Origin of the sequence: Silvanigrella paludirubra (assembly GCF_009208775.1) — a bacterium.
Lineage (GTDB): Bacteria > Bdellovibrionota_B > Oligoflexia > Silvanigrellales > Silvanigrellaceae > Silvanigrella > Silvanigrella paludirubra.
The window spans coordinates 346029-461371 of sequence record NZ_WFLM01000002.1 but is presented as its reverse complement, the minus strand read 5'-3'; the positions used below and the strand labels follow the sequence as shown (position 1 = coordinate 461371).

Here is a 115343-nt window from a genome sequence, read left to right as displayed (position 1 = left end):
TTTATGGATTAAACTGGAATATTTTGTAAAAAATTCACTAAATATGACATTGGTATCTAACCACTCTTTTTTAAGAATGGTTTGGCAATATAAATAATCCTCTTTTGAATTTGATGATAAATAAGTTGTTTTTTTTGAATTAATAAAATTTGTATATTCTTTGATTGATTTTAATAATATGCTTTGAAAGATAGTTTCATTTAACTTGTGATTTACAACAGTCTCATTTTTTTCATGAAGAATTTTTAGCTTAAAGGAAAAATAATAATTATTATCTTTATTAAGTAACTTATTTATATTTTCATTTAAAAAAGATAATTCATTTAATTCAAATAGTTTTAAACCTGTTTTAGTATTATAAAAAACGATCTGACATTTTTCAAAACGATAATAAACAAAAAGTCCATATGTATTTTGTTTTTGAGATAAGTCTTGGATAAAGTAAAAATTACTATAACTTTTATCTTGAATTAGGTTTTGAACATCTTTTTCAAGTTTATTTATAAACGGATTGTTTTCTTGATTATGACAATCTGTATCATCATATATAATATTTTTATTTTGAATTTGTTCCTTAATACATTTCTCATAATTTATGTAATCATTTATTTTGAATTCAGGTATTTGTATTTGATTATTGTGCGATATATTGCTTGAATTTTGATTTTCGATTTCATTTTCATCAAATGCAATTTTATTTGAGTAAATATCTTTTTTTAATTTTTGAGTTTGTATTAAATAATCAAAACTTTGTTGGATGTTATTTTCAAAATAGGACTTAAAAAGAGATAAGTCACCATAAGCATAAAAGTCATTTTCAATAAACTTTAAAAATAGACTGACTAAGGAAAAGGAAGGCTGATGAATGAGATCTTCCAAAATCGGTTTTGTACTTTTTATTGAATTTTTGCTTAAATGGTTTTTTTTAATTGTATTTTTACTAATCCTTGGCAAGCTTTGAGAAAACACCATCTTGTATACAATCTCCATATTACAGATGTTATGTGTAATTTGTTTTAATTTTGTCAAATTTTGTAAAAATTAAAACTAAATTATTGTATATATGAAATTTTTTAAAAAATATAAAAAATAATGAGATTTTTGTAAAAAAAAATTGAACAAAAAATTTGCGTTTTTTTTTGATTGATTTTTAATTGAGATGTTCAGGATTAAATTCAATTTGGAGGTGCCGATCGGATTTGAACCGATGTGAAAACGATTTGCAATCGTTTGCGTAGCCGCTCCGCCACAGCACCTTATCAGGAGGAAGAACCTATAACGTTTCTAAAGATACTTGGCAAGGGGTTTGGTAAAAAAGATGAGCTCTGTTTATGAAAGTAAAAAGGCTCATTATTTCTACAAACTAGAGACGTATTCAAGCCATAAGTTATCAAGTTCTTGAAATATTTCAGGATAATCTTTTTGATAAAAATCTCTGACCACTTCCATTGACGAATTTGGGACATTAAAATGGGTATTCCCACTTCTTGTTTCTCTATCAAAATAAATTTGTGAAGAAAAACGGTCGCATATGTCTACAATTGCTAAAACATGGGGATCGGTGGGCCATGATAATCGGAATCTTTGACAAATATTTTGAATAATATTTTTTTCAATATTGCGATGTATTTTTTCAACTTCTTTTTCACGCAACTTAATAGGATAAATGACATCACTCGCATAAGCTTCTGCTAAATCATGAAGGGCAGCGGCATGATAAAGTTGAACCCTTAGTTTCTCTGGCAAATTAAGTTTTGTTGCTAAAAGGCGACATAAAAAGACCACTTGAAACGTATGCTCTCCTACACTTTCTGGAAAATGATAACTCCATCCTTTGTAACGGTAATGTTCCTTTAGTTTTTCGACCATTCCTAAAAAGGTGGAAGAATAACCAGATATTCCATTTTCAAGACGTCCTCTGTTTGCTTCATCAAATATTTGATCCAGTAACGTAATGGCATCTTTCCAGTTAAATTTAGTAACACTTGTTTTTTTATAAGGAGATTGAGAATCTGAAAGAGAACAAGGATGAATTTTAGAGAGATCTTCATTTGTTAATGCTTGTTTTCTTTTTTTATCATAAAAAGTTTTATGTCGTTCAGCAGCAAAAAATTGATTGCCAAGTAAACATTCTTTTTCAATATATAGCATAGAGGCAAAGGAATCGATCAATTCATGTAAACCAAATAAAGTAGCAGAGCGTGTTGTTTCAATTCCTAAAGAAAGTTCTGTTTCTTTCCAAATTTTTCCTCTTATGGTGTCGTAAATTTCTTTTACTTCAGGATGATTTTGTCGCAAGTGGTAACTAGGATCACCCAATAAAGTTTTAGGTAATTCTGCGAATATGGATAGTTCAATCAACTCGCATTGTTCTGTTGTGGAAAGATCTAAATAAGGAGCTAATATCATGCTTAATATAATTTGAGTGTAACCATGTTCCGCTGCAGATTGCCTTTTAATGCAGATAGAGTCTGAAAATAAAGGAAGTGAACATATTATTTTTAATTTCCCAAGTTTACTTGGAATGAGTTTATCCATTTAAAAATCCTTTTTACTTAAGGAATAATTATATCCTTTTGCATATTCAAGGTAACGAAGCGTGGTTGCGATAACGCCTTCGTATTCTTTGTCGGAAACTTGTCTCATTACTTTTGCAGGTGAGCCAAGAACCAAGCTACGTGGTGGTATGGTAACACCTTGTGTTACGATAGCTCCGGCACCAACAATGGATTCTTCACCAATAATAGCGCCATCCATAATAATAGCGCCCATTCCAATCAAACACCCACGTTCAATTTTACAACCATGTATTGTTGCTAAATGACCGACGCTCACATCGTTTGCAATATGAGTTGCAAATTTTTGATAAGTGCAATGTACTACAGAATTGTCTTGAATATTTGTATTTTTTCCTATGTAAATGCTATTTACGTCGCCTCTAACAATGGCATTAAACCAAATGCTACAGTTTTGTTCAATTATAACATCACCTATAATGCGAGCGCCATCTGCTAGAAAAACAGAATCAGTTAACTTAGGATAAATTCCATTATATGAAATAATAGTTGCATGAGGACTTCTGTTGGTTTTTATTTTTTCATTTTGTGTCATGAATCATTCCCTTTTCTCATTTCATTTTCTTAATTTCCGATGATTTAAATTGACAATAAATAATTTGGCAATTTGGAATTATAAATATCATATGGAAGTCTCTTTTTTAAAAAAAAAATATTATAATTTTCGATTGCCCAATACAATTTATGTTGTAATTGTTTCCTTAATTTCATTCCATGGAAATGCTCAAGATACTTCTAGTTTAAAAAAATCTGCTCCAATTTATCAAAATCCATTTGATCTTGCTAGTGGTGGGGCAAGTTTAACCCGTGCAACTCAAGAAGGAGTGTTGTTCTCAAATCCAAGTTTACCCGCTTTTGGAGAAGGTTATTTTAGATGGATTTTTCTTCGAAGTACACTAAGTGTTGGTGATGGAACCATAAGTGCTGCAAGAGATGTTGCTCATACGGGAACAGGAAATTCAACAACACTCGCAACAAATATTATTGAAGATGCTTTTAAAAAACCAATTTATGTTGGCTTAGATAGTGCAGCTGGAGTTCTTACATCTAACTTTGGGATTGCCGGTTTTGCATCTTCTAAACTTGATGTTAACGGTCAACAGTTTGGAACGGTAGGAGTTCCGCAGTTGCAAATTAAAAGCAATGCTTTTGCTGGTGTGGCAACAACAATGAGTACAACTTTAAGCGATTATTTTGCTATTGGAGTTGGTCCAAAATATATTTATAATTCGGAAGTCAATACAAGTCTTTCTGTTTCCGATGCATCAAATCCAAGCCTCGCTACAAGTAAATTAACAAGCGCTCTTAAAAAAGGAAATGGTCTTTCTACAGATATAGGTTTTACAACACAATACCGCACTAAAAATTTTGATTTAAGACTTGCTGGAGTCGTTGCCGATTTTGGCAATACAACCTTTACCGGTGGGTTGCCTCCTTGGCTTCAAACTTATAATGCGGGCATTGGTTTTGCCCTTCATGACTTCACAAATGCCTTACATTGCTCTTTGGATTATAGAGATATTACCGATGTCTATGGTGAAGATCGTCCTAAAAAAATTTTTATGGGCTGTAAAGTTTTAATCACCCGTATTTTTGGATTTGGATTTGGTTATTTGCAAGGATGGCCTTCTTACGGAATGGTTTTAAATTTATTCTTGTTTCGTTTAGAAGCAGGGGTTTATTCGAGAGACGAAGCAATACAATCGGGGTTGGTTGGACAAAAAGTGTATTTTGTTTCATTAGGTTTTGAAATATGAAAAAAAGAAATTTTATTTTTGCTATTTCATTATTAACAGTTGCTACTTTATCTTGTGGAGGTAACGTTCTTGCTACCTTATCTACAAAAAAAAGTTTGCAAGAACAAGCTATCAACGATATGCAAAACGGCAATTACGCCGATGCGCAGACAAAATTATTAACTCTAATTGCTAACGACCCAACTAATTACTCTGCTGTTTCTCTTTTAGCATCTTGTTATGCTGCTATTGGAGGAATTAAACTTTATGATATTTTAATAAAAGCAGCGACAGATAAATCACTTTCAAATCCAAGCTCAAACCCAATTAACTTTTCAGCTGCTCTACTTCCAACTCCAACTGCTTTTATTTTTTCTCAATTGGTTTTAGCAACAAATACTATGGCAACAATTCCAACCGCAAGTTTAACAAGTGATATGTCTTTTTTACAACAAATGTTGCTTGGCATTTATTTACTTCTTCAAATGCAAGACTTATTAAATACACTTCGTGCCAGTGGTACGTTAACCAATGCTCAAATTGCTTTATTGTTTTCCACAATTGCAAATGTAAATGGAGCTTCTAACTCGGGAAATAGCAATCAGCTCACCCAAGCAATTACTTCTGTTACCTCTGGAATAACAAATTCTGCTGGTGGGACTCAAGCTCAGCAGGTTTCCAATTTTTTAACGCCATTCATATAATTCTTGTCCGTTTAATTTTTAAATGAAATTTTGAAATTGGAAAAATAAAATTTGTGTTTATTTATAGCACCTTTATTTTCTTAATTTTATGCATTCTTAAAACAACAAAACTTATCATAAAGAATTTATAGAAAAAAATATAATAATTTACAAAAAAAATAAAAATAAATTAAACGCGATTACATATTTTTTAGCGATTCTAATTTAGAGTTAAAAATATTAAAAATGATTACCAAAAATATCATATATTATTTTTTAGATATTTTTATTATTAAAAATAATAAAAAGTGTAAATATATTTGTTATTTATGTTCATTTTTTTTGACAACTTATTATTAAATCAGATATAGAAACAAAATTGCAAATATACTCATCTGTTACTTTGCAATTTCAGCAATTTATATCTTTTGCTTTAAGTATTTTGTTTTTTTTAGGAGAAAAATACATGACATTTCAAAAATCTTTAAAACTCACTGCACTTGGCTTGGGTATAGCGAGCATTGCATTGACAGGTTGTAAAAAAAATTCCAATGATGGAACAAATGGTTCTAATGGATTAAATGGAAAAGATGGATCAGTAACAACACCAACTAAAGTTCAAGATCAAAATGGAAATGATGTAAAAAATGTAAAAGGCGATGTACTTTTGGTTCCTAAATGTGAACAAGCAGGTACAAAATGTATAGTAAAATCATATAAAACAGATAAATTTGGAAATAGTGTAGAAATCATTCAAGAGTTCGATTTAACTAAAGATAAAGTTAAAATTGTACTTCCAAGTGGTAATAAAATACCATCAAACGCATGTGCAGATTATAGAGTTCGTGTTATAGATCCATTAGATGCTACTAAATGGAGTGATATCACTTCTTTTTATACATCAAATAATGGAAAACATAATGGTGATATGCAAGTAGAACTAGATGAAGCTTCTAAAAAAGACTTCATTCTTGATGGCGGAAGGATTTGTGCTAAAAGTTTCTTAAAAACTGAAACAAATAAAACTCCAGCACGTGCATTTTCTAATGGTTCTCAAGAAGGTATTCACAATAAAGTAACATTAAATGTAAGAATAGGATCTCTAACTAATCCAAATCATATTTCTGCTTCAGAAACATTGGATGTTGTTGTAGCACACGTAAGCGTCAAACAAGATGGAGTTCAAAAAGCTCATTTAATGCCTGCAGGCTTAAAATCTAAATCATTTAAAATATATGGTGTTCTTACTGGCCGTGATAATTCCGAAAGTGAAATAAGAGACAATGGTGATATTGAATTAACAGACTCTCTTGCAGAAGTAGAATTATTAGATGCAAATAAAAAGAAAATTAATGTAAGTTACGATGCTATTCAGGGTGGCTGGGTTATTGATTCTTCAGGTATTCCAATTAGTCGTGAATTTAAAGAATACCAAATATCTGTTAAGATTAAACCAAATGTAGCAAATAATGAAGTTGAGTTACCAGCCTATACTCAAGAAATTGTGATAAAAGTAATTCCATCAGTTCCTATGGGCTATAAAATTGTTAAACTTAATACAAATGTATTTGGAAGACAAGAATTCGATATTTTAGCAGCATACTCCGATAAACCAACTGAATTTAAATCAATCTTTGATAGTAACCATAATAATGGTACATTTAATGTTAACTACTCATTAAAAGATTTAAATAACTCTACTCAAGCTCATTCTTTTAGCATTGTAAAATCTAAAGAAGCAGATTCAAGCACAGGCTTGTTTGTAAATAATAAATTAACAGAAAAAATTGTTGGTAAATTAGATTCCGTTTCTTCTAAGCGCTATATTGATGTTGGAAATACCCCATTTTTCTCAAGCACAAATAATAATTTTTATGAACTAGAAGTTGATGTTGAATTTGTTCCAAATTATTTAGAAGATAATGATTACAAAGGTCTTTCAGCAAATCAAATAGCTAAAATTAAGTTAGATAGTGCTAATTATAATAATGCTAAAAATGATTTAAAAGCTTTATATAAAAATAATTTAATTGATAAGCAATATTTTGTAGTTTCCAAAACACAACCTGTATTAAAACAATCATTTAGAACTTATGACAATAATGGTTATACCAAAATTCTTAATGAAAAATCTTCAAACGAAATTGCTAAAACCATATCCTTACCTCAAGGTGGTAACGCATATGATGATGTTAAACGTAATTTATGTTCAAGGGCACTTACAGAATTGTATGTTGGTGATGTTAAAGTTGAAGGCTATAATAATAATGCTAAAATTTCTCAATTAATTTCAAATAATACTAACTTTGCTCTATTCTCTGACTTTAAAGACAGAGCAAACGAATCTTTTGCAAACCGTAATGTAATTTGTGCCTCAAATAAAGGTACTGGTTCAGTAAGCTTTAAATCTACTTTCCAAAATCTTGAATCTAACGAGTTAAGTGTTGAAGCAATTGCTGCTGTTGATACCCCTGTTGTTGTTATGAGATACGAAGGAGACAGTACTGGTACTGTAAATTCAGGTGATTTCAAGTTTGTAAACACGAAAGAACAATCTATTGGCCTTTATTTCTTAAAGAGTAATAATGAGTTTGGAACTAAAGTTGATAATACTATTGCAGCAGCTATTAATCCAAGAGTAGTTATTTTGGGAAATAATCAATTAAATGATAATCACAATAAATCTCCAATAACTTTAAAAATTGAACAAGCTAATCCAGAAATTCTTAAACTTGTTTTACAAAGCCCTATGGCTGATGGAAATGTGGTAAATTATTTCTCTTCATCTATGCAAGCTCAAAGAGTTTCATTTAATACTACTCCTAGTAATGTCACATCAGTAGCTACTCCTGAAGCTATGAAAACAACATACTTTGGTCATATTAATCATTTATCATTAGGTTCAACAAAATTAACATCTGAAGTAAGTTTTGATAATTATAAAGAATTATATAATTATAATGAAGGTTGGGACTCAAATGTTCATATCTCTGCGGAAGATTTATCAAAACTTAAATTAGATTTAAAGACAGCCGAATCTGACTATAATACTAAAAAAGGCTTAAGTGACCAAGAAAAAATTAAATATGATGCTTTGGTTAGTGCAGTAGATACTAATGCTGCTATTCTACCTGAAAATAAACAAGGTGTAAAAGATAAGATACCTAAAGAAACATATAATAAGGCTTTAGAAGAAACAGATAAGGCTGAAAAAGCTATTAATACCATTAAAGAGAAAATTAAGAAAATCGAAGCAAAATTGAATGAAGTTACTGTTTAAGAATAACCAGTAAAAGACTGTAATAAGTTTTCTTAAAATATAACATCTAATACTATGTGAGGTTCTAAAAAATCTCACTTTAGCAATTTAATTACAATAGTCTGACATAAGGTGGACGCACTCTATGACAGGCTATTGTAGTTTATACATTTAAAATTGAGAAATCCCCTGTTTTATTAAAAAAATCATGGAACTAGCAATATAGTACAATAAAATAATTAGTATTATTAAAATGTTAAAATTCTAATAAATTATTTTGCAAAAATTATGCAACAAATTTAATCAATTCGTCTAATCGCATATTTGACTAATTTTAATAAAAATTTCATCATTTAGTCATCTAAAAATTTATACTTCTTTAATAAAAAATTAATTTTAATTAAAAAAATATTTTTGTCATCTAAAAAATTATAATTATTATATTACTTATTATTTAAAATAAATAATTTAAATGTTATGTTTTATTATAAATTAAAATTGATGACACTAAATATAATCTTGATTTTTAAAAGCTTTGTTTATATTATATGTTTAAGTTATTGTTCTTTTTGCAATAAATCTAATTAACCTTAAATATTTTTTTAATTAAATGAATTCGTTATTTAATAAATTAAATTAATCATGATTTTAATTTATAAAAAAAATTAAATTTGGCTAGTTAGTTATTTTTAAATAAAGATATCCAAATAAATTTTATATTCTTACCATTTGAAATCATTTATCTTTATTCTAATTCAGGTAATTTCAAAAAAAATCTTATTTTATATGATTATTAAATTTGTATTAAAATTTTGACATTTACAAATTCTGTGATCTATAGTTTCCAAATTGCAGATAAAACATTGTTGTTAATTTGCAATTACAATAATTACCTGTGTTTTATTTCAAATTTTATTCTTTTTTATGGAGAAAATTTAATGACAATGAAGAGTTCTTTAAAACTTACTGCTGTGAGTGTTGGTATAGCAACTTTGGCTTTTACTGCATGTAACAAAAAATCTGATGACAATAAGCCAACTGCAAATGAGTCATCAAAAAAAGATGAATCAAAACCACAACCAATTAAAAACTTAACAGTTAAATTTAATGGTGAGATTCCTGAAGGCTCATGCTCCACATATACAATTACTTATACAGATGAAAATGGAAAAGAAGCAGACTTCACACAACATGCAAAAAAAGCTGGCAATCTTTCTGTTAATTTAGACACAGCTACTGCTAATTCTAAAAAGTTTGAATTAAATGATGAAACAAATGAAGTTTGTGCTAATGCAGAAAATGTTTTTGCTGATGGAACAAAAAATGATAATAATGGTAATACCATTCCTAAAGGAACATTATTAAAAGCTAAAGCTGTAAAAGGTGATCCTGCTTTCATTACAGTAAGAAGCGAAGGTTTTTTCAAATCAGCTAAAACAACTGTTTCTGATATGGCTGTTTTAAAAACTTTTACTTTTAAAGGTAATAAGGCTAAAGCCGAAGACACTTCTTATCCTAATATAGTTTCACTAAATGCGCCTCGTGGTTCAGAATCTCTAGAATTCTTTATAGATGCTGAATATTCAAATGGAGCAATAACTCCAATTTCAAAAATTGAAGATGTTATTGTTAAAACTCAAAATGATAAAAAATTAGAGCTAACATCTGAAGTTAAAGATAAAATTACATTTATTAAATTTAAAGTTCCTAAAGATTTAAAATTAGAAAATGGTCAAAATTTTACAGTTACTGTTGGGAAAATTACAAAAGTACTAAGTGTTAATGTAATTAATGGCGTATTAGAAGATGTTAAGTTCAAAAATAAACAATCTGAACTTGCTTTAGATACACTTAATATAAATACTAACTACAGTGCTAACATTTTAGTAAAATTTACTGATACTGATTATATAGATATTACAAAACAAAAGTCAGAGAATGATAATTACAAAATAAAAATTACAGAAGAAGATGACACAAATAACGCATTAACTGTTAATACAGTCATTGATTCTAGCTCAGCTTTTGTAAATGCATATGATAATCCTTTAACTTTGGTAACAGCACAAGCTTTAACAGCTTACAAACCAATTAAATTAAAAATTGCTATTCAAAAATATAATAAAAATGGAGAGTTAACACTTAACGATTCTAATACCAAGGCTATTTTTGTTGGAACAGCTCCTAAATTATCAACAATTGAGTTCACTAAAAATGGGAATAAAGTTGATTTAGCTAATTTAATTGTTCCTGGCTTAACACAAGGTCTTATTAAAAACTGTGCATCACTTTCAAAAGTTTCTTATAAATTAAAAGAAGATGGAGCTGAAGCTGATGCAACAGTTTCTGATTTTAAAATAAGTATTCCTTCATCAAAGTTTTTGAGTATTGAGGAATTATCTGGCAAAGATTATATTTGTGCAACAAAAAATGCTGAGCCAAATAAAACATACGATGTAATTGTTTCATTAAAAGATCATGATAATAAAGTTTTATCTAAAGCATATACTTTCACAGCTGGAAATATAGTTGACACAAAGAACTATATTATTTCAAATAATGGAAATACTGCAATTAAAGATGATATTGTTTTATTAAAAAATACAGCTGGTGATGCAGTAAGTGCTCCAATTTCTGCTTATATTTTAAAATCAAATGATTCATTAAATGTAAACCCACTTTCATTAGATGACAATACTTTGAGAGACACTCTTCAAATTTCTGCTCCTTTTGTAGTAGAAAAATTGGCAAATAAAACTCAATACGTTATTAAGTTGCCAAAAGCAGTAATTGAAAATGTTTCAAATAAAGATAAAGAATTCTCAGGTATTTTAAAAATTGCTCAGTTATCAGGCTATACTTTGAATGCTGATAAAAGAGATAATATAGTTGTAACATTTAAAAAATAAATAGAATTTAAAAGTCTAATTTATTTAAAAGCTAGAGCATTTTTGCTTTAGCTTTTTTTGATTTTCAATTAATAAAATCTTAATTTTTTTTCACCTTTAAAAGCTTTTAATAATCTTTACTCCTTGAAAAAGCCTTTAAAGAGTTCATTGTAGTACCTGCTATTTTTTCTAAATAGCTTCAAGCGCTTATTGAGAAAAGTTTTAAATCAAATTTAAAAAAGTAAATTTAATTAAAGTTTATATTTGGAATAAATATTTATAAGCTGTTCTGTTTTATACGACTCTTTACCCAATGATTTTGGAGATGCTTTGATATTTCACTATATGGCGAAAAATTAAGAAGAATTATATGAGTAGGAACATCTGCTGGTGGCGCAAAAGCAAAAGCTGTAATTTAATGGAATCCTGTTACGAATGAAATTCGCTCAGGTCAAGTCGAGGCTACAAATGAGTTTGAGTAATGGTTACTAAAGTTTGATGGCATGGGGGCAAGACAAAGAACTTGGTGCATCCCAAGACTATGGCAGAATAGAGTATGCATATTATTTAATGGTAACTCATGCCAAAATTCAAATGTCCGAATGTCGACTGCTAAATGAAAATAACCGCTCACATTTTATGACAAAAAGGTTTGATCGAAAAAAAGGAAACATAAAACATCATATTCAAACCTTATTTGCAATAGATCATATTGACTACAAAAAAAATCGACCAATAGTTAAGAAAAATATTTTTTAGTAATTAGGAAAATATCTTTAGGGCATAACGATTGCATATCAATATGGGATTGTTGAATTAAAAACTATTACTGAAGAAGTAACAGAATTAATTCATTAATAGAAGCAGTTTGCAAAATTAGCTCACGTTGGAAAAAAGAGCTGGGTCATATTCAAAAACATCATTTATTCTTAAAGTAACTGTTTATTTATATTTATAAAAAATCATTCTGTTCAGTTTCTGGTCACCCCCTTTTTTCTTTAAAATATTTTGTTACTCAAACCTTTGACAAATAAACAAGAGGTTTATTTGTTTACTTAAGGATGTTGAGTTGGAAAATGATAAGTTACTGGATGTTAAAAATGATTATTTATTTAAACGCATATTTGGAGAAGACGAAGAAATATTTATAGATTTTGCGAATAGTATTTTAAATTACCCAGACGAAAGAAAAATAATATCTGTCACTTTTTTAAATAATGAAGTGAATAAAGACAGTGAGTTTGATAAAGAATCTCGGTTTGACGTGATTGCACAATTAAATGATGGCTCTTTTGTTAATTTAGAAATGCAAATGCGGAATACGGGTGAGTATGAAAAACGTTGTTTGTACTATTGGGCAAAACTTTATGAAAAACAATTAATACAAGGAAAAACATATAAATATTTGGCACCTTCTATTTGTATTCATGTTTTAAACTTTAATTTTTTTAAGGAAAAAGAAGAGTTTATTACGAATGTGAGACTCTTAGATGCAAAAACCCATAAAGTGTTTTCAAAAGATCTTGAATTTGTATTTTTAGAAGTTCCCAAAGTTCCAAAAACCTATTATAATAACCTAGAAAAATGGATGGTCTTTTTAAAGGGAACATCTAAAAAGGAGGTCATGAAAATGGACAATTCTGCAATAAATAAAGCACAAGAAACTCTGGAGTATTTAAGCCAAGACCCCGTTGCTCGGGCAAAGTACGAAGCAAGGCAAAAGTATATTCTTGATTACAACACTAGCATGTATACCGAGCGGCAAGAAGGTATAAATGAAGGGATGGAGAAAGGGAGAGAAGCAGCTAAAATTCAAGTCGCCAAAAAAATGCGAGAATTAGGAGCTTCTCTCGAGTTTGTGATGCAAGCAACAGGTTTAACTGCTGAAGAGCTTGAAAAGTTATAAGTGAATCATATTTAATTTTAAATTTTATATAAAATATTTATTATCCTAGATGAACGAAACAAATTTAAACTTTGTTTCGTTTTGTTTTTAAGGAGGTCATGAAAATGGACAATTCTGCAATAAATAAAGCACAAGAGTTAAAGTTAATTTAAAAATTAAATAAATTTTATCAGAATAAAAAAATAAAAATTTTTTAGAGTATCATTATCAAAAAAATCATAATAAACAGTTTTAATTCATTATCCTCTTCATCCTCTCTTCAATCAATAATATATATTCTTTTTTCATTTTTTCAGAAATATAACTATTTTCTATTAAATGAAACATTTCTTCTTTTTTGGAAAAAAAATTATTTAAAATAAAATTAAAACTTTTTTCATTAATACCAACATTGTTTGAAAAAAATTCAAAATCTTTGCGTTTGATATTAGACTTTTTTCCATTAACACTTAAAACAAGTTCTTCATGATCTTCTTTTATGGGAATAAGGAGTCTTGTTGAAATTAAGTCATATGCAGGGGATAGCTGAATAATATCATTTTCATTAGTTAATAAAGAAAAGTTTTTTAAATGCATATCGGCATTCCCTGTAATAAAACAAAATAAAGTTATTTCAAAGTATTTTAATAATTCGTTACCTGGAAATGAAGAATATTTTTTAATTACTTTAGCCGTTTTTTCTGCGGTACTTCGATATTTTTGTTCAGTTAGAACTTCAGACAATTGGCATAAATCTTCACAAGCGCGTTTTTTTTCATTTATTCGATCAAATCTTTTTGTAATATAAGCGAGGCTTTTATCTTTTAAAAAAATAAGACCATTGTCGGCAACATCAATCCCACATTTTTTGGCAAGTTGCATGGTTAAGGCTTCAAGTTCGGGCATATAAGGAAAATCTTTTGATTGCGGTTTTAAAATATACTGGCCTGATAAAGCGCCTACAATGGTAAGTTTAGGAACGGAGTTTTTGTTTTCAGAAAAAAGTCTGATGGATAATTTTTTTTGAACTCCGGTAACAGCAAGTCGTTTATTTAAATTTTGTAGGGCAAGTTTTTCTATTTCTTTTTTTTCAAGAGAAATGCTTGGTGGTTGTGTAGAGTTAAATAAATTTTTACAGCAATTTTCGTGATAATAGTTATTGTCATTTTCTAAACTTTGAAAACAAATAAGACAATTTTTTATTATTTTATTTTTCATAAGGTATGACCTTTACGGAACCAATACAGTCTTCGCAAACTGAAAGTAACAACCCCATACGATCTTTTTCATTTAGTTTCCAATTTTTAATTGACAAAGATAAAAGCCAACCTTCAGGAATTAAACCATCAAAAAAAGGAAACAAATATTTAGATTCATATTTTTCTTTGCGTATTGGTAATGTAAGACTTACTGGAAAAGGTTTTTTTAAATTTAAATAGGATTCATCATATTCAAAAATAAAATGACCATCATCGGTTTCTTCTATGATTCCTGCATAATATTCAAATACAAATACTTTTCCTTTTCGCGCCATTTAAATATTATCCTCTTCACGATAGGGAGTAGGTTCTAGTCTTGCTCCTAAATATTTTAAAACTTGGTTTACTTTGTCCATGCGTAAGGTCTCTTTTCCAAGTTCAAGTTCTTTTAAAAAGCGAAGTCCAACGCCAATTCTTTTGGAAAATTCATACTGGGTGTAGCCAAGGTATTTTCTTTTTTCCCTTACAAATAGAGCAATGGGATTGGAGTTTTTTTCTATTTCATTGATATTTCTTCTTTTTTTTTCAGGCATAATGAATAAGCTCCATTAATAGAGACTATTTCAGTGTAGTCCCTAAAGGGTACTAAAGCAAGAAAAACTTAATTTTAATACCTGATAGGGTAATAAAATTAAAAAATAGCCATTTTATAACCCGATAGGGTATTAAAATAAATTTTAATAAAATATCATGGTTTTACTTTAATTTTTAAAGTAACTGTTTATTTATATATATAAAAAATCAATCTGTTCAGTTTCTGGTCACCCCCTTTTTTCTTTAAAATTTTTTGTTACTCAAACCTTTGGCAAATAAACAAGAGGTTTATTTGTTTTTTATAAGGATGTTGAGTTGGAAAATGATAAGTTACTGGATGTTAAAAATGATTATTTATTTAAACGCATATTTGGAGAGGATGAAGAAATATTTATTGATTTTGCGAATAGTATTTTAAATTACCCAGAGGAAAGAAAAATAATATCTGTCACTTTTTTAAATAATGAAGTGAATAAAGATAGTGAGTTTGATAAAGAGTCTCGGTTTGACGTAATTGCGCAGCTAAATGATGGTTCTTTTGTGAATTTAGAAATGCAAATGCGGAATACGGGTGAGTATGAAAAACGTTGTTTATATTATTGGGCAAAACTTTATGAAAAACAATTAATACAAGGAAAAACATATAAATATTTGGCACCTTCTATATGTATTCATGTTTTAAACTTTAATTTTTTTAAGGAAAAAGAAGAGTTTATTACGAATGTAAGACTCTTAGATGTAAAAACCCATAAAGTGTTTTCAAAAGATCTTGAATTTGTATTTTTAGAAGTTCCCAAAGTTCCAAAAACCTATTACAATAACCTAGAAAAATGGATGGTCTTTTTAAAAGGTGCATCTAAAAAGGAGGTCATGCAAATGAACAATTCTGCAATAAATAAAGCACAAGAAACTCTGGAGTATTTAAGCCAAGACCCCGTTGCTCGGGCAAAGTATGAAGCAAGGCAAAAGTATATTCTCGATTACAACACAAGTATGTATACCGAGCGGCAAGAAGGTATAAATGAGGGGATAGAAAAAGGAAAAACAGAAGCTAAAATTCAATTTGCAAAAAAAATGCGCAGTGAAGGATTTTCTCCTGATATTGTTATGAAAATAACAGGTTTATCATCTGAAGAGCTTGAAAAGTTATAAGAGAATTTCAATTGATTTTAAATTTTATATAAAATATTTATTATGCAAAATAAACGAAACAAATTTAAACCTTGTTTCGTTTTGTTTATAAAAAAGAGGTCATGAAAATGGACAATTCTGCAATAAATAAAGCTCAAGAAACTTTGGAGTATTTAAGCCAAGATCCCGTTGCTCGGGCAAAATATGAAGCTCGTTTAAAATACTTAAGTGACTACAACACAAGTATGTATACCGAGCGGCAAGAAGGTATAAATGAGGGGATAGAAAAAGGAAAAACAGAAGCTAAAATTCAATTTGCAAAAAAAATGCGCAGTGAAGGATTTTCTCCTGAAATCGTTATGAAAATAACAGGTTTATCATCTGAAGAGCTTGAAAAACTTTCATAACTATATATTTTAATTTTTATTTAAATTTAAAGCAAAATTCCACTTCAATTTTCAATCAAATCTATTTTATTTTGGCAAAAGTTTTCCAATATCTTTTTGTTTATTTAAAATAAAAAGACAATCCTGCGCTATTACTTTAAAAGAAGATGAAATATTTTTATCATTTAAAACCGCATTCCAAAATTGAATGGCTAGTTGATAAGCCTTATCCCAAATATTTGAATCTTCTGGTAAAGGTAACGGGGGTGAAAATGTTTTGGGAACAATTTGATTATTCATTGGTCTAAATAACATGGGAAGCATGTCGTAAACAGGGGCGATTTTTATGACTTTATTTTTAGAAAAATAAAAAGAGAGATTAAATAAGTGCATGTCATTATTTCCAATGAAGTGACCAAATAATTCAAGGAGACGAATTTCATTATAAAATTCTTTTGGAATGATTTTCTTTTTCATTAAATTTATGGATGTTTCTGACCAAGTTCCCATTGTTCCAGAAAACTCGGCATCTAAGGAACCTAAAGTAATAAGCCCCTTTCTTCCTAAATTGGGAATGCGATCAAATCTTTCTAGCTCTAAAAAAATGCGATTTTTTGTAAAAATAATTTCAGATTGAGCGCTTTCTATATTGTTTTTATGAAGTGTATTCAGGGCTAAATGTTCACAAATTAATAAATCAGCTACGCGTACCCCAATATCAGAATGAAGAGGAGGAGAAAATTTAACAAGAACTTGTTTATTTTGAGGCAATAAATTGCTTAAAAATTTTGGTTGTTCTCCACCAGCGGAAGAGCCTGGTTCTCCATAGGATAAAACATTATTTGCATAAAGTTCAAATTGTTCAGCTCGTTTCAGAAATTCGATTCCATTTGTTTGTGTTTTTTGAGATAGATATTTTTGAAAAGCAAGATCACCAATAATTAAATTACCAATATTATCAAAACTTTTAGTTGTTAAATATTTTAAACAATGTTCACTAGACCAAATGCGGATATCTTTTGGTAAATTTAATTCAGGATTTAAGTTTGGAACTAAATGTCCTAAAAAACCGCTAGGTCTTAAATCATTTAAAAAATAAGGAAGATCAACAGAATATTCGGATGAAATATTTTTTAAATGCGACAAAAAATAAAAACCTTTAGGTTCAATCGCATATAATATACCTATTTTTAAGCTTGAGCTATCTTCAAGAATTTCATAAATAGGGTAACTGGAGTTTTTTCCATCAATTATTCTTTTTGCTGCATATTCTGTTTCTCGGGCTTTTCCTAAAATAATAATTTCTTGATCTAATAATTTAAAAATACGCGAGAAAAAGGATTGGCTATACGGAAAATGTTTTTTTAAACGAGCGATATTGGATTTCCCATTTAATTTTAAAAAACTCAAAATTTCTGTTTTTATTTTTTCTTGATTATAAGGCTTTACTCTCATGGGTACTCCATTCCATAGTCTATTGAAATAGATTATAGAATAGATAAAGTAAATAATCAAGTATTTAAATTATTGAAATTATTAATATATTTATTTAGGTCTTGTCTTATTGAAATAGATACTGGAATAGATTCTCAGATGATTTTTTATTAAAATTAAATTTCTAATCAATCTTCATAATTATAAAAGTCATCTACTTTTTTAGAAAAAAAGTTGGAAAATTCGGATTCAGCGTCAATATTTTCAGAAAATTTACAAAATCTTTCAGGGCAAGTAATAGAACTTACTAATGAATTTAAATCAAATTCTTTTTGATAATAAAATTGAGATAAATATGGGTTTTCAAATTCATTGGCAAGAAAATTTATTCTTACTTTATCAGATTTTTTAATATATTTATCATTAGAATTAATTTTAAATCCTTTTTTTAATTCAATACCGTAATTGCCACATTGTAAATTTGATTTAAAACTAGGTTCAAATATAACTTCTTCTGTGTTATTTTGTTTGTTGTATGGAAAATAATCGCTCAAATGAGAATCATTTTCCCTTTTGCTAATAAATTTAAATTCTGAATTAATTCCGTTAATCATATAATTATATTTTAATTGCATGAAATAAACTTTACAGTACTCCACTCGATTCCCATTTGTATCAAAAAAATACGAATTTGAAAGACTATCTATTGATCTATAAGCAAAAGAATTATTTGCAATAAATAGTGAAATTATAAAAATTATTTTTTTCATTTATAATCCTTTTAAATGATATTCAAAATATTTTTTACCGCTAATTATATAAACGGTTTTTTAAAATATAATATATTAAAATAAATATACAAATAAAAATTTATTTATTTAATTTAATATATAATTAGAAAAAAGTTTATTTGTAAATTTAAGTTATAAAAATTTTATTATAAAATTTAATTTTTATTTTAGTTATTATAGTTTATTAGTTTAATTTTTTAAATTGTATTAATGTATATATAAAAAAAGAGATCCATGATTTTGATATTTAATATAAAAAAATTATAAATTGATTATGATTTTTTGTTAATATATCAATTTATTTGAAATTAAATTAATACGTTTCGTCCACTGTGAAATCTTCTTCTATTTCTTTTTTCAATTTTTCTAACCCATTTATTGAGCCATCACAAAGTACAAGGACAGTATCATCACCAGCGATCGTGCCACATAAAGTACTATAAGCGTCATGCAAAGAGTTTTTTGATTCAAATGAAATTTTTTCGTCAAGTTGAATGGCGAGCGAATTGGCATGACCTGGTAGGGTATGTAAAACAATGATATTGGGCATAGAAACTTTAATACTCAAAATGGGGCTTTGAATTCGAGGTCTTGTTCCAAGGATAGTATATTGATTGTTTATTTTAGCTATGCCAAGCTTTTTCAGTCTTCTTGAAAGAGTGGATTGAGGAATGTCAACATTCAAAGATTTTAGAATGGCAACAAGCTCATTTTGATGGGTGATAATTTTACCTTTTACAGCTTCTAATATGATATCGTCTTCTGTTTTCATATTTTTATTTATAATTTTCATGTTATATTATCTTTCAAAAACATAATCCTTCTTTTTTAAGAAAAGCTTTTATCAATTGGTTACATAAATGCTATTCTTGATAAGATGTTAAATATTACATAAATTTTAGTTGAATTCTATTAGAACATATAATTATAATTATTTGATACTAAAAACCTTTTTAGTATTTGATAATATTTAATGTAATTCTAAATAAATGAATAGACAAATAATTGAAAATTATTGTATTATCAGCATAATGTTTGATTCAATTGGAAAGCATGTTTTCTTCTTAAATATTTGATAAACTGTAACTTAGTGGTTTTAAAAATAATAGATTCATATGAAAGGTACAAATATGGCAATAAAGTTGCTTAAGTTAGCGAGCTGTCTTTTATTTCTTCATTTTGGATTAGCACAAGCTGAAGAACAGCTCTCTGAGAAAGACTCAAAAAAAAATATAGCATCATTTAAGGTTTGTACGACGGGAGGGTTTATCCCTTTTTCTTCCTATTCAAATGGAGGTTGGGAAGGTTTTGATATTGATATGATGAAAGATTTTTCGAGCTATTTAAAATCTAAATTAGAGATTATCAATTATAATATTGATGGGATTATTCCTGCTTTAAATACAAAAAAATGTGATATGATAGCAGCAGGGCTAACTATAACGGAAGAAAGAAAAAAATCCATTCTATTTAGTGATCCTTATTTTACAAGTGGGATTGTTTATTTATTTAAGAAAAATAATACTTTAATATCTGAGATTAAAAGTCCTGAAGATTTAAATAATCCAAAAATCAAAGTTGGTGTAAAATTAGGAACAACAAACGATTTTTATGCTGCAAAAAATTTAAATAAATCAATTATATTAAAATTTAATGAGTATGGTGATGTAATTAATGCCGTTCGAAATAACAAAGTAGATACGATTATAATCGATTTATCCTATGGTGTTTCAATTGAAAAAAAATTTCCAGGAGTATTTGATTATAAAAATACCGATTCAAATAATGAACATTTTGGTGTAGCAGGCAGAATAAAAGATAAAGTTTTAATCAAAAAATTTAATGAGTTCTTAAAACAGTGGAAGTCATCTGGAAAGTATGATCAAACCTTTAAAAAATATTTTAACTAATTAGAGAACATTCAAGATTCTGGCGCCTTTATTTTTTTTCATTCTACCTCATGTAAAATATAATAAATCTTTAAAATGAGGTTCATATGGAAAATAAGGATAAGGCGAAAAATATTATTATTGCGTCATCGCTTGGCACCGTATTTGAATGGTATGATTTTTATCTTTATGGTACATTAGCCGTTTTTTTTGGTTCTTTATTTTTTCCTAAAGGTAACGAAACAGCTGGATTTTTAGCTAGCCTTGCTACTTTTGGTGCTGGATTTGCAGTTCGTCCTTTTGGTGCTTTATTATTTGGTAGAATTGGGGATCTTTTTGGACGTAAATATACCTTTTTAATAACAATCATTGTGATGGGATTATCTACGGCATTAGTTGGACTTTTGCCAACATATGAACAAATTGGAATTTTTGCTCCTATTTTACTTACTGTATTAAGATTGTCACAGGGCCTTGCTTTAGGAGGAGAATATGGTGGAGCTGCTACTTATGTTGCAGAACATGCACCTCATGAAAAAAGAGGGCTTCATACAAGTTGGATCCAAACAACGGCTACGTTAGGTTTTCTTTTATCCCTAATTGTTATATTAGCTTGCCGTCTTTCTTTGGATGAAAATGAATTTAAAACTTGGGGATGGAGAGTTCCCTTTTTAGTTTCCATCGTTTTATTGATCATTTCTGTATACATAAGATTAAAACTAAATGAATCGCCATTGTTTCTAAAAATGAAAGAATCAGGAACAAGATCTAAATCTCCGCTAAGAGATAGCTTCACCAAAATACCAAATTTGAAATTGGTTTTATTGGCATTATTTGGGGCAACTGCTGGACAAGGTGTTGTTTGGTATACGGGGCAATTTTATGCATTATTTTTTCTTCAAAATACATTAAAGATTGATTTTAAAAATTCTTATTTAATGATTGCTGTTTCATTAATAATTGCGACACCATTTTTTGTTATTTTTGGAAAAATATCTGATAAAATTGGAAGAAAAAAAGTGATTTTAACAGGATGTTTACTTGCCTCAATTGCTTATATTCCTATTTTTAAAGGTATAACCCACTTTGGTAATCCTGTTTTAAGTAACGCAATGATAAATTTTCCAATTTCAATAGAAACAAATAAATGTAAAGAAAATTGTTATCAATTAAAAGAATATTTATCAAAAAAAGGGTATAGTTTTAATTTAAATATTGTTGAAACTCCTACGGATACATTATCAATCAAAATTGGTTCAAATGAGTTAAAATCTTTTGATACAAAATTACTAGATGATGCATTAAATTATGCAGGTTATCCTGCTTCTGCTAAACCAGAAAATATCAATTATATTGGAGTGATTGTATTATTATCAATATTGGTTATTTTTGTTGCTATGGTATATGGACCTATTGCTGCATTTTTGGTTGAATTATTTCCAACTCGAATTAGATATACATCAATGTCGTTTCCTTATCATATAGGCAATGGTTGGTTTGGGGGCTTTTTACCATTGATTGCAACGTCACTTGTTCTTTATACAGGGAATATTTATGCTGGGTTATATTATCCAATTGCAATAGCTTTAATGAGTTTAATAATTGGTGGTATCTATATTAAAGAAACAAAAGATAATAAAATGGATAATTAAAAATTAAATCTATTTAATAATTATTTCTTTAAAATATAAATCTTGAGAATAAAGTTTTAAGTAGGGATCATTTCCTGTATAACCTGCTAAATCATAATTAATAAGAAAATGAGATAAATTATCTAAAAGAGGAATGACAGTATAATTCTCAAGTCCTTTTTTACCAGCTTGTTCTAAGATAAATGTACGTTTTGAGTTTTCAGTTTGTCTTCCTGCTTTTTCAATAAGAGCATCAAACTTAGGATCTTTCATAAAAGAGTAATTATCTTGGTTTGTAGAAACTAAAATACCTAAATATTCTATGGCATCAATGTATTTTGGATACCAACGATTTAAAGATATTTCAAAATCTCCTTTCCTTAATTTAGTTATATTTTCTTTGAACTCTTGCCGATTTAAAATGACATTAATACCTAAATTATTTTTTAGCATATTTGATATCGCAATTGCAATTTTATGATTATCAGGGTGTAAATTATAGTTAATTTGAATAGATAATTTATTATTTTCAGAAAAACCTGCTTCAGAAAAAAGCTTTTTAGCTTCTATGACTCTTTCTTCATATGTTTTTTTTGCCCAATTTGGAATATATGATTTGTATTCTTCTATGTGATTAGGAACCAAATCATAAATAGATAATTTAGGGTTAGACAATATTTTTGTAGAAAGTTCAGATCTATCAATGACCATTGAAATTGCTTTTCGAAGTTTTAAATTATTTTTAAATGGTTTTTTTTTGGTATTTAAAGTTAAAAGGATAACATCTAGTGTTTTGTTTGATTTTAAATTATTTTCAGCAGATTTTTTTGTCAAATAAGGAATGTCATCTGAAGAAATATTTGGAGAAGTCATATTAGCTTGTCCTGTGATATACATATTAATTTGAGAAAGCATATCTTCTGTAAAATAATATAGAACATCTTTAATTTTTACTTTATCAAAATTGTAATAATAAGGATTTTTTTCAAACTCAATATACTTTTCATTTTGAATTTTTTTTATTTTATAGGCAGAGTTTGAAATAATAGGATTCTCTGAAATAAAGTTTCCTTTTGCATCATAGCTTTTAGGATTGAGACAAACATAATTTATTCCACTTAATAGCTCTAAAAAATGAGGAAATGGATAAGATAAATCTATTACAATTGTATCTGAGTTTAGAGTTTTTACACCTAATTTACTAATTGGTAATTTACCTTGGTTAATTTCTCTGCTATTCTTTATGGGGAAAGCGCTAAAGCCAATTGTAGTAGAAATTTTTGGATTGATAATTCGCTTTATTGATAAAGCACAATGCTCTGCTGTAACGGCTGAGCCATCAGACCACTTTGCATTTGGACGAATTTTAAATATATAAGTCTTATTATTATTTTCAATTTTGTATGAAGATGCTATAGCTAGAACAACTTTACCATCTTTATCAATTCTAGTAAGTCCTTCGTATAAATCCTGAAGCAATTGAGTTGTTGGTTTATCATCTACATTAGTTGGATCGAAGGTTGAGGGTTTTCCACCTGAAAATCGAATAAGCTCTTCTCTTTGAAAAACCTTTTGAGCATATAATTTTTTATGAAAAAATCCTGATCCGTTCATTATGAATAATAGAATAAAAGGCATAGATGTATTTTTTATAATTTTATTAAACATTTGATACCCTAGCTAATAATGATTCATTTAACTTTAGATAATAATATGCTATTATCTTTCCTTAATTTATTATATATTGTATTGTTTTAAAGTCTATTAAAGATAGAAATTTGGCTATAGAATTTATATTGTTTCAGAAACTTTGTATTTTTTCTCAATATATAAAATATTATTTTCGTCTTTGGTAATAGTGAATTCGAAATTAATTTCTCCGACTTTTAAAGATGAATTTATAATATCTAATTTTAATTCTGCATTATAGTTTTTATTTACTTCTAAATTAACTAATTCCTCATTTTCATGTGGTTCAAAAATTAAGTTTAAGTTTGGAAGATTTTTTTTGTCAAAATATAAACATTTATATGAGCTTCTATATGATTTTATATCAAATAAACTTGGCTTACATTTTATAAATGCTCTTAATTTTAAATGTATTTTTTTATTTTCATAAATTGGAATTTTTATAATTTCGTAAAAATTTGGGTCATAATTATTATAATTATCTTCGTTGTTATTTTCATTATTTAATTTGAAGTAAAAATAATTATTTATATTATTATAATGGTTGCTATTTATATTTATATGATCTGAATAAATAACTATTTTATTTTGATCATAAATATTTTCTTTCATAAATTTCCAATTTGATTTTAATTTTACTTCTGCTATTGTTTTTTTATTATCTTGATTAGTAAAAATAATTTCTTTATTAGTTTGTATATTTGAATTTTCAACTTTTTGGAGATATAAGAAATATTTAAATGGATCATCTATTCTTTGATAAAAGGTATATTTAATTGAATCGCTTATAAAAGTTGCTTTTTTGAAGTTATTATCTTTATTGTGAACAATATTTTTATTTTCATCAAAGTTAAAAAAATCATGGAATTCGCTATCATAGCAACTTAAATAGTCTCCATCCCATTTACTTTTTCCATCTTTACAAGGATTATCATAATTTCCTGTAATAAATAGATGTTTTTCGATATAAATATGAATCATATATTTCATAATTTTTGGAGAATTATGAAAGAAGGTTTGAAAAGAAAGTTCAATCTTATCACCATGGGTCCCCATTTTGTTAAGTTTATTTTTTATAAATAAAATACATTCTTTACCTTCTTCAAGCTGAATATTAATTTGACAATTTTGAATATGTTTAATTCTATCAAAGTTTTCATTCAATTTTATTTCACTTTTATTTTTTATTTCTATTTTATTATTTATTACTTTTGAATTATAAAAATTAATAATACTTCTATTCATATTTTTAATTATAAAAAAGGCATAGTCACTATTTGTAGGAAAAGTTGTAATTTTAATACCATCAGAGTTTGAAACGACAAGTTCATATAGAATTTTGTTATTTATAGGTTCTTTATCTGATAAATTTAAAAATATTGAGTTATTTTGTTTAAAATTTAGTACTAAAGAAAAAATCTTTGATTGTTGATTTTCTGTTTTTTTATATAAAATAGCTTTTGAATTGCCGATTTTTGTTTCAAAAAAATTATTTTCTTCATTTAAATGATATTCTTCTTTACTATCATTAAAATTAAATATAGTTAAATTTATAATTTTTAATTTACAATTTTTATCTTTTGGTATTGTAATAATTTTTATATCATTCTTTGATAAATTTATGGGTAATTCAAAAATGTAAGGACAAATAAGAGTTCCTTTTATTTCCCAATTATTTATTAAAGTTAAATTATTGTTTTTTGATTGGTTCTGTGAAGAAAAATATAAAGTATAATAATCAAAACTACTTTCATTTTTTGTAACGCTAGAATTCTTAATATTTTTACATCCAATGATAAATATTAAATTTAAAATTAAGAATAAAATTTTTTTTTATTTATATTTATCATATAAATTTCCTTCATAATAAAATTAATATTTCATTTTTCCAATTGTAACAACACGGTAAGAATTTTCATAACCATCAGCTGTGTTTGCTGAAATAATATAATTTATTTTATCGGCATAATCATTCCAATTATTTTTAATATTTAAATTTAGAAAACTGCAAGCAACCTTTGATAGGGAATCAGTGCCATATTTATATAAACTATCAATATTTTCCCATTTCATATCTGCTAATGCTTTATTCATTGAAAAGATAAAACAATTATTTGTTGGCATATTATAGTTACCATTTGAACGCATAATCGAATAAGTAGTAAGTGAATCAATATTTATTGTACTTTTTGAATCTTTAGATTTAGAATACGAATTTTTTACTGCTTTTATTTGTATTGGATCTGGTGATTTTAATTTGTTTATAGTGAGAGCATTATCAAATAATTTCAATTCATTTGATATGTTTGCATCATCATTTAATAATATATTTCCATTAGAATCAATATACTGACCATTAATAAGATTTATGACTGTATCAGATATTGTTAAATTTACAGGATTGTTTCCTGATAATTTTGATCCAGATACCAATATATTTTGACTATCTTTTTTATAATGAGATTTAGTCAGACCGATTTCATTATTATGTAATTTTAATATTAAAAATGTGTTATTATTAAATACTACATATTCAGTATTGTCTATCGTAAATTTTTCAAATTTATATTCACATGATTTATCTTTCTCATAAGGTAATTTAGCTGTATTATCTGATGTCGAAATTGTAAACTTATTGTTATCTAAAGTTTTGTCTGTTAAATTTCCATTAAGTAAGGTTCCGCAACTCATGAAAACATCAATTGAAAAATTTCTTATTGCTGTAATTTCTGAAGATCTTGTTTGACTTGTGCTTTTATTCATTACTAAATCAAGATATTGAATTGAGTTGCCTTCATTATTAATTTTTGATTTTTTATTGTCATTTTTGCATCCAAAAAAAGAAATAGCAAAAATATTAGAAAGAATAAATAATTTATAATTATTGTTCATATTATCCTCTTATTTAAAAGAAATGTACTTGTATTATTGATTTAATTGCATGAAATTTATAATGCAATATTTGTTTGGATTAGATTTATAAAAATTTTATGTCAAATTTTAATTATCAATATAAATTAAAAAAATATAATATATTAATCCATGTAATTAAAATTATTGATTTATATTTGATAATTTTATTAAAATATAAAAAAATAATTAATGAACGAAATTTATAAATATTCAGTATCTATTTGTAATAAAAACAATTAGTTATATGATATTGAGAATCAATATTAAGAATTTAAAGGATTATGTATGAATTGCAGATTTAATATCTAAAAAATTATAAATTGTAAATGAATTTATATTTAAATTTTAATATATTCTGTAAGTATTGATTATTTTTATTTTTCTTGTAATAAACTACTGTTTTTACTTTTCATACTTATTAAAAGGATAAAAAATAATGTATTTATGGAGTATCAAAAACTTAAAAAATGATCTTATCTCTAATCTATTAACAGAAAATTATAAATTTTTTTATTTTTTTATATTTGTCCTATTATTCACTCTATTTTCTGAAATAGGTGTTTTTCTTCCATCAGAATCAAACATAATAGATAAAGTTCAATCCATTGTGAGTATTTGTATCGTTATTATTGGTTTAGTTATTGCCTACCGTGTGAATGGAGGTAATACTGGTAAAGATTTTTTAACAAGGGCAATTAGCTTATATGTTGTACTAAGCATACGCTTTATTGCTTTTACTCTTGTTGCAATTGCAAGTTATTCCTTATTTCTTTGGGCAATAAGTCTTATTATCCCTAATCAATATATGGGAGATGTTGCAAATGGGGTAACAGTAGTCTTTATGCCCCTTTTTGAAATTTTATTTTACTGGAGATTTATCATTCATATAAGAGATGTAAGAAAAGGGGAATTAAAAACCTAACTTTTGTAAATCTATTCCATTTTTTTCGAGAAGTTTTTTAGCATCTTCTTGGATTTTTTGAGCTTCTGGGTTCTTTTTGATTTCTTCTTTCAGCTTATTTGTTAATTCTTTTGAGGCATTTTTAACTAATTTTTTTTGCAATTCTGAAGTGTTAATTCCTACCTCTGGATTTGTAATTGTACCATCTAAAGTTAAGTCTAAAATAAATTCACCTTTTTCATTAAGAAAATATTTTGCGTATTTACTTTGGTTTGTTAAGTTATCTCTGACTTTATTACTTGCAATATAAATAGCTGTTCCAGATAAAGACTCATCAATGCCTATATCAGCATGTAATTTTAAAAGACCTTCCTCACTAGAAATGGTATTTCTCAATAGAAATTTTCCATCTTTAATTTCAAAATCACCTCTTTGGTTTTTCAAACTTTTTTTAGTACTTTTGTCATCAGAAAGACTGAGTTTTTTTAAAGAATCAGAATCAATTTTTAAGCCAACCATTGAGGTGTTTTTAACAAATTTATTAAATTGCTCACCTGCTAACGAAACCAAGTTTTTCGTGTTTAAGGTTCCGTCATTAAATAAAAATGTTCCTTTAGAGTTTAGAGTTTTTGAAAGAGATGGTCTTGTGAGTCCCCTCGCACTAAAGTTCATTTTTATATCTGCTTTGCCTTCAATGGGGCTTTTTTGGGATTCTGGTTTTATTGTTTTAAAAATTTCTTCAACTTTAACCCCATTTAAATTTAAATTTCCGTAATAAGGAACAGGATAAACACCTAAATCAGCATTTGCAGTAGTATATAAACTTCCTGAAAAAAGATTCATAGATAATTTGTTTAACGTTGCATTATAATTCTTTATTTTTGTATTTAAAGTAAAATTATTTATAATAATATTATCATAAACTAATTTTCCAATATTCATTTCTGTGTAAAAGTCAGAACCTGCCAGTAACTTTTTTTCTTTATCCGTTAAAGTAAATTCCTCATTATTTATGTTTCCAGAATTTTTTTCAGTTTCGTTATGCTCTTCGCTATTAGAATTTGAACTTGTTTTTTTATTATCCTCATTTTTAGGAGGAGGTGAAGATTTAGACATAAATGGTTTTATAATTTTTGATAAATATAAATTTTGGCTTTGGACTTTTAACGATCCTAATAAAGGTTTAACGGATTTTGCGTCAAAAGTTAAATTAATATCCGAATCGGATAATTTTGATTTTAGATCAAGAAAAATATCTAACGTTTCAGGCTGTAATAAAGATCCCGCAATTTTTGATTTTAGATCGAGAGTTGCATTAATAAGCATATCTTTGTGTTGAGGTAGAATTTCACTTAATTCAGAAAGATTTTGAGAGGCTAGGGAAAATTGAATGTCTGAATTTAGTTTGTCTAATCCAAATATATTAACTTTGGCTTTAGCGTCTAGAGACTGTAAATCTAATTTAAAATTTTCTACAATTATATTTTTTGGTGATGCCATTCCAGAAAATGTCATGTGAAAAGGGATAGATTTCTTTTTAACAAAAGCGTTTTTGTAATTTATATCTAGTTTATCAAAGCTTAAATTACTATTAAAAATTGAACTTTTCCATTCTGTTCCATCAATTTCTGTATTTATAATGAAGTTTAAAGAAACTAAACCTTTGACAGAATAATCGTTGTCTTTAATGTCTAAATCAGTTGAAAAATCAATTTTAGTATCCTTACCAACTCCTATATTAGAAATAATCAGATTCATATTTTTAATTTTTGCAATTTCTTGTTCTTTAGGGCCAGAAACATTATAAACATAAAAAGTTGCATTTTTAACTTCAAATGATTTAATTAAAATTTTGTCTGCAAAAGAATTTCCCGAATTTGGAGCTGTTTTAGAATCAGTTAAATTCTCTTCTTGAGTTTTATGCTCATCATTTTTAATTGAACTATTTCCTTTTAAAGCTTGCTTTTTAATGAGTGAGGTAATGTTATTTCTTCCAGCAGACCTCATTAAATTTATTTCTGGGTTGTTAATTTCAATATTACCTATAAATTTTCCTTTTAATAAAGGCCAAAATTCAGTTTTAAATTTAATATTTTTTACTTTAAAAAGTTCTGTTCCCATAAAAACTTCATCGGTATTTTCAAGAGAAATATCTTTTAACTCAATTCCAATACCAGTAAAAATTGTTAATCTTGCAGAAGAGAAATTTACTTTTGCATTCAGTTTTTCAGCAACTATATTTTGGATTTGTGGTTTGAATTTGTTAAAATCTATCATAAAAGGAAGAATTAATAAAAAAAGGAAAATGAACAAAATAAAACCCAATACACCAACTAACCACTTTGTTTTTGTATTCACAATAACCATCCCGAAATAAGTAATTATTTATTATTTTTTAAATCGTAGCATTGCTTTATAAAGGAAGAGCAATACTTTGGAATTTGATCTGAAAATGCCATTCTTAAATGACCTCTTTTTTCGTCATTATGAGCAAAAAAAGCAGATGGAATTTCCATCATAAGAGATGCCACATTTGAATAGGGAGCAATTCGATCTTTCATTCCGTGCATCCATAAAACAGGAACTCTTACGTCACGTAAAATTCTTCTCTTTTCAAAAGTTTCGTTTACAAAATTTCGAGCTTGATCAGCATAACCAACGGCTGTTCTCATTCTTAATGGAAAGGATTTTCTTTTAAAGGATCCTGTTGCAGGAAAGAGTCCATCTAATCCATAATAAGAAAATTTGTTTAAAAAATCTTTTAACCATGCACTTGGATATAAATAATTCCAAAGTTCACCGGCCGCTTTTGAATAAGTATTTATCATTAAGGCTGGTGATACGACAACGACGCCATCAATATTTTCTGAAACATCATGTCTGGTTGCTGCAATTAAAGCGAAGGATGCCCCCATGGAGTGACCCATTAAAAAACAAGAAGGACCTTCTCTTTTAGCGCTAAGACCAGAGCCAGATTCATTGCCAAATAAACGTTGTAAGAGTAAGGGAAGACTTCTTGTAGCCTGTTGAAAATCAAGTACAGATGAACCATCTACGCCATGGCCATCCCAATCAAAAGATAAAACAGAAAGACCGCTTAAATTTAAAAATCGAATCCAATGTAATAATGGGTAAGAACAATCATCTCCCAAGCCATGCATGAGAATAATTAGAGAATTTTGGGCGCTTTCCATATTTTTGGGTACAGATAAAAAAGCCGTTCCAGGTCCTGAAGATAGGGGGACTTCGTAATAGGATACGGAGACATCTTGGAGATTATTAAGCGAAAAATGTCTACGACCACTTCCCTCAAATTTTGCTTTATCTATTTTATTAAGGCGACCGGAGATCCAATTTTCTATTGCATACATGTTTCTTGCCTCCAAAAAACAGTGTTTTATTAACTTGGTTTAGATTATATCCATGTTAACAATGAGACAAATAGAACCGCCATGTTTTATTGTCTATTTTAAGATAAAGGAGAAATTTTATGGAAACCGTATTTTGTTTATCCTCCACTATGAAGGAAGTTGAAACCCGATTTCCTTTTGCCCGCTCACTTCTTCATAGCAAATTTCATGTAGGAGGTTGTGCTAGTTGTGGTTATGAGTCTAATGAAACTATAGAGCAAGTGGCTGTCAAACACAGTAAAGATGCGCATGCCATGGTTAGCACTTTAAATGCGGGTGTTGAAGATATGCAAAAATCGGAAATAACAGTATCTGAATTTTCCGAAATGCAAAAAAGAAATGCGAAAACCTTAATTTTAGATGTACGCGAAGACTGGGAATACGAAATTGCCAAAATTCCAAATTCTGTTTTATTGACGGAAAAAAACTTTGACGAAAATGTTGAAAAATCAAGGCTGGTTGAATGTGTAATCGTGGTATGCCACCATGGTCTGCGTTCTATGAATGCAACTCTTTATCTAAGAGAAAATGGTGTCGCAAATGCTAGAAGCTTGCAAGGTGGTATTGATGCTTACAGTTCTAAATTAGACAATTCAATTCCAAGGTATTAGAATGTTGTGAGCTAAATAATTAGCTCATTTCTTTAAGAAAGAGCATTGATAATGCCTATTATTGCTCCTGATGTTGTTTACTTTAATAATACAAATCAAATAGAACTTAATTATACTAATATTTCAGCTGATTATAATTCTAAAAAATTAAATTGTAAATTAAATAATTCAAATTCAAAAGTAAAAATTTATCAAAAAAAATGGATTTTATATACCGCAGATAAAAAAAGAGAAATAGAAACCTATTCAGATTCAATTGATTTTTCTTTAGCTCAAAAATTTCCAAACATTACTTGTGAAACAATTTTATTTGATGGTTTATTATATAAAAAAGATCTTATTAAAGAAAGCTTTTCTACTTTTGAAAACTGGCCTAATATTTCTCCAGGGGTAAATTCTTATACAATTTCATCAATTTCTGATTTTTCAATTTCTAATTATTTTAAAACAAAAGAAGAAGATCAGTTTTTTTTCTGTGAAAGCGGAACAGATAATATTGAAGAAAATAATTTTTGTTCCTTAATAGACAGAGAAACAGGTGGTATAGAAAGTAAAAATAGCGATTATCAAAAAATTCTAAACTTACTTGGAAATGAAAAATATCGAATTTTTAATTTAACGGTTGGATTAAAAAAAGAGAGTAATGTTGTTTCAAAAATAGGAATACAATTTGTTTTAAATAATATCAATAATGAAAATGAAAAAATAAAAATACCCCCCTATATTGAATTTAAAAACTCTATATTTGATAAAAGTTTTTTTTGTCATTCAAATTCTTTTTTGTATAACCCAAATAACAAAGATTTTATTTGGTATAAAAATGAAAAAATTATTCCAGATTTTAACTTACAGGTATTACCTGAAAAATATATAGAATATGGCGAGAATTATCAGTGTTCAAATAATAATGGGATTTCAAAAGTTTTTGAAATAGATAATAAATATTTAGAAATTTTGGGACCTAATCAAATAGGTTTTGAAAAAAATATAAAACCTAAAATAGTTCAATTTTCAACAAATTTAAATATAATGTCATTAAAGCATGAATGGAATTGTAAAGAAAGTAACAATATTCGATGCATAATATTGGCTTCAGAAAAACCAAATACAATTCAAATTAAAATAATTCCAAACGATAATTTTAAAAAGTCGTTATTACACGAAAAAATTAAAATTTCGTTGAATATTAATAATGAAAATTTCGATAAAGAAATTGTAGTTTTTAATTTATTAGAAAATCAAGAAAATATTGAGAATATATCTGATAAATTGTCAGTTACTGCAGATAAAAATGAACAAATATTTTTATGTAATATTCCAGAATCAATTCAAAATTCATCATTTTACAATATTTATTGGTTTGTTGATAATATTGAAATAACTGATTTTAGGGATAAATCTATTTTAAATTATAATTTAAATAAAAATTATATTACATGTATTGTGGCAGGTAAAATTTTAAATAAGAGCATAATTGGAGCTACATCGTATATAGTTAGGGATCCTAACAAGAAAAATCCTTCCTGGTTAAAAGATAGTTATGTTTTTAATTTAAATAATATTTCAAAAAAATATCTATTTAAAGAAAAACTAGATTTTTATTCGGGTAATATAAAATGTTATTTAAATAATAAAGATAATTATAAATTAACTGAAAATATTTGTTATAAGGATAAAAAAAATAATGTCTATTTAAAATTTAACGATAATGATATATTAAATATAAAAAACTATATCAAGGATTCTCAATTAATTGATTTGTTTAATATTCCAAAATTTCCTTTAGTAATCAGAGTTTTTGAAAATAATAAATACACAAATTTATATTCGAATGTTAAGTTTTTTATTTCAAATTATAAACCAAATATTCTATTTTCGGGTATATTAAATTTAGAGCAAGGGCAGAAATGTTTTGTAGTAGCTCAGGATCCACAAAATTTGTTTTTATCAGCTCAGTTTATTCTTGAAAAAAATAAATTAAGTAAAAATATTATAAATTTTGATAGAAAAATCTCAAATAGAAATTTGGACATAATAAATTTATTAGAGAAAAAACATATTTATTATTATGAATATAATTTTAATTTTAATCAAAAAGAAGATTATTGTAATGTGGTTGTTGCAAATGGTACTACTCTATCAAATACAAAAACACTCAAAATAAATGAAAAAAACTTGGAGAGTATATTAAAATCTATAAATAATAAATATAAAAAAGTTGAAACAAATAAGATTTATTTAAATAATTATAATTTGAATATAAAGAAAAACTATTTAGATAATATAGATAAAGTAAATATTTTTCTCCATAAGAATAACAATATTAATCCATTTTCTCCATTTCTTCTAAAATTTCATTTTTTAAATGAGGAAACAAATTTAGATTTATTTTATAATGAGTCAGGGTATATAGAGAATCTATCAAAATATCCTGTTTTAGAAAAAATAAATAATAAAGAAGCCGAAAAAAAATTAAATGAAGAAAAATTAGATTTATTTTACGGCTATTTTTTAGGGGCTAGAATTTTAAAGAAAGAAAATAATGAATACATATGTGAATCTTCATTAATTGATCTTGGTAAACCTCAATTATTGAAATATCATATCTTTTTAAATAATCAGCGTGTTTTTTCAAAAAATTCATATAAAAATAATATCTCTTTCGAGATAAATAACGTAAAAAATTTGGATACTATAACGTGTCAAATTGAAATTGAAAATAAAATTCAGTCATCATCTCTAACTGAAAAAGATGATACAAAAGTTTTATCTTATTGCTATGCAATGGATAGTAATAAATCTATTTTATCTTTTGAATGTCCAGATATCATAAATTTAAAGTATAAAGATAAAGAAATAAATGAATTAGTGGAAGAAAAATTAATAAATAATTTCAAAAATTTAAATAATATTAAATTCGCTTATATTTCTATTTGGACTGAATCGCAAAAAAATAAAATAAGTTTAATTAAAAAAATAAATGACTAAATTAGGAGATACTCAATGAATTATAAAGATAAAAAGCATATTGCAATTATACATCCTTCAGGTAAAAATAGAATAGACGATAAAAGAAAATTAGAACGAATTCAAAATATAAAAAATTTAGGTTTTGATGTTACTGAAATTTTACCAAATCAAGTTTCATATGATGGTGTAACAGCGGCTCCTATTATGGAAAGAGCGGCACAACTTGGCTATGCTCTAACTATGAGAAGGTTTAATATATTAATTGCTGCTCGAGGTGGGATGGGTTGTACTGAAATTATTCCATTTTTAGAAAATATACTTCCTCCTGTTATACCAGAAAAAACATTGATTGGTTTTTCAGATATTTCTTTTATTGGTGTTTATTTATCATTGAGGTATCCAAATTTTCGTTATATTCATGGACAAAATGCATTTTCACCAAATTTTTTTAATGGACCTATGATAGATCAAAAATGTTTAATTGAATTGCTAAATGATATTGAAAATGAATATACATTTCCTGTTAAAATTTATAATAATATAAATAAGTTTTCCAAAGCAAATATGGCTGGTGTATGTGTTCCTTTAAATTTAAGTTTAGCTGAAAGTCTAGCTTCACTTAAATATATTGAATTTCCTAAAAATAATATTTTATTTATTGAAGAATGCAATGAACATTTATATAGAATTATAAGAAAATTAGATGCACTTATAAATTCTGAATTAATAAAAAATACTAAAGCAATTGTGTTGGGAAATTTTTCAGATTGTTTGGACTCTAATGAAAAGCCATTGAATAGAGAATTTTTAATTCAAATTATTTCTAAAAAATTAAATTTACCTGTTATTGATTTTCCATTATTTGGACATGATGAATTTAGATTCCCTCTTGTTATGAAAGGAAAAATTAAAATTAATTTTAATGATAATCCTAAAATAACAATTTATAATAAAATAGATAAAACAAATTTAGTTGCAACTAAATTTTCACCAGATCTTTTTTGTAAAAAATTAGATGAAAATCATACTCAGTTAAAAATTCACATGACAGGAATAGGTGGAACGGGTATGGCACAAGTTTCTGGTCTATTTCAAGAAGCTGGTTATACTGTAACAGGAAGTGATACACCAATTTATCCTCCCATGGATAAAGTGATTGCCGATCTTGGTATTAAACCTGATGTTGGTTTCAAAGCCGAAAATATAGAAAATAATAATCCCGATGCCATTATTTTAGCGAATGTTGTAAGTCGATTAAGTGCAAGTTTAAAGAAAAATGATGAATTAGAAGAAATTCTTTCTCGAACAATACCTATGTTTAGTTTTCCTTCTGCTCTTAGGAAATATTTTTTATCTAAAAGTAGAAATATTATTATTAGTGGAACACATGGGAAAACCACTACAAGCAGCTTAGTTACTCATCTTTTAACTAAATTAGGAAAAAAACCTTCATTTTTGATAGGAGGAAGGCCTGCAAATTTTGAAGCTGGCTTTGCTTTAAAATCAAAAAATCTTTTTGTTTTAGAAGGAGATGAATATGATTCCGCCTTTTTTGATAAAGGGCCTAAATTTTTACATTATGAACCTAAAATATGTTTAATTAATAATATTGAATTTGATCATGCTGATATTTACCCTAATGTAGAAGCAATTGAAAATGAATTTTTAAAACTGGCTAAATTAACAAAAGAAAGAAATGGAATCGTTATTGCAAATTTTGATGATAAAAGAGCTTATCAAGTGGCTAAAAACTCTGGCGCCCATGTCATAGGTTTTAGTGCATTTAAGCAATCTAAAAGCTCATTTTGTTGGCAATTAGTTTCCTATAAAACTTTAAAAAATGGGATTGAAATTCAATGCAAGCAACCTAATGGGAAGTTATTAAAATTTAAAACAGGAATGTTTGGAAATCACAATGCCTTAAATGCTGTGGCATCAATTGCAATACTGCATGCGTCAAATATTTTAGATGAAATAAAAGATACAGAATTCATAGATTTACCAATTTATAAAGAAAATAAAGTTTTTTTAAGTAAACTAAGTAAATCTATGGAAAGCTTTAAAGGCGTTAAAAGAAGATTTGAGCTACTAAAAGAAAAAAATAATATCTCTGTTTTTGACGATTTTGCACACCATCCAACAGCAATAGTAACAACATTAGAAGCATTTCGAAGTTATATGAAAAGTGTTGGAAAGAAAGGTAAATTAATAGCATGTTTTGATCCTAGAAATGCAACAATGAGGAGAAGGGTTTTACAGGATCAATTGAGTAAAAGCTTTTTTCATGCGGATAAAGTTTTGTTAGGAAAAGTTCCTCAGGATATGAGAATGGAGAAAAATGAGATTTTAGATGGTCCCTCAGTTGCTAAAGCCTGCGGAGAAAATGCTAGTTATTTTGACGACAATGAAAAATTGCTTGAAACCCTAAAACAACAAGTCAGCCCAGGTGATACAATTGTATTCATGTCGAGTGGATCATTTGATGGAATACCTTATCGCTTTGCGAATGGGCTTTAGGGAATAACTTAACAAGGATATTAAAATGTCTTGTTTTGGTAATAATACTAAATTCATTTTCATCTTTGTTTTGTTCATTTTAAATAATTCTTGTGCGAGTAAAACAAATTTAAATACAGTTACAGACTCAAATACAAGAAATTTAGTGATTGAAAAAAATGAAACAGACAAAGAAATAAATATCAATAAAGAACCTCCCGGTTCCATTTCACCTTATGTCCAAAATCGGATAAATAAAATAATTCAAAATTTTGAAGCCAATAAATTATCTTCATCTGATGCAGATGAGGCTTTTTTACTTGGTAAGATATTTGAAGAAAAAAGAAATTATTTTATAGCTGAAAAATTATATACGGCATCTTTTTATACAAATAAAACTCTAATATGCGGAATTAATCTAACGAATACTCTTATAAATCTTAAAAAAAATGAGAAAGCCTTAGAAATTGCCTTAAAATTAGAAGTTCTTTTTCCACAAAAACCTGATATCGAAATTCTAATTGCTTCAGTTTATCAATTAAACGGTGATTATAATTCTTTAATTAAAACATTAGAAAAAGCATATAAAAAATATCCCAATAATGAGGCAATAGTTATTTTTTATGCTTCAAATATAAAAAATAATAAAAAAAGAATTTTAGAGAATTTTTTATCAAAAAATCCTAAGTCAACAAATGTAATGTTAGCCTTAGCGCAAAAATATTATACAGAAAAAAATAATATGAGCGCTTTAAAATATGCAAAAAATGCTTATTTATTAGATTCTGATAATATAGAAATAATTACTATTATCGCAAAAATTGAACAGAATTTAAAAAACTATGCTGAAGCTGAAAAATATTTTAAATTAGCTTTTGAAAAAGAATCAGACAATAATCTAAATGCTCAAAATTATGTAAATATTCTTTTATATCAAAAGAAATTACAGGAAGCTTTATCCATATTATTAAAATTAGAAGCTAGTTCTGATGAGCATATCCCATTCCCTCCTGAATTTTCTTTTCAAATTTCAAAAATATTAATTGTAAATAAAGATTTTAATGGTGCTTCTAAAAGATTATTAGAACTTTCTAAAGAGAAGTATAATAATTCAGTCATCATGTATTATCTTGCTATTTGTAGTGAAGGTCAGCGTAAATTTAATGAGGCAATTGATTATTTAAATAAAATAACTCAAGAAAGCGAATTATACCATGATTCTAAAAAGGCAAAAATATTAATATATATTAATTCAAATAATAAAGAAGAAGCTGAAAAAAATATTAAAAATTTTGAAATCTCAGAAAGTAATATTGCAGAAGATACTATTTTTAAAGCTAATATTTTAGCTTTTTACTTACATTATAAAGAAGCTGTTGAAATTATAAACTCATCTCTCAAAAAAATACCAGATGCAAAGGAATTATACTTAAAAAAAGCTGAATATTTAAGATTTGCAGAATCGGAAGAGGCTTCTCTTCAATTTGCAGAGCAAATATATACTAAATGGCCTAATTACGGCGATGGTTTAAATTTTCTTGGTTATACTTTAGTAGAGCGGAATAAAAAAATAGAATATGCTCGTAAAATTCTGCATAAGGCTGTCACGATTAATCCGAAAAATGGGTTTTACTTAGATTCATTAGGTTGGCTTTATTTTCAAAAAAATGATTTAAAAAACTCATTAAAATATATTCAAGAGGCTTTGAAATTTGAGCCTGATGAGCCTGTTATTATTTACCATTTAGCTTTAGTGCAACTTAAAGAACAGCAATTCGAAAAGTCTTTAAAAAATTTAGAAATGACTAGCAAAATTTTATCAGACATGCTTCCTTATCAGTTGGAGTCTGACCCAGAACTTGGAAAAATATCGAAGGGTATTGGTTCAAAAATAATGGAAATAAAAAAATTAATTGAAACTCAAAAGAAAACATAACTAGGATTTTATGAATAACTCATCTTTAATTCTCCCAAATTTATATGAAGTACTTAATTATGAAATTAAAATTGATAAGATAGATTGGTCTATTGTTACCAAATTTGCTGAAAATTGGAAACTTTCTGTGGCTGATGCTCTTCTTGATTTAAATTATATAGATGAATCTACTTTAGCAAGATGTCTTGCGCGTTCTCATAATTTGCCTTACATTCCTTCAAATCAATTAAAATATGACTTTTCTGAAGTTAGTCTTGAAAATTTTGATGACCTAATGAGTGTCGGTGCTGCTCCTTTAGAAGAATATAGACTTGCTATATGTAATCCTTACGATGATCACCGAGGTTATTTAGATAATAAATTTTGTGAGAGAGAGATGATTGTTACAGAAAGATCATCCATAATTGAAGCATTAAGAAAACATGGATTTAATGAATGGATTGATGATGATAATCAAAATGTGAGCGAAAATGAATAGTTTTGGTTTTATTTAAGTTTCTTTAGTTTTAAGATTTAATTTCAGTTTTATTAACTTTTATTTTTAAATAAAGAGGTTTTCTTTGGCTAAAGAATCAAAAGATGAGCTAGATTATAAATCTTTAAGCGAATTATTGCCAATATCTTATCTTATTTTAGATGAAAATCTTATAATTAAATCAGCAAGCAACCAATTTGTTAACTTATTGAATATTAAGCGTCATTTGATTGAGGGATTTAATTTATTTTATTTTTTTAAAGTAAATATGCATATGGAAGAAGATTCAGGAATAGAAAATTTGAAATTATCTTTGGATAAAGTTCTTCATGAACATACAGAAGAATTTATGGATATTCAAAAATTTAATATTAAGGTGAATCAAAATGGAATACAAACCCAAGTTTTAAAATATTGGAAAGTTTCAAATATACCAATATTTGATAGAAACAAAAAGTTAAATCATATTATTTTAAAAATTGATGATGTTACAGATAGTGTAAAACTTAAATTAATGAGTTTAGATCAAAATAAGTATTTTTTAAGAACAAGATATCAAACTGATTTAAAAGAAAAAATTCAACGTTCTCAAAAAATGGAATTAATTGGGCAACTTGCTGGTGGAATTTCTCACGATATCAATAATATGCTTACAATAGTAAATTTAAACTGTGATATTATTTTAAACTCATCTCAAAATATATCTCCCGTAGTAAAAAAACAGACAGAGCAAATTAAAAAAACATCAAAACATGCTGCAAAATTATTACATCAAATTTTAAGTTTTGGTAAAAAACAAAGATTGAATTTAATATCTCTTAATATTAATTTAATTATAGAAGATATTGAAAAAATGTTAATAAGATTATTACCAGAGAATATAGAACTAAAAAAAGAACTATCAAACGAAATTGAGAATGTTTTAGCTGACCCTACTCATATTGAACAAGTTATTTTAAATTTAATTATCAATGCAAGAGACGCTATTGGTGAGACTGGTATCATTAAGATTGAAACATCAAATAAAGAAATTCATGAAGATATCTCTTTAGGTAGTCATTTTCTGAAGGCTGGTCATTATGTTGTTTTATCGGTAGGTGATAATGGAGTTGGAATGGATCCAAATACTCAGGCCAGAATTTTTGAACCTTTTTTCTCTACTAAAGAAGAAGGTAAAGGAACAGGTCTTGGTCTTGCAACAATATATTCTATAGTTGAGCAATCTAAAGGTACTATTGTGGTTAATAGTGAATTAGGGAAAGGAACGACATTTCAAATTTATTTTCCTGCAACAGATTTAAAACTCAATTCTTTAAAATTAGAGGAACAAAATAATATAAATTTAGAAGGTAAAGAAAAAATACTTGTTGTTGAAGATAAAGAAGAGTTAAGTGAATCTATTTCAAATAGTTTAAAAATATATGGTTATGATGTTTATTTAGCTAAAAATGGATATGATGCAATTGAAATAATAAAAAGCAAAGGGAATGAAATTAAATTAGTCATTACTGATATAATAATGCCATTGTTTAGTGGAAAAAAATTAGCAGATTCTATCGTTCAATTATTTCCTGAAATAAAAATAATATTTTTGACAGGACACGCCGATGATCTTCTTATAAGAAACGAATTTTCTAGAGATGGCTCAATGTTAATTGAAAAGCCTTTTTTATTAAAGCAGTTATTAATAAAAATAAAAGAAGTTATTCATTAATAAATTTTGCATAATATTCACCTAAATGAGAAAAACTAACTTTAAATACAGCACTGAATTTACTTTTTTCATTTTGAGTTAGAAAAGGAATTTTAATTGTTTTTGTAGAATATGAATTTGTTCCGATATCTACAGAATTTATCCATCCATTAATAACAGGAGAATATCCAGCAAGAGGATCTAATTGGTATATAGAATTTCCTATAAGAGTGGCGTTTTTAATATCAAGTATTTCAATTATAATTTTTTTGGATCCTTGTGATCGGCTTCTCGCTTCAGAGACAAAAGTAGGCAAAAATCCATCATTTGAAATAGTTAATTCTGCGTATTTTAAATTACTTGTACTTTCCTTTGATAAGTTAACAGAAACATTCGGCAAGGGTGCAATATCAACAAATAAAGATAAAAGTGGAACTTGGTTTTGAATCACTTCATGAATTAGTTTTTGTGGTGGGTTATTGATTCCAAAAAAAGTAGGAATTTCAGAAATTTCAACTTCTCCAAGTTGTTTATGGTTGTATTTTTTCCATGGATTTCCAAACATAATTCCTTGATTTTCATCGCGATCATATTCGTAAACACTTCGCCATTCTTTTTTTGACCAAAAGTCATATCTATTTATAAATGGTCTTTCATTTCTTCCCATTCTTTGTGGAAGATCCCACAATTCACAAACGTAACAATAGGCTCCTAAAGAGTGATAAGCGTAGGAAGAGAGGCAACCCTGTAATGGTTTTCCTGGAATATAAGTAAATTCTTTATGACCGCTTACGGAAGGATAGCCTGTAATTTCTTCTAGTTTTTTATCAAGAGTTTGGTAAATACTTCTATCTAAAATATTCATTTCACTATCATCTTTAGATTCTAGCGGACGTATAAAAACACCTCCAAAAGAATGATAATTTAACCAAAAATATATTTGAGGTATTTTAGCAGAAAAATCGGCAATGGCTCTGCTTTCAATTTCGGATAAAGAAATTTTACCACTTTTATTTTCAGTATAATTTGGAGCCCATTCAACTGGGAAGTTACGATTTAAATCAATCTCATTATCACCAAGATTTAGAGCAAATGGTATATTTAATCCATCATAATTTTCTATCATTCCTTCTGGAAAAATATCGTAAAAAGGTTCTTTGTCTCCTAGCTCTCTTCTTCTCATTAATTCTGGATATTTTTCATCACAAACCCAAATTCCAGAATTGGTTTTTCTTCTCATTAATCCAATTCTTTTTTTGTTTTTGAAAAGATCGTAACCATTATCTTTTATTTCTTTATCAACTAAACATTGGCGATTCCAATAAGATCCTTTTTCAATTTCAGTTCTAGAATCACGAGCATTACTTCTACTGCGTTTTCCTTCTGTAAAATATTGTTCGGCTCCATCAGGACAAATTCGAGGAACAAAAACATAGTTTACAGAAAAAAACTTTGATTCATTAAAGATAAGTTTATGAATTAAGTTTTCTATATGAGCCAAGACTGCATTTGTACCTATTAATTCATTGGAGTGCATATTTGCATCGATCCAAATAGTAGGTTGATCTATTTTTTTTCCTCTTGGGTAAACTCTTAAAGCAATAATGGATCTATTTTCAAGAGTTTTTGCAATTTCTAATTTTTCAAACTCAACATTTTTTGGTATTTGACTACAAAGGTTATCTATGTCAGAATTCATTTCATTATAAGTTAAATATTTATTTGTAAAATAATACTTAGACATAAAATTTCCTTTAAACAAAATAAAATATTATTCTTGAATATCAAAATTATGATAAACGTTTTGAACATCATCGTGTTCTTCTAATTTATCTACAAGTTCTAAAGCTTGTTTCGCATTATCTCCAGATAAGGAAACGAGATTGTCTGGAATTAACTCAAGACCCGCTTTTTCAAAGGGGATGTCAGCATTTATTAAAGCTTCTCGGATAGTAGCAAAGTTTACTACTTCAGTATATACGGTTGTAAAATTATCTTCGGTAATTATATCTTCAGCTCCTGATTCAAGAGCAACTTCCATAATTTTATCTTCAGATACTTTTGAGGAATCTATTACAAAAACACCACGCTTTTTGAACATCCAAGCAACGACACCCATTTCTCCCATATTGCCACCATTTTTTTGAAAAATGCGGCGTAATTCAGGGTGTGTTCTATTCCGGTTATCTGTAAGAACTTCTATCATAATCGCTGAGCCGTTTGGTCCATAGCCTTCGTAAGTAATTTCCTCAAAACTCATACCCGTCATTTCGCCAGAGCCTTTTTTAATTGCTCTTTCGATATTTTCTTTGGGCATACTATTATCTTTTGCTTTATTTACCGCTGATCTTAAAGCGGCATTTGAATTCAAGTCGCTTCCTGCTCTTGCAGAAACCATGATTTCTCTGGCTAATTTTGTAAAAAGACGTCCTTTTGCTGCTGCACTAGAAGCCATTCGCCCCGCAATTGTGTTATGACGACCCATAATAGATTCCTTAAATATAAAGTTTAAATTAATTTATGCTATTAGCATTTGCGATGACAAACGTTAAAGCTATAGGTGATTTACCACTTTGATTAAAGATTGAAAAGGGCTAACTAAAGACGAATTCAAAGCTTTATAGTGATAAAATCAATTCTTAAAAATGAATGAAGTTAAAAAAAAACAAAATATAAACCAAATTAAAATCATTCTGTTTATTTAAATAATTTAACTTAACAATAAAGAATAGAAAAAAATTCTAAATTTAAAAAGTTTGGGGCTTATGAAAAGTTCTGATACTGTTATCACCATAATATTAGAGGACTTGGGTTTAATCATGAATGAGGTGAATGAATGGAAAATAATGAGAGCACTGAGAGCAGTACTAAAAAAAGTTCAAGTTCTAAAAAAGAAAGAGTTGTCGTTGTAAGTACTGTGAGAACTCCATTTGTAAAATCATTTGGAGTTTTTGAACAAGAAACGGCACTCTCATTAAGTTTAAGAGTAGCTAGTGAAGTTATCTCAAAAACAGGTGTTCAGGCATCTGATATTGATGAATGTATTTGGGGTGTCGTTATTCCGCAAACTAAAAATGCAAATCTAGCTCGTGAAATTGTTTTATTTTCAGGATTACCAACTACAATTGCAGGTTTTACATTAAATAAAGCTTGCAACTCATCCTTACAAACCGCAGAAATTGCTGCTGATAGAATTTTGCTTGGAAAAAATAAACTTGTTTTAGCTGGGGGAGTTGAAGTTTTATCCGATGTTCCCATTCCTTTTTCAGATGAAGCACGCCGCTTTTTAACTAAAATGTCTAGGGCAAGATCATTTAAAGAAAGACTATCCCTTATTGGGAGCGTAAATCCAAAATGGTTTTTACCTAAACCTCCCGCTCTTGCAGAGCCATTTACGGGATTAACAATGGGCGAGCATGCAGAAATAATGACAGTTAAAAATAATGTTTCTCGTGCAAGACAAGATGAATTAGCATATAAAAGCCATATTAATGCAGCATCAGCTATTGAAGCTGGATATTTAAAAGATGAAATTGTTCCTGTTTGGACAGGAAAAGATAAAAATATTTTTGTTGATAAAGATAATATGGTTAGAGCTGATACTTCTATTGAATCTATGGCAAAATTAAAGCCTGTTTTTGACAAACGTAACGGAACGATAACTGCTGCAAATTCCAGTCCCTTAACAGATGGAGCTGCTGTCGCTTTATTAGCAAGCGAAAGTTACGTTAAAGAAAAAAAATTACCTTACCTTGGTTATATTGTTGATACTGTAACGGTAGCTGTTGATCCAAATGATCAATTATTAATAGGCCCAGCTTATGCTATTCCTAAAATTTTAAAGAGAAATAATTTAACAAAAGATGATATAGACATTTTTGAAATTCATGAAGCTTTTGCAGGACAAGTTTTAAGTTGTTTAGACTCTATGAATAACGAAACATTCTGCCGCGAAAAGCTAGATTCCTCTTTATTTGGAACAATACCGCCATCAAAAATTAATATTCAGGGTGGTGCAATTGCAATAGGGCATCCATTTGGCGCAACAGGCGCAAGATTAATTGGAAATGCTTTACGCATATTAAAAAGAAAAGGTGGCAAATATGCTGTAGTTGCTGTTTGTGCTGCTGGGGGAATGGGTATGGCTATGTTACTTGAATCAAAGTAACAAAAGATAGGAGAATTTAAAATGAATTTAACTTCAAAATCAAAAGTATTTCATTTTTCAATGAAAGATGGAATTTGCATAATTGACATGAATGATGAAGCAAAAGCAGTAAATAGTTTTACCATTTCAATGCTTGAAGATATTGATGAAAATTTACCAAAAATTTTAGCAAATGATAAGGTAGAAGGAATTGTTATTACCTCATCCAAAAAGAATTGTTTTGCTGCTGGTGCTGATATTTCTATTTTTGAAACATTTACGAGTAAAGATGCAGGTGAAAGAGGAAGTAAGGAATTGCATCGAATTGTGAATTATTTTGCAAATGCAAAGGTTCCTACCGTTGCTGCAATACATGGTACGTGTTTAGGAGGTGGCCTTGAGCTATCACTAGCCTGTCATTTTCGAATATGCACAACTCATAAGTCAACACAACTAGGCCTACCTGAAGTTCAATTAGGAATTTTACCAGGAGGTGGTGGTACTCAAAGATTGCCAAGACTTATAGGTATTGCACAAGCACTCGATCTCATTCTTACGGGAAAAAAAGTTGATGGAAAAAAAGCTTTGAAACTGGGTCTTGTTGATGATCTTGTTCCCGAAAACCAGTTGCTTGAAAAGGCAATTGCATTATGTAAACAAAATAAATTTAGAAAAAGAGTGTTACCTTCTTCATTAGGAATTGTTTCTTCTATGCAAGGAAATTTTGATTTTCAAAAAATTGCATTAGAAGGAAATCCATTAGGCCGTTTTTTAATAACGAAACAAAGTCGTGGCATGGTAATGAAAAGTACAAAAGGGCGTTACCCAGCGCCTTTAAAAGCACTTGAAAGCGTCATGCGTGGAGTTGAAGTTTCATTAGAAAAAGGCTTGGAAATTGAAGCAAAACTCTTTGGAGAATTGGTCATAAGTGAAGAAAGTAGATCGTTAGTTCATATATTTAATATAATGACAGCAGCGAAAAAAAATCCTTATCCAAAAAATATACAAGAATCATCTAAAGAGCAATATACAAACGATCTAGAACAAGGAAATTCAGCGGTAGGTATTTTAGGTGCAGGATTAATGGGTAGCGGCATTGCAACGGTATTAGCTGAAAAAGATATTAGAAGCGTGATTATTGATAAAGAGTCTTCGGGTTTACAAAGAGGTTTAAAATCTGTTTCTAGTTACTTTGAAGAACGTTTTAAAAAGAAAAGAATAAAATGGTTCGAAAGAGATTCTAAAATATATCGAGTGAGCCCATCCCTAGATTTTTCTGTTTTAAAATCTTCGCCAATTATTATTGAAGCCGTATTTGAAGATATTAAAATTAAGCATGATGTTTTAAAAAAATGTGAAGATTCCATTCCAAATTCAAATTTTATTTTTGCTACAAACACAAGTAGTTTGCCTATATCAAAAATTGCGGCAACAGCTAAAAATCCTGAAAATGTTGTTGGAATGCATTTTTTCTCTCCTGTCCCCAAAATGCCTTTAGTAGAAATTATAACTACTGAGAAAACCGATCCTAAAGCTGTATCAGCCATTTTTGATTTAGCAACAACAATGGGAAAACAAATTATCGTTGTAAATGATGGTCCTGGTTTTTACACAACTCGAATTTTAGCATTTCAAATAGCAGAAGCTTTAAATATTTTAGCTGAAGGTGGCAAAATTGAAGATGTAGATGAGGCTATGGAAAAATTTGGAATGCCAGTAGGTCCTATTACTCTTTTAGACGAAGTAGGGATAGATGTTGGGGAACATATTATAAAAGTATTGTTTGAGCCTTTTTCAGATAGACTTAAAGTACCAAAAGAAATTGAAAATATTTCAAAAGAAGGTCGAAAAGGAAGAAAAAATAATAAAGGATTTTATGTTTATTTAGATGGTAAAAAAGAGAAACCAGATGAGTCTATTTATAAAAATTTTACTCAAGAGCGTAAAAACTTTGATCATAAAGAAATAGCAGATCGCTGTATGTATGTCTTTTTAAATGAAGCAGCTCATTGTTTTGATGAAAAAATTATTAAGTCTGAAGATGATGGAGATTTAGGCGCCATATTTGGTCTTGGGTTCCCCCCATTTTTAGGTGGGCCATTTCACTATGCAAAAGTTTTAGGTAAAAATAAGGTGAATGAAAAGTTAAAAGAACTTAGCGCAAAATATGGAAAAAGATTTGAACCCGCGCGTTATTGGGAACGATAATTTTTAATCTTTGCTTTCATGATATTTTTCAGATAATAAATATGTAGCATCTGTTTTGTTATTATCTGAAAAAACTTCAATATTTATTATCAAATTTTCATTATGAAACGTCCTTAAAAAAGCTTTATTAGAAGACAAATTATAATTTTCAATACATCTTTTATCTCCATAGGATATGTCATCTGGAACACTTTCAAAAGCAGAAATCATTTTATCCGATAAAGAGCCATTTGCTTCCTTAAATTTGGATTCAATTTTTTTTAATGTATCTTTATTCTTTAACAAATTTCCTGCAATTGCATATGTAAATCGGTTTTCAAAAGCGACTCCCGTTATGGAGTTGCTTTCTGGATAAACATGAATACCAGTATAAACATGAGCAGAAGAACCTGAAGGCTTGTATTTTTTTACAGTAGCAAATTGTCTAACTGGAAAGTTTGGATCATTAAAAGGCTTAGCTAAAAAAGTGTTTATGACTTTCGCTGAATAGATTTCGTCTTCCTGCGACATAAGAGCAAAAGAAGTTGCAAGCCATATTTTTGAAAATAGATTGATATCAGATTGTCTATTCATGATTCCATTTCCATTGCTATGAACAACCACAAAATCAGCAATTTTAACATCTTCTTTAGAAATAAAACATGTTGCTAATATGGAAGCAGCTTCATTTGTTTTTAGATCGAGAGCAACCATAGAAAAGGTGCCATGTCCTTTATTTGAAATCATAAGAAATGGAATTAATATGAAAAATATATTTTTTATTTTCATGATGTTAAACCTTTTTAAATAAACAGAGTTAAAAATTAAATTTTAAAATACAAAAATATTTTTTGTATTCCGGTTTTTTGTATTTCATAAAAAAGCAATAAATTGAAACTATAATATATATTATTTTTAATATAAATTCCACATTAGAATAATAAAAAATTTATAATTAATTTATTATTTTAATCTTTATAAAAAACATCAATTAATTATTTATTATTGTATAACTAAAAATTAAATGGTAACTTACTTCACTTTTGTAAAGTTTGGCTTAAGTTTCATTTTATAAAATATTTATTCTTATAATTTAAAGGGTTTAGTTTATGACTTCTAGGCTTTTACTACCGCTAATGAGTTGTTTATATTTGGTTGGATGTGTTCAGACAAAACATTATAAAAATACTCAACATTTAGAAATTTATGATGAAAAAACTGAGAATGTAAGTGAAAATAAACTTATCGAAAATTTCAATTCATGTTCTAATGGAAAAAAACAATCACCAGTTAATATAGTAACAAGTGAATTAAAAACAAATTCAATGTTGCCTAAAATTGAAACAAATTATCAACTTTCCCCTTTAATTATAAAAAATAATCAACATACAATTAAAGCAAAATTTGACAATATAAATAGCATTACACTTGGAAAAGTGAAATACTCATTGCTTCAATTTCACTTACATACACCAAGTGAACATAAGTTAGATGGTAAAAATTCTGACTTAGAACTTCACCTTGTTCATCAGAATGATTCTGGAGAATATGCTGTGTTGGCAATTTTAATGCGCTCTGGAAAGGAAAATCTTGCTTTAAAACAATTTTTTGAAAATTTGCCAAACGAAGATCATGCAATTGTGAATACCAATTTAAAAATAAATTTAAATGATATATTACCAAGCAACTTATCTTATTATAGTTATTTTGGCTCTTTAACTACCTTTCCTTGTGATGAAAAAGTAAATTGGATTATATTAAAAAATGTTGTTGAAGTTTCTGAAGAACAAATTCAAAAATTTAAAACTATTTTTCCCAATAATGCCAGAGATACACATCCTTTAAATGATAGAGTCGTTGAAACAAATTAAATACATTTCTTTTTTTTATCAAAAAATTAGGGTTTATAATTTATTTTTCGACATTAAAATTTTTTTTGGTGTTCTTTTGATTTTAAATTATTGAATTAAAATTTATATAATATCTATGGTCTTCATTCAAAGATATTATAATTGCAGAAATCAAATTTTTTTATAAATATTTAGATTCCCTAAATCGGAAAATTGATAAAAGAATAAAAAATATATATAAATTAAATATATTTAGTGGTTTCTATATTGACAAAAATTTCTAAACTCTTATCAATTGAAATTGTTTATTATTTATTTATTCTTAGAGATTGGAAAATATGATCACAAAAATTTTTAATTTTCTTCATAATTTTATTCCTAATAAGTTAAAATCAAATAAATTTTTTAAATATTCTACTAATATTTTTGGTTTAATTATTTTTATTTCTATAATGACATTTTGGGGAATAAATAAAATAAATCGAAAAAAATTAGAAATATTAGAGAATAAAGTATTAAATAATATAACAAATACAACATATTTAAATCAATATATTTATAATAAGTGGCATAGATGTGATTATTCTTCATTTAGCAATATTGAAAAATGTATGAAAATTAAAGTTCCACTGAATTGGAAGGATAAAAATTCTAAAAAAATTGGAATTTATGTTAAAAGATATGGAAATCCAAAACCAAAAAGAATTGTAGTGTTATTGAGTGGCGGTCCAGGAGGCGTTGGATCGTCATATACTGATTTAGCAAAAGATTTATATCATAAAGATAAAGATCAGCTCTTTTTAATTCCAGATCATCGTGGAAGCGGCTTTTCCGAAAATTTATGGTGCGAAAGAGATAAAAGAGTATTAAGTATACAAGATATTGATAATAAAAAATTTGAATCCTGTTTTAAAGATTTAAAAGATAAATGGAAAAATGATCTTCAATTTTTTAATTCTTGGCAGGCAGGTATGGACATTCATGCCATTTTAGAAATGTATCCGAATTTACCTGTATCTATTTATGCCTCCAGCTACGGAACAATATGGGCACAAAGAGTTTTAAGTAAAAAAAATACAAATATTCAAAAAGTATATTTGGAATCACCCATATTATTAAGACATGGAAATTTTTATGATCGAAATGTTGAAGATCCAATAAAGGTTTTTTATGAAAGCTGTAAAGAATCACCTTATTGTAGTGAAAAAATGAATTTAAACTCGTTTGATGACCTTAAAAATCTTTTTAAAAATGTTCATAATCATGAACATTGCAGACATAATCTTTCTAATGAGGTACGAGAAATAATATCAAAAAAATCTATTTGGCTCTTACAATATAATTATACAGCACCACTTTTTGCATTTTTAATCTCATCAATAAAAAGTTGTGATGAGCATCAAATTAAAAATATTTTTAAATATAAAAATGAAATTAATATTACAGAAATTGGAAATTATAAATATTCTTCTTATTTACATTACAATATTTTTTGTAACGAAATTACAAATAGAAAATTAACAAAAAATGATAAATATTTGTATAGCAAAAATTCATCAAATCATTTTGGATTTGTGGATAATTCAGTAGAAAAATGTTCAGCCGTACCTGAATACGAAGTTGAAAAAAATAATTTTTCTTTTTTAAAAGACTCTTCATATAAAACATTGATAGTTCATGGAGAAGCAGATACCTCAACAACGCGAGAATATGCTTTAGCATTAAAAACTAAATTTATTGAAGAAAATACAAAGTTCATATCAATTAAAAAATTAGCTCATATACCTCTTGCATTTAGAATTAATTATGATGAATTTTTTGAAGATAAATATCATGAAGCAGAAAAATGTAGATTCCATATTTTATCTGAGTTTTTTAAAGATACGAAGGATTGGCCTGATTTAACATGTACTGAAAATATTTATCCGCCTATTTATTCATCTGATAATGCTTTAAAATTATATGAAAAGATATTCAACAATATATGATATTACAATTTTAATTATTTATTTCTCTTTCTAAGAATTATTTCTGGTGGTTCTGCTGTTTTGGGATTATCAGGCCAAGAATGGCGAGGGTATTTGCGTGAAAGTTCTTTTTTTACTTCTAAATAACCCCGCTCCCAAAATCCAGCAAGATCTGTTGTTACTTGAACAGATTGCATATTTGGGGCTAATAAATGAGTAACAAGTGGAATTGTTCCGTTACAAATACGAGGAGTATCTAAAGTTCCAAAAAAATCTTGCAAACGAGAGGCAACCCAAGGTGGTTTATCTTCTTCATAGTGAACTTTAACTTTTCTTCCTTTACCAATCTTAATATGGCTTGGAAACAAATTTGATAATATTTTTTGATCTTCATAAGAAATAAGTTCATCTAGGTATTCATCAAGGTCTTTTTCTAAAATTTCTTTAAAGCTTTTTTTATTTTCACATATATGACATATTAATAATTCAAAATCTTCTTCTAAAAAATTAGGGATATTTATTTTTTCCCCTTTTTGTTTTGCTAGCTTAACTCTATTTATTAAAAATTGAAGTGCTTTATCATCTTCAAAAGGTTTAGGCCACATAGTAGATAATTGTTTTATAAGTGTTTCTTCATGTTTGTTATTTTGTTCCTTTATTTGTTTTTCTTCTAAAACAAGTTTGCCATAAACTAATTTTTGATATCCCCTGACCCTCTCGTTTTCATTATCCCAGATATATTCATCATATTCTTGTATAAATCCTTCTGGAGCGGCTAAAAGATATTCTGCTTCTATTCCATGACAAATTCGAATTTGGGTAGAGTTCGATTGTGAAAGGGCGTTTGCCGATTCTTCAGCATCTATTGCTAATAATAATTCAGAGTCTTGCACGACGCTTGATGGAGAAATAAAAGCACCACCACCTAAACATAAATTAATTTCTTTTCGACCCGAAATATTTTTTTTACTTTGAGAGCGAATTTGACAAACTCTATCAGGATATCCAGATAAAAGAATAAGACTTAAATCTTCATCAGAAATTAGTTTAAAACAATTTGAAAAATGGATTGCAGAGCTGTGGCAAAGTTGTTTTGCCAAGTTTTCAATTCGTTTTGTTGCATTAAAATCAATAAGATCTTTTTTATAAGAAGATATACTTTCTTTCAAATATATTTTTTTAAATAAATCTATTTGATATTGAATATCAGAGTGAGCAATGTCTATAGATTGATTCCCTCTTTTTAAAAAGGTACCTTCATTAATTAAAGAAACAACCAAAATTCCTTGAGCTAGAATATTCTTTGATTCTGATTCAACCAGAATGCGCCCTAGTCTAGGGTGTAAGGGGTATTCAGAGATTTTTATTCCAATTTCAGTTACATTATTATTTTTATCAAATGCATTTAAATTTTTTAATAAACCAAATGAAGATTCTACATTATTTTTAGAAGGGATATCAAACCAAGGGAATAAATTTTCAAAAGAAGAATCAAATTTAAAGGATTCTTTTAATTTTCTCTCCATGATTTTTAATTCTAAAATAGTTTGTGTTAAATCGACTCTTTGAATTTCTGGCTTTTGAAAAGGAGATCTCATATTATAATCAAGTTGTGTAAATAATCTTTTTGCAATTCCTGGGCTTGTTCTTCCTGCACGTCCTGCTCTTTGAATGCATGAAGCTTGACTAATTGGCATAATATCCAAAGTAGGAAGACCACTCCAACTGCCATGTCCCGCAATTTTAGCGACACCAGAATCAATGACTCCTGTTACGCCATCAATTGTAACCGATGTTTCTGCAACGTTGGTACTTAAAATTACTTTACGTATATTTGATTTTAAAAATATTTTTTGCTGTTCTTGAATAGAAATATCTGCTTTTAATTGAAATATTTCAAAAGTATATTTTGCGCTTAATTCTTTTAAATTTTCAGCACATCGTTTTATTTCAAAGTTACCAGGGAGAAATACTAAAATATGCCCTGGACAGGAATTGTTTTTTAAAACCTCTTCAACTGCTATGGGAACTAAAGTAAAAAGAGACTTATTTGAATCAGGTAAATTTAAATATTCATAAGTAACAGGATAATTTTTTCCTTCAGATACGAGTACTTTTGCGCTTGGTAAATATTCCTGTAAGTTTTGTGTTTCTAATGTTGCAGACATGACTATAAGTTTGAGATCGGGGCGAATTGTATTTTGCAATAATTTAACTAGCATTAAAGCAATATCAGTATGAATATGTCTCTCATGAAATTCATCTATAATTACACATGAAATATTTTTTAAACTAGGATCAGAAAGAATGAGTCTTGAAAAAATGCCTTCTGTAATATATTTGATTTTTGTTTTAGAGCTTTCCACTTTATCAAAGCGTACTTGATATCCAACGGTTTCTCCACACTTTTCATTTAATTCTTGCGAAACTCTTTCTGCAGATAGTTTTGTAGCTAATCTTCTTGGTTCTAAAACCAAAATTTTTCCATCAAATAAGTTTAATAAAGCAGGAGGGACTCTTGTTGTTTTTCCTGCGCCTGGAGTTGCTTGAAGTATTAAAGATTTTTCTGTTTTAATATGATTGATAATATCGGGAATGAGATCATCAATAGGAAGCTTAATAGGTTGATTTGACATTAAATAAAAATCCTAGGAAGGAGTATGCATTCTAAAAAAGAGTGACTCCGCATTTTTGGTAGTTAAATTTGCAAAATAATCGTATTCTACATTGCGAAGTCTTGAAATAAAATCACAAGTGTGATGAACATACGCTGGCTCATTTATCTTACCTCTTAGTGGAGTTGGCGCAAGATAAGGACTGTCTGTTTCAATTAATATTTTATTTTCAGGAACATATTTAGCTACTTCTTGTAAACTTATTGAATTTTTAAAAGTAACAATTCCTGAAAAAGAAATAAAAAAACCGCAATCAAGAAATTCTTTAGATTCTTCTAAGGTACCTGTAAAACAATGAATCACTCCCATTAATCCTCGTTTTGAGTAGGGAATAATTCTTGTTAAAACATCTTTATGAGTTTCACGGACATGGACAACAATAGGGAGTTTTAACTCCAAAGCCATTTGTAAAAAATATTCAAAGCACTCAATTTGTTTATTCATAGGGGATAAAGTGTAATGGGCATCCAATCCAATTTCACCAATTCCAACGACTCTCATATTATTTTGAGCAATGGGTCTTATTTTTTCTGCTTCTTCTATTGTGAATTTTGAAGCATCATGGGGTTGAATACCTAAAGTAACATATAACATGTTAGATACTTTTAATTGCTCTTGCGCTAAAATAATAGTTTCTGGATCATAAGCAATATTAATTATTTTTTGTACGCCAGCTTTTTTCGCATTTTCTAGAAGTGTAGGAAGATTGTCTTTTAATTTATCTGAAACAAGATGGCAATGAGTATCTATTAACATTTAAATATATTTCCTTTAATTATTCGAAAGCAGGAATTCCTGTTAACTGCTGACCAACTACAAGTATATGAATATCATTTGTTCCTTCATACGTATAAACAGATTCTAAATTACACATATGGCGCATACAGCGGTATTCACCACTTATCCCGTTTGCTCCTAATATATCTCGAGTTGTTCTAGCACAATCAAGAGCTATTTGAACATTATTTTGTTTACCCATACTAATTTGTGCTGGTTGAATGGATTTTTCGTGCTTTAATTTTGCTAATTGCATGGCTAATAAATTCCCTTTAGCAATTTCTGTGGCCATAATAGCTAATTTACGTTGGATTAATTGAAATGAGGCAAGGGGTTTTTGAAACATGATTCTTTCTTTTGTATAGGAAAGAGCTTCGTTTAAACAATCTTCAGCAGCGCCTAACACGCCAAAAATAATTCCAAATCTTGCCTGATTTAAACACATTAAAGCATTTTTTAAGCCAATCGTCTTTTCAAGCATATTTGATTTTGGAATTCTGCAATTATCAAAATATAAAGAACCCGTTATTGAGGCTCGTAAACTTAATTTATGATGGATTTCAGGTGCAGAAAATCCTTTTGTTCCTTTTTCAATAAGAAAACCTCGAATTCCAGATTCTGTTTGAGCCCAAACAATAGCCACATTTGCGATGGGAGCATTTGTGATCCATGTTTTTGAACCATTTAAAATCCAATCGTCTCCGTCTTTTTTGGCAAATGTTTTCATTCCTGCTGGGTTAGATCCGAAATCAGGTTCCGTTAATCCAAAACAACCTACAATTTCGCCTTTCGCCATGCGTGGAAGAAACTCATTTTTTTGATTTTCTGATCCAAATGCATGAATGGCATACATGGCTAAACTACTTTGTACGCTTGCAAAACTTCTTAATCCACTATCGCCTCGTTCAAGTTCTTTCATGATGAGGCCATAGGATACTTCATCTAATCCAGCGCACCCATATCCTGTTAAGTTACAGCCTAATAACCCTAAATTTCCCATTTCTTTTATATATTCTTTTGGAAAATGACCTTTTTCAAAGTTTTCTGTGATATTAGGTTGAAATTTTTCAGTAACAAATTTTCGAACTGTTTCTTTAATTAATTTTTGTGATTCATCTATATTATCAAAGGCACCTAAAAAATCAGTTGCTTGTACATCCATTTTTCGAACCCTTTATCTTATTTTTTTAAATTTTCGTACGCGTGATAAACTTCATCTTCATTAAATAATTTAATAGATGTCTTGCCTAAATTTTTTGATAAGGAAAGTAAATAAGAGACTCCGGAATCAATTCCATCTGGAAAAATAGCATCTTGCTCAATACAGTTTGCTAAAATTGCCCAAAGATTATTGATTTCTGTTTGAGGGTAATATTTATTTTCTTTAATTTCATCTCGTAGCCGAGAACCATTTTGTTTTAAAAATGTATCAATATATTTTGATGTTTTAACCATAACGGAACGAGAAATTCTTAAGATGCGAAATGCTAATGCAGAAAATAAAAGCTGCAAACATTCAGATAAATCTGTTTCGTTTAAATTGGAAGAATCAATATCAAAGCGATGAGAGGAACAAACTTCGATGAGATCAAAAATTTGTCCAATCACACGAACCCAATTTAACATGAGAGCTTGTGCTACAAATTTAGCACCAACCGATTTCACATGAGCTTTGCCGACAACTGTCTTTACATATGTGGAAGAGCAGTGAAGTAAGTGATGGGGACATAATACGGCCCAGGTTTGTAACTTTGGATTAATGGCTTGGTTTGAAAAGTATAAATTAAACTCAGCTTCAAAGTCAGATGTTGAGCGAAGTCCACGAATAAGGTGACTAATATTATTTTCTTTTGCATAATCTGCAACGAGACCTTCTTGTGAAGTTACAATCACTTTTTCTCCCACTCGAAAGGGGGGATCTAAAGCCCACCAGTCAATAAAAGGATCGATTGCATGTGCAATCACGCGGGCGCGGACTTCGGGTTTGAGTAAACTTTGTTTTGCTGGGTTGATCGCGGAGACAACATGTACGCTTTCAAATACCTCTAGTGCAGAGTCGAGTACAAATTGATGTCCATATGTCCATGGATCAAATGAGCCAGCATATACAGATGATTGCATATTTATTCCTTAACTTTTTACCAATCAAAATATTTTTATATCTTGGTATGCCAAAGATGTGGCGAGTAAAACCGTATTTGAAATTTACCCTACAGAATATAATTTGAGCAAGGAGTCAAATTAAAATAATATAGGACTAGAATTAATAAATTTCATAATGGGATGGGTGTATGAAAAAAATATTATTTTTTGAAAGCAGTCTCTCTTTGCATAAAGCAATTAAGCTTATTTTATCCAATGTAAATTTATATGAAATTACTATTGTTGATAATATTATAAAATTTGAAAAAGAAAAAAAATCACAAATATTTGATTTAATAATTACAAATGTCAATCTTGTAAATATAAATTTATTTAAAAAAAATATGGAATATCAAAATATATTAATTATGTTTGAAAAATCAGACTCTATAATGGATTTTGAAAAAGAAGATCATTTTAATTTTATAGAAAAACCATTTTCAAGTATTGATTTTAAAAAGAAAGTAGATTTTATATTAGGTGTAGATGATGACTCATTAAGTGTATTAGAACAGCAAAATTCATCTGAAAAATTAATCCAAAGTTTTGTTAAAGAAACACTGGAGCAATGGTTAAGAGATCAAGCTCCTCAATACGCCAAAGAAGTTATTCGTGAGGAAATTACGAAACTGATAGGATAAATATTAACATTATTTGTTAATTAAATATTTAAATTGTAAAAGTGTTTTTTCTTCATCTTCATAAATTAGTAAATAATATTTTATCAAACATTGTCAAAAAATAAAAATCAATATACTGTCAACCCCTCAATTTGATAATTACTTTGTAAAATTTAACAAGTAAGGATTTAGTTAAAAATGAAAGGACTTAAAAGAGATATCAGCACAACAGCTATTTTAGTTGCTTCAGCAGGTGGTATGGTTGGTAGCGGTTGGTTATTTACATCTTATTATTCAGCTAAAATCGCAGGAAGTGGAGCCTTAATTTCTTGGTTAATTGCAACTATATTTATGATATTTATTGCATTACCACTTTGCGAATTAGGAGCAATGTATCCTGTTTCAGGAGGGCTATCTAATTATCCTAAATTTACTCATGGAAAAATTGTAGGCTTTATTTTTTCTTGGCTTATGTGGCTATCCTATTTAGTGATGATTCCCATTGAAGTTCAAGCTGTTTTACAATATTCAAGTATATATTGGCCCAATTTACTAAACGCTGATCAAAGCCTTACATTATCAGGTTATTTTTGTGCTCTGTTTATTATGGTATTTTTGGTTATTTTAAATAATTTTGGAATTAAAATTATTGTAGAAGTGAACAAATATATTTCTATTTGGAAATTTATAATTCCTGTTTTAGCAGCTCTTGCATTTATATTTGTGACAAAAAATCCAACTCTCCCTTCTTTTCACTTTGCTTCTGTGGATTCTTGGAATGATATTTTTTCAGCATTAGCTATTGGTGGTATTGCTTTTGCTTTTACAGGGTTTCAAAATGGCTTAGTACTTGCTGGAGAAGTTAAAAATCCACAACGTAACATTCCTATTTCTATTTTAGGTGCCATTTTGGTAGGTTTTGTTTTATACACTCTTTTGCAATATTCCTTTCTTGTTGGTGTTCCAAAATCAATGTTAGATGCCCAAGGAGGATTTTCGAATCTATCATTTCAAGGTGATGCAGGCCCTTTAGTTGGTTTAGCTTTAGTATTAGGGCTTGGCATCATCGCTAAACTTTTACTTTTAGATGCAGTCGTGTCTCCTTTAGGCACAGCAGTTATTTATACAACTGCAACGTCACGTATTTTATATGGAATGGCTGAAAATGGATTTTTACCAAAAACGTTACTTAAGCTTAATCGTCATCATATCCCTTATATAACTATTATTGTAAATTTCTGTTTTGGAATGCTGACTTTTTTGCCTTTTCCGGGTTGGCAAAAAATGGTTGCCTTTTTGTCTTCAACAAGTATTTTAACTTACGGTATTGGGGGGATTTGTTTACTTGCTTTTCGAAAACAAAAACCTGATATGGCACGTCCTTTTAAAATGCCGTTTCCTTATATAATTTCAAATATATCCTTTTTTGTATGCTCTTTAATGCTTTATTGGTGTGGTTGGGATAATATTTGGAAGTTATGTATTGCCGTATTTATTGGTCTTTCATTTAGTTTTATTTTTTATAAATCAACTAGAACCATGAAAGCATTTAATGAATTGGGTTGGTTTCTTTTTTATCTAGTTGCTATTTTAATTATTTCTTATTTTGGAAATTTTGGTGGAAATAATCATTTACCTTCACCATATGATTATGTTTGTTTATTTACTCTAAGTTTAGTTACTTTAAGATGGTCTACCTATACTGCCACAAAATACAATCAGCAAAATTCGGATGAATTGCCTTTGGAAAAAAAATTGGAAAGAGCTTAATTTAAAATTTTTTTATCTTTTGTAAAAACCGATTATCATTCTATAGATAATATTTTTTATAATTGTTTCTTATTGAGGCATTTATAGCGATTGAAATTTTTAGCATATCATTATTGATAAAATTCAAAAAATATTTAAAATCTTAAGTATATTTTATTTACCAAAAAATTTATTTGCTTTTGTAAAAAATAAGGAAAAAAAATGGAATCCAATCTAAATTATGACAACTATTTTGAAAAACAATGGACAGAATATAAAAATATTGTAACTTCAAATATTCTTTTCCATAATGAATTACATTTTTATCTTTTAAAAACATTAGAAGAATATTGCAAAAAAATAAATAATAATATTACTCTTGTTGATCTTGGATGCGGTGATTCAAGTAATATAATTTCAGTTTTAAAAAACTTTAAAATTAAAAAATATATCGGAGTTGATAATACGAAATTATCAATAAATTTGAGTTCAAAAAACTTACAAGAATTAGAATGTGAAAAAGAATTACATCTTAATGAAATGGATGATTTTATTTATAAAATGAGTGATAATAGTATTGATATTATTTTTAGTAGTTTTGCACTTCATCATATTAGACATGATAGAAAAAAAATTTTTATAGAAGAGTGTAATAAAAAACTAAAAAAAGAAGGAATTTTATTTATTGCAGATCCATTGTTAAATGATAGTAACTGTCAGAATGATTTTATAAATGAATTTGAAAAAAGAATGATTGAAAATAATCTGAATCCCACTGAAATTAATGAAATGATAACACATTGTAAAAAATTTGATTACCATGAATCAATTTCATTTTATCAAGATTTATGTTTAAAGTTAAATTGGTGTAATTTTAATATATTATTTAGTTCTAATTTTATATCGTTTTTTACTTTTATAAAATAAATTATTTTTCTAATTGATTCTAAAATTGTATTTTATGCTATGAATTTTATCATTTTATTGGCTATTGTGATTATAACATTTAATTCATATTTTAATATAAAATAATAAGCAAAACTTATATTGCAAAATAAGATCTCAAAATCTCCTCTTTGATTTTTATTCATTTTTATTAAATATGTCTAAAATAAAAAATAAAAATAATTTTACATAAATATGCATATAAATAAATAAAAATAAATCACCATAACTTCATTTTGTTTTTTTAAAAGACATCAATATTTTCAATTTTAGAGGTTGCTTTTTTTTATTGTATATTTTTTTTACAAAAATAAAGATAATCAACATATTTATGAATTAATTCTTTGCTTAAAATTATCGATAAAAATTATCTTGAAATTATCTTGATCCAATTTTTTTTTGATTTAAGTATTATGAAAGAAGACAAGAACAGTTTTTACTTATAAAAAGTGAATTATAAATTTGTCTTATTGATACTGGTGTTGTGTTTGTTTTTATTCTTACTGGCCAAAATAGTTTTGGCCAGTTGATCGATTCTTTTTAAGGAGTTTTTTTATGAAGTCTGTTAAAAAAAATGTTTTAGCAAGTTCTATTCTAAGTACCGTTACTTTACTTGGAGCGCAATTTGCATTTACAGGACAAGCTCATGCCTGGGTCCATAGAGACGCTCGTTTTAATGTGTGTAATGATTTTAATTGGCCATTAACAGTTTTTAAAACGCACTCCTATCAAATGGATGTAAATAATGATCACTCTGCAAATCAAACCATTCAACCTCACACTTGTGCTGCAATAGATTTTTGGGCTTTATTTCAAGATAACGGATGGGATGTTGATGATGCAATGGATTTCCAAGTAAATGATGGAAATGGAAAAGCAGGTGTATTTACAATTTATAATAGTCCAGTTTTAGATCAGTTTACTTTTAAATTGAGAAATAATTCTGGATTTGTATTTTTATCTTATCCAGCAGTTAGTAATGGTTTTAATTTAGAACAAGGTGAAATACGTTTTCACTAATTTTTCAACCAAATTAAGTTAAATTAAACAAATAAATGGCTTATAGATAAAGAATTAAAAATCTATTAAATTTAATCTTTATCTACTATATATTAATTTTGAGATATTTGTGAAATTTAAATTATTATGAAAATGATAAATTTGTAAACTAGATTTTAAAAATTGCACAAAATTAGATTTGCCTGATAAAGATTATGTTTATGTTTCTTTAAAATAGCTATATGAATAGTCATAAAAATTATATGAATTATTTAAAAAAATTTATTTTATTAGAAATTACTTAATCTTAATTATTATAATTGCTTCTTTTTGGAATTATATAAAGTATAGATTTGTTGACATTCTTAAGTTGAGATATTAATTATTCGATCAAATCTTTTCATCAAAAGATTTTTTAATTTTAAAAGATTAAATTTATTTTATTTATTAAAATATTTTTTAAATATATTAGAGGTAACAATTTTGAAAAATTTTTTTAAATTTTATTTATATTTATTCTCTCTCGCTTTTTCAACAAATGCTTATGCAACTTTTTCAATAATAGTAGTAGATAATGAATTTAAAGAATTTGGCTCTGCTTCTTGAAGAAGTTAATGAATTAATAGAAAAACAAATATTTGTTTATGTTAATGGAAAAGGAATTATGAACTTACAGGTAGCACTTATTTCTGGATATACACTTTATACAAGAGAATTTTTTATACTTCGGCCAAAGAAATTTAAAATATCCAAATATGCTTGATTTTTATATAAAGAATAATTCATTTACTTTATAATTTGAAAATTAAGAAGCTTTATTTATATCACTTAATTTTCCTATTTTTTTCTCTTTTTCTTTAAGAGAATTTGGTATTTTTTCAATAGAAAATGCAATCCACAGTCTTAAATGTACATTTGTACCTAAATTAGTGCATTCAGCCCCAAAAGTAGAATCAAATTCTTTTTCTAAGTTTTTTATTAAAACATTATTAGGTAATACAACTTCTACATAAATAACATCATCCCAAATAATAGAAAGACTTGGGTATACTTTTGCTTCTGAAGCAATATATAAAGCTTCATCTAAAAAGTTAAAAATAGCAGAATTCGTATGATTTTCGTTTTGCAACCAAGTATAAAAATGTACTGTTTCTTTTGGAACTCTTAAAACATGAATGGGGTGAACTTTTTCAAATTTAGTTCTATATTTTAAAAATACTTTTCTTAAAATTGGGGCCATTATTTTTTCGGTATTAGCCTGTGATTTTGAAAATTCAAACCAAGAAAAGCCAGAATAAGAAGAAAATTTTTTATCTTTTTTAATCATTCGTATGGAAAACATGTTTATTTCCCATATAAAATGAGGTTCTTCAAATGTTAGTGAATAAAACTTAGAAAATTCACCATACCACTCTAATTTAGATAAATCATATTTTGATTTTTCGGAATTTGATTTATGAAAGCTTCTAAAACGAATTCTAGATTCTTTTATGTTGATAATAAGTATGTATAGCAACCCTATTAAAGCTGCAATAAATAATAAAACATCCCTTATCAGGACGTCTTGGTCTGACGATTGCATTAAAAAGCCCTCACAAATGTACGTTTCGGTAATTTATAAGGGCTTTTTAATGAAATTTGTTATTTATTTTTAATTTACTTTATCTACAAAGTGTAAAATCTCTTTACGTAACAGAGCTATTTTTTCAAGGGTTTCTTTGTAACCTTCAAAAACATTTGAGCTATTAGTACATACGGAAACATAGAATTTTAATTTAGGTTCTGTTCCGCTAGGTCTCATTGATATTTTACTGCCATCGTCTAGTAAAAACTGAAGAACATTGGAGTGTGGGATATGGTAACGTTCTTGAACATTTTTATCTGTATAATCTAGTATAGAAGTAACCTGATGGCCACCCCAGTTCATGACAGGATTTTCACGCATTTTATGCATTATTCTAGAAATTCTTAATGCTCCTTCTTCTCCATAAAGATCGATATTTATAAGATCTTCTTGCCATGCACCGTGCTTTTTAAAGATATCAAATAAACTTTCACATAAAGTTTTGTTACTATCTTTTGCTAAAGAAATCATTTCTGCAGCTTGACACATTGCAGAAATAGCATCTTTATCACGTACATTATTGCTAGGCATATAGCCAAAACTTTCTTCTGTTCCAAATAAATATTTAAAATTATTGTTTTTTTCTTCCCAGCTACGCACTAAACCAGCAATCCATTTAAAACCAGTTAAAGTATTAAAAATTTCAATGTCGTATTCAGCACAAATTTTTTCTAATAAGTCAGAAGTAACAATGGTTTTTACAATTTTATGTGATTTTTCTAAGGTACCATTGGATTTTTTAAATTTTAAAATAGAATCAATTAATAAAGCAGCTGTTTGGTTTCCATTTAATAAAATATAATCGCCAACAGCTTGGTGTTTCATGATGCCATGAGCCATTTTAGGATCATAAGTAACAATTGCAAGACGGTCTGAGTCTGGGTCGGTTGCAAAAACGCAATCCGCTTTTCTTTCTGAAGCGTATTTAATTGCAAGAGACAAAGCTTCTGGTTCTTCTGGGTTTGGTTTTTTTACTGTCGGAAAATTTCCATTAGGTTCTCCTTGTTCAGGAACAACATAGACATTTTCATATCCAAAAGTTTTAAGAGCTCTTAATGTTGGAATTTTTCCTGTACCATGAAGAGGAGTATAAACAATGTTTATATTTTTTGAAGAGTTAGGAGCCATGCAAAGATTTTCAATTTCTTTAAAGTAACAATTCAAAACATCATCATGGATAAACTGACTCAATCCAAGACTTTGTGCTTTAGAATAATCCATATGTTTTGTTTCAGAAAAAGACTTAATTGAAAAAACTTCTTTTAATATTTCTGTATCTTGTGGTGATATAATTTGTGCGCCATCTTCCCAATATACTTTAATCCCATTATATTGAGGCGGATTATGACTAGCTGTTATACAAAAGCCACTAATACAACCTAATTTTCGTATGGCGTAAGAAAGAGAAGGGGTTGTTTGTAGGGTTGGAAAAATATAGGAACGAATACCATTTGCAGCAAGAACACAAGCTACTTCTTGCCCAAAGACACTTGAGTTGTTTCTGGAGTCATAAGCTATAGCTACACCGCGTTTTTTAGCATTTTCACCGCATCTTATAATGTAATTCGCAACTCCTTGAACAGCACGTCTAAGAACATATTTATTTAAGCGGTTTGCCCCCATTCCCATAACACCACGAATTCCGCCTGTTCCAAATTCAAGGTCACGGTAAAAACGGTCTCTTAATTCGGATATTTCTTTGTTTTTTATGAGAATGAGAATTTCTTCTTTATCTTCTTTTGAAATACTTTCGTCTTTTAACCAGCTTGAAATTTTATCAAAACAATCATTTAGTGGATAAAAAGTTTTAGAACTCAAGTCTTTAAGAGTTTCTTCTATCATTGTTCAATCCTTTAGGGTTTTGCTAATTCACGTTGAACTTGTTTCAAATTATTTTGAACTGCTGCCATGTCTGAATATTCAGGATAATTTTTGAGTATTCCTTGTAAAATTTGTTCACTTTGTTTCAAGGTATCCTTTCGTGCGGTACCTGTTTGCTGTGAAGATCTAACAAATAGTGCTCTTACTTTATATCTTAGGTTCATGACAAGAGCATTTACGGAGTCGGAACGAATGCGTTTTAAATTATCGCTTCTTTGGTTCATTGGTATTGTGTCTATAAGAGCAATTGCCTGTTCTGGAGAATCATTATTTAACATTTGAGTTGCTGAAATAGCGATTTGATCTTGATTCATATTATTTGGATTGGATTCATTCGTTACAGACGATCCTGAATTATTAGGTTGAATTCCTTGTTCAGAAGGGTTGAGTTGTAAAATTTGATTATTCAATGAGGAAATATCTTGTTGTTGAGCTAAAATCAGATCACGAGCTGCTTTTTTCTCAATTAATGCATTTTGTTTATCGCCTAAAGCAAAATAAAAGTCTGCCAGAGTATTGTGAAGCCAAGCTTCATGAATAACAGGATAACGTAATGGCAAACTATTTATAACAGAAATGGCTTTTTGGACTCTTGTTGGATTGTCCATTCCCGCTCTTGCATCACAAATATAAATTGCTGCTTCAGTTAGAGGGGGAAAAGAACTAAAATTAATTTTCTTAGAATAAGTTTCTAATGATTTTGCTTTATCTAATACTTCTGTGCAATTTTGAGATAAAAACTGTTGCTCAATTTCATTAATTTTATTTAGAATATCTCTTAAATCTTTATCTTTATTTACAGGATTTTTGTGACTATTTGGAGGAACAACAGATGGTGTTGGAGAAACGATAGGAGGATTTACAATACTTACATTTTCTTTGCTACTTTTTGAAGTAGTACAGCTAGCAAATAATAAAACAAAACTCATACTCAAACAGAGTCGAATTGGTATTTTCTTTTTCAAGTTCATTTCCTTTTAATACGATAATTTTGTAAAATGGATTTGCATTTTTTTTAAATGCAGTACATTGAGTGGGATGTTACCAGTGATAGGAGATTCCTAGCAAGTGTCTTCTTTCAACAAACTTATTTACGGTTCCATTAGGCAATGGAAGGGTATCACTTACTAAATAAGAAGAGTATTCAATAGATAAAAATGCCAAATTAAAAGAAGTTCCCCAGGTTGGTCCACCTTCCATATAACCACCTCTAATACCAAAACCTTGCTGAATTAGAACATTTCCAAAAAACAATTCAGCTCCAGCGTGAATTATTTTATTTGTATCAATTCCATCAATTCCATAATTACTGCCATCAATTTGTATTGGAATAGGGTAAGCATCAATAGATAGTCTTAAATTCACTTTTGATTTTCCAATTTTGCCTCTTGGAGTTAAGGAAACACCAGCCCTTAATTCGGTTGGATCTATTTTAGATGAATTTGCTGAACTTGTTGAACCCCCATCTCGAGTTGCACCGCACATTGTTTCTTTAGTTTGATTGATTGGATTTGTGTAGTTATCAACGCAACCAGTAGGGATATTGCGAATTGCAAATCCAAAAGTAGGAAACCAATAATCTGCTGCGGTAGCAGTAAAACCCGCATCAACAGCAAAAGAAGTTGTTTTGTCACCAGAGTTATTTGCTAAGTTAACTAAATCATTTGTAGTTGTATACTTAGTTGTATCTACATTTTGATTTTGATAATCAACTCTATAATTCGGTCTTAATGAAATACCATAACGAAAAAAGCCTCTTTCCGTTGAACCTGAAATTCCTAAAGCACCTGATACTGTTGTTGTAGAAACAAAGTAGGCCTGATTAGGACTACTTGTATTCATAAAAGCCATTTTATTTTCACTTCTTATAGGAGTACCAACTAAAATAGTTAAAGATCTTTTTGCTCCCATAATAATTTCATTAAAACTTTGAAGTAACAAATAAGATTGATTTCCTGGATTATTTTTTGCAGATCTTATCATATCTGATCCCCAGTTGGTTGGGTCAGAACTCATATTGGATAACATTTGCGCATTGCCACCAATTTCAAGATCCAATGGCTTCAGCTCGTGGACAAATCTTTTTGCAGCGGGATTTCTTGTTTCACTTAATCCAGCCGGATTTGAATAGATAGATGTTTCATCGTTTGCGGTAGCAGTAAAAGCGCCACCCATTCCATTTGAACGTACTCCACTCCAATCTGTAGGAATTGATTCAGAAAAAGAATAATTAGTATATAAAATGATTGGAATGGCAATATATATAAAAATACAATTTTTAAAATATTTTTCCATTAATCTAATTCCAATTCCGTTTTAGGTGACTCTAAAAACAGCTATCGGAATTAGTTTAAAATCTAGAAATGAAAAAATTTCCTAGGACAGAATTACAATGGAGTTATAAAAAAACCAATTTTCGTTTTTTTGGATAACACAGGATCTTCACTATTTTTGCTCTCAAAATTATCTATAGCAATAAAACTATCTCTGATCGATTTTAAACATTTACTAGAATTTTGATATTCTACAGAAAATATTTGTTCAAATTGTGGTTTATTCATTGAGTCAAAGTAAAAAGAAATATTGTCAGAAGGAATTAAACTCTTACCAAAATAAAATGTTGGTAATGATGTAGAATCTTTTTTATAAGAAAAACTTCCTCCTAAAAAATCGTCTATATTACTTGTAGGTAAGTCTTTAATTTCACCCCTTTGATACCAGCTTAATTGAATATTTTTATTTTTAATGGAACAAGGAAAAAATTCAATTTGATTATCAGATATTATTTGATATATAGGTAAATTTGATTGAAAACTAAAAATAGGTTCATTTTTTGAATTCCATAAAAATGGAGCACAATTATTTTCATCAGGTTTAATTATCATAGAGTATTTTATAAAATTGTTTTTTATTTTTATTCTATTTTCTTTTTCTTCATTATAATTTTTCAATGATATTTTTTCTAGCATAATATCTTTGGAAAATTGGTTTCCTGATTGTGAAGAATTATCTAAAGGAATACCGACATTAGTTAAAATAGTTGAAACAATATTATTTATTTTTATATTTTCAAAGTTAATATTTTTTTGAGGAATTAATCCAGGAATTTTGTATAATCCAGTCGCATAGTAGGATTTTTTATTATCGCCTTTATCAATTGGGATTAATGCAAATATTATTGTTCTATTTTCTAACTTCCTAGCTTTTAAAGTATCAAGAATTTGTAAAACTGCTTTATCTATGTATGCTAAATTTGCTAAATCATCTAATTCAAGTGGGTTTAAAAAAGAAGACAAACCTAAAGTAGCAATGGATTTTCCTAAATCTTTTATAGTTGGCCGAATTAAATGCGGATCCGTATCTACTAATAAATGAGCTAAAAATCTTGATTGTTGATTTTCGTGAGTCCAATTTTGAAATGCATCAATTAGTCGAGGGATATAGGATTCTTTATTATTAATTAATATATACTCGTTTAAACCCCAATCAGGAATACGGTCAATATTTTGAGATGCACTTGCTAAAAAGTTTGAAATTATTGGAAAATCTTTTTGAGATAAAGGCGCCGCAATTCCTTTCGTATTTGTTTTAAAAATAGCATCTAATCCAGTTACAGGGATATTTCTATCATCAATTTTTAAATTTTTATTTGCAAAGGTCCAATCATTTCTTTCTAGCCATTTTCCATAAATTGAAGAGAATTCTGATGAATCAGATATATTTTTATTAAAATAATAAGCTTCTGGGTAAGAAATTCCTACAATATTATATCCATATTTCCGGAGTTGATAATAAGTATTTTTGTTTTTATTTTCATTTATTTCTTCTTTTGCTATAGAAATATTATCTGAATTTAAAAAATTGGAATCAGAAAAAATAAATCTTCGAAAGTTTTCACTAGCATTATCTGATATCGAAATAGACTTATTAAAGACAACAGATTGTTCCATTAAATTAGAAATTGCAGGAGCTGTTTTATTAAATATTTTTTTATTTTTCATGATAAAATCTGGAATTTTAGGAATCTGTAAAAAAACAATATTATATCCAAATGCTGTAGTATAATTATCATTCGTTAATATTTGAGGATTTGCAATTTGATTTAATGGATCTTGAGCTTGTTCAACCCCCTTTTTGGGTTGTTGTTTATTACTTGTAGAATTTTGATTTGCGTTAAATTCATCTAATTTAGCTTCTTCTGGTTTTACATCCTCAAGAATTTTTTCTTCTTCTGTGTCTTCCGTATCGGCGCTTGTATCATCTTCTGTGCTCTGATTATCATTTTTTTGGTTTGATACTAAATAATTATTATTAGGTAACCAAAAATTACTTGTATTAGAAACTCGAATAGGAGATCTTCCTGAATGTTCTAAATGATTTACATTTGCATTTAATAAATAAAAACTTGAAGATATACTTATTATTTTAATTGATGTTGCAGTTGAATCATTAATAGGTATAGATAATTTAATGCGCCTTTGAACATCATCATCTGTAAAAGATTTTGCCCATACATATTGTCCTAAACTAATTCGAATACTTCCTGGTGTTAAAAGAAATAAATTAAAACTAAAAGATCTTCTTCCTTTTACCATTGGTATTGTGGCTTTAATTTCTTCTCCACCAACTAGAAGGACACCTTCTGTAATTTGACTTCTATGATTTAATGGAAAAATAACAGAAGAAGATTTTCTTGAATTTGTAGGGTTAGTTAAATTTGTAAATATTTTTTTTGCAGGTAAGATAGGCCATAAAAATGAAACATCATCGGGTGCTGTAATGTATTTTGAATTTGAAATTTCAGCATTAGCATCTAAAAATAAGTCATAAATTGGGATATTTAAATTCTCCATTCTTTGTAACTGCTTTTCCATACGCCTTAATTGTTCACCTTTAGCGTATCTTTTTAAACGACGACGTTCCAATAATTCTTGATCAAGTGCAGACATAGGCCAAGGAGAAAGAAGCCTTGAAAAATGAGCAGTATTAAAATTATTTGTTATTGTTGGTATGGGATAAAAATAAACTATGACTAAAAAAATAGTTATTAAGAAAAGTAAAATTAATGATGAAATTATGATATAAATAGACCATTTAGATAATTTAGAAGAACGAAGTGGCATATTATAAAACCTATTTAATTAAAAAATTAATATATGATTGAAATTTATCTTTTACTTCTACTCCATAAACTTTAATAAACTGTTCTTTTTCAAAATCGGTTAAATCTGAGTAAGTTATACTCTGATCGTTATTTATTTTATAAATATCAAATTGTTTAAAAAATTCATTTAAATTTATCTCGTTTTTTGTAATTTTAGTTGTTAAATTATTGTCATTTTCAATTTTCTTTGTTTTTTTATCATATTGAATGAAAAGTTGTTGATAAATATTTTTATTATTAGGTTTATAATAAATTTTTTCTTTGTTAAAAAAATCATCTTTTTTAAAGGTTAAATAAGTGTATTTTTTAGGTGATTGACAAATTACACCATATCTAATTTCATTTTTTATTGCGAGTAAATAATCTTTTTTAATTATTGGAAAATTATCATATTTTGAATTTAATGTATCTAAAAGAAAATAATTTACTTGATGATTACTTATTTTGTTGTTTTTTAAATTAAAATTAATAGCAATTGGATTGCAGCTTTGAATTGGGGTATTGTTTATAAAATCTTGATTTATTATTTCTGAATTTAACAATTGTTCTTTAAAATCAAGGTTTGAAAAACCAATTCCATTTTCAATATTATTATCGTTTTGTTTATAAGGCATAACAAGGATATTTTCTTGTCCAGAGTCTTTTAGTGCTTTAATTGCTTTTGATAAATATAAATCTATTTTTTTAAGATTTTTTTCAAACTCTTCTTTTGTGATGTTTTCAGGCCATTCTATGGACTTGAAAAAGCTATTGTCTTTTGAACCTTCCATTTCGGTTAAAAAGAATACAAAATTTTCTTTCTTTTTATCGGTTTTGGAGAGTTGATTGACATATGAATATAATAAATAGCTATTAGAATTTGTTAAGGTGTCCCAATTCCACGCATAAAAAATTGGAGATATAATTCTTATTCTAAAGAATAAGAGTATTTGTGGTTGTGAAATAGCAATTCTATTTAAGAAAATATTAAACCAATTATTATTGATTTGAATATTTAAGGAATCTTTATGAAAAATATTATTAAAATTCAATAAATTTTTTCCATTAATTCCAATAAAATTTTTTGTTTTTTTATTGTTTTCAATATTTGCATCATTTGATGTTTGGATAGGTGCAGGTAAAAAAAGCTTTTCATCTGCAAAATAGGCTTCACCTAAAATAGATGCTGTTAAAGCTTCTTTGGTGGGAGAATATAATAGCCAATTATTTTCTTTTGTTAAAATTTTTCTAGTTTCTATAAATGAATTTTTATACATTAAAAGATTTCTTGGTAAAAGAAAAATAAATTTAGATTCTTTTTTTAAATTTGTACCTACACTTTTCCATTTTGAATATATATCAGAAGTTTTTACTTCAAATAAATCATTAAAAATCTTTAATTGAACTTTATATAAGTTAAAATCATTATTAAACCATTTTCTCATTTGTTGAGGAGCGGTGCTTGTGCTTATTAATAATACAATTAAGTTTGATGAAATACAAATAAGAATTGGAAAATAAGTTGATAAATATATTAAAATAACTGGTTTCTGACCTTTGCGACTTTTTTTTTCGACCCTTATTTTCATAAGAATCTTTATCAAAATGGAGGGCAAAGAAATAATGGTGCCTAATAATGCAGAAAAAATTAATATTCCAATAAATACACTTAAAAATAAAATAGATAAATGTAAGGATGAAAAAAAATAAAGTTTAGATTTATCACCATAAAATGGAGTATATAATATCATAAAACAAATGATAGAAAATAAAACCCAAAAAATACTTGAAAATATAATATATCTGGATAATACGGTAACAAAAGAAGTCATTTTATCAGTTTTTCTTACCATTGGACTTCTTGATCGAAACATTTTCATCTCTCCAAAGGAAGCATAAGGCAATTTTACATTACTTTTGTTTTTTGCATGAGCTTAAGCACGATATTAGGATATCATATTTAAATTAGAAATAGCGTGTTTAGGTGACAATCTTGTGTTTTCTTCATTGATTGCTCCCTAGGAAAGTGTAAAGTGACCCGTGCCTAAAGATTCCCCTTATGGCCAAAAAAGTATCAAAAGGCCTTTAATGGTAAATCTATAACTAATTAAAATTATGGTGATATTTGTAATGAACGATCTTAAAAATGAATCTATGAATTGGCTTATCCATGTAAATAAAGATTTTTTCACTTTATGGAAAAGTAGAATGGAATCTTTCGGTGGAAAAGACTTTAAATCTTTAGGGAATAATTTTCATACTTTTTCAATAATGGAAACCTTAACTAGAGAGAAAATAAAAGAATCTTTATTTTCAAGATATTGCTTTCCTATCCAATATATGTGGCCCACAAAGCTAAATCAAAAAGGATTTATTGAAAAATGTGCTCAAGGTATTGCAAGTAAGTTTGAAAATAAAAAATTTTCAAATGTCGTTGTTTTTCCTCTAGATCGTAAAGATCAAAAATTAGCGTCTAATTTAAGGGGACGAATTTTACAGGTCGTAAAAGAAAAAATGTCTTTGGCTACTTCACAAAAACTCCTAGTTGAATGGACAAAGCATCCCGTCATGCAACCCCCAAATACTCAAACTTTAATAGTAGCTATTTCTGAAAAGTGCGTTTGGGCTGGGATGAGCTCTCCAATTGATTCTGGCTGTTTTTTTGCCGGAGGACGTAGATATGTTGGAATATCAAATGATAATATAGCGAGCCGTGCGGCTTCAAAGTTTGTAGAAGGAACGGAAGCATTATTATTAAATGGAATAAATGTAAATAATTCTAAAAAATGGTTAGAGTTAGGAGCTGCTCCTGGCGGAATTACACATGAAATTGCATCAAGAAATTGTGAAGTTTGGGCAATAGATAAAGCAGAGTTGGATAAAAATTTATTAAAAAATCCTTTGGTGCATTTTTTTCAAATTGATGCCAGAGATTTTAATCAAAAATTAAATTTTGATTCTATTTTTTGTGATTTAAATGGTCCTGCTGATATTTCTGCTGAAATATGTTCAGATAAAACTTCTTTATTAAAAAAAGAAGGAATTATAATTCATACATTAAAAGTACATTCTGTAACTGATTTTGAAGATGACTTTCAAAAAGTGAAAAGTATATTTAAACAAAAAGGTTGTGAATTATTGTTTACTAAGCATTTATATAATAATAAACAAGAAGTCACTCTGTTTTTAAAAAAGATTTAATTTATGAATCCAAATTTGTATAAAACTATCTTTATAAATTCAATTAGTGAAATAGTAATTGAAAAATCTAAATTTATTACAAATATGGTTAAAGTAAAAAATGAAGAAGAAGTACAATCCTTTTTTTCTCAAATAAAGAAACAATACTGGGATGCAGCCCACAATTGTACTGCCTATATAACCTATTCTGGTAGTATGCGATCTAACGATGATGGTGAACCATCAGGTACTGCTGGAAAACCAATGTTAGAGTGTTTAAAAAAAAATGAATTATATGATGTCGCAGTTGTAGTTAGCCGTTACTTTGGTGGTATAAAACTAGGTTCAGGTGGTTTAATTCGGGCTTATTCTTCTGCAACTCAAAATGGTATAAAACACTCAGGCGTTATCGAACGTATTCTTCATAAATCACTTATATTAAAGTTGAATTACTCTTTTTGGGATAGAATTGAAAAATTTATAAAAAATAAAAATATTCCTTTTCTTAAACCTGATTTTTCTGAAATTGTTTCTATAAAAATATTTGTTTTAAATGAAGTTGAAATAATTGAAGAAGTAACAAACATGTGTAATGGAAATCTAGAATTTGAGCTAGGAGAATCAGAGTTTATTGAGGTTCTACTACATAAACCGAACTAATTAATGCCTCATCTGTATAAAAAGGTACATTATACATTCCTTCTCTTTGACCGATTTTTTGTTTTGCAATTTTTTGAATAATTTCCATTCCTGACAAAACTTTCCCAAAAACAGCATACCCATTTTCTTCTTTTGTATAATCTAAGTATGAATTATTAGATAAATTAATGAAAAATTGGGAAGTAGCGGAGTCTGGTGAACTTTGTTTTCGTGCCATAGCTATTGTACCAAAAGTATTTTTTAAACCTTTAAAAGATGTATTTTTAATGGGCTCAAATAAAGGTGGCTTTTCATTAAATCCAACGTCATATGCTCCTCCCTGTATAATAAATCCATCTACAATTCTATGAAAAATAGTGTTATTATAATAACCTGCTTTGACATATTGTATGAAATTGTTTACCGTTAGGGGGTCTTTCTCTTTAAATAGGTCGAGTCTTATTTTCCCCTTACTTGTCAGAATGACTACCTCTATATCCCCTTTAGGGACACTGGGTTCAGATAAGGCAAGGTTTTTTTGCTGATTTTGGTTTTTTTGCTGTTTGGTCAACTTTTTTTTGCGGACTGTTTTTTCTTTTTTTACTTCGGCTTTTTTTTCTACAGCAGCATGTATATCAAAAGTTGGAATAACAAATAAAAGATTAAAAAGAACGAGTGATATTTTAAACTTTTGAAACATTAGTAAGATCTCCTTAAACGGTCTTTTATGAAAAGACAGAGTTATCTTAAATGAAATAGTTTAAAAAACGAAGAATTGTGAATCATTTTTTTATTTTGAGTTTAAATATAATTTAGAGGTAATAATGAAAAATAGAGTTCGTATTTCAGCTTTAATTGTTAGTTCATTTGCTATTAGCTCCACTTCCTATGCATTTTGGGATCAATCTCATCAACTTATAAGTGAAATTGCAGGGCGTAAAATTTCAAATAAATCAGCAAAAGAAATTGATAGACTTTTAAATATAGCCATTGCCAGTCCAGGGAGTGAAGAATTATCTAAAAATACAAATACAATTGATACAGCAGCTTCTTGGGCAGATAGTATAAAAGCCTATAAAAATACCAATTCAAATGACAATTTTGCTATGTGTCATTATACAGATATTCCTTTAACAAAAGATATGATTGGTAAAGAAATTGATGAAGATCTTGCTATGAATAAATTAAATGAAGTGGTTAAAAATGAAACATTTAATTCTGTAAATTGTCTAAAAAGTGCTGTAAAAACTTTGGTAACAGCAAATGAAAGTGATTTAAATAAAGCAATATCGTTAAGAATGGTATTACATATTGTTGGTGACATTGGACAACCTCTTCATAGTGCTGCGTTAACAGATGGTGCTTTTGAAGATGCAGGTGGGAATAAAGTTAAGTTAGAGAGAGTTGTTTCTTTTTCGAATATAGATGGATCTTCTTCTTCACAAAATAATATGCATAAAATTTGGGACGGATCATTGGGCGTTTATCTTCAATTTCCATATAATCCAGAAGATTCCAAAAAAGGTATTTTTACTCCCGAAGAAAAAAAAGCAACAAAATATGATGCAACTGAAATTGTTAACAGCAAAGACTTTTTAAATTTGGTTGCAAAAATAACAAAAGATCCTTTAGAGCAATCTGTAGAAGGATGGGTAGTAGATTCCTATAAAGTGGCTGTAAAAAATGTTTATTCTGGTTTAATTTTAAAAGGCCCAGATGATAAAAATAACGGAATGACATCTTTATTTAGTGACAGTTGGAAAATGTATCAAGCGAATAGAAAACAAATTGTGGAAACACAAATTAAAAAATCGGGTATTCGTTTATACATGCTATTAAATTCAATTTTTGATCCAAGTAAATCAAAGGTGCAAAGTCAATATTCCACTCTCGTAAATTCAATTCAAAATGATTCTAATGTAAAGCCTTTTCGAGTGAATTAGAATTGTTTTTATCCTAACCAATTGAATAAATTGATAAATAACCCTATTATTTTAATTATATAAAAATTCTTCCGATAACCCTTTTTGGTAATGAAAATGCGCTATTTTTTTATAAATAGCTAGGATTTCAAACTAGAATTCTATTAAATTTTCATTCAAAGGTATTTATGGAAAATGAAGAAAAAAAAGAAATTTTGCTAGAAAAAATAGATAATGTTGTGCCATTTGTCCCTAGAAAAAAAGAAGCTAAAAAAGAATTAGAGGCACCTAAATTAGATCCATTAAAACCAATTGAAGATCCACTTAAAAATTCTATATTAGAAGCAGCAAAAGATTTTATTAATAATTATGAAAATTATACTGCTGTAGATTATTCTAACTTAATTGAAAAAGTAGACGCTTTTGCAAAAAAATTGTTAGATGAAAATCATTATTTTAAATCGTATAAAGTAACTCATTCAAAATTTCATTTACATCAAAGTATTTTTTTGAGAAGTCTGCCAGAAAATGGAAAAAATATTGAAGAAGAGTGTTCCTTACATATTTTAGACTTTATAGATGACATTGAGACCGTTTAATAAAAAATATGTTTATTTATTTGGGTCTGGAAAGTGAGACAAATTAAGTTTCATTGCTGCAGATTCTTCAATTTCATTTGCTTTTTTTATATAAATGGATGTTGTTGTAATATCTTTATGGTTTAATAAGGTTTGTATTTGGCCAATAGGAGTACCTTGATTATGAAGCAGGGTTGCTAAAGTTGCTCTGCAACTATGAGTGCTGACTTTTTTTTCAATTCCGGCTTTTTTAGCAGATTCTATAACCATTTTATATATAGCTGGTTGAGTTAATTTTGTATTGTTTTTTACATTTTGAACTCGAATAAACAAATAATCATCTTCTTTTGCGTTTGGTCTCAGTTCATGAATATATTTTTTGATTATTTGCGATGTTTTATGGTGAATAATGGGAGAATGCTCTTTATTTCCTTTAGCTGTCATATGTAATCTTGTGAAATCGGATGCAAATTCGATGTCTTTTATTTTAAGTTCACAAAGTTCATTTACTCTCATACCGACAGATAATAAAGTAACTAGAATAGAATAATTAAGAAGAGCACTTTTACATTTTTTTGTATTTGAATTTTCTTGAGTTAATAATTCATATTCTTTTTCGCAATGATATAAAATTGATTTTACTTCTTCTAGAGTGAAAGCATTTGTTTTACTCTCTCCTTTATGTTTGGGTTTTTGAATAAATATCATTGGATTTATAGTAATCAATTTTCTTTTCTTACAAAATTCTAAAAGTGATGATAATGAATTTAATTTTCTTCTTATTGATTTTTGAGTTAAGTTACCTTTATTTGTTAAGTGGTCATGCCACATAATTAAGGTTTTTTCATCAATTTGATTAATGTACTCAATATTCATATTTTCTGTAAATGTGAAATTTAGAAATTCTTTTAAATCAAAAAGGTAACTTTTTTTTGTATTTAAGCTTGAAAAACTTAATAAAAAATGAAGAATGATATCTGAAATGTGATTGGTGGGTTCTCTTTTTGCCCATTCTGCAAGATATTCTATAGAATTTAAATTTTGGATTAATGAATTTCCCAAAGTACTGGGAACAGAAATATTGATAATTTTATTTTCAGATTCGTTTTCCATATTTAGGAACTCTCGTTATAAATAAACATTCTTCATTAAATATAGAGTATAACTGTTTTGGGTGTGATTCAAAAATGCCCATGACCAATCCTCCGCCACCAGCACCTGTGAGTTTGGCGGCTAAGGCTCCTTCATTTTTTAATACGTCTACTATGTTATTTATTTTATGAGTTGATACTCCTAAAATGTTTAAATAATCTTGAGCACAATTTAAATTTTTTGCTAAAGCATTTAAATTTCCTGAAGTTAAATTTTGAACACAATCATTCGCTAGTTTTCCAAGTTGATCTAAAGCGTCTTTCGCCATTATGTTATTTTCTTCAAGTTTTAAGGCAACTTTTTTAACCATAAGAGAGGTTTCACTTCGTTCTTGGGAGTCGATGAGAGCAAGCCAAAATTCTTTTTCATTTTGAATGTATTTATGTTTTTCGCCTTTTGTAAATTCAATCATTCCATCACTTGCAACAGCGGTTACATCTAAGCCGCTTGCTTTTCCAAAATGAAATAAACAATCTATTTCATTTGCAAATTCAATTTGTTTTTCAATTGTGATTTCTTCATTCATGATATTCTTTTGTAAGGCAATTTGAGCCGCTATTTTAAGGAAACAAGTGCTTATGGCTGCACTTCCTCCCATTCCTCCTCCTAAAGGTATTTCAGACTGAACTAAAATAATTTGTGGAGTATATTCATAAATATTATCTGTAACTTTACATAAAGAAAGTGCTTTTTCAAAAGCTTTTATGAGGAGTTTTTTAATATGAATTTCGGGCTCGTATTTTTTTCCTTTAACAATAGTACTCCAAGCATGATCCCAAGATTCTAGAGGAATATCAGGTGCGCATAATTTCATTTGAAGTCGGACATCTGGAAGCGCCATAGCTATTGCTTTATGTCCATAAACAACAGAATGTTCGCCAATTAATATAGCTTTTCCACCTGCATTCGCACTTATTGTTACTTTAGAAAGAATATTATTATTTAAATTCATTTTAAATAACTTTCCAGAGTATTTATATTTTTTACTCTATTAAAAGAATTTTTTCCAATTAATAAACCTTCATTGAAAGAATTTGTAAGTATTTTAATTTCTCGTTCAATCATTGTTTGAGATATTTCATGAAATTTTTGCAACATTATTTTTGCTTCAGGCATATATAAAATATGAATATTAGGACCTGCATCTAATGTCCAAAAGGCTTTAACATCGTACTCATTTCGAAGTTGTATAAATAAACCAATAAGATTTGAAACTTCATTTGTTAAATAGCAAGCTTTAGGTTCACCCGTTTGCATTACAGCGTGCATAGAATAAGCATCTTCTTCAGTTAGAGATTGGACGCATTCGAAGTCAAATTCTAATAAAGCTTTTTGTAGTAATTTTAATTTATGAGAAATACCAGATGTTCTTATTATATTTAAAGGTGAAGTTTGGGCATATTTATGTCCATCAGAACTTGATGTCTGTTTTTCACTGCTGTTAAGAATAAAAACAGAGTGCTGAAGTTGACGCCATTTGGGATGGAATTTAACACTGCTTGTGTTTGTAAATTTATTTTTATTTAAAATGGGGGCTTCCCATTTTACAAAAGATTCTTCTTCGCTTGTAAATACACTTCTTGTTGCAGAACCACTTCCCAACCTGGCCCATTCTGAAAGCCAAAATAAAAGCTCTAACTTTGAAAAATGTTTTTCCAATTGCAATAAATCAGCTATGGCTCCAACTAAAGCAGCATATCCCGAGGCACTAGATGCAATACCGCAAGCTGTGGGAAAGTTATTATGACTATTAATTTCAATTGATATTTCATCAGCAAAAGGAAATAAAATGGAACGAATTAAACGATCCATTTTTGGGGGGAGTTTATTTTCTTTTGAATTTTCGTCTAAAAATAATTTATTTTTAAAATAACTAACTGTCTTTTCTTCATTAGGTAAAAAGCGTCCTAATGCAGTTACTTTAGTGAAAGAGCGAAAACCTCCAATTGTATAACTTAAACTTGAATTTAATGGTATTTGCTCTCTATTTGTTTCTTTACCCCAATATTTAAGAAGAGCAATATTGCTCGGAGCACTAGAATAGCCCACATCACCATTTTGAATAAATAGTTTTCCTTGTTTTCTTAACTCTAATAATTTATTTTGCAGTCTTTCAAGTTCAGCAGGAATATCTTTAATTAATGTATTATTCATTTTCTGTCCCAATAGTTTCAAAAGCAAAAGGAATATCAGATTCAGATATTTGGCATTCTGTTTTTAATTTATATTTATTTAAAAGAACCCATAAACAGTCACCGTGACCTGCACCCATCGATTTATATGCAATTTGTTTTGAATTAAATATAGAAATTAAGTCATTAAATTTTTTGTTATGTAAAGGGAGAATTTTCTGCGAACAGGCTATTTCTAGTGAATTTTTCATTATTAATTGAAGGTCATTTATGGTTTTTAATTCTAAAAAAGTTTCACATATTTTGGAGTGGCTATTTGCAAATAGTAATTTTTCTTTATCATTTTGAAATTTATGAAGAGCTTTTGTTGTATTAGAGTATATATTTGTAGAAATAAAACAGCCTAATCTATTTAAATTTATTTTTGGTATATAAGGATAAATATTTGGAATAATAGAGTTCAAATTGTTTTGAAAAATCCAAAATTTTGTTTTTTTATTTGTTTCATCATTTTCAATTGCAGCTAATTGAACAGCTACATCGTAGCCGCTGCCTCCTCCTTGGATGTTTTGAATGGACTGTTTTACATTATTCCAAAATTCAATTTGATTTAAATATTCTTTGTTTTGATAAATAAGCTGCCATAATCCTGCAGAAATACCCGCAATAAGTGCAGAAGAAGAACCAAAACCTAGGGACGGAGAAAATGATTTTTGAATTTCAATATTAAGTTCACAATTTTCTAAATAAGAATTCCATGGTTTAATTAAATTTGAAAAGAAAAAAATATTTGGATCATTACTTTTGTTTTCATTGTTATCATGAATTGAAAATTGAATGTTTTGATTAGAAAAAAAATCACTTTTAATTTTGATACTAGAATTCTCTTCAAGTCTTTTTATTTTTAAGGATATATTAAAACAATGATCAAAAAAAGTAACAGCTACAGCCTTGCCACCATATAAAACACCATATTCCCCAAAAAGTATGGCTTTTGCAGGAATACATAAATAAACTTGATTCATTAATTTGCTTCTTTAATTTCCAGTATTTTGGTTTTCGACAACCGAAATACTTGGAAGGTGATCATATTGACGCATCATTTCTAGATTTTTTTCATGTAATGCCATGTGGCCTTTTTGAATTCCTTCACATCCTAAAGCACGAATGGCAGATAAATTTTGGGCAAGTCCTACACTAGCAATTATGGCAGATAATCGAGAAGCAGATGGTGTCCCTAATAAATTTAAACATGAAGTTGCTGTCGGATGAAGTTTTGTAACACCACCAACAGTTCCTACTGCGATTGGCAAAGCAATTTCACCTTGAAGTCGTTTATTTTTATTTATAAACCACTTTGTAAGTGGTTTATAAGTTCCGGATAAAGAAGCATAAGCATGACAACCTGCTTCCACAGCACGCCAATCATTTCCTGTAGCAATCACCACAGGGTCAATGCCATTCATGATGCCTTTGTTATGTGTTGTCGCACGAAAGGGATCGAGATCAGCAAATTCCCAAACAGAACAAATGCGTCTTGCTGCTTCTTCGCCAGAATAATTTTCGCGTTCTAATGCAGAAAACTCAATTTCACATTTTACTTTTGTGATGCGATGGGTTGTTAAATTTGTTAAAATTTTTGAACCTACTGTGCATGGCAATAATTCGGGAAGTTTTCTACCCATTTCTTCTGCAATTGAGTTTACAATGTTTGCACCCATAGCTTCACAAGTATCCACATTTACATGAAAAACATAATACCCAGGTTTGGAGAGAGCACGAAGCTCAATGCTTTTTACTCCACCACCTCTTTGAACAAGGCGTGGGTGACAATTTTGAGCTAATTCAAATAATTTTTCTCTTAAGAATTCATGAAAAATAGAGTAAATATTTATTTTTGGATCAATAATAAATTGTATTTGGCAAGTTGCTATGGTTTCAGTTGGTTCTGAAAAAAAGCCACCACAAGTTCTTGCTAATTTTGCACCAAAGCTTGCTGCTGCAACCACACTAGATTCTTCAACAGCCATTGGAATAAAAATTTCTTGACCATCTATCAAAAAATTAGTGGCAATTCCTAAGGGAAGAGTAAAGCCACCAATACAATTTTCAATAAATTTTTCTGCTTGCTCAATACTTAATGCGCCTGAGTTGTTTAGAGCTTGAGAATCATTATGTGAAATAATATTTCTTGATACAAGGGCTTGGCAGCGTTGTTTTGAATTCATTTGAGCAAAATTAGGTATGCGACTAGATGCTAAAGATTGCTGATTATGCTGAAATGGAATTGTCTTTTGTACAATATCTGGTTGTATTGTAGAAGAGCGAGATAGGACTTGTTGATTGTCTTTTACCATCTTTGTTACCTTTAGCTTATAGTGCTTCTCGCACAACGCGAGAACTTAATTCTGATAGCTTTTGTGCACCAGAGCAAAACATTGCGATAGAAAGAGATTTTTTAAAAAAGGAAATCTCTTTTTCAACGGATTCCAATGCAGTTTCCCCTTTTTCAGGAGAAATGGCAGCTCTAAATAAAGGCAAACCAACTCCTGCCATTGTTGCTCCTGCAGCGACAGCTTTTGCTACATGAAGACCATTTCTGATGCCCCCTGTTGCAACTAAAGGTATATTGTATCCAAGTTCTTTGTTACGTCTAGAACAAAGGATAAGAGACTCGTCAGTTGGGATACCCCAATTTTTAAAAAGTTCTCCTAACCGTTGCCCTTCTTTGTTTGAGCGTAACCCCTCAATATAGCCCCAACTAGTGCCCCCTTTGCCGCCAATATCTACACCAGAAACTCCAACAGATACAAGTTTTTGAAATGTAGAAGGTGACATTCCTGAGCCAACTTCTTTAATAAGTAAAGGAACTTGCAAGCTTTTTGCAATCAATTCAATTTTAGAGAGTAAATTTGCGAAATTTCTCTCACCTTCGGGTTGGATACTTTCCTGAAGGGCGTTTAAATGAAGTGCAAAAGCGTTGAGCTCTAAATCATCTACCAGTCTTTTAATGTCATCAAGTTTTATGCCATAATTCAGACTAACGGCCCCCAAATTACCAATAATAAATAAATTTGGTGCCACTTTTCTTACATTAAAAAGTTTTTTATATTTAGGATCTTTTATCATTATTTTTTGAGAGCCTAAACCCATAGGAATATTATATTTTTCTGCGGCAGCAGCAAGAGCTTCATTAATTTCTTGGCCTTTTTCAACTCCACCCGTCATTCCTGTAATTAATAGAGGAAGGTCAAACGTTTTGCCAAAAAAGGATTGTTTCATTTCAACGTCAGTTAAGTTAAATTCAGGTAATGCTTCAGGATAAAACCGAATTTTCGAAAAAATATCACATTTAGATTCTACATCTTTGTCTTTACAAATTTGAATATGATCGTTTTTTCTACTTTCCATTAAAACAGGAGTATCTTCTGTATAAGAAAGGATATCAGATTTATCTAGATTTTTTAAATTTGACAATGTTAAATGCTCCAAACTCAATTAAAAGTATGAGTAATCGATTCACCTTTCAAAGGCTTATCAATATGAGAAAACACAATCAAGAGAAACAAATCTAAAAAAAACTTTAACTGTTAATTTATTCTGACGAAAAGGGAATAGGACCGTAATTGACTATTGAATTGTCTTATTTTAAGATCTTTATAGTCATTTCATTATGTTAGTTGGAGGCAAAAATGGGCTCCAAGTCGGATTTAAGTACGCTTTGGATGACAGAAGTAAATCCTACACAGTTTTTTCATGAAATGGTTGTTGAAGCTCAAGAACGCCAAAGATTAAAATTAACAGAAAATGTTGAATTTTATATTGTTAATCTTTTATGTGGTTATTTAAGGGCTTCTGACTCAGATAGCAATGAAGACTGTCTAGCACTAATATTAAAAAAAGCATTAGAAAGTTCTCACTCCGAAAAAATTGCTCTCTATAAAAAATTAGCTGATACAGCTCTTTATTTTTCTGGATTTTTTCAAGAATATTTTAATAGAAAAAGTTTTGATATAAGATATTACGTAACAATGGGTGAGTCTGCTTATAATGAATTATCTAATTTATTAAAAGGAAAAAATACTTATCAAGAAACAATGTCAACTATATATTATGAAATGAGTAAAAATTTTACTGTAGCTGTTGATATTTTATTAGATATTTCTGAGCAAACTACAAATCAAAATAATGAAAGAACTATATTAAGTTTATATGATGCTTGGTTAAATACAGCTAGTCCTAAATTAGAAAAAGAATTATTTCACAGAGGAGTAAATCCCATTAAGGTATCTACGCGCAAGGTCTAAAAAATTATGATGTTTAAAATGAATCATAAAAAATTTTTTTTAGGCTGTGATGATTTAATTAAAATTATGTCGAAATACTACTCTTTTGTTAACACTGATCCAATAGATAATTATGTATTACCTCCTTCAAATAATATTCCTGAAAATTGTGGACAAACATTGTTTGAAGAAAATTCAGAAAATAATGAATTTTTTATTGGAATACAGTTTGGCAAAAAAATTGTTTTTGATTTTGAAAATAATGATATTGTTTCATTAAATTCTTTAGCTGTTGTTTCAGAAGAAATTAGTCACTTTAAGTTAATTACGGATATAGTTACTTTAAACTCAAATGTGTCTACTCTTGAAATTGAGACATTGGGAGAAATTGATAGGTTTTTATGTCTAATGCATTGGAACTCTGAAAGTAGTCATCAAAAAATAAATAAAAATTGGAAGAATTTACATCAAATTTGTGATGAGGTTTTTCAAGGAAATCGATTTTTACCTCATACACATTCTTTATATAGAGAGGCTGAATGTTTAGCATTTAGACATTTAAAAGAGGCTTTTTCCTATGATTGGGATTCTACTTATTATGATTTTTCTAAAGTAAACAACAGAGCAAAAAATTATCTATCAAATTTAAGAAAAAATATACTACGAGCATAATAAAAAATTTTTAATATATTAATATTGTTTGACATTTTTTGAAATTAAGGCTATTCATATTGTTCTTAAGTCGATGGTATTTGGATATAGGTGAAAAATGATTAAATCTAATTTAAATATTACTCTTATTTTTTTGTTAATTATATTGAATTTAACTCATAATTCAGAGTGTAAATTAAAAGAAATAAGTGTAAAAAAAGAAATTAGAAGAAAAGCTTCTTGTCTTCAACGACATTTATTTTTAACTCAGGCTTTTTCAGATGACAATTTAAGAATGGCAAAAAGAAATAGCGATTTTTATTTTTATTCAGAAAAAGATTTTTACAAAATGAAACTTCTTTATACTTTTAAAAATGTTAATATAAACTGTATTGTTTAAAAAAATTACATAATATTTCTATCTGTTTCAAAACTTTCGATTTCATGTTCGCTATTTGCTAAATTAACAAGCTGTTTTTCTTTCATATCTTTTTTCCAAATAAACCAAGCTAAAGACTGTTCTTCAAGCCAGGAGTAAGATTCTTTATATTCAAATGGGATTAAAATATCACAAAAGGATTTTGCTTCATCAAGAGTTGCGTCTACATTCATTTCAGACCAGCATCTAAATTTTTCTTTAAAATCATTTTTATCAAACATTTCAATTCACGCCTTTTAGCTGAATATATAATTGATGTCTGCTTAAAATTCAGGCATCAATATTCATTTCGGTATATAATGTCTTACCTTAAGCTATTTTATCAAAGGATCATTTAATTTCTTGGAGGGCTTATCTTCTTATAATAAAGTAAGATTGTCTGTGTTCGTTTTCTTTAAAGGAGGAATTACTATGAATCGAATTTCAATCGAATCTAAATTTATTACAAATGAAATTCTTTTTGAATTAAAGCGTGCAGAAGAGTTAAAAATTGCAAAGGATTTGCAAGAATTTTTACTACAAAGCGAATTTCCTTGGAGAGCATTAGGAAAACCTTTAACTCAATTTGTTGAAAATTGTATAAATAAAATTGATAAAAATGATAGAATAAAAGGTAAAGTAAGTGATCAGGCATATTTAGAAAATAAAGAACAAATCGTTATATGTGAAGGGGCCGTAGTAGAACCTGGAGCATATATCTCGGGACCAACCTTTATTGGCCCTAATGCCATTGTGCGTCATGGAGCTTATGTTAGGGGCTCAGTGTATATTTCTGAAGGCGCTGTAGTCGGTCATACTACGGAATGCAAAGGTTCCATTCTTTTGCCATTTGCTAAAGCAGCACATTTTAATTATGTAGGAGATTCCATACTAGGTTATGATTGCAATTTAGGAGCAGGTACAAAACTTGCAAATTTAAAAATGAATCATAAAAATATTATTATTGCATTAGATAATAAAAAAGTAGACACAGGACTTAAAAAATTCGGAGCAATCTTAGGAAATAGGGCACAAACGGGATGCAACTCTGTAACAAATCCAGGATCTATTATGTTACCTGAAACAGTCTTATTGCCAAATCATACCTCATTAGGTGTCATTCGTAGGTAGGCTTTTATCTTTGATAATAGAATTGAGATTCAATTGTATAAAAAAAGTTAACAATCAATTCATTTATTGCGTATTGTGATCAAAAATTAAAATGGTAAGTTCACATTAATGAAAAGTCCTGTTTTTATGATTTTTCAGATTTTTGATTTTTTTAATTAAAGGATTTATCCAATGACAAACAATACAGTTTTAAGTGATATTTATAATGTTGCAAAACCTGGAAAAGAAATTTTAGCTGTTTTTGCAAAAGTTAAAGTAATTCCAGGTAATGAGCAATTTTTTAAGGAAGAAATGGCCAAAATTGTTCCATTAACTCTTAATGAAGAAGGAGCTTATTGTTATATTCTTCACGAGTCTTTAGATGATAAAAGTGAGTTTACATTATATGAACAATGGGAGTCTGAAGAACATTTACAGGCTCACTTAAGCTCAGCACATATGAACCAATTTTTTCATGCTGTGAAAGACATTATGCAAACAGGTTTTCCAGAAATTAAAACTTATAAAAATATCATTTAAGTTTTAGATACTTTTTTCCGAATTGGATGTAAAAAACTCCAATGAGAATTTTAATTTTATCCTCGCTTGGATTTAATGTTGTGCTCAGACTTGCAGTGAATAAAAGCTTTGATATGCTAGACCCTAATTTAGTTTTATGATTAAATTAGGGTTTTATTTGTTTTTAGGCTCAGAAAAATAGGATCAGAGGCGGTTCTTTTTCAATATTAACTTCATTTTTTCCCAAAATGCTTACATGTAAGGACTCAATTTAATTGCTAATGAAAAATAATTAATAAAATTGATTTCTTGTTTAGGATTTTTCTGATTTAAAACAAGTATTTTTGATTATAGTTAAAGATATTTATTTTAAAAGATAAATTCATTCGTATTTAATGTGATCTCGAAGGATTTTATATTCGCAGTATATTTGAGCCCAATTTGTCTTTGATTGTGATCCTTAGCCTCGGATTAAAGCTAGCCGCTACAAGAGGCAGTAAAGTTACTGTTTTGAAAACTGAAGCTTATTCTATGGCTCCCTTGTATGTGGATAATTGCAAATAGCCTTCTCGATTTGCAGCAGTGTATCTCTTAAAGTTTTTACATTTCCTTTGAGAGATGGAATCAATAGAGAGAAATAGAAATAAGGGATTTTTAATATGTCAAAACAAGGGTGTTTATCTTTCAAAAACAAACATATTCTAATTAAATATGAAAATTGTTCTTGCTATTTTTGCTTTAAAACATTTAAGACTTCAGAAATAAATGAATATGTAGATGAAGAAAAAACAGCTCTCTGTCCACATTGTGGTATCGATAGTGTGGTTTGTTTTGAAGATGGCTCACTTCCTTCAACAAAATGTTTAAAAGAATGGCATAAAGAATCATTTTCTCCTTTTGGAATAACTCCATATGAAATTCAAAAGAATAAGGATCGCGTGCATAAATTAACTTTACTGGAGAATGCCAAGATATATTCTTTGAAAAATAGCCATAATTTATTCTTTTATTTAAAGGATATTCCAATTAACACTTTAGATAAAGGAGAAATTGAAGGATGTCTTTTATATGATATAGATAATAAAAGACAGGTTACTTATGATAAGAAAATGTTTTTAGAGTTATTATGTGAATTATCTATGGAAGAAAAAAAGAAATTTTATGATAAATTGAGTTCTCGTTGGAATTATAGACTTGTTTATTCGGTAAATGAATTACGTTTAGCTGTTCATGAATGCTATTATACTAAAGTAAGTTTCACTGAAAATCCTGCTGAAGCTCAGATATATATTAACGAAACGAATCCTGAAAAACTAAAAGATAAACTAATGGAAATATTTGAATGGATGCTTAATGCGTTTGCGCAGCCAATAGTTTTTGATGAATCAGAAAATCAAAATCTTTCCACTAAAGATGAACCTAAAGAGAAAAATGAATAATTTGAAAAAAAATTTATGAATTTTATAAACTGATTCAAGATTAAATATGAATCGTATAATATGAAATAATTGATATATCTTATGTAAATTGTGAACTAGATGAAGATATGGTTCATAAATGGGAATCCATAAAAAAAATTATATTATTTCAAAAGAATTCTTTAAAAATCTTGATTTTCCCAAAATTGATTTTAATAAATTTATGGATAAAACTGAATATATATCACTTATGATAATGGCAGAAATAGTCGAATATATTAAATGTGATCTTGAACTTACATTTACAAAGAAGAGTTAAGTCAATCATTTATAATTTTAAAATCAGTTACTTCAGTAATTTTTAAATTACTACCTTGAAGCTTTGAACCTATTATAAGATCTATTTTAGATTATTTTACTATAACTAGCAGCATTCAAAGCAGAACCAAGTTTGCAAATTGCTGAACGAATTGTTAGAGGCATGCAATTATTTGGAGCTTATAAAAATGAAGAAGCAAAAGAATTTGTAGGAGAACTTGGATGGAAAGTTGTACAAAATAATGGAGGATGGCAAGAGATATGCTACAATACAAATATTAAATATATTAGTTTAGTTAAGAAAGATTTGCAGAAGCAAATTAAGATTATTAAAAAAGAAGAAAAAAATTTAAAATTGATTACATAAAAAAAAGAAAGCCTCAGGCGGCCAGCTAGAAGCTTTAATTAACTTTTACAAAGGATGAAAAGCTATATTATTTTTAAGCGGTCGGATTACCCGAAATCGCCGTTCGGATTGAGCGAAATACACACAAACTCAACTTTATTTACATAATGAAATTTCTTCCGTATCAAACTTATATGTTTTACCATTTTCATATTGAGATGAACCTCCAAATCCAGACACAAAACCATATTGATTGACCTGATTTGCATAAACAGAAGACGAGGAAGATGATGATGATGAATTTTCTGAAATAATTCTTCTCGTGTTTTTCTTATATTTATAACAATTAGGCACTGATATTTTGTAACTGTAACTAAATATTGGTTTATTAAAATTTACAAAATAAATATCCATTGTCTTATCACTAGATATCTTTTTTTCAATTATAAAACATTTATCACTATTTTTTGTTATTAATTCTAAATAAGGGTACTTTATTGTGCTATTAATATTAAATGAAATATAATTTGAAGAAATATAAACATTTGAAAGAGGAGCTTCAATAAGATGAATTTCAAAGACATGAAAATTATTTTCAACTTCTTCAGTAAATGTTGGAATATTATATTTTTTACCAACTTCTAATTTCATGCTATTGTCATCTTCATAGTAAATATCACCTCTTCGGAACTGATCATTTGTAGATTCAACTACTCCTTCCTTTCTTTCTCCTGAAGGATAATTTACTTTATAAGAAGAAAGCATGTTATTGGTTATACAAAATATTTTTGGGGGTTTACCATTACTTGTTGGAAAAGACACACATCCTTTAAATATAATGATAATTACAAATAAACATTTTTTCATTCACCCATTCCTTTTCATTAAAGCTTGTTTAAGTTTAGTATAATACAAATTCCAATTGCTCGTCTAGTTTATATTTAAATAGGAATATGCATGTAAGGTTATAAACCTTCTTGAAGAGAAAAACATAAATTTCTAAGTTGATACTATATCAGGAGCTAGTTATCATAAATCACTCAAATGAAAAGATACCTATTAAACTCAATAATAAGTCAGCCTTGGTATTCATTTTCGGTGATTCTTGCACATAATCCAAATATGTCATTTTTTTTATAATATTAAACAGTAATCAACTCTTGATTTAGAAGTTTTGAATTTGATAGAACTTGTTTGAAGGGACTCATTCATCAATCAAGGAGGCTCGCAAATGACAAATCAAATAACCTATGAAATTATCTCTTTATCAACACTAGCCGCTTCATCTACATTTGAATCAGCACAAGATATTCTTAAAAACTCAAAACCATTTATTTTGATAAAAAAAGAAGGTGATACGGAAGTTGAATTAAAAAGATTTTTTACAGAATTTGAATGTGAATTTAAAAAAGGCCAGGCTTGAAAAAAAGCTCTAATACAAAAAATATTGTCAACTTAGCTAAAAATCCCCATTTCTATTTTATACAGTTAAGTATATGATTTTATTTTTATAAATTGAGTTTAATTTTTTGACTTTATAAGAGGGGGGGATTTAATCTTTGAATACTTTATTAAATTCTTTAATTGGAATTTTCTTTTCTTTATTCCTTGGATTTTCTAAGTCCATACTTTCATCATATTCTTTAACTGTACCATACTTATCAGGGTTTTGAAGATCTTCTAATGTTGTGTACCTAATTAAATATTTTGAATCTTCTTTTCTTTTTCTGATATCAAAGGATACTTTTTTTCCTTCTTTATATGTAGCGAATCTTAAAACTTTACTATAATATTTTTCTTTATCGCCCCATTCTTTTGGGTAATCAAATAAGTCATAAAAAATTTCTTCTGAATTATTATCATCTAGAAATTCTTTAATTTTTTCTATCCACTTCAAATTTTTTCCTTTTTGTTCATCTGTATAATTTTTCTCATTATTAGAACAAGTGCATACTTTTTTACAAATCCAACAAAGAAATATAAAAATAATTTTAAAAATGTGAAAAAATAAAGCTTTTTTTATAATTGTAGATACAATAAAAATAGGTTTAAATAGCGATACTATAAAGAAATTAGATAATTCTTTTTTTGTATCACTTTTAGATTCATTTTTTGATCGAATATTTATAACACCATTGATTTTTACTAAAGTAAAAGAAATATATATAATTACAAAGCAGATCCAAAAATAATCACTCCTAGTTATTTTTAATTCATCCATTAATAAAAATTTTGTAAGTATAAACTTTGATAAACTTTCAATTCCAGCAAGGATACCAACCAAAATCAATAAATATTCAGTTGGGTTATGAAATTCAATTACATTTTTTGAACCAGGCCAAATAATACAAAGCATGTCATAAATATTTGCAATATCATTCTTTGAATTATTATCTGCATTTTTGCACATTAATTTCGCAATATAAAAAGGTTTATTTTTAATTATATTATTTAATATATTTTAAAATAAGCTTATTCGAAGGTAATTTATTGCACCTTTGTCAATTTCTTCTTGATAAAGCAAATATTTACATTTATGCAGTCAATTGACTGCTAAGAAAAATTTGATTTTTGGTCTCGCATGAAATATTTTAAGGTCTTACTGGGCTAGGCCGGAGATCTAAAAATAAAATTTAGGTTCAGGAAGGCTGAAGGTTCACGAATAGCTCGCCTCTGGCTCCAGAGGTAACACTACAAGTTGGGTAACTCTATGTAGGTATTTTATTTGATAGCTCATCTGCCAAGAACAGAAAGAGATAGCCCCGCGCTCTGCCTGGGGCTTTTTTATTTTGTTATGTAATTTTTTTAAAATTTTTAGCAATCAATTGACTGCAATTGAATTTGAAGCAAATTCGAATTGGAGCTTTTTTAATCAGTAAAAACAATATGGGCTTTTTTTCCGTTACAAAACGCAATATGAGCAATGGTTTCTAATGTTAAGTTGCCTTCGCCTTTAATAATTTTTGAAGCCATGGATAAGCTTAAATCATGCTCTTTTGCAAAGGCTCTAAATCCTAATTCATTTTTAACCATTACTTGTGAAGCAAATTTCGAGACATCTTCTTGGAGAAGCTTTAGAGCTTGAAGCTCTCCTTCTGCTTCTTTATCTGCCTCTGCGATCTCTTCGTCTGAAAGATATTTTTTAAAGACATCATCAATTTTTTTAAGTCGTATAGTCATGAATGCCCTCCTTCAATAGTTTATTCCTGCGCGCTTTCGCTCTTTCAATATCTGTTTTTTGTGTAGCTTTATTCCCTACAATCAATATCACTGTTAAAGTGTTATCGATAAACGTATAGTAAATACGAAATCCACCGCTAAGATCCCTTAATTCGTAGACCCCATCCCCTAAAAATTTAGAAGCTGGTGAGCCCAATTCTCTTCCCTGAAGTTGCAACATCCTGATCAGTTTTCTGATTTTTTTAATGTCGTTCTTGTCTTTTAGCCCGCTTAAAAACTCAGATAAAACATCCTGTCTATCGCCTTCCTGATAAGCCTTAACTTCAATATTCACAACAGCAGCTCCTTATCCATCGGCACATTCAAATGATACTTTATAAAGAATCAAATTTCAAGCCATCAATTGTGATAAGAATGGCAAATCCGTTGTCGATATAATAGCAAGAAACCCCATATTAAGAGTCATTTACACATTTAAATAAATGCCCATTTTCACCCACCATAATGCTAGTTATCATAACAATAAATTATTTTATTGTTTTTCTGCTAAAATATCCAAGAAAAATTGAAAGAGATATGGTTGATATAATAGCAGATAAATTCAAAAAAGTTTGAAAATACATATTTTATGTTGACAATTCTCTACATTTTATTTGTTAAACTTATTTAGGGAATTAGTCATTAAAAACAAAAATTTTAAATAATAACATTCGTCTTTGCTATTTTTTCTTCTGGAAATTTTGGAAAATAAGATGGTTTTTGATATTTAAATATATGATAAATTAACTTTTTTTATTCATTTTAATTTGATTTTTAATTTATTTTTTCAAAAAAACTCCGATATTTATTTAATATAATTAATATATGGAGTTTTATGAAATTCTTTATCCATATTCAATTTATAAGTATTTTCTTACTATTTTCTTGCGGAAAAGGGCCAACAGGTGTGGGGAGTGCCCCTGCAAGTTCCAATGATGCGAAACAAGGTCTAATTAGTAATGACATGAAAGCATTAAACTTAAAAATTGATGATCGATACGATTCTGTTGGAAAGGGTTTTGATAGCATAACAGGATTAACAGCGGAACGGTGTTTAGAGAATGATAGTGTTAACTTTGTTTTAGAGCCAACTTCGAATGTTACTTATGATGAAAATTTAAATTCAGAACAGTTACTTTCCAAATTAGGGATTGGTATTAATTCAAATATTCCTCTTGAAGTATCTGGCATTCCATTAACGCTTTCTCCAGAAGTTCAATTTTCAAAAGAATCTTCTTTTTCAATTTTATCAAAAACAGCAACTATAACAATTGAAATTGTAAAAGGATATAATCAACTCGTTAAAAAAGATACAAAATTTGAATACAGTTTAAAAGATGTACATTATAAAAATTTAAAAGAAAATAATTCCAGTTTTTTCAATATTTGTGGTGATGAAATTGTTACTAAACAAAATGTTAAAGCTCAACTTTTGATAACAGCAAAATTTATATATTCTGATGCAAAAACGAAAAAAGATTTTGAAACTGCTATGGGGGTTTCTATACCTAATCCGTTTAGCTTTGGAAATAATAAAATAAAAAATGAAACAGCTACTGTAGAAAATGCTTCTCCAAGTATATTATCCGTTGGAACTCAGACAGAGTCTCCAAAAAGTGGAAGTAAATTAAATTCGGTAATTCTTTTTTTAAAAAATACTCTTTCAGGATTATTAAAGGGCGCTGAGGGCATGTCCCCTGGTATTAAAGTCAAATTAAATTTAGTAAATAAAGAAACCTTACAAAATGTTTCTATTGCTATAAAAGCAATTCAATTAGGTGGAAATCCAAATAAACTCAATGGAATTATAAATTCATCGTGCAGATTAAGTGAGCCTAGTAGTTGTGATATCATATTTAAAAATATTCAAAAATATGCAGCAAATGATTTTCCCGATCAATTAAACGAAACTATAGATTCAAATGATGTTAATTCTAATAAAAAGTTTTATTATGGTGAATATCAAACATCTTTATACAGCAATATTGTTATTTTAGGTCCAAATAAAAAAAATATAAGTAATGATATTTTAAAATATTCAGATGGAAGTTTAAATTTTACAAATTTTAAATTAAAAGTTAGACAAGATATTAGGACTAGTTTTCAAAACTACTTAAGAGGAAAAGATATTCAAAATTCTAAAACTTTTAATATTCTTGCAAATGATGAACAAGCTCTAGTTAAAAGTACTATAGAACTTTCTGAAAATAATTTATATGGTTTATTCCGTTTTATTGCGAATTGTTATAATAATATTAATGTATGCCAAAATGATTATGAGTTAAATAAAAAGATGTTTTATAAAGATTATGATAAAAATTTTGATGATATCCGTGCTTGGAATTTATTAGCTTCTGTTCAGGCGAATTGGCAGCCAATCCGTTATGTGCTTGGCGTTTTTAATTCGGATAGAATAACTGAAGATTTTTTTATGACTTCAAACTTTAAAGGTTATAATTCATTTTTCATAAAATATTTAGATAAAAATAGAAATAAAGTATTAAGTGAGAAATATGGAGGCATAAGCCTTGCATCATCATATAGGTGTCATGACTGGTTGAGCGATGCTCTTGGAAAAGTTTGGTTGCATGAAGTAACTCCAAATATTGTCATTCCTATTTCAGATGCAATTACGAATGTATGTGGTTCTAAAGCAACTTTTGCATGTACCCATAACAGTGATTTAGAAAAAATTGGACCTTTTTATCTTGAAATTTGGGCGCAATAATTGGTAACTTATAAAATGAATCAAAAACAAAATAAATCATATTAAATTTATAAATAAATATTATTTTATATAAATAAATAAATAAAACGTAAATATTAATAGAAATTATTTAGGTTATCTTTTTTTACTTTAATAATAGAATTTAAACTGATTTTTTATTTAATATTTGTTTTATTTTAATTTAATTTATAATTTTTTAATATTATTATTATATTGTTTTTATATTGAAAAATTTTTTATTTTAGTTTATTGAAAATTAAAAGGATTATAAAAGTATGACCGTATTTTTTGACTCATAGGAGTATATTTATATGAAGAATTTAAGTTCTTGCATAGTAATATCCACATTTATTTTAGTATCATGTGGTAAGGAAACTGCAGAGAAAATGAATTATCTGACAGACGAAAGAAAAAGCGTTAAAGATAAATTTAGTGAAATTATGAATGATTTTAATGAAAAAATTGATGAAAGAACAGATTCTGTAGGCAAAGGTTTTAACAGTATTACGGGGCTGACAGCAGATAGATGTTTAGAAAATGACAATTCAAAATTTATTTTTGAGCCTAACTCTAGAGTTTCATATGAAGAGAATTTAAATTCGGATCAATTACAAAATAAATTAGGAATTGGTATTAATGCAACAATTCCTGTTCAAGCTTCAGGAGTTCCAATAACTCTTTCCCCAGAAATGCGTTATTCTATTGAATCATCTTCTTCAGGTTTATCTAGAACTGCAAATATGACTATTGAAATTATTAGAGGATATAATTCATTAAGTGCAAGTCAAAATAAATATTTTAAACTGAGAGAAGAGCAGTATAAAAATTTAAAAGAAAATAAAGCTGAGTTTTTTAATTCTTGTGGTGATGAAATTATAATCAAACAAAAAATTAAGGCTCAATTACTTATAACAGCGAAGTTTAATTTTTCAGACTCAAAAACAAAATCGGAATTTGAAGCTGCCATGGGTGCTTCTATCCCAGTACCTTTTAATTTAGGAGGTAATCAAGCCCCCGCACCAGTTCCTCCTCCAACGAATCCTACTCCTGTGTTACCTTCGCCTCCTCCGACGAATCCTACTCCTGTGTTACCTTCGTCTCCTCCAACGAATCCTACTCCTGTGTTACCTTCTTCTCCTCCAACGAATCCAAGCTTAATTGACTCTAATAATGTAAGTTCAAGGATTCGTATTGCGGAACCAAGTTCAAATTATAGTGATTTAGAACCTGGAGTCTCATCAAATCGTGCATTGGTTTCAAATGAAACAAATTCGAGGAGAATTGAAGTTGGGACAAAAAAGAATTTAAATGCAACAATTGATCTTTTAAAAGATCAATTACTTTCAAGCAATGGAGATAACAAAATAAATCCAGAAGCTGGAATGTCTCCTCAAATTAAAGTAAAATTTAATAATTTATCTGAAGAAACAATTCGAAATATATCCATTTCAATTAAAGCGATTCAATTAGGTGGAGACCCTACAAAGTTACCAACCCTACTATCTGCTACATGTAAATTAAGTGATCCTGGAGCATGTGATAGCTTATTTTCGAGTATTCAAAAATATGCAGCAGTAGATTTTCCAGAACAATTAAAAGAGTTACCTGAAGCTTCTGCAGAAAAAACAAATAATAAATATTATTTAGCAGATACAGAGAAATCTTTATATGGAAATTTTACAATATTAAGTCCAACGGGTCTAAATATTAGTAAAGATATTATAAAATACACGGATAAAAGTATTTTATTTTCAAACTTTAAATTACTTGTTCGGAAAGATTTAAGAAAAAATTTTCAAAATTATATTCGTTCCCAAGATATTGAAAATAGTAAATCATTTAAAAATCTTGCCACAGATGAAATTCAATTAGTTAAAAGTACTAAAGAAGTTTCTGAAAATAATTTGTATACTACTTATCGTTTTTTAAATTCATGTTTTAATGATATTAAATTATGCCAACATGAATATATGGAAAGGAAAAAAGAATTCATTTTAGATCAAGATAATTTATTTGACGAAATAAAGCCTTGGACTTTAATTTCATCTACAGATGCAAAATGGCAACCAGTTCGGACATTTTTAGGGATAAGCACATCAGATAGAATTAGTAGTGATTTTTTTTATGGATCAGATTTAAGAGGTTACACAACTTTTATGATTAAATACCTTGATAAAAATAAAAATAAAATCACTGCAAAAAATTATCCTGGAAAAGATTTAAGCACATCTTTTCGCTGTGCGACTTGGTGGTTTGACATTGGTGGAAAAGCATGGATGCGCGGTGTGCATCCAAATAATACTTATCCAATATCGGATCATTTAGTAAATTTATGCGAAAAAAAGAAAATATCATCCGTTTCTCAAAATTCTGATTTGAGAGACTTAGATTCATTTCAATTAGAGCTATGGGCTGAGTAATTTGTTTACAATTTGGTTTTTTATTGATAAAGATCCCTTATGTATATCTATTTTTAAAATATTAAAACACATAAGGATATAAAAATGAATCCAGAAATAAATAAATTAGATTTATCCGAAAAAATTAGTTTACTTTTAAAATCAGCAACTTCTCAACTTCATGATGAAGTAGAACAAATAAATATCATGTCTAAAAGTAAACCAACTATTGATAATTACATTGATTACTTAAAAGTTCTTTTTAAAATATTTATTCCATTAGAACAAAAACTTTTGAACTATAGCGAATGGAAACAAAATAATTTTAATTTTAATTTAACAAAAAGAGTTCAACATCTTATTATGGATATTCATAATTTAAATGTGAATAAAAATGAAATTATTTTCTCAACTAATTTACCTAATATTGACTCATTTGAAAAGGCTTTAGGTATTTATTATGTTTTGGAAGGATCAAGTTTAGGAGGGCAATTTTTATTTAAAAAAATGCTTTTAAATTATTCTGATCAATTAGAAAATAAATTGAACTATTTATATGGATTTGGAAAAGAAACTTTTAAAGAATGGAAAATTTTTATTGATAATATTAATAATTATGCAGAAATTAATTCAGCAAAAAAAATTGATATTTTAAATTCTGCATTGGAAACTTTCGAATGTTTTATTTATGAGTTTAATGAAGTTAAAAAATAGTTTATATTAGTAATTTATTTGAAATTAATTTGTTTTTTTTATCTTCAAAAACAATTTTTAAAGATAAACCATTTTTTTTATTCCAGACTCCTGTGCCATTTAATTGATTTATTAAATAACGAATTAAATCAAAGTCAACATTAATTTTGGAATCTAAATTAATGAGTTCATAATCTAAATTTGTATTATCATTTAATGAAAAGTAAATTTGGTTTGATTTTTCGCTCCAATTAACTGAAATAATTTTATTTACAGATGATTCTTTAGAGTACTTTATGGAAATAAGAATAAACTCATGAAAAATAAGACTAATTTTTAAAGTTTGATTTATTTTAAGAGTTGTATTTTTTTCAATTTCAAGGTTTATTTTTATATTTTCATAAAAATTTTCCTTTACTAAGCTAATTATTTTTTCAGATAAGTTTTCAAAGTAATATTTAGCATCAATTGAACTTAATTTGTTTTCATGTAATAAAAACTTATTTATATTTTCATCATTATTTGAGTGGTTATTTATATTTAAATTAAAAATTGTATTTAAAATTGAGTAAGTATTTTTTATACCTTGATGTATTTTTGAAAATAATAATTCATTTTGAAAAATCTGGGTGCTTAATGATTTATTTAAATTTTTTAATTTTAAAAAATTATTTGATTGAATATAATGAAGCTTATTTTTTAAATAATGTGCGGTTTCATATTCAATCGTTAACCATGGTTTGCATTTATTTAATACTTCTTGATACCAAGTTTTAAAAGAATTATTTAGTCCGACTGTGTTATTATCAAAATCACAATTATCAAGAGATCCAGCCCATTTTATTGTTTGAATATACTCTTTTCTTAATAAAACAATAAATGATGAAGCGTCTTCATTTAGCTTAATTAAGATCATACCTGAAGCAACACTTTTTGCCCATTTTTCGAATTTAAAACTTAGATTGGAAAGTTTATCTGATATTATTAAGTTTTTATTTTGTATATTATTTACATATTCTAAAATATTATCAGCAAATTCTAAGGGTACTTTCATATTTTTTTCAAATCTATTATTATATCTATAAAAAATATAATGTGTATTAAAAACTTCATTTAGTGCATTAAAAACATTTTCAGGAATTTTTTCAAGATTACATTCTACTTTTTCAAATATCTGAATAAAATTATCTAATTTATTATTAAAGTCAATTTGATTCTTTTTGATTTTTTTATATTTACAAAAAAATAACTTTCTTGAATATTCTTCCACTAAAATTTGAATTTTTTCAAGAATAGTTATGGGTATATATTTTTTGGTAATTGAATGAGATCCAAATATTCCTTGAAGTCTTCCTTCTAAAACAACAGAATAAGTTGCTAATGAAGTTACACCCAAATTTTTTAAATATTGTAAATGGATAGGGGACATGTTTCTATAAAAAGAAAAGCTTAAGTCGAGTTCTTTAGAGCAGCCTTCAATTGTTACTTCTTTGGAATCTATTCTAGAGATGAGTCTAAATCTATTTTTTATTAGTACTTCTCTTAATTGCATTGGAATATCTGAGACAGGAAAATGATGATTTAGTAATGATTCTAGTTTATTAGAATAACATGCTCTTATAAATCCATGTTCATCTGGTAAAAAGTCACAATAAAAAGTTCTTTCAAAACCTGTTGTTTCCGAAATATATTGACAAATATTATTTGTTAATTCTTTTAAAGAACCTGTATAATTTTTAACATAATTTAGCATATCTTGAAAATTAAGATCATCAAAAATAAATGTATTTATCATGAATTGGCTTGAAAATTCGATGCAGAGAATATTTTCAGAGAAAAATAGATTACACGGTATTTTATATATATTATCATTAAATTTTAATTCTAAACTTAAAATTATTCTTGAATTAACAGTTTTGATTCTTTTATTTGAGACATAGTTATTTAACTTTATTAAATTATTTTGAGAAAAAAGTAAACTGGCTGATTTTTCTAGTATGTCGAAATTAAAGATATTAAAAAAATTTTGAGACACATATTTTACAATAAAATCATCTGTATTGATTCCGATAAAAACTCCATCCGACTGTATTAAATTCGTTAAATCTATTTCTGTATTATTCTGGTTTTGAAAAAATGTTGGCTGATTTTTAATCATATCAATTCTCTTAAATTTTACAAAATCTATTTCAGGGAAAAAAATCTATAAATTTTAAATTATTAAATCAAATTAAGTTTGTATAAGATTTGTTAATTAAAAAAAAGATAATAAATTCTTCGTATTTTAAACTAGAGCATGATAGCTCTTAAATTATCAGTATCAATTTTTATACCATAAATATATTTTGTAAAGTTTTTAATTAAAAAAAATATATTTATTTCTAAAATTAATTGAAATTATACATTTAAATTAGTCTTATAGGAGTAATTTATTAACTGTTTTTCAAATTAATGATACAGAAATTTCTTATATCTATGTTTAACAATCTAAAATTATGGATATATTATTATTTTATTTCATATTAATAAAATAGAATATGTCTTGTTATAGTGAAATATGCTTAAAATTATTACAATAAATTTTAAATTGAACGAATTGAGTTGAAGCTGTTCTGTTTTTAAAATTTCAAATAATTTATTATAAAAGTAAGTTAACTAAATTTTTCTAAAAAATTGCATAAAACTAATTATAATTAAAAAGAATAAACAAATTAATAACAAATATAAATTTTTAATTTGTACAATTTTTTTATTGATTTAAATTTTAAAATATTTATTATTAATTTAAAGATTTTTTTGAAAAACAAATAAATCTTAATTATATGAGGTAAAACATGGAAAATTTAAATAAAATAAACTCTATTCTTTTTACCGTTTTATTTGCAGTTTCATGTTCTAAACAAAATTCAGAATTAAATTTTGGGTTTCAAACTAATTATAGCAATGCAAAAGAGAATAAATTCAATAAATCGGGTGAAATTTTACAAGGCTATCATAGCATGGGGTATTCTTTTACTGAAAAGTGCCTTGATAATAATGAATTAATTATGCCTATAAATATTGAAAATTCAACTGTAAGTTATGAAGATAACTTAAAAGAAAGCGATTTTAGGCAGAAATTAAATATTGGAACCGATCTTCATGTGCCCGTAGAGGCTGTAGACGTAGTTGCTGGTATAAATTATTCAAAACAAGCTTCAGTTTCAAAATTAAGTAGATCAACTACATATTATGCTTACGTAAAATTTGGTGAGAGTAAATTAAAAAATAAAGAAGATAATAAATTATATCTACGTGACAACTATAAATCCTATTTTGATGAGAATGGTAATTTAAATAATCCTTATAATTTTGTTAAAAAATGTGGCGATGAAGTTGTAACTTCCCAAATATTCTCATCTAAACTTTTAGTAACTTTAAAACTAAATTTTGAGTCTCAATTTGCTTTAGATGAATTTAATACAAAAATAGGCGGAGTTCTTAATGCATTTATAATTGAAGGAGCTAATGCTGGGCCAACGGCAAAATTAAATTATTTATCTCAAGAAACGAAAAGACAAATTCGTCTAGATTTATATGGAATACAAATTGGTGGACAGCCAGAAGAAATGATGGATATAATTTCTTCACACAGCTCCTGTAAACTTGATAATATAAAAGATTGTTCAACCATTTTTCAAAGATTAAATAAATATATTTCTCAAGATTATAAAATGCAGTTAAATGAACAAGATATTCATGTTTGGTCTATAGAAAGTTCAAAAACGACACCTTATGATAAACTCAGTATTTTTGATAAAACAAATAAGCCAATGCATTTTAATTGGACTGATAACTTTTCAGACTCTACAAAACTAAGTAAAAAAAGAGCTCAATTTACTCACAAAATAGCAAAAGAAATTGAGAATTATAGAATTGCGCAAGGATTACTTGAATCGAGTAATTTGGCATATGATGAAAGAGTCGAATTAATAGATATATCAGAAAAGACAATGCAAAACATGAATTTTTTAAAAAATTATTCATCACAATGTTATGTTGATTTAAAAAAATGTTTAAATAGTCCAGAGATGGAATATACAAAGTTTTTAAGCAAATACGATGACTTTTTGTTAAAGCCAAATATCGGAAAATTAATTAGTAAAATACGCTCTGATAGTCAGCCTTCATATGGACAAAAAAATCGTTCCTCTCAAGATTTTTTGAATCTTAAGAACGTAATTGAAAACATGAATTATGCGAGTATTTATTTTAAGTTAAAAACGGTTGATAATAAACTAATTAGAGATACAAGCCTTAGATTTAACTTAATGTGTAATAAGCCTTGGTATAGAAGCTTTGGAATAGATCATGTTTTATTTACTGGAATTTATTCAAATTATGAAATAATGATGAATACAATTGCTATAAATTATGAAAAAAATTGTTCTAATAAAGAAATGGTTTATATTGCTAGCCCCTCTAATGTAAATTACTCTGATTTTATTGTTGAAGTTTGGGGAAGAGAATAGTAAATTGATAATTAGAATATTTTGTTTATTTAATTTATCTATTTACCAATTTTAATAACATTCTATGCCATTTTAGTTCAATTTATTATTCTAAATAATATTATCATTTGACTATAAAAAATAATCTTAAATCTCTTCATTGCTCTAATATTAGGGTACCTAAAAAATAATTTAATAATTAATTAATTTTGCTTGATTTTTAAAAAATAAATTCTATCATTCATAAAATACTTTTGGTCGGTCAGTTAAATAAAAAATAATTAGAGGTAATTAATGAGAAAACTAATTAAGTATTTCCCTGTTTATTCTTGTTTTTCAATTGTTTTATTTTCTTGCGGAAAAACAGATAAAAATCCGCAAAATGATTCATCTAATAAAATGCTATATAGTAATATGAATTCTGATTTAAATGAACAAAATTTAAATGATCTTTCTGAAAAAGATATAACAATGGATCCAAGTAGTATTATTCCTTCAGGAGATACCAATTATTATTCTATCCTTCAAGGGTTTAATAAAATGGGTTTTCTTTATACTGAAAAATGTATTGATAGTGAGAATGTTTATTATCCTAAAAATGTTGAAAAATCTATTGTTAATTTATCTGATAATATGAAGGAAGAAGATTTTAGAAATGCTTTAAATATTGGAGTTTCCGCATCTGTTCCCGTAAAAGTTTTTCAAGTTTCACCAGAAATTCAATTTTCTCGAGATGCTTCTGTTTCTAGATTAAGTCGTTCTACAACTTATTCAGTTTATGTTCGTTTAGGGGATAGTAAATTAAAAAATGCGAAAGAAAGTAGAATTTATTTAAAACCATTTGCTTATAATTATTTTGATAGTCAAGGAAAATTAAAAGATCCTTATAATTTTATTAAAAAATGTGGTGATGAAGTAGTAGTTTCACAAAAATTATCTTCACGAATCTTAATCACATTAAAGCTAAATTTTGACTCAATGAAAACTTTAAATACAGTAGAAAGTAAGCTTGGTGTAGCTCAAAATATTTTATCTGTAGGCGGTAAAATTGGGGTAAATGGAAATGTAAAATATTTAGATGAAGAAACGAAAAAAGGAATTCATTTAAATTTGCATGCTGTACAAATTGGTGGAAACCCTGCAGAATTAACTAAAATATTAAATTTAAAAAATAATTGTGAGATAACGAAACTAGACGAATGCCAAAGCACTATAGATAAATTAAATAAATATGTTTCAGAAGATTATAATAAACAATTGGATCCCAATAATTATGCATCTTGGGCAATAGAATCATCTCAAACAGTCCCTTATGATGAATTGAATGTTTTACAACCAAATGGAAAAACTTTTAATTTTTCATGGCTTGATAATTATGATGAGTCTGTTGCCTATAGTAGACTTAAAAATACAATTAATCAGCTTATATCTAAACAAGTTGATAATTATTCAATTGCAAATTCATTATTGAATTCTTTAAATTTGGCTGCAGATGAAAAGAAAAATATTTTAGAAGTATCAAATGAATCAGAAATGAATATTGATATTTTAAGGAATTTCTCTAAAGAATGTTACAAAGATTTATCAAATTGTTTAGCTACAGCAAGCTTAAAGATTAATAATATGCTTTTAACTTATGATGAATCATTTTTAAAACCAAATATAGGAACTTTAATTGCTAAAATTCGTTCTAGTCAATACCCTTTGCCTGGACAAAAAAATCGTTCTTCTGAAAACTTTCTTGATTTTAAAAGTATTATAAACAGTGGAAAATATTCAAGCCTCTATTTCCGTTTAAAAACTATAGATAATAAATTGATAACAAATAATAATATCCGTTTTGATATTATGTGCGATAAGCCATGGTATAGAGGTTTTGATCCTATTATTTTTTCTGGAGCATATGTAGGTTATGAAATATTGATTGGAGTTGTTCAATCAAATCATGATAATTTGTGTTCAGGCAAAGAAATGGGATATGTGGCAAGTCCAAGAAATGTTCCATATTCCGATTTTATTTTAGAAGTTTGGGGTAGGGATTAAATCTAAGGAGTAAAAAAAGAGATGGTTTTAAATAAAAAAGGGTAGCTTCAAAACGAAGCTACCCTTTTTTTAAAGTCTTAATTTAGCGAAGAACTGCTAAAAGATCAGCCTTTAGGATATTTTTTGCAATAAAGCGACCTTTGTAAAAGCCGCAAGATTCACATACAGAGTGTGGAAGTCTTGGAGCCGCACAGTTAGAGCACTTGGACAGGTTGATTGCAGTGAGTGCATCGTGAGCACGACGAGAATTACGACGTGCACGGGAAACTTTCATCTTTGGAGTTGGCATACTAGGATATCCTTTTGTTGTAATTTCAAGTAGTTAAGCTACTCTGAAGTACATTACACATTTTAGTCTAAAATAAACGAATGTGATAATCCCGAGATTTTTCCCCGCATCACATCACGCAAACAAAACGTTCAATCTTCATAATGGAGTCAATTGTCTATGTCAATAGCTATCCTGTGCGCTTTAAATCTTTAACCTCATTTTGTAGCTTTTTTTCTTCATCATTTAGGGGTGGGGGTGCTTCTTCTGCTTTTTGAGGATTATCTGAGTTTTTTCTTATAATTAGACGTTTAGCAGAGGCTCTTAATGCCCCAGCAAGCGTCGATTCTATAATGTCGCTATCCTTTGGAACAGATTTGCGTATCATATTTGCCAAGAGAAAAAGTTCTTCCTCGGAGAGTTTCGAATTTTCAATATTGTTGTGAAAATTATGAAGAAATTCAAGTACATAATTAATCGCTATCCCCTGTTCAGGATAGGCTTCTGCTGCTTCATATTCTTTTCGTCTTGGTTCTAATTCTTTGGAAAAAGCGTTTAAATTTTCTTGTATTGATGCAGTACCCTCTTTTGAATGAGGATTCTTCATTGTATTTTCGATATCTCTAATTTCTTCTAGTATAGATGAGATATCTGTTCTGGACTTGTGAGCTAATCTATAGGCAGTCCAGTTAAATCCTGTTCGAATTGCATTTTGAGATAAAAAGTGCAGTCTTTCTGTATCTTGAGTGTTTGCTTTGTCTATTCGATTATTTTCAAGGATGGCTTTGTCTTGGCCCCAATATTTTAAAGATGAATCTTTATTAATTGAAATTAATTTTTTAATATTTTTAATGGAGTTTAAAAATTTATTATTTTTATGAGATGAACTTAATAACTTCTTTTTTAGATTTGTAAATTCAGCCATTTTAACAGCAAAACTTTCGGGAACATATTCAATATGGCTGGAGGGATCTAAAAACCATTGTCTTATTTCAGCTTCTTTCGCATCTTGTGAGATCATAGAAGCCGCATGGGCATGGCCTTTTTCAAATAATAAATGGGTATATAAAAGAATTTGATCTGTTTTTTCATCTAAAATATTTCCAATAAAAAGTTCATCTCCAGGTGACTTTTTTAAGTGATAATGAGTTTGGTGAACCGAAAATACAACGCTGCCAATATTCCAATCCGTTAAATTATAATCTTGAAATTTTTTCACATATTTTTGAGGATTTGCTCTATGATTTTTTATAGCTTCAAAAGACATAGTCTCAAATTCAATAAAAATCTGCAATTTTTTAGTACATTGCTTTAAACTAAAAGGAAGATCACTTGAAATTGAAGAGTTTATTTTATCAATATTTTTTTTCGCTTCAATTAAATTACCATCAAAAAATACAGCACTCCATGCTTTTAATAAATAAGCTTCAAATAAATTTAAGTCATTTCCTAATCTTCCTGATAATTCTAAAATAGTTTCTAATATTAATGTTCTAACTTCAGATGTTATATTTCTTTCACCACAAATTAATAAAGAAAATAATAAATGAACAATGCTTTCACCATCATTATTTTCTACAGTAAAACGAATAACACTTAAAATTTGTGGAAATAAAATACTATTATCAATCCAACCAATGCATGATCTAAAAAATCGAGATAATACAGACCCTCTAACAGGCCTTAGTTTTGGAAATAATTTTAAATTATCATTTTTATTATTTTGAACTTCTTCTGGTTTAATAATGCTATTTAATAAAATTTTAATGTTTTTTCCATCGTCATTTGTATTAAATACGGTTTGTTCTTGAAGCTTTTTTTGAATTCTATAAATTTCTGATTCTATATTGCTTTTAAAAGATGATTTATTATCATCAATAGTTCTTGTTATTAAATTAGATTTTTCAGCTAATTGTATTAATTTATAAAACTCCTCTGTTCTTCTTTCTCTTTTTTTAATTTGTGATGGAAAAAAACTTTTCATTGCTAAAATAGCTCTTCTTTTTCCATTTAAAGTGTTCCAACTAACTGCTTGATAATATTTCTCAGCTTGATCAAATTTACCTAATGAAAGGGATAAATCTGCAATATGTTCTCTGATTTTTGGAACTAATACAGGTGCTTCTTCAGGACATTCTTTTTCAATATTTTCGCTTAACATTTGTAATTTAGAGATTATAAACTCAGCAGAAGTATTATCGCATAAATCTTCAGTCGCTATAAGTAAGGCTGAATAAGCACTATAGGCAGATTTTTTCAAATTTGATCTAGATAAATATTCTGATATTTGAATAATTTCTGAAAGAGTAGTTTTCTCTTCTAAATTATTGCACATATATTCTGATAAAATAAAATATATTTTTGATTTTATTTCTTTGTTAAGTAATAAAGATAAACTTAGCCAAATAAATTGATGTTCCCAATAGTAACAAATAAGTTGTCCTGTTAGAACATCTCTATTTTCGGAAACAAGCCCAATTTTCACCGCAATATTTAATGCTTCATAGGCTAAATGAAGAGGGTCTTTTTTCTTTTTTTCTATTCTTTCTTTTTCATCTTCATCAATATCATCATTTACTTCTTTATTTATTTCTTGAGAGGCACTTTCATTCTTTTCTTCTAAAATTAAATCATCTGCAGGAACTTCATTTAGAGAAATATGTTCTTTTCCTTGGTGATATTTATCCGAAAAAATTTCATTTATACTTGCTACTTTGTTACTTAAAAGCTCAATAATATCGGTGTTTATTTTTAAATCAACCATAGCCCAGGTTGATAAAAAGCGAGCTTGTTGACTGCTTAAGTGATTTAATTTTGCTATCCAATAAGAGCGTGTTCTATCATCTTTAAGGTTAGCAAAAGTAAGATCTTGATTTTTTAATTGGAGGACTGATTTTTTTAATTCTTCGTCTGTTATTTCTTCTTCTGTCCTAATTCCTATTATCCATTTCATATGTAAATTTTGTTTTTTGAAAATTTTTAATAATATTGGTAATGAAGAATGGTCGGCTCTATTTAAGTCATCTATGATAAAATAAGAAATATTTGATGCTAAAAGTATTTTTTCAAACAATTTTTCAATATTACTATAAAGCCATTCGTGTCTAATTTGAATTAAAGAATTGTTTGATGTTTTTTTAATTATATTTTTATTTTCACCGTATTTTTTAAGTGAAGGTAATACATAAAATAGAGTTTCAACTTGATTACCTAGGTTAAAAAATATGGATTTCATTTCCTGTAAAAAAACGGGATTTAAATATATTGTATAATTTAAAAGACTTTCACATAAACTATCAAGTGTAGAAAAAGGTATTTTCATAGAACTAAATTTTATGGGATGAAAAAAAGAATTTTTGTTTAAAATACTTAATCCTAAACTTAAACTTCTCATTAAATAATGTTTATTTGCTGAGTTTGTTTTAGCATCAACCCAAAATCTATTTTTGTCTAAATTATTATTTAATATAAATTCACTTATTGCTTCTGGTATTTCAAAATTCTTATTTAAAATAGAATTATAATGCTTGTCATTTAAATTAACTTGAAAATTAGTATAAGAAGAACTTAAGTTTTGTAACTCAATGGTATCTGTTAACTTATTAGACATCATCATAAATTCAAAAGCAATTTCTCTTGCATTAGACATTCTTTTTTCTGGTAAAGGATCAAGTGTTTTTAAAAGTATTGTTCTTAATCGTTTAATCGTATCAAATAAAGGATGTCTTACAGTCCATTTATGCCATTCGCCACCAAAAATAAAAGTATTTTGTTCTGGTAACAAATAGACTTGCCAAAGTTGATTAACGACACTCAAGCCTTCTATTTTGATCATGCCAAAATCCCAAGCCATAATAGCGGCAAGGCTAAAAATATCTGAGTTTTCTCGGTAAGATCCTTCTATAAATCCCCTAGCTTCTGGTGGTAGCCAAAAGTTTTTCTCAATAATTTTTTTAGAAATAGAAACTTGTTCTTCATTATTTTCAAATTCATTGCTATTTGGAATGAAATGGGAATATCCGCCATCAAGTAAAACAACATGTGGTACTTCTTCTTTTCTTTCAAAAAATTCAGATTCATAGGTTTGTTTAATATCAACTGTAGCTCTATCTCTAATAAGTATATTTTGAGGTTTTAAATTTCCGTGAATAATTCCTTTTGAATGATAAAAATATAAATTTTCAAAAACTCTAACCCAAAAGCGAAGTCTATTCCGAATACGAACTAAGTCATTAATTTTTAAGGGTGGATCTTTTTTATTGGAATCAAATAAAGTAACACCTTCAACCCATCTTGATAATACTTCAAATTCATTTGCTTTTAATAAAAGCTCCATATTTTCACCATATTCAAATTGCAGGGCATTTTGAATTAGGTCAAAGTTTTCTTGAATTTTCAGTTTACAAAATCGGGATTTGTTCAAGCCTTCCACTTTTACTGTTTTTTTTCTAAGCTCATCGGCACGTTGTTGCATACGCGCCATCATGGGGCTGCTTTTCATTTTATGGCTAGCCACCTTTTCAACGCTTGCGTCTTCTCTTTGAGATATTTGTGCAATGAGCCTATCGTTATCCATATTACCCCGAGTCTTTAGACTACTTTTTTCCAGTAGAGTTATCGGTGTAAACTTTTTGTTCCATAGGATTGTTATAAAAAATTAAAAACTATTATAATCATATTGATAAACAATGCATTGAAGTCACAATTTTAAAATGCGTTTAAGGAGGCTGATTCATGAAAGAATCTGTATTAGTTGATGAGTTTGCAGAAAATGCTTCATGGATTGAAATTAGCCAATCTGCTTTTTCAAAAAATGTTTCGATTTATCGAAATAATTTAGAGACGCATATTCTATTAGGGGCTGTTCTTAAAGGAAATGCATACGGACATGGTTTTTTACAAACATTAGAAATTTTACATGGATATGTAGATATTTTATTTGTTATCAATCCCATTGATGCTTTTAAAATTAGAAAATACGAAAAAGAGAATGAATTGGTTCAAAAGAGAGTCGTTGTATTAGGTTCTATCTCTCCCGATGAAGCAGTAGCTTGTGCTAAAAAAGTAGTTGAAGTTGCTATCACAGATGAAAATTGGTCAAATTATATCTCTCATTTAAAAAGATCTGAAAAAGAAAAAGGGAATAGTTATAGACCTTTAAAGGCGCATATTCATATTGATACGGGGCTTTCTCGCGAAGGCTTTGTACTTGAGGGGCTTGAGCAAAAAATTTCATTTTTAAAAGAAAATGAGTCTTTAATTCATGTTCAAGGTGTCATGTCTCATTTTGCAAATACAGAGGATGTTACGGAGCAGTCATATGCCTTTGAGCAATTGTCGAAATTAGATAAAGCCCATGAAATAGTGAGTCAATTTCTTGGTTTATCTTATCATTTGGAAAAGCATATCGCTCAAAGTGCTTCTACTTTAATAATAGCGAAATCTCATTATGATATTGCGAGGGTTGGAATTTCAATGTACGGGCTATGGTCCTCTAATGAAACAAAATTGTCTGCAAAAGTAGTCAAAAGCGAACTTCCAAGCTTAAAACCTGCTTTAACTTGGAAGTGCAAAAGCCAAAGTGTTAGAAAAATACCTTCAGGAACTTATATTGGGTATGGCTGTTCTTGCAGAGCAGAGCGCGATCTTCGTGTAGCTCTTTTACCAGTAGGTTATTTTGATGGATATCCTAGACTTCTTTCAAACAAAGGTCATGTTTTAGTTAATGGAGTTCGTTGTAAAGTTTTAGGAAGAGTGATGATGAATCATATTATTGTTGACGTAACCGAAGCAACAAGCGAAGAAACAAATGAGGTTGTTGCGACACTGATTGGAAGAGATGGATCGGAATCTGTATCTGCAGAAAATATTGCAGAATGGGCTCAAACCATCAATTATGAAGTTGTCACACGAATTGGTTCTCATCTTAAAAGAATGGTCGTTGATTAGTGAAAACAAATTTATTCCATTACGAATTACCTGAAGATCTTATTGCTCAAGTTCCTTTAGAAAATAGAAATGAAAGTCGACTTCTTGTCTGTAATTCCAAGCAAAAATCAATTATTGATAAAAATTTTAATGAATTACCAGAAATATTAAACGATACTTTTAAATTAAAAGAAAATAATTCTAAAGTATTATTAATTGCCAATAACTCTCGAGTTTATCCTGCAAGAGTGCGTATTCAAAGAAAAACAGGAGCTCGTGGAGAGGTTTTTTTTCTTGAAAAGGGAATAAAAAGTCAATATAAATGTTTATTAAGGCCTAAAAGTAAATTAAAAATAAATGAAATATTATATGCAGACAATGATAAAGAAATCCCTTTATTTAAAGTAACTAGTTTTGACCCACCAATGGTATCTCTAATTGATGATAGATCGTTAGATCTCATTTTAGATGAATTTGGTGAAATGCCTCTTCCTCCTTATATTCAAAGAGATCCTCAAAAAAATAAAGCAAATATTAATTTAGATAATGAGCGCTATCAAACTGTATATTCAAATATCAATGAAAAAGGGAGTGCTGCGGCACCTACTGCTGGATTACATTTTACTCCAGAAATTATAGAAAAATGTCAAAATGAAAATGTTGAATTTGGTTATGTAACTTTACATGTAGGTTTAGGCACATTTTTACCTGTCCAATCTGAGGATATTCATAATCATGAAATGCATGAAGAGTATTATTTTATATCTGAAGAATTATCTGAGAAACTAATTCGATTTTTAGAAAATGATTGGCCAATAGTATTTGTAGGGACCACCTCTCTAAGAGCAATAGAAAGTTATTTTAGGTATATTTTTCCAGATCAAAATAAAAATGAAATAATGAAGCTTGCGAATGAAAAAAAATTAAATTCAATATTAAATAAAGAAATAAATAAATGGATACCTACTAAGATATTTATTTATCCTGAGAGCAAAAATCATCAAATTATTCCTTTAATAGGAAATGCCATCATAACCAATTTTCATCAACCAGAGAGCACACTTGCAATGTTAATAGCTGCTCTAATGGGTTTTGATTTCTGGAAAGAATTTTATAATTATGCTATAGAAAAAAAGTATCGTTTTTTTAGTTATGGAGATTCAAGTCTTCTCGTTTTTGGAGCAAATTTTTAATCATGTTAACTAATAGAAATTTAATTGAGTTTTCGAATATTAAATCATTACAACTTTCAAAAGAGTTTAAAGAAGGTTCACTTGATACAAAAGATTTAAAAGCAAACGATTTAATAAATGAGTTTTCTCAAGTTATTGAAAAAGGAATTGCTACAAATGAAGATCTCTCCTTGCTTGAAAAAGTTGGACCAAGAGTTACTAAATTAAAATTTGGAAATGTTGAATTAGAAACTCCTATATTTATGCCTGTTGGAACAGTTGGGAGTGTTAAATCACTCTCGCCTGAAGATGTTTATTCTATAGGATATAAAATTATTTTAGGAAATACATATCATTTAAATTTAAGACCAGGAATGGATCTTATGCGCGAATTTAATGGCTTGCATGAATTTATGAGATGGCCTGGAGCTATTTTAACAGATAGTGGTGGTTTTCAAGTAATGAGTTTAGCTAAAATTCGTAAGTTAACAGAAGAAGGCGCTACATTTGCAAATCATATTAACGGTGCAAAAATTACTTTAACACCTGAAAGTGTCGTTCAAATTCAAGAAGATATTGACTCTGATATACAAATGGTTTTGGATGAATGTACTCCTTATCCAGCAACTCATGCAGAAGCTTTGTCAAGCATGGAACGTTCTATGCGTTGGGCAACAAGAGCACGTAGTGCAAGAAAAAAATTAAATAGAGCGCAGTTTGGAATTGTTCAAGGTGGAATGTATGGTGATTTAAGAGTTAAAAGTGTAAAACAACTCATTGAAAATAATTTTGAAGGTTATGCAATTGGAGGTCTTTCTGTAGGTGAATCTAAAAGAGAAATGCGAAGATTGCTTTCTGCAACAATTCCCTGGATGCCACATGATAAGCCGAGATATTTAATGGGTGTCGGTGCTCCTGATGATTTAATTGATGCCATATTACTTGGTATTGATATGTTTGACTGTGTTATGCCAACTCGAAATGCGCGTAATGGAAGTGTATTTGTAAGATCTTCTTCTTCTGCTAATGGTAAAATTCAAATAAAAAACTCTATTCATAAATCAAGTAAAGAGCCATTAGATTCACTTTGTAATTGTTATACTTGTAAAAATTACTCAAGGGCTTATTTGCGTCATCTTTTTGTTGCAGAAGAACTATTGGTTTTTAGGCTATTGTCGATTCATAATCTGCAGTTTTTATTTGATCTCACATATGAAATGAGAGAATCTATTAGATCTGGAAATATATTTGAAAATGTTTCAGAAATAAGAAGGATCTTTGCTCCTGGGAGTTTATAAATTCATGGGAAACGGAAGGCAAAATAACATAAGCTATGATAGCAATGAAAAAAATTTGCCACTGTTTGTAGGTTCCCATGAAACTCAAGGTTTTATGAATGAAATTATAAAAACTTCGAGAGAAAGAAAAAAAAGTGAAAAAGAAATAAAAAAATGGTGGTTCTGGCTAGGTTTTTTAGGCGGAGTTTTTATAGCGAGTTTAGGGATTTTTTTCACTTTTACCACTGTGTATTTTATTGAAAATTCAATTTTAGAAAAGCCAAATTTTATTAATCAAAAAGTAATTTGCGAAAAGAAATAAAAATAGCTAATATCTAACGGATTTGTTAAACGCTTTTAAAAGAGGTATTGTATGTCTATGAATATAGGGTTTTTTAATAAAAAATTTGTGATTATTTCAGCAACTGCAGCTTTCATTGTTGCTGGTTGTTCATCTTCACCAAAATATGTTAAAACAGAAATCATTTCAAACTCAACAAAAACATTAGAGACACCTGAATGGGTTCTTAACCCTTCCATCATGCATGAAGAAGGTACAAATATTGTATTTATACATAAAGTAACATTAAGTGGTTCTTCTCGCCCAGACGCTTGTGTTTCTATGGCTCGTACACAAGCTGTTGGCGAAATGATGAAGTATATTAAAAATGCTGTAACAACTTCTGGGCAAGTTGAAGATCTAAATTCTTCTTCTGATCCTTCATTATCTTCATTAACTGCGTTTCTATCTCAAGGTAATATTTCAGGAGCGAAAGTAACAACTTCCTATTGGGAACAAACAATGGAAGCAGATGAATCTGGATTTAAACCAACTAAAAAATTAATGTGTGCTGTTCAAGTAGCAATTGAAAAATCTGTTTTAGATAAACAAATGCGTGATGCTATTAATGGAACACCTGGTGGAAATCCTGAAATCCGTAGAAAATTATTGGACGCGCAAAAATCTTTTATAGATAATGTTGGAAATAAAGACGCGGCTAAAGAACCTAGTAGCAGTGATTTAAATTCTAAATCTAATTCAGATTCTGTATCTAAAACAGAAACAAATGCAAATCCAAAATCTGAATAATTAATAGATTTAATATAATTAAATAATTTTTTATTAAATTTTAATTTGTCCATTTTAATAAAAATAAAGGTGCGTTATGTTTATAAAAAAAAATAAAAACTTTATAACCTTAGCAGGGATGTCATTATTTATTTCTCTAAATAGTTATGCTCAAACAGATCCTTGTTCTACCTTAGCCGATTTACAAACTAAAACAGATACCAACTCATTTGTAGGTTATGGCTCAGCATCTTCGCAAAAAGAAGCAGACCAAAATGCACAGGTAGATCTTGCTCGTAACATACGTCAAAAAGTAACAGCAACATCAACTGTTGATGAAACAAAAGACGACGCTTCTTTAAAAGCAACTTCAAAGTCTGTTGTTTCAGAAGTTTTGATTGGTGCTAAAGTATTAAAAAGGTGTTCTGATAAGGGAACTTTTTCTGCAGTAGTTACTTTAGAAAAAAAAGCTTTTGTATCATCAATGACTGAAAAACTAACTGCAAATATTAAAAAAGCAGATAATTTAATTCAAGCTATCGAAAAAGCAAAAACGGATGAAGCGTTAGGTAAGGGCGTCGACAATGCTAAAAAATTTCTAGCAGAATACCAAGACAATTCAGAATCCGATCTAGAAGTTTGTAAAGTCTATAAAGGATGTTCTGAAATAAATATCGATAACATTCATAATTTAGCGGAATTGGTATCTAAAGAAGGTGATAAAGACCAATATGTTTTTATTACTAATAATGACAAAGTTTCGACTGCATTAAGAGATGATCTCATTACTTTATTAGAAGACGATCCAAAAGATAAAATTAAGATTATGGACGGCGCTGTAACTGAGTCAGGTAGTGATTCTAAACGTAAAATTCTTGCTAGTTGTAAGGCAAAAGTGGGTTCAAAAATTCCTGGAACAGATGATCGCATTGTAGAAACCCGTTGCACTTTAGAAGCGTATATTGGAAAGCAAAAAAAGTTTCGCAAAGTATATAGCTGTAAAGCTACTGTAGATTCCGAAATTTCAGTTGATGATGCGGTATCAACATGCTCTGGAAGATTAACTTTAGAATAAAAATTAGCCTATTTTTTGTTTTTTTCTCTCTTTCATTAACTCTAGGAAGCCAATTTTTTACAGTAAATATACAAAAATTATGCTTTTTCAAATGACTGAAAATAAATTTCTTTCTATATATTAAATAAATTAATCCGAAAAGGCTCCTAGAATTCAATTTAAAGGAGTCTAAAGTGGATGAATCTTCAAAATTAAAACTAAATTCCACTCTTGAAAGTAGCACTTTAGAGCTCTCAGAAGATAAAATAAAAGATCTATCTGCTCAAGTAACAGCTATTAATAAAACACAAGCTATTATTGAGTTTAATTTAGATGGAACTATTTTAACTGCAAACAATAATTTTCTAAATGCGATTGGTTATCATATTGATGAAATTGTTGGAAAACACCATCGTATTTTTTGTGAGCCAAGTTACTATAACTCAAATGAA

93 protein-coding genes and 1 tRNA gene (2 of these 94 cut by a window edge) are annotated in these 115343 nt (G+C 28.0%); 51 read left to right on the top strand and 43 right to left on the bottom strand.

What is annotated here, in order from left to right; all coding sequences use genetic code 11:
* The 4 genes from GCL60_RS06115 to GCL60_RS06100 form a co-directional block, all read right to left on the bottom strand.
* Positions 1–972 carry the beginning of a hypothetical protein gene (locus GCL60_RS06115; RefSeq protein WP_153419269.1) on the bottom strand. The gene continues 981 nt to the left of window position 1, outside the view, so only the first 972 of its 1953 coding nucleotides appear in the window; its start codon is at positions 970–972; its stop codon lies beyond the left edge, outside the window.
* A gap of 209 nt (positions 973–1181) precedes the next feature.
* Positions 1182–1256, bottom strand: a tRNA-Cys gene (locus tag GCL60_RS06110).
* Positions 1257–1356: 100 nt separating this feature from the next.
* Entirely contained in the window at positions 1357–2538 is a 1182-nt protein-coding gene (locus GCL60_RS06105) for an HD domain-containing protein (protein WP_153419267.1), read from the bottom strand.
* Positions 2539–3111, bottom strand: coding sequence for a gamma carbonic anhydrase family protein (locus GCL60_RS06100; protein ID WP_153419265.1), 573 nt, complete (start codon positions 3109–3111; stop codon positions 2539–2541).
* A gap of 49 nt (positions 3112–3160) precedes the next feature.
* On the opposite strand from GCL60_RS06100, the gene GCL60_RS06095 reads away from it, so the two are divergent.
* From GCL60_RS06095 to GCL60_RS06070, 6 genes are all read left to right on the top strand, one after another.
* Positions 3161–4333, top strand: coding sequence for a hypothetical protein (locus tag GCL60_RS06095; RefSeq protein ID WP_153419264.1), 1173 nt, complete (start codon positions 3161–3163; stop codon positions 4331–4333).
* Positions 4330–5016 carry an outer membrane protein assembly factor BamD gene (locus GCL60_RS06090; RefSeq protein ID WP_153419262.1) on the top strand — a complete coding sequence of 229 codons (687 nt, stop codon included), beginning with the start codon at positions 4330–4332 and terminating at the stop codon, positions 5014–5016. The genes GCL60_RS06095 and GCL60_RS06090 overlap by 4 nt, the downstream gene beginning before the upstream one ends.
* Before the next feature lie 445 nt (positions 5017–5461).
* Positions 5462–8275, top strand: coding sequence for a hypothetical protein (locus GCL60_RS06085; protein ID WP_153419260.1), 2814 nt, complete (start codon positions 5462–5464; stop codon positions 8273–8275).
* Between the two features lie 917 nt (positions 8276–9192).
* The gene (locus GCL60_RS06080; RefSeq protein ID WP_153419258.1) at positions 9193–11163 is read left to right on the top strand and encodes a hypothetical protein; all 1971 of its coding nucleotides are present in this window, start codon (positions 9193–9195) and stop codon (positions 11161–11163) included.
* A 477-nt stretch (positions 11164–11640) separates the two neighbouring features.
* Complete coding sequence (locus GCL60_RS17350; protein WP_202614001.1) at positions 11641–11901, top strand: HipA domain-containing protein; 261 nt, start codon at positions 11641–11643, stop codon at positions 11899–11901.
* Positions 11902–12211: 310 nt separating this feature from the next.
* Positions 12212–13048, top strand: a complete 837-nt coding sequence (locus GCL60_RS06070) for an Rpn family recombination-promoting nuclease/putative transposase (RefSeq protein WP_161998101.1) — start codon at positions 12212–12214, stop codon at positions 13046–13048.
* A 231-nt stretch (positions 13049–13279) separates the two neighbouring features.
* Here GCL60_RS06070 and GCL60_RS06065 read toward each other — a convergent pair whose 3' ends face one another.
* From GCL60_RS06065 to GCL60_RS06055, 3 genes are read right to left on the bottom strand one after another with little or no spacing between them, the layout of a single operon-like run.
* Complete coding sequence (locus tag GCL60_RS06065) at positions 13280–14245, bottom strand: HipA domain-containing protein (protein ID WP_153419254.1); 966 nt, start codon at positions 14243–14245, stop codon at positions 13280–13282.
* Positions 14235–14561 carry a HipA N-terminal domain-containing protein gene (locus GCL60_RS06060; protein ID WP_153419252.1) on the bottom strand — a complete coding sequence of 109 codons (327 nt, stop codon included), beginning with the start codon at positions 14559–14561 and terminating at the stop codon, positions 14235–14237. The genes GCL60_RS06065 and GCL60_RS06060 overlap by 11 nt, the downstream gene beginning before the upstream one ends.
* A complete protein-coding gene (locus GCL60_RS06055; RefSeq protein ID WP_153419250.1) occupies positions 14562–14819 on the bottom strand; it encodes a helix-turn-helix domain-containing protein in 258 nt (85 codons plus the stop codon).
* 316 nt (positions 14820–15135) lie between these two features.
* On the opposite strand from GCL60_RS06055, the gene GCL60_RS06050 reads away from it, so the two are divergent.
* Together GCL60_RS06050 and GCL60_RS06045 are read left to right on the top strand one after the other, a co-directional pair.
* Complete coding sequence (locus GCL60_RS06050) at positions 15136–15972, top strand: Rpn family recombination-promoting nuclease/putative transposase (protein ID WP_153419248.1); 837 nt, start codon at positions 15136–15138, stop codon at positions 15970–15972.
* A 101-nt stretch (positions 15973–16073) separates the two neighbouring features.
* The gene (locus GCL60_RS06045) at positions 16074–16358 is read left to right on the top strand and encodes an Rpn family recombination-promoting nuclease/putative transposase (protein ID WP_153419246.1); all 285 of its coding nucleotides are present in this window, start codon (positions 16074–16076) and stop codon (positions 16356–16358) included.
* A 66-nt stretch (positions 16359–16424) separates the two neighbouring features.
* Here the strand turns inward: GCL60_RS06045 and GCL60_RS06040 are convergent, their stop codons facing one another.
* From GCL60_RS06040 to GCL60_RS06030, 3 genes are all read right to left on the bottom strand, one after another.
* Entirely contained in the window at positions 16425–17792 is a 1368-nt protein-coding gene (locus GCL60_RS06040; RefSeq protein WP_153419244.1) for a HipA domain-containing protein, read from the bottom strand.
* A 167-nt stretch (positions 17793–17959) separates the two neighbouring features.
* Positions 17960–18541 (bottom strand): hypothetical protein, encoded by a 582-nt coding sequence (locus tag GCL60_RS06035; RefSeq protein WP_153419242.1) that lies wholly within the window; start codon positions 18539–18541, stop codon positions 17960–17962.
* A gap of 334 nt (positions 18542–18875) precedes the next feature.
* Complete coding sequence (locus tag GCL60_RS06030; protein ID WP_153419240.1) at positions 18876–19355, bottom strand: arginine repressor; 480 nt, start codon at positions 19353–19355, stop codon at positions 18876–18878.
* Between the two features lie 337 nt (positions 19356–19692).
* Between GCL60_RS06030 and GCL60_RS06025 the strand changes: the two genes are divergently transcribed.
* The gene (locus GCL60_RS06025; RefSeq protein ID WP_161998100.1) at positions 19693–20472 is read left to right on the top strand and encodes a substrate-binding periplasmic protein; all 780 of its coding nucleotides are present in this window, start codon (positions 19693–19695) and stop codon (positions 20470–20472) included.
* Between the two features lie 86 nt (positions 20473–20558).
* The gene (locus GCL60_RS06020) at positions 20559–22103 is read left to right on the top strand and encodes an MFS transporter (RefSeq protein ID WP_153419237.1); all 1545 of its coding nucleotides are present in this window, start codon (positions 20559–20561) and stop codon (positions 22101–22103) included.
* A gap of 9 nt (positions 22104–22112) precedes the next feature.
* Here GCL60_RS06020 and GCL60_RS06015 read toward each other — a convergent pair whose 3' ends face one another.
* The 3 genes from GCL60_RS06015 to GCL60_RS06005 form a co-directional block, all read right to left on the bottom strand.
* Positions 22113–23750 (bottom strand): peptide ABC transporter substrate-binding protein, encoded by a 1638-nt coding sequence (locus GCL60_RS06015; protein ID WP_153419235.1) that lies wholly within the window; start codon positions 23748–23750, stop codon positions 22113–22115.
* Positions 23751–23873: 123 nt separating this feature from the next.
* On the bottom strand, positions 23874–24935 hold the full coding sequence (locus tag GCL60_RS06010; RefSeq protein ID WP_161998099.1) for a hypothetical protein: 1062 nt from the start codon (positions 24933–24935) through the stop codon (positions 23874–23876).
* Between the two features lie 708 nt (positions 24936–25643).
* A complete protein-coding gene (locus tag GCL60_RS06005; protein ID WP_153419231.1) occupies positions 25644–26663 on the bottom strand; it encodes a hypothetical protein in 1020 nt (339 codons plus the stop codon).
* A 457-nt stretch (positions 26664–27120) separates the two neighbouring features.
* Here GCL60_RS06005 and GCL60_RS06000 point away from each other — a divergent pair, with 457 nt between their 5' ends.
* Positions 27121–27606 carry a hypothetical protein gene (locus tag GCL60_RS06000; RefSeq protein ID WP_153419229.1) on the top strand — a complete coding sequence of 162 codons (486 nt, stop codon included), beginning with the start codon at positions 27121–27123 and terminating at the stop codon, positions 27604–27606.
* Here the strand turns inward: GCL60_RS06000 and GCL60_RS05995 are convergent.
* Both GCL60_RS05995 and GCL60_RS05990 read right to left on the bottom strand, forming a co-directional pair.
* The gene (locus tag GCL60_RS05995) at positions 27595–29943 is read right to left on the bottom strand and encodes an AsmA family protein (protein ID WP_161998098.1); all 2349 of its coding nucleotides are present in this window, start codon (positions 29941–29943) and stop codon (positions 27595–27597) included. The two genes, GCL60_RS06000 and GCL60_RS05995, sit on opposite strands and share 12 nt — an antisense overlap.
* A gap of 23 nt (positions 29944–29966) precedes the next feature.
* Positions 29967–30956, bottom strand: coding sequence for an alpha/beta hydrolase (locus GCL60_RS05990; protein WP_153419225.1), 990 nt, complete (start codon positions 30954–30956; stop codon positions 29967–29969).
* 119 nt (positions 30957–31075) lie between these two features.
* Between GCL60_RS05990 and GCL60_RS05985 the strand changes: the two genes are divergently transcribed.
* The 6 genes from GCL60_RS05985 (at position 31076) to GCL60_RS05960 (ending at position 41197) form a co-directional block, all read left to right on the top strand.
* Positions 31076–31606, top strand: coding sequence for a rhodanese-like domain-containing protein (locus tag GCL60_RS05985; protein WP_153419224.1), 531 nt, complete (start codon positions 31076–31078; stop codon positions 31604–31606).
* Positions 31607–31657: 51 nt separating this feature from the next.
* Entirely contained in the window at positions 31658–34594 is a 2937-nt protein-coding gene (locus tag GCL60_RS05980; RefSeq protein WP_153419222.1) for a hypothetical protein, read from the top strand.
* A 15-nt stretch (positions 34595–34609) separates the two neighbouring features.
* Entirely contained in the window at positions 34610–37093 is a 2484-nt protein-coding gene (locus GCL60_RS05975) for a Mur ligase family protein (protein ID WP_153419220.1), read from the top strand.
* A gap of 25 nt (positions 37094–37118) precedes the next feature.
* Complete coding sequence (locus GCL60_RS05970; RefSeq protein ID WP_153419218.1) at positions 37119–39008, top strand: tetratricopeptide repeat protein; 1890 nt, start codon at positions 37119–37121, stop codon at positions 39006–39008.
* A 10-nt stretch (positions 39009–39018) separates the two neighbouring features.
* Positions 39019–39486, top strand: coding sequence for a hypothetical protein (locus GCL60_RS05965; RefSeq protein WP_153419216.1), 468 nt, complete (start codon positions 39019–39021; stop codon positions 39484–39486).
* An 82-nt stretch (positions 39487–39568) separates the two neighbouring features.
* Complete coding sequence (locus GCL60_RS05960; RefSeq protein WP_153419214.1) at positions 39569–41197, top strand: ATP-binding protein; 1629 nt, start codon at positions 39569–39571, stop codon at positions 41195–41197.
* Here GCL60_RS05960 and GCL60_RS05955 read toward each other — a convergent pair.
* A complete protein-coding gene (locus tag GCL60_RS05955) occupies positions 41187–42920 on the bottom strand; it encodes a M14 family metallopeptidase (protein WP_153419212.1) in 1734 nt (577 codons plus the stop codon). The genes GCL60_RS05960 and GCL60_RS05955 overlap by 11 nt on opposite strands.
* Positions 42921–42947: 27 nt before the next feature.
* Positions 42948–43661 (bottom strand): YebC/PmpR family DNA-binding transcriptional regulator, encoded by a 714-nt coding sequence (locus tag GCL60_RS05950; RefSeq protein WP_153419210.1) that lies wholly within the window; start codon positions 43659–43661, stop codon positions 42948–42950.
* A 351-nt stretch (positions 43662–44012) separates the two neighbouring features.
* Here GCL60_RS05950 and GCL60_RS05945 point away from each other — a divergent pair, with 351 nt between their 5' ends.
* Positions 44013–45344, top strand: coding sequence for a thiolase family protein (locus GCL60_RS05945; RefSeq protein ID WP_153419208.1), 1332 nt, complete (start codon positions 44013–44015; stop codon positions 45342–45344).
* A gap of 21 nt (positions 45345–45365) precedes the next feature.
* Complete coding sequence (locus GCL60_RS05940; protein WP_153419206.1) at positions 45366–47531, top strand: 3-hydroxyacyl-CoA dehydrogenase NAD-binding domain-containing protein; 2166 nt, start codon at positions 45366–45368, stop codon at positions 47529–47531.
* 3 nt (positions 47532–47534) lie between these two features.
* Here the strand turns inward: GCL60_RS05940 and GCL60_RS05935 are convergent, their stop codons facing one another.
* Positions 47535–48299 carry a DUF1028 domain-containing protein gene (locus GCL60_RS05935; protein WP_153419204.1) on the bottom strand — a complete coding sequence of 255 codons (765 nt, stop codon included), beginning with the start codon at positions 48297–48299 and terminating at the stop codon, positions 47535–47537.
* A 320-nt stretch (positions 48300–48619) separates the two neighbouring features.
* Here GCL60_RS05935 and GCL60_RS05930 point away from each other — a divergent pair, with 320 nt between their 5' ends.
* Positions 48620–49381, top strand: a complete 762-nt coding sequence (locus GCL60_RS05930; protein ID WP_153419202.1) for a carbonic anhydrase — start codon at positions 48620–48622, stop codon at positions 49379–49381.
* Between the two features lie 317 nt (positions 49382–49698).
* On the top strand, positions 49699–51348 hold the full coding sequence (locus tag GCL60_RS05925; protein ID WP_153419200.1) for an alpha/beta fold hydrolase: 1650 nt from the start codon (positions 49699–49701) through the stop codon (positions 51346–51348).
* 14 nt (positions 51349–51362) lie between these two features.
* Here the strand turns inward: GCL60_RS05925 and hrpB are convergent, their stop codons facing one another.
* From hrpB to coaD, 4 genes are read right to left on the bottom strand one after another with little or no spacing between them, the layout of a single operon-like run.
* The gene (gene hrpB / locus GCL60_RS05920) at positions 51363–53963 is read right to left on the bottom strand and encodes an ATP-dependent helicase HrpB (protein ID WP_153419198.1); all 2601 of its coding nucleotides are present in this window, start codon (positions 53961–53963) and stop codon (positions 51363–51365) included.
* Between the two features lie 12 nt (positions 53964–53975).
* On the bottom strand, positions 53976–54758 hold the full coding sequence (locus GCL60_RS05915; protein WP_153419196.1) for a TatD family hydrolase: 783 nt from the start codon (positions 54756–54758) through the stop codon (positions 53976–53978).
* 19 nt (positions 54759–54777) lie between these two features.
* Complete coding sequence (locus GCL60_RS05910; protein WP_153419195.1) at positions 54778–55941, bottom strand: acyl-CoA dehydrogenase family protein; 1164 nt, start codon at positions 55939–55941, stop codon at positions 54778–54780.
* A 17-nt stretch (positions 55942–55958) separates the two neighbouring features.
* Positions 55959–56900 carry a pantetheine-phosphate adenylyltransferase gene (gene coaD / locus GCL60_RS05905; RefSeq protein ID WP_153419193.1) on the bottom strand — a complete coding sequence of 314 codons (942 nt, stop codon included), beginning with the start codon at positions 56898–56900 and terminating at the stop codon, positions 55959–55961.
* Between the two features lie 170 nt (positions 56901–57070).
* On the opposite strand from coaD, the gene GCL60_RS05900 reads away from it, so the two are divergent.
* The 5 genes from GCL60_RS05900 (at position 57071) to GCL60_RS17440 (ending at position 61840) form a co-directional block, all read left to right on the top strand.
* Positions 57071–57562, top strand: coding sequence for a PleD family two-component system response regulator (locus tag GCL60_RS05900; RefSeq protein WP_153419191.1), 492 nt, complete (start codon positions 57071–57073; stop codon positions 57560–57562).
* Between the two features lie 177 nt (positions 57563–57739).
* Entirely contained in the window at positions 57740–59311 is a 1572-nt protein-coding gene (locus GCL60_RS05895) for an APC family permease (RefSeq protein WP_153419189.1), read from the top strand.
* A 201-nt stretch (positions 59312–59512) separates the two neighbouring features.
* Positions 59513–60217 carry a class I SAM-dependent methyltransferase gene (locus GCL60_RS05890; protein ID WP_153419187.1) on the top strand — a complete coding sequence of 235 codons (705 nt, stop codon included), beginning with the start codon at positions 59513–59515 and terminating at the stop codon, positions 60215–60217.
* A gap of 573 nt (positions 60218–60790) precedes the next feature.
* Positions 60791–61255, top strand: coding sequence for a hypothetical protein (locus GCL60_RS05885; RefSeq protein WP_153419185.1), 465 nt, complete (start codon positions 60791–60793; stop codon positions 61253–61255).
* A 462-nt stretch (positions 61256–61717) separates the two neighbouring features.
* Positions 61718–61840 (top strand): hypothetical protein, encoded by a 123-nt coding sequence (locus GCL60_RS17440; RefSeq protein WP_272914810.1) that lies wholly within the window; start codon positions 61718–61720, stop codon positions 61838–61840.
* Between the two features lie 199 nt (positions 61841–62039).
* Here the strand turns inward: GCL60_RS17440 and GCL60_RS05875 are convergent, their stop codons facing one another.
* From GCL60_RS05875 to GCL60_RS05850, 6 genes are all read right to left on the bottom strand, one after another.
* On the bottom strand, positions 62040–62816 hold the full coding sequence (locus GCL60_RS05875; RefSeq protein ID WP_153419181.1) for a hypothetical protein: 777 nt from the start codon (positions 62814–62816) through the stop codon (positions 62040–62042).
* A 69-nt stretch (positions 62817–62885) separates the two neighbouring features.
* A complete protein-coding gene (locus GCL60_RS05870; RefSeq protein ID WP_153419179.1) occupies positions 62886–64700 on the bottom strand; it encodes a phospho-sugar mutase in 1815 nt (604 codons plus the stop codon).
* 11 nt (positions 64701–64711) lie between these two features.
* Positions 64712–65704 (bottom strand): hypothetical protein, encoded by a 993-nt coding sequence (locus tag GCL60_RS05865; protein WP_153419177.1) that lies wholly within the window; start codon positions 65702–65704, stop codon positions 64712–64714.
* 76 nt (positions 65705–65780) lie between these two features.
* Positions 65781–67034 carry a hypothetical protein gene (locus tag GCL60_RS05860; protein ID WP_153419175.1) on the bottom strand — a complete coding sequence of 418 codons (1254 nt, stop codon included), beginning with the start codon at positions 67032–67034 and terminating at the stop codon, positions 65781–65783.
* A gap of 92 nt (positions 67035–67126) precedes the next feature.
* On the bottom strand, positions 67127–69862 hold the full coding sequence (locus GCL60_RS05855) for a hypothetical protein (RefSeq protein ID WP_153419173.1): 2736 nt from the start codon (positions 69860–69862) through the stop codon (positions 67127–67129).
* A 10-nt stretch (positions 69863–69872) separates the two neighbouring features.
* Positions 69873–71756, bottom strand: coding sequence for a hypothetical protein (locus GCL60_RS05850; RefSeq protein ID WP_153419171.1), 1884 nt, complete (start codon positions 71754–71756; stop codon positions 69873–69875).
* 256 nt (positions 71757–72012) lie between these two features.
* On the opposite strand from GCL60_RS05850, the gene GCL60_RS05845 reads away from it, so the two are divergent.
* Positions 72013–73083 carry an SAM-dependent methyltransferase gene (locus GCL60_RS05845; protein WP_153419169.1) on the top strand — a complete coding sequence of 357 codons (1071 nt, stop codon included), beginning with the start codon at positions 72013–72015 and terminating at the stop codon, positions 73081–73083.
* 3 nt (positions 73084–73086) lie between these two features.
* The gene (locus GCL60_RS05840) at positions 73087–73722 is read left to right on the top strand and encodes a YigZ family protein (protein ID WP_153419167.1); all 636 of its coding nucleotides are present in this window, start codon (positions 73087–73089) and stop codon (positions 73720–73722) included.
* Here GCL60_RS05840 and GCL60_RS05835 read toward each other — a convergent pair.
* Complete coding sequence (locus GCL60_RS05835) at positions 73691–74401, bottom strand: peptidylprolyl isomerase (RefSeq protein WP_153419166.1); 711 nt, start codon at positions 74399–74401, stop codon at positions 73691–73693. The genes GCL60_RS05840 and GCL60_RS05835 overlap by 32 nt on opposite strands.
* Before the next feature lie 124 nt (positions 74402–74525).
* On the opposite strand from GCL60_RS05835, the gene GCL60_RS05830 reads away from it, so the two are divergent.
* Together GCL60_RS05830 and GCL60_RS05825 are read left to right on the top strand one after the other, a co-directional pair.
* Positions 74526–75644 carry a S1/P1 nuclease gene (locus GCL60_RS05830; RefSeq protein WP_153419164.1) on the top strand — a complete coding sequence of 373 codons (1119 nt, stop codon included), beginning with the start codon at positions 74526–74528 and terminating at the stop codon, positions 75642–75644.
* 167 nt (positions 75645–75811) lie between these two features.
* Entirely contained in the window at positions 75812–76222 is a 411-nt protein-coding gene (locus tag GCL60_RS05825; protein ID WP_153419162.1) for a hypothetical protein, read from the top strand.
* A 12-nt stretch (positions 76223–76234) separates the two neighbouring features.
* On the opposite strand, the gene GCL60_RS05820 is transcribed toward GCL60_RS05825, so the two are convergent.
* The 6 genes from GCL60_RS05820 to fni are packed head-to-tail and all read right to left on the bottom strand — an operon-like array spanning position 76235 to position 82962.
* On the bottom strand, positions 76235–77314 hold the full coding sequence (locus tag GCL60_RS05820; RefSeq protein ID WP_153419160.1) for a tyrosine-type recombinase/integrase: 1080 nt from the start codon (positions 77312–77314) through the stop codon (positions 76235–76237).
* Entirely contained in the window at positions 77298–78305 is a 1008-nt protein-coding gene (gene mvk, locus GCL60_RS05815; RefSeq protein ID WP_153419158.1) for a mevalonate kinase, read from the bottom strand. The genes GCL60_RS05820 and mvk overlap by 17 nt, the downstream gene beginning before the upstream one ends.
* Complete coding sequence (gene mvaD, locus GCL60_RS05810) at positions 78302–79507, bottom strand: diphosphomevalonate decarboxylase (RefSeq protein WP_153419157.1); 1206 nt, start codon at positions 79505–79507, stop codon at positions 78302–78304. The genes mvk and mvaD overlap by 4 nt, the downstream gene beginning before the upstream one ends.
* Positions 79500–80510: a GHMP family kinase ATP-binding protein gene (locus GCL60_RS05805; RefSeq protein WP_153419155.1), complete on the bottom strand. Its 1011-nt coding sequence runs from the start codon at positions 80508–80510 to the stop codon at positions 79500–79502. Before GCL60_RS05805 ends, mvaD begins: the two co-directional genes overlap by 8 nt.
* A 12-nt stretch (positions 80511–80522) precedes the next feature.
* Positions 80523–81842 carry a hydroxymethylglutaryl-CoA reductase, degradative gene (locus tag GCL60_RS05800; RefSeq protein ID WP_153419153.1) on the bottom strand — a complete coding sequence of 440 codons (1320 nt, stop codon included), beginning with the start codon at positions 81840–81842 and terminating at the stop codon, positions 80523–80525.
* Between the two features lie 16 nt (positions 81843–81858).
* Positions 81859–82962 (bottom strand): type 2 isopentenyl-diphosphate Delta-isomerase, encoded by a 1104-nt coding sequence (gene fni / locus GCL60_RS05795; protein ID WP_153419152.1) that lies wholly within the window; start codon positions 82960–82962, stop codon positions 81859–81861.
* A 215-nt stretch (positions 82963–83177) separates the two neighbouring features.
* Between fni and GCL60_RS05790 the strand changes: the two genes are divergently transcribed.
* The 3 genes from GCL60_RS05790 to GCL60_RS05780 all read left to right on the top strand — a co-directional run bounded on the left by GCL60_RS05790 (position 83178) and on the right by GCL60_RS05780 (position 84822).
* Positions 83178–83792, top strand: a complete 615-nt coding sequence (locus tag GCL60_RS05790; protein ID WP_153419150.1) for a hypothetical protein — start codon at positions 83178–83180, stop codon at positions 83790–83792.
* Positions 83793–83810: 18 nt separating this feature from the next.
* On the top strand, positions 83811–84443 hold the full coding sequence (locus tag GCL60_RS05785) for a hypothetical protein (protein ID WP_153419148.1): 633 nt from the start codon (positions 83811–83813) through the stop codon (positions 84441–84443).
* Positions 84444–84540: 97 nt separating this feature from the next.
* Positions 84541–84822, top strand: a complete 282-nt coding sequence (locus GCL60_RS05780) for a hypothetical protein (RefSeq protein WP_153419146.1) — start codon at positions 84541–84543, stop codon at positions 84820–84822.
* A 5-nt stretch (positions 84823–84827) separates the two neighbouring features.
* On the opposite strand, the gene GCL60_RS05775 is transcribed toward GCL60_RS05780, so the two are convergent.
* Positions 84828–85082 (bottom strand): hypothetical protein, encoded by a 255-nt coding sequence (locus GCL60_RS05775; protein ID WP_153419144.1) that lies wholly within the window; start codon positions 85080–85082, stop codon positions 84828–84830.
* 190 nt (positions 85083–85272) lie between these two features.
* Between GCL60_RS05775 and GCL60_RS05770 the strand changes: the two genes are divergently transcribed.
* The 5 genes from GCL60_RS05770 to GCL60_RS05755 all read left to right on the top strand — a co-directional run bounded on the left by GCL60_RS05770 (position 85273) and on the right by GCL60_RS05755 (position 88572).
* Positions 85273–85971, top strand: a complete 699-nt coding sequence (locus tag GCL60_RS05770) for an LbetaH domain-containing protein (protein ID WP_153419142.1) — start codon at positions 85273–85275, stop codon at positions 85969–85971.
* Between the two features lie 171 nt (positions 85972–86142).
* A complete protein-coding gene (locus GCL60_RS05765; RefSeq protein ID WP_153419140.1) occupies positions 86143–86490 on the top strand; it encodes a putative quinol monooxygenase in 348 nt (115 codons plus the stop codon).
* A gap of 638 nt (positions 86491–87128) precedes the next feature.
* Positions 87129–87908, top strand: coding sequence for a hypothetical protein (locus GCL60_RS05760; RefSeq protein WP_153419138.1), 780 nt, complete (start codon positions 87129–87131; stop codon positions 87906–87908).
* Positions 87909–88026: 118 nt separating this feature from the next.
* Positions 88027–88206 (top strand): hypothetical protein, encoded by a 180-nt coding sequence (locus GCL60_RS17260; RefSeq protein WP_161998097.1) that lies wholly within the window; start codon positions 88027–88029, stop codon positions 88204–88206.
* A 132-nt stretch (positions 88207–88338) separates the two neighbouring features.
* Positions 88339–88572, top strand: coding sequence for a hypothetical protein (locus GCL60_RS05755; RefSeq protein WP_153419136.1), 234 nt, complete (start codon positions 88339–88341; stop codon positions 88570–88572).
* Positions 88573–88707: 135 nt separating this feature from the next.
* Here GCL60_RS05755 and GCL60_RS05750 read toward each other — a convergent pair whose 3' ends face one another.
* Positions 88708–89418: a hypothetical protein gene (locus GCL60_RS05750; protein ID WP_153419134.1), complete on the bottom strand. Its 711-nt coding sequence runs from the start codon at positions 89416–89418 to the stop codon at positions 88708–88710.
* Positions 89419–89782: 364 nt separating this feature from the next.
* Between GCL60_RS05750 and GCL60_RS05745 the strand changes: the two genes are divergently transcribed.
* A complete protein-coding gene (locus GCL60_RS05745; protein ID WP_153419132.1) occupies positions 89783–89974 on the top strand; it encodes a hypothetical protein in 192 nt (63 codons plus the stop codon).
* A 129-nt stretch (positions 89975–90103) separates the two neighbouring features.
* Here GCL60_RS05745 and GCL60_RS05740 read toward each other — a convergent pair whose 3' ends face one another.
* The 3 genes from GCL60_RS05740 to GCL60_RS05730 all read right to left on the bottom strand — a co-directional run bounded on the left by GCL60_RS05740 (position 90104) and on the right by GCL60_RS05730 (position 92065).
* The gene (locus tag GCL60_RS05740; protein ID WP_153419130.1) at positions 90104–90961 is read right to left on the bottom strand and encodes a hypothetical protein; all 858 of its coding nucleotides are present in this window, start codon (positions 90959–90961) and stop codon (positions 90104–90106) included.
* A gap of 458 nt (positions 90962–91419) precedes the next feature.
* Entirely contained in the window at positions 91420–91731 is a 312-nt protein-coding gene (locus GCL60_RS05735) for a hypothetical protein (protein ID WP_153419128.1), read from the bottom strand.
* Positions 91715–92065, bottom strand: a complete 351-nt coding sequence (locus GCL60_RS05730) for a type II toxin-antitoxin system RelE/ParE family toxin (RefSeq protein ID WP_153419126.1) — start codon at positions 92063–92065, stop codon at positions 91715–91717. Before GCL60_RS05730 ends, GCL60_RS05735 begins: the two co-directional genes overlap by 17 nt.
* Before the next feature lie 540 nt (positions 92066–92605).
* Between GCL60_RS05730 and GCL60_RS05725 the strand changes: the two genes are divergently transcribed.
* The 3 genes from GCL60_RS05725 (at position 92606) to GCL60_RS05715 (ending at position 97611) form a co-directional block, all read left to right on the top strand.
* The gene (locus tag GCL60_RS05725; protein ID WP_153419124.1) at positions 92606–94498 is read left to right on the top strand and encodes a hypothetical protein; all 1893 of its coding nucleotides are present in this window, start codon (positions 92606–92608) and stop codon (positions 94496–94498) included.
* A 311-nt stretch (positions 94499–94809) separates the two neighbouring features.
* Positions 94810–96918, top strand: a complete 2109-nt coding sequence (locus GCL60_RS05720) for a hypothetical protein (protein ID WP_153419122.1) — start codon at positions 94810–94812, stop codon at positions 96916–96918.
* 84 nt (positions 96919–97002) lie between these two features.
* The gene (locus GCL60_RS05715; RefSeq protein WP_153419120.1) at positions 97003–97611 is read left to right on the top strand and encodes a biliverdin-producing heme oxygenase; all 609 of its coding nucleotides are present in this window, start codon (positions 97003–97005) and stop codon (positions 97609–97611) included.
* 1 nt (position 97612) lies between these two features.
* On the opposite strand, the gene GCL60_RS05710 is transcribed toward GCL60_RS05715, so the two are convergent.
* On the bottom strand, positions 97613–99748 hold the full coding sequence (locus GCL60_RS05710; RefSeq protein WP_153419118.1) for a hypothetical protein: 2136 nt from the start codon (positions 99746–99748) through the stop codon (positions 97613–97615).
* Between the two features lie 676 nt (positions 99749–100424).
* Between GCL60_RS05710 and GCL60_RS05705 the strand changes: the two genes are divergently transcribed.
* Positions 100425–102101, top strand: a complete 1677-nt coding sequence (locus tag GCL60_RS05705) for a hypothetical protein (RefSeq protein WP_153419116.1) — start codon at positions 100425–100427, stop codon at positions 102099–102101.
* Positions 102102–102374: 273 nt separating this feature from the next.
* Complete coding sequence (locus GCL60_RS05700; RefSeq protein WP_153419114.1) at positions 102375–104123, top strand: hypothetical protein; 1749 nt, start codon at positions 102375–102377, stop codon at positions 104121–104123.
* An 82-nt stretch (positions 104124–104205) separates the two neighbouring features.
* Here GCL60_RS05700 and rpmF read toward each other — a convergent pair whose 3' ends face one another.
* Both rpmF and GCL60_RS05690 read right to left on the bottom strand, forming a co-directional pair.
* Complete coding sequence (gene rpmF / locus GCL60_RS05695) at positions 104206–104397, bottom strand: 50S ribosomal protein L32 (RefSeq protein WP_237639055.1); 192 nt, start codon at positions 104395–104397, stop codon at positions 104206–104208.
* Between the two features lie 184 nt (positions 104398–104581).
* Entirely contained in the window at positions 104582–108967 is a 4386-nt protein-coding gene (locus GCL60_RS05690; protein ID WP_153419110.1) for a protein kinase family protein, read from the bottom strand.
* Positions 108968–109125: 158 nt separating this feature from the next.
* On the opposite strand from GCL60_RS05690, the gene alr reads away from it, so the two are divergent.
* The 7 genes from alr to GCL60_RS05655 form a co-directional block, all read left to right on the top strand.
* Entirely contained in the window at positions 109126–110340 is a 1215-nt protein-coding gene (alr, locus tag GCL60_RS05685) for an alanine racemase (RefSeq protein WP_153419109.1), read from the top strand.
* Positions 110340–111512: a tRNA preQ1(34) S-adenosylmethionine ribosyltransferase-isomerase QueA gene (queA, locus tag GCL60_RS05680; protein WP_153419107.1), complete on the top strand. Its 1173-nt coding sequence runs from the start codon at positions 110340–110342 to the stop codon at positions 111510–111512. Before alr ends, queA begins: the two co-directional genes overlap by 1 nt.
* A gap of 2 nt (positions 111513–111514) precedes the next feature.
* On the top strand, positions 111515–112789 hold the full coding sequence (gene tgt / locus GCL60_RS05675) for a tRNA guanosine(34) transglycosylase Tgt (protein ID WP_153419105.1): 1275 nt from the start codon (positions 111515–111517) through the stop codon (positions 112787–112789).
* Between the two features lie 4 nt (positions 112790–112793).
* A complete protein-coding gene (locus GCL60_RS05670; protein WP_153419103.1) occupies positions 112794–113090 on the top strand; it encodes a hypothetical protein in 297 nt (98 codons plus the stop codon).
* Positions 113091–113141: 51 nt separating this feature from the next.
* On the top strand, positions 113142–113858 hold the full coding sequence (locus tag GCL60_RS05665; protein ID WP_153419101.1) for a hypothetical protein: 717 nt from the start codon (positions 113142–113144) through the stop codon (positions 113856–113858).
* 76 nt (positions 113859–113934) lie between these two features.
* Positions 113935–114912 carry an LPP20 family lipoprotein gene (locus tag GCL60_RS05660; protein ID WP_153419099.1) on the top strand — a complete coding sequence of 326 codons (978 nt, stop codon included), beginning with the start codon at positions 113935–113937 and terminating at the stop codon, positions 114910–114912.
* 173 nt (positions 114913–115085) lie between these two features.
* Positions 115086–115343, top strand: the 5' portion of a protein-coding gene (locus GCL60_RS05655) for a methyl-accepting chemotaxis protein (protein ID WP_153419097.1). The gene runs 1713 nt beyond the window's last position; the window shows 258 of its 1971 coding nt (coding positions 1–258); it begins with the start codon at positions 115086–115088; the stop codon falls past the right edge of the window.

Coding starts and splice junctions, on each gene's coding strand:
- GCL60_RS06105 (WP_153419267.1), bottom strand. CDS start 2,538: ATGGATAAACTCATTCCAAGTAAACTTGGGAAATTAAAAATAATATGT.
- GCL60_RS06100 (WP_153419265.1), bottom strand. CDS start 3,111: ATGACACAAAATGAAAAAATAAAAACCAACAGAAGTCCTCATGCAACT.
- GCL60_RS06090 (WP_153419262.1), top strand. CDS start 4,330: ATGAAAAAAAGAAATTTTATTTTTGCTATTTCATTATTAACAGTTGCT.
- GCL60_RS06085 (WP_153419260.1), top strand. CDS start 5,462: ATGACATTTCAAAAATCTTTAAAACTCACTGCACTTGGCTTGGGTATA.
- GCL60_RS06080 (WP_153419258.1), top strand. CDS start 9,193: ATGACAATGAAGAGTTCTTTAAAACTTACTGCTGTGAGTGTTGGTATA.
- GCL60_RS17350 (WP_202614001.1), top strand. CDS start 11,641: ATGGCATGGGGGCAAGACAAAGAACTTGGTGCATCCCAAGACTATGGC.
- GCL60_RS06065 (WP_153419254.1), bottom strand. CDS start 14,245: ATGAAAAATAAAATAATAAAAAATTGTCTTATTTGTTTTCAAAGTTTA.
- GCL60_RS06060 (WP_153419252.1), bottom strand. CDS start 14,561: ATGGCGCGAAAAGGAAAAGTATTTGTATTTGAATATTATGCAGGAATC.
- GCL60_RS06055 (WP_153419250.1), bottom strand. CDS start 14,819: ATGCCTGAAAAAAAAAGAAGAAATATCAATGAAATAGAAAAAAACTCC.
- GCL60_RS06045 (WP_153419246.1), top strand. CDS start 16,074: ATGAAAATGGACAATTCTGCAATAAATAAAGCTCAAGAAACTTTGGAG.
- GCL60_RS06040 (WP_153419244.1), bottom strand. CDS start 17,792: ATGAGAGTAAAGCCTTATAATCAAGAAAAAATAAAAACAGAAATTTTG.
- GCL60_RS06035 (WP_153419242.1), bottom strand. CDS start 18,541: ATGAAAAAAATAATTTTTATAATTTCACTATTTATTGCAAATAATTCT.
- GCL60_RS06030 (WP_153419240.1), bottom strand. CDS start 19,355: ATGAAAATTATAAATAAAAATATGAAAACAGAAGACGATATCATATTA.
- GCL60_RS06025 (WP_161998100.1), top strand. CDS start 19,693: ATGGCAATAAAGTTGCTTAAGTTAGCGAGCTGTCTTTTATTTCTTCAT.
- GCL60_RS06020 (WP_153419237.1), top strand. CDS start 20,559: ATGGAAAATAAGGATAAGGCGAAAAATATTATTATTGCGTCATCGCTT.
- GCL60_RS06015 (WP_153419235.1), bottom strand. CDS start 23,750: ATGTTTAATAAAATTATAAAAAATACATCTATGCCTTTTATTCTATTA.
- GCL60_RS06005 (WP_153419231.1), bottom strand. CDS start 26,663: ATGAACAATAATTATAAATTATTTATTCTTTCTAATATTTTTGCTATT.
- GCL60_RS06000 (WP_153419229.1), top strand. CDS start 27,121: ATGTATTTATGGAGTATCAAAAACTTAAAAAATGATCTTATCTCTAAT.
- GCL60_RS05990 (WP_153419225.1), bottom strand. CDS start 30,956: ATGTATGCAATAGAAAATTGGATCTCCGGTCGCCTTAATAAAATAGAT.
- GCL60_RS05985 (WP_153419224.1), top strand. CDS start 31,076: ATGGAAACCGTATTTTGTTTATCCTCCACTATGAAGGAAGTTGAAACC.
- GCL60_RS05980 (WP_153419222.1), top strand. CDS start 31,658: ATGCCTATTATTGCTCCTGATGTTGTTTACTTTAATAATACAAATCAA.
- GCL60_RS05975 (WP_153419220.1), top strand. CDS start 34,610: ATGAATTATAAAGATAAAAAGCATATTGCAATTATACATCCTTCAGGT.
- GCL60_RS05970 (WP_153419218.1), top strand. CDS start 37,119: ATGTCTTGTTTTGGTAATAATACTAAATTCATTTTCATCTTTGTTTTG.
- GCL60_RS05965 (WP_153419216.1), top strand. CDS start 39,019: ATGAATAACTCATCTTTAATTCTCCCAAATTTATATGAAGTACTTAAT.
- GCL60_RS05955 (WP_153419212.1), bottom strand. CDS start 42,920: ATGTCTAAGTATTATTTTACAAATAAATATTTAACTTATAATGAAATG.
- GCL60_RS05950 (WP_153419210.1), bottom strand. CDS start 43,661: ATGGGTCGTCATAACACAATTGCGGGGCGAATGGCTTCTAGTGCAGCA.
- GCL60_RS05945 (WP_153419208.1), top strand. CDS start 44,013: ATGGAAAATAATGAGAGCACTGAGAGCAGTACTAAAAAAAGTTCAAGT.
- GCL60_RS05940 (WP_153419206.1), top strand. CDS start 45,366: ATGAATTTAACTTCAAAATCAAAAGTATTTCATTTTTCAATGAAAGAT.
- GCL60_RS05935 (WP_153419204.1), bottom strand. CDS start 48,299: ATGAAAATAAAAAATATATTTTTCATATTAATTCCATTTCTTATGATT.
- GCL60_RS05930 (WP_153419202.1), top strand. CDS start 48,620: ATGACTTCTAGGCTTTTACTACCGCTAATGAGTTGTTTATATTTGGTT.
- GCL60_RS05925 (WP_153419200.1), top strand. CDS start 49,699: ATGATCACAAAAATTTTTAATTTTCTTCATAATTTTATTCCTAATAAG.
- hrpB (WP_153419198.1), bottom strand. CDS start 53,963: ATGTCAAATCAACCTATTAAGCTTCCTATTGATGATCTCATTCCCGAT.
- GCL60_RS05915 (WP_153419196.1), bottom strand. CDS start 54,758: ATGTTAATAGATACTCATTGCCATCTTGTTTCAGATAAATTAAAAGAC.
- GCL60_RS05910 (WP_153419195.1), bottom strand. CDS start 55,941: ATGGATGTACAAGCAACTGATTTTTTAGGTGCCTTTGATAATATAGAT.
- coaD (WP_153419193.1), bottom strand. CDS start 56,900: ATGCAATCATCTGTATATGCTGGCTCATTTGATCCATGGACATATGGA.
- GCL60_RS05900 (WP_153419191.1), top strand. CDS start 57,071: ATGAAAAAAATATTATTTTTTGAAAGCAGTCTCTCTTTGCATAAAGCA.
- GCL60_RS05895 (WP_153419189.1), top strand. CDS start 57,740: ATGAAAGGACTTAAAAGAGATATCAGCACAACAGCTATTTTAGTTGCT.
- GCL60_RS05890 (WP_153419187.1), top strand. CDS start 59,513: ATGGAATCCAATCTAAATTATGACAACTATTTTGAAAAACAATGGACA.
- GCL60_RS05885 (WP_153419185.1), top strand. CDS start 60,791: ATGAAGTCTGTTAAAAAAAATGTTTTAGCAAGTTCTATTCTAAGTACC.
- GCL60_RS05875 (WP_153419181.1), bottom strand. CDS start 62,816: ATGCAATCGTCAGACCAAGACGTCCTGATAAGGGATGTTTTATTATTT.
- GCL60_RS05870 (WP_153419179.1), bottom strand. CDS start 64,700: ATGATAGAAGAAACTCTTAAAGACTTGAGTTCTAAAACTTTTTATCCA.
- GCL60_RS05860 (WP_153419175.1), bottom strand. CDS start 67,034: ATGGAAAAATATTTTAAAAATTGTATTTTTATATATATTGCCATTCCA.
- GCL60_RS05855 (WP_153419173.1), bottom strand. CDS start 69,862: ATGCCACTTCGTTCTTCTAAATTATCTAAATGGTCTATTTATATCATA.
- GCL60_RS05850 (WP_153419171.1), bottom strand. CDS start 71,756: ATGTTTCGATCAAGAAGTCCAATGGTAAGAAAAACTGATAAAATGACT.
- GCL60_RS05845 (WP_153419169.1), top strand. CDS start 72,013: ATGAACGATCTTAAAAATGAATCTATGAATTGGCTTATCCATGTAAAT.
- GCL60_RS05840 (WP_153419167.1), top strand. CDS start 73,087: ATGAATCCAAATTTGTATAAAACTATCTTTATAAATTCAATTAGTGAA.
- GCL60_RS05835 (WP_153419166.1), bottom strand. CDS start 74,401: ATGTTTCAAAAGTTTAAAATATCACTCGTTCTTTTTAATCTTTTATTT.
- GCL60_RS05830 (WP_153419164.1), top strand. CDS start 74,526: ATGAAAAATAGAGTTCGTATTTCAGCTTTAATTGTTAGTTCATTTGCT.
- GCL60_RS05825 (WP_153419162.1), top strand. CDS start 75,812: ATGGAAAATGAAGAAAAAAAAGAAATTTTGCTAGAAAAAATAGATAAT.
- GCL60_RS05820 (WP_153419160.1), bottom strand. CDS start 77,314: ATGGAAAACGAATCTGAAAATAAAATTATCAATATTTCTGTTCCCAGT.
- mvk (WP_153419158.1), bottom strand. CDS start 78,305: ATGAATTTAAATAATAATATTCTTTCTAAAGTAACAATAAGTGCGAAT.
- mvaD (WP_153419157.1), bottom strand. CDS start 79,507: ATGAATAATACATTAATTAAAGATATTCCTGCTGAACTTGAAAGACTG.
- GCL60_RS05805 (WP_153419155.1), bottom strand. CDS start 80,510: ATGAATCAAGTTTATTTATGTATTCCTGCAAAAGCCATACTTTTTGGG.
- GCL60_RS05800 (WP_153419153.1), bottom strand. CDS start 81,842: ATGGTAAAAGACAATCAACAAGTCCTATCTCGCTCTTCTACAATACAA.
- GCL60_RS05790 (WP_153419150.1), top strand. CDS start 83,178: ATGGGCTCCAAGTCGGATTTAAGTACGCTTTGGATGACAGAAGTAAAT.
- GCL60_RS05785 (WP_153419148.1), top strand. CDS start 83,811: ATGAATCATAAAAAATTTTTTTTAGGCTGTGATGATTTAATTAAAATT.
- GCL60_RS05780 (WP_153419146.1), top strand. CDS start 84,541: ATGATTAAATCTAATTTAAATATTACTCTTATTTTTTTGTTAATTATA.
- GCL60_RS05775 (WP_153419144.1), bottom strand. CDS start 85,082: ATGTTTGATAAAAATGATTTTAAAGAAAAATTTAGATGCTGGTCTGAA.
- GCL60_RS05770 (WP_153419142.1), top strand. CDS start 85,273: ATGAATCGAATTTCAATCGAATCTAAATTTATTACAAATGAAATTCTT.
- GCL60_RS05765 (WP_153419140.1), top strand. CDS start 86,143: ATGACAAACAATACAGTTTTAAGTGATATTTATAATGTTGCAAAACCT.
- GCL60_RS05760 (WP_153419138.1), top strand. CDS start 87,129: ATGTCAAAACAAGGGTGTTTATCTTTCAAAAACAAACATATTCTAATT.
- GCL60_RS17260 (WP_161998097.1), top strand. CDS start 88,027: ATGGGAATCCATAAAAAAAATTATATTATTTCAAAAGAATTCTTTAAA.
- GCL60_RS05750 (WP_153419134.1), bottom strand. CDS start 89,418: ATGAAAAAATGTTTATTTGTAATTATCATTATATTTAAAGGATGTGTG.
- GCL60_RS05745 (WP_153419132.1), top strand. CDS start 89,783: ATGACAAATCAAATAACCTATGAAATTATCTCTTTATCAACACTAGCC.
- GCL60_RS05740 (WP_153419130.1), bottom strand. CDS start 90,961: ATGTGCAAAAATGCAGATAATAATTCAAAGAATGATATTGCAAATATT.
- GCL60_RS05735 (WP_153419128.1), bottom strand. CDS start 91,731: ATGACTATACGACTTAAAAAAATTGATGATGTCTTTAAAAAATATCTT.
- GCL60_RS05725 (WP_153419124.1), top strand. CDS start 92,606: ATGAAATTCTTTATCCATATTCAATTTATAAGTATTTTCTTACTATTT.
- GCL60_RS05720 (WP_153419122.1), top strand. CDS start 94,810: ATGAAGAATTTAAGTTCTTGCATAGTAATATCCACATTTATTTTAGTA.
- GCL60_RS05715 (WP_153419120.1), top strand. CDS start 97,003: ATGAATCCAGAAATAAATAAATTAGATTTATCCGAAAAAATTAGTTTA.
- GCL60_RS05710 (WP_153419118.1), bottom strand. CDS start 99,748: ATGATTAAAAATCAGCCAACATTTTTTCAAAACCAGAATAATACAGAA.
- GCL60_RS05705 (WP_153419116.1), top strand. CDS start 100,425: ATGGAAAATTTAAATAAAATAAACTCTATTCTTTTTACCGTTTTATTT.
- GCL60_RS05700 (WP_153419114.1), top strand. CDS start 102,375: ATGAGAAAACTAATTAAGTATTTCCCTGTTTATTCTTGTTTTTCAATT.
- rpmF (WP_237639055.1), bottom strand. CDS start 104,397: ATGAAAGTTTCCCGTGCACGTCGTAATTCTCGTCGTGCTCACGATGCA.
- GCL60_RS05690 (WP_153419110.1), bottom strand. CDS start 108,967: ATGGATAACGATAGGCTCATTGCACAAATATCTCAAAGAGAAGACGCA.
- alr (WP_153419109.1), top strand. CDS start 109,126: ATGAAAGAATCTGTATTAGTTGATGAGTTTGCAGAAAATGCTTCATGG.
- tgt (WP_153419105.1), top strand. CDS start 111,515: ATGTTAACTAATAGAAATTTAATTGAGTTTTCGAATATTAAATCATTA.
- GCL60_RS05670 (WP_153419103.1), top strand. CDS start 112,794: ATGGGAAACGGAAGGCAAAATAACATAAGCTATGATAGCAATGAAAAA.
- GCL60_RS05665 (WP_153419101.1), top strand. CDS start 113,142: ATGTCTATGAATATAGGGTTTTTTAATAAAAAATTTGTGATTATTTCA.
- GCL60_RS05660 (WP_153419099.1), top strand. CDS start 113,935: ATGTTTATAAAAAAAAATAAAAACTTTATAACCTTAGCAGGGATGTCA.